This window comes from Pseudomonas sp. ENNP23 (genome assembly GCF_001728945.1).
In the GTDB taxonomy this organism is placed as follows: domain Bacteria; phylum Pseudomonadota; class Gammaproteobacteria; order Pseudomonadales; family Pseudomonadaceae; genus Metapseudomonas; species Metapseudomonas otitidis.
This window is the reverse complement of the sequence record NZ_LYSP01000027.1, coordinates 1-87,092: the sequence shown is the minus strand read 5'-3', so window position 1 is coordinate 87,092 and position 87,092 is coordinate 1. Positions and strand designations below refer to the sequence as shown.

Sequence of the window (87,092 nt, the reverse complement as noted above, 5' to 3'; positions counted from 1 at the left end):
TTTTTTTTGTCTGGAGTTTGGTGGGGAAGGGCCGCTCAGGTACGAGCAGCCCGGATCGGTTGACGGGTGCGGGGAACTACCAGAGCACCGAGGACCAGAAGACCTGGCCAACGATCTCCAACTCAGCCAGCGCTCGCTCTTCATCCGGGTACTCGTCCCGTTGGTGGCTGCGCAGGCGTACCTGGCCGGCGGGCAGGCGGTGGAGGATCTTCACCCGGAGCATGCCGGCATCGAGCAGGGCATAGGTCTTGCCATCGATGACTTCGCGGCGGCCACGGTCGATGCCGAGGATGGCGCCATCGGGAAACAGGGGCGCCATGCTGTCGCCACAGACGATGAGGCAGGCGGCGAGAGCCGGGTCGATCTGGCGCGCCTGAAGTGCGTGTCGGCTGAAGCGGATGCCTGAGTAGTCCAGTTCCTCCAGGGTGTTGCTTTTTTCCTTGGAGGTTGTGGCTTCCCTCAGAAGTGGAAGCTCGATTTCGTACTCGTAGCGGGGAGCATCGGTTTCCCTGATGGTCATGGGGATGACTCCTTCCGGGACCTCGCGCGCTTCTTCTTTGCTGTCGGGGCTGTCGTGAGCCGACTGCACGAGTTGTCCGCCGATGCTGAGAGTCGGCATCTGCAGGCAGGCAAGTATCCGGTTGATTCTCGTCAGCCCTGGCTCGCGGCGGCCGTTCAGCCAGTGCGCGACCGCGCCCTGGGTCACGCCGATTCGTTCGGCCAATTGCTCCTGGGTGACGCCCAATTCTTTCATTCTGGCTTTGGCCAGCAGGTTCCATTTTTTCATGGAGGGCGACAGTACGCGCCGTATTGCCATTCGCCAGTGACCTTGTGTAATACAGGGTTGTATCATCGAATACTATGCGTATTCTGTCTTTGGGATTTTTCCGCAGGTGGCGCTGTATTCGCCCTTCCAGACAATCTGCCTTCTGGCGCTGATGACTGGCAGGAAAGAGGATGGCGCCGGTTTGGGACGTTTCGCCCTCCAGCCGTCGCGTGGTTGCCCGTCCTTGGTATCCCGTGTGACTCCGGGGTTGGATGGGGTGCCAGGAAGGTGCCCTTTCCGATTCGGGGGCTCGCATGGTCCCGGCCAGGGGTGGTGCAGTGACGGGGGAGGGCTTTCTTACGCTGGGGCCAGGTTGCCCTGGTGTCTCGCGAAAGGAGACGCGATGTGCAATTTCAACTGACGGTCCTTTGCTTGGGTATCCATCGTGTCGAGGTGGGCGGGCGTGTCTGCTGTTTCGCTTCCATCGCGCGCGAGCCTGTGACACGGGAGGAGCATCGCTGCAACCGGGGTTATCTGGTGCAGCAGGTGACCGCCGATGTGCGGGTGTTCGAGGAAGTGGGTTGGCTGTCCGGCCCGACGCGGCTGAGTTTCATGTGCTCGATCAGTGAGGAGCCAGGCGGCCATTATCGGCCGCATCTGCTGGCGTTGTGTCATTGAGTGTCGGGGTGAGGTGAGCGCCTGTACGGAGCCTCGCGGTCGGCGCGCGAGACTCCGGGGCGGTCAGAGGAAGATGAACTTGGCGATGAAGATCGCGCAGAGCACGTAGAGGCTGAGGGACACCTCGCGGTAGCGGCCGGTGAAGGCCTTCATGGCGACGTAGCTGACGAAGCCCAGGGCGATGCCGTCAGCGACCGAGAAAGTCAGCGGCATCATGATCACGGTGACGATCGCAGGGATGGTCTCGGTGTGTTCGTCCCAGTCGATGTGGGCCATGCCGCCCATCATCAGCATGGCGACATAGATGAGGGCGCCAGCAGTGGCGTAGGGAGGGATCATCCCGGCCAGCGGGGCGAAGAACATCGCCGCGACGAACAGCACGCCCACGGTGACTGCGGTCAGGCCGGTCCTTCCGCCCGCAGCCACACCGGCCGCGCTTTCCACGTAGCTGGTCACCGGCGGTACGCCGAGCACGCCGCCGAACACGCTGGAGGCGCTGTCGGCCTTCATGGCCCTGGACAGGTTCTCGATGCGGCCGTCCTCCTTCACCAGGTTGGCGCGCTGGGCCACGCCCATCAGCGTCCCGGCGGTGTCGAACATGTGCACGAAGAGGAAGGCGAGGATGACGCTGACCATGGTCACGTTGAACGCGCCGGCAATGTCCATCGCCATGAATGTGGGGGACAGGCTCGGGGGCATGGAGAACACGCCACCGAACTTGACGATGCCAAGGCCGACGCCGGCCAGGGTGACGGTAAGGATGCTGATGAGGATGCCGCCGAATACGCGGCGGTACTCCAGCACCGCGATCATCAGGAAGCAGATGGCGGCCAGCAGCGGGCCGGGGGAGGTCAGGTCGCCGATGTGCACCAGGGTCGAGGGGTGGGCGACGACGATGCCGGCCGTCTTGAGGCCGATCAGCCCGAGGAACAGGCCGACCCCGGCTCCCATGGCGAATCGCAGGCTGCTGGGGATGCTGTTGAGCAGCCATTCGCGGATGCGCGAGAAGGTCAGCACCATGAACAGCACGCCGGAGAGGAAGACCGCGCCGAGGGCTATCTGCCAGCTGTAGCCCATGGTGTTGACCACGGTGTAGGTGAAGAAGGCGTTGAGGCCCATCCCCGGCGCCAGGCCGACCGGCCAGTTGGCGTAGAGCCCCATGAGGAAGCAACCGAACGCGGCAGCCAGGCAGGTAGCGACGAAGGCGGCGCCGTGGTCGATACCGGCGTCCGCCATGATGTTCGGGTTGACGAAGATGATGTAGGCCATGGTGATGAAGGTGGTGAGACCGGCGGCCAGTTCGGTCTTCACGGTGGTGCGGTGCTGGGTGAGCTTGAAGAGGCGATCGAGCAGGCCCTGGGCAGGAGGGCTTTCGGCGTACAGGTTTTGTTCTTGTTGTCTGGTGCGTTCCACAGCAGGTACCTCTCATTCGTTGTTGTGAGCTTCTTCCCGGCTGGTTACCTGGGTCCCTTGCACGGAGGGGGAAGCCTTGAGGTTTTTGCCCGGCGGGCTGACGCATTTTCTGACTTTTGAGTCAGAAAGTATGCAGTTGGATTATGTGTTTGTGTACAAAAAAGTCAATTGGAGTTTGCGTGGCCTTGTGTACGAATCTTCACGGTCCTAGACTGCGATAGCTGGACTGACCGGTAAGACCACAACAACAAAGCCTCCGGTATCCGTGGCTCCCTGCTGCGCGCCGCGAAGGCACCCCAGGAGATCACTCCAATGCTCAAGTGGTGTTCGCGCTCGATTTTCCTTCAGGTCGTCATCGGCCTGGTCATCGGTATCCTCTGTGGCGTCGGCTTCCCCGAGTTCTCGGCGCAGCTCAAGCCTCTCGGAGATGGATTCATCAAGCTGATCAAGATGCTCATCGCGCTGATCGTGTTCTGCGTGGTGGTCAGTGGCATCTCCGGTGCCGGTGACCTGAAGAAGGTGGGCCGCATCGGCTTCAAGTCGGTGGTGTACTTCGAGGTGTTGACGACCCTGGCGTTGCTGATCGGCCTGCTGGTGGCCTACGGCTCCGGGCTGGGGGAGGGCGCCAACATCAATCTCAGCGAGTTGCCGGCGGGTGATGCGGCGGCCTACACCTCGCGCACCGGCGACCTGCATGGGCCGGTGGCGTTCCTGATGGGGCTGATTCCCAACTCCGTACTGGGAGCCTTTGCTGATAACGACATCCTCCAGGTGCTGGTGTTCTCGGTGCTGTTCGGTTGCGCACTGAACATGGCTGGGGAGTCGGCGGCCGGTATTGCCCGGCTGATCGGTGAGCTGAGCCAGGTGATCTTCCGGATCATGGGGATGATCGTGCGTTTGGCGCCGATCGGGGTGTTCGGCGCCATCGCCTTTACCACCAGCAAATACGGCATCGACTCCCTGCGCCACCTCGGCGGCCTGGTGCTGGTGTTCTACCTGACCTGCGCGGCCTTCGTGCTGCTGGTGCTGGGGACGGTGCTGCGGGTTTCGGGGCTGCGCCTGTTGCCATTCCTCGGCTACCTGCGGGAGGAGTTGCTGATCGTGCTGGGCACCGCTTCATCCGATGCGGTACTGCCTCAGGTCATGCGCAAGCTGGAGCACCTGGGCATCCGCACTTCCACCGTGGGGCTGGTGATCCCCACCGGTTACTCCTTCAATCTGGATGGCTTCTCCATCTATCTGACCCTGGCCATCGTCTTCATCGCCCATGCCACCGGCACACCCCTGGCGATGAACGACCTGCTCACCATCCTGCTGGTCTCCCTGGTGACCTCCAAGGGCGCCCACGGCATCCCGGGCTCGGCGCTGGTGATCCTCGCGGCGACCCTGGCGGCAGTGCCGGCGATCCCGGTGGTCGGCCTGGTGCTGGTGCTTTCGGTGGACTGGTTCATGGGCATCGGCCGGGCGCTGACCAACCTAATCGGTAACTGTGTTGCCACCGTCGCCATCGCCCGCTGGGAGCAGGACATCGACCTGCAGCGGGCCCGTGGCGTGCTGGCCGGCGAGCAGGGGCTGGCCTTCAAGGCGCGGGCTTCTGCCGATTGAGTACGGACCGATCGGGCAGGCATGATGCTGCCCGGCGCCGGGCCTGAACGGGTCGAAGAGGAAGCGAATCCATGTCTACCACCCTGGTGGGGTCGGTTGTGCAGTCGTTGCGTGAAGCCATCGAGCAGGGCCGTTGGCCTGCCGGGGAGATGCTGCCCGGGCAGCGGGAGCTGGCCGACCAGCTCGGGGTCAGCCGGCCCTGCCTGCGCGAAGCCGTCACCGTGCTGGAGACCCTCGGCATGGTGCGCTCGCTGCCCGGCAAGGGGGTGCAGGTGCTGGCGCAGGAGGCCGCCGACGTGGTTGAGCCGCGCGTGGCGGCCGGGCATCGCATGGCTGACATCCTCGAGCTGCGCTATGCGCTGGAGCCCTTCATCGTGGGGCTGGTGGCACAGTCCATCGCCAGTGCCGACCTCGATCGCCTGCGCCTGCGCCTGCTGGATTTGCGCGATGCCGCCGAGGACGGTGCGCTGGATGCCTTCGTCGAGGCCTATCTGGGGTTTCACCGCCTGCTGGGCAATCTCACCAGCAATCCGATCTTCCAGCACCTGGTTGGCCAGGCTGGGGATGCGCTGGCCCGCAGCGATGTGTTGCTGCGCCAGGGCGCCGACCAGCTTGAGGCGCGAGTGCGCGAGCATGAGGCGCTGGTGCAGGCCATTCGTCGCCGCGACAGCGCCCTGGCTGCCGACCTGATGCGCCTGCACCTGGCCAATGAGGCTCGCCGTCTCGACCTGCCGCTGCAGTTGCCGGAGCCGCCGATGAGTGCCTCCAAAGCGTGATGTTCTGTGAGCTGCGGGCGGTTTGTGTACAATGCGCCACACTTTCATGCGGCTGATGGCTTGGGTGCTGGCGTAAAGGCATCCCGTCGGCATAGTGTCAGCCCATTCCCGCTTTTGAACTTCACTGTGTGGTCCTCATGAACGACGTCGAGCAAAGTCTGAAGAAACCGCCGCGTGCCACCAAAGGCACGCGCAGTGGAACCCAGGACGAGGTGGTCTACGCGCATATCTTCGAAGCCATCCTCGAGCAGCGCCTGGCACCGGCCACCAAGCTCAGCGAGGAGGCCCTCGGCGAGATCTTCGGCGTGAGCCGCACCATCATCCGACGCGCGCTGTCCCGCCTCGCCCACGAGGGTGTGGTGCTGCTGCGGCCGAATCGGGGTGCCGTAGTGGCCAGCCCGGGTGCCGAGGAAGCACGGCAGATCTTCTACGCACGTCGGATGATCGAACGGGCCATCACCGAGCTGGCCTGCAAGAACGCCACCCCCGAGCAGATCACCGGGTTGCGCCAGATGGTGCTGGAGGAGCGCGCCTGCTTCGCCCGGGGCGACCGTGGGATGGGTATCCGCCTGTCCGGGGAATTCCATCTCAAGCTGGCTGAGGCCGCAGGCAACTACACCCTGCTTGGTTTCCTGCGCAGCCTGATTTCGCAGACCTCGCTGATCATCGCGCTCTACGAAAGCAGCAGTCGCACCCATTGTTCCGACGAGGAGCACGACCGGGTGATCGACGCGATCGAGGCAGGTGACGTGGACACCGCCGTGGAACTGATGATGCGCCACATGGACAGCGTCGACGCCAAACTCAACCTCGATGGCGAGACGGCTTCCGATGATCTGCACGCGGTGTTCTCGCACATCCTGCAGAACAAGAAGAAGGGTGCCCGCGCTTCCCGTGGCGCCTGATTCACGCAGGCATGAAAAAGCCCCGTTTCCGGGGCTTTTTCATGCCTGGCCATCCTAGCCCTGACGAGCGGAGCCGGAGGGCGATTGCCGGTCCAGCTCGCGGCAGGCGCGCTGGATCATGCCTTCGGTGATGGGAATCTCGCGTCCCTGTGCATCGATGATGGCGCCGCCCACCGGTTGCTCGGGCTTGAGCGGGACGACGCGGCGGTTTTCGGTGCGGGTCTGCAGGCTCATGGGGAGGTCTCCTCATCAGGTGGTGTGTGCAGTCTAGGTCCGTCAGATGAAGGCAAGATGAAGGCGATAGCGCCGGGAAAACGTCACATCTTCGGGATCGGAAGCCCGAAGCAGGTGCCGTGCCAGCGCAGCCGCAGCGGTTGACCCGGGCGCGGCAGGAAACGTTCAGACGAGGTGTGCATGTCGATATTCCGAATGGGTCTGATCATCAATCCCCTGGCCGGCGTCGGTGGCCCCGCGGCATTGCGGGGCAGCGACGGTGTGGCCGGGCTCGCACTGGAGCGCGGCGCCGTGCCCCAGGCCCAGCAACGTACGCGCCTGGCCCTGGAGCCTCTGTTGGGGCTGGCGGAGCGCATCGAGTTCCTTTGCCTGCCCGGCGCCATGGGCGGTGAGTTACTGGCGCAGATGGGCTTTCGTCATCGCCTGCTGGGCACGCTGGACGGACCGAGCGGTGCCGACGATACCCGCCGTGCGGTGCAGGCGATGCAGGAGGCGGGTGTCTCGCTGATCCTCTTCGCCGGTGGCGACGGTACGGCCCGGGATGTGGGGGACGTGGCGCGAGCAGGCCAGCCGGTGCTGGGCATTCCTGCCGGGGTGAAGATCCAGTCCGGTGTCTACGCCATCAGCCCCCGCGCCGCTGGGGAGCTGGCCCAGCGCCTGGTAGAGGGCGGCCTGGTGCGCCTGGCCAGTGGCGAGGTGCGTGACCTGGACGAAGCGGCGCTGCGTGAAGGGCGGGTGGCCTCGCGCTGGTACGGGGAGCTTACGGTGCCGGTGGAGGGGCACTTCATGCAGCAGGTGAAGCAGGGCGGGATGGAATCGGAGGAGCTGGTGCTGCTGGAGTTGGCCGACTGGCTGGCGGAAGAGTGGCAGCCCGGCGTGCGCTATGTCTTCGGCCCGGGGTCGACCCTTCACGGGCTGGCCGCCAACCTGGGACTGGATGGCACGCTGCTTGGCGTAGATGTGGTGGAGGATGGGCAGTTGATCGCCCGCGATGTGACGGAGGCCGAGTTGCTGGCGCTGGTATCGGACCATCCGGCGTTCATTCTGGTGACTGCCATCGGTGGTCAGGGGCACATCATCGGACGCGGCAACCAGCAGATCAGCCCTCGTGTGCTGCGCGCCGTCGGGCTCGACCGATTGAGGGTGGTGGCGACCAAGCGCAAGCTCGCTACCCTGCAGGGTCGGCCCTTGCTGGTGGACAGTGGTGACCCGGTGCTGGATGCCGCATTCCCAGATGCGATACGGGTCTGGTCGGGCTATCGCGAGGAGCTGCTGTATCCCGTCGGCTGGGCATCGGAAGAGGGCGAGTAGGCCGATGGCTACAGCCTGATCGGCTAAGCCGACGCTCTTGAGTCGACTCCCTGCCCTGGCCTGGTGGGCAGGTGGTGGGTAGGGTGTGCAAGCCTGCTGTCCCGGTTCCCATGCCCGGCGCAATCTCCTCAGGGCTTATGGTTGGGGCGTCGAGCATGGGGACCGGGGCGGCAGGTTCCTTTTGCGGTTTCATCCTCCCTTTCGATATTTCTCCGCTCCCTCGTCTCCTTCCCACACTGTGCGCCAGCACCATGACGTCCTGAGTGTTTCCAGCTAGGGTGGCGCCTGGATTCGTGCCCGTTCGCCAGGGCGCCAGCAAGGGAGGCCGGCATGTGCAGCAAGGCATTCAGGTTCGTACTGGGCATTGGCCTGTGGTGGTTCTGCCTGGTCGGGTGGGCGGCCGTCGACGGCGGGCGCCTGGTGGAGGCGGCCCGCACCCAGGTAGGGGTCACCCTTGGCTATGACCCCACCTACCGGCGCATTGCCTACCCCGGTGGGGATGTGCCCATGGCCACGGGTGTCTGCACCGACGTGGTCATCCGTGCGCTCCGTGCCCAGGGCCTGGACCTCCAGCAGCGCGTCCACGAGGACATGCGCCGGCACTTCTCCGCTTATCCCCGGCATTGGGGGCTGAAACGCCCCGACCCCAACATCGATCATCGCCGGGTGCCCAACCTGATGACCTGGTTCGATCGCCAGGGCCTGTCCCTCAAGGTCGGGCAGGTCGCCGCCGACTACCAACCTGGCGACATCGTCACCTGGGACCTGGGGCGCGGCCTGCAGCACATCGGCATCATCTCCGACCGGCGCAGCCGCGAGGGCACGCCGTTGGCGCTGCACAACATCGGCCAGGGCACGCGGGAGGAGGACATCCTGTTCCGCTGGCCGATCCTGGGTCATTACCGTTTCGCAGCGCACTGAAGCGCGCCTATCATCTCCCCACATTTGCCCCGGAGCTGGATCATGCCCAGTGAGACCCAACCGCCCTTCATCGGTCCAGAAGACCGCGTGGTGCTGTTCGACGGCGTCTGCAAGCTCTGCAATGGCTGGGCACGCTTCCTGATCCGGCATGACCGTCGCGAGCGCCTCAAGCTGGCGTCGGTGCAGTCTCCCGAGGGACAGGCGTTGCTCGCCTGGTACGGCCTGCCCACCGACCACTTCGAGACCTTGGCCTACATCGAGGGCCAGCGTCTGCATGTGCGCACCGATGCGGTGTTGCGGGTGCTCGGGCAATTGCCGGCGCCCTGGCACTGGCTGAGGCTCTTCCGCGTGGTGCCCGCGCCCGTGCGGGACTGGCTCTACGACCGCGTTGCCCTGAACCGCTACCGGCTCTTTGGCCGGCACCCGGTGTGCATGCTGCCCCATCCCGATCATGAGAGGCGCTTCCTGCATGGCGAGCGCTGATCCCAGGCTGTACGCCAGCCTGGCCCGCTGGGGGCTGGCGCTGTTGTTTCTCTACCACGGCATCGTGCCCAAGCTGCTCTGGTTGAGCCCGGGTGAACTGGAGATGATCCGCGCCCACGGCTTCGAGCAGGCGCGGCTCCTAGCGGCCCTGGCCGGTGTGGCCGAGGTGGTGCTGGCCCTGGCATTGCTGGTGGTGCGCAGGCGTCGCTGGCCGCTGGCCCTGAGTGCGCTGGCCTTGATCGGCTTGCTGGTGGACGTGGCAGTGGTGGCGCCGGGCTTCCTGGTGCAGGCCTTCAACCCGGTGTCCACCAACCTGACGGCGTTGTTCCTCTGTGCCATCGGCTGGCTGGCGGAGCGCCCGGAAAACCCGCAGAGTGTCGCCTCTTCCCGTTGATCGAGTCCTGGTATGGGTCTGCTTTCCTCTCGCCGGCGTGGTGCCCTGCGCATGGCGATGCAATTCGTCGCGCCCTACCGCGGCCGGGTGATCGGTGCCCTGCTGGCGCTGCTGTTCACCGCCGGCATCACCCTGTCCATGGGGCAGGGCATCCGCCTGTTGGTGGACCGTGGCCTGGCGACCCAGTCGCCAGAGGCTCTGAACCATTCGATCCTGTTCTTCTTCGCGCTGGTGGTGGCCCTGGCTGTGGGTACCTTCACCCGCTTCTACCTGGTGTCGTGGGTGGGCGAGCGCTTCGTGGCGGACATCCGCATGCGGGTGTTCAACCACCTCATCGAGCTGCACCCGGGCTTCTTCGAGAGCAACCGGGCCTCGGAAATCCAGTCACGGCTGACTGCCGACACGACCTTGCTGCAGTCAGTGATCGGCTCCTCGCTGTCCCTGGCGCTGCGCAACGGCATCATGTTGGTGGGCGGCATCGTGCTGCTCTTCATCACCAACCCCAAGCTGACCGGCATCGTGGTGGTGGCGTTGCCGTTGGTGGTGGCGCCGATCCTCCTTTTTGGTCGGCGGGTGCGCAGCCTGTCGCGGCAGAGCCAGGACCGCATCGCTGACGTGGGCAGCTACGTCGGTGAGACCCTGGGCCAGATCAAGACCGTGCAGGCTTACAACCACCAGGCCCAGGACCGGCTTCGTTTCGGCCGTACCGTGGAAGGCGCCTTCGACACGGCACGCAAGCGCATCGCCCAGCGCGCCTGGCTGATCACCGTGGTGATCGTGCTGGTGCTGGGGGCGGTGGGGGTGATGCTCTGGGTGGGCGGGATGGACGTGATCGCCGGGCGCATCTCCGGCGGTGACCTGGCGGCGTTCGTCTTCTATAGCCTGATCGTCGGCTCGGCTTTCGGGGCCATCAGCGAGGTGATCGGCGAATTGCAGAGCGCAGCCGGGGCCGCCGAGCGCATCGCCGAACTCTTGGCGACGCGCAGCCTGATCCAGGCCCCGCCCGCTAACCAGCTTCAGCGCCTGCCGCCCCGGCCCGTCGGCGCGCTCAGCCTTGAGGCGGTGCGCTTCGCCTACCCCTCGCGCCCGGGTGTGCCGGCCATCGACGGCATCGACCTGGAGATCCGCCCCGGCGAGACGCTGGCACTGGTGGGGCCATCTGGTGCGGGCAAGTCGACTCTATTCGACCTGCTGCTGCGCTTCTCCGATCCGGATTCCGGCGAGGTTCGGGTAGATGGGGTGCCGCTCAGGTCGCTGGACCCGGCCGACCTGCGCCGTTGCTTTGCCCTGGTGTCGCAGTCGCCGGCGCTGTTCTTCGGCAGCGTGGAGGAGAACATTCGTTATGGCTGCCCGGCTGCCACCGCCGAGCAGGTGGAGGCGGCGGCACGTGCCGCCCACGCCCACGAGTTCATTGCGCGCATGCCCGATGGCTATCGCACCCACCTAGGCGATGCCGGAGCCGGGCTGTCTGGCGGGCAACGTCAGCGCCTGGCCATTGCCCGCGCGCTGCTGGTGGATGCGCCCATTCTGCTGCTGGACGAGGCGACCAGCGCGCTGGACGCCGAGAGCGAATACCAGATTCAGCAGGCGCTGCCGGCGTTGATGCAGGGGCGTACGACCCTGGTGATCGCTCACCGCCTGGCGACGGTGCAGCGGGCGGACCGCATCGCGGTGATCGATCAGGGCCGCCTGGTGGCGATCGGTACCCACGCCGAGCTGGTGCACAGCAGCCCGCTGTATGCGCGCCTGGCCGAGCTGCAGTTTTCAACCCATGGGGACGCGGCGGGTGACCGCGCCTGAGGAGCTGTTGGTGTCAACGGAACTGAACGTGCTGGTGCTGGGTGGCTATGGCAATTTCGGCCGCCTGATCGTCCGGCGCTTGGCCAGTGTGCCCGGTGTGCGGGTGCTGGTGGCGGGGCGCAACCTGGAGAAGGCTCAGGCGGTGGCCGAGGCGCAAGGTGCCCGTGCGGTGCGGCTGGATATCGACGAGCCGGGGCTGGCGGAGGCGTTCTCGCAGTTCGACGTGCAGGTGGTGATCTCCACCGTGGGGCCGTTCCAGGGGCAGGACTACCGCGTCGCCGAGGCCGCCCTGGCGGCGGGTTCGCACTACATCGACCTGGCGGATGCGCGGGGCTTCGTGTGCGGCATCACCCGGCTGGACGAGGTGGCCCGTCAGCGCGGCGTATTGCTCTGCGCCGGGGCGAGCTCCGTGCCCGGCCTGAGTGCGGCGGTGGTGGATGAGCTGCTCCCCCGTTTCGGTCGCCTGGAGCGCATCGAGCATGGCATCAGCTCTTCGGAAAAGACGCCGGGCGTCTCCACCCTGGCAGCGGTGCTCAACTATTGCGGGCGGCCGATCCGTTGCTGGCGGGAAGGGCAGTGGCGCTCGGTGCATGGCTGGCAGGACCTGCGGCTGCAGCGCTTCCGCCTGCCCATGGGGGGCCGCTGGATCGGCGCCTGCGATGTACCGGACCTGGAGCTTTTCCCCGCGCGCTACCCCGGGGTGCGGGAGGTGAGCTTCCGCGCCGGTGTCGGCCTGCGTCTGACTCAGTTCGGTACCTGGGCGCTGTCTTGGCTGGTGCGTGCCGGCTTGTTGCGTGATGCCGTTCGGCTTGCGCCGCTGCTGCGGCGGGGGGCGGTGATGCTGGAGCCGCTGGGAGACGGGCTGAGTGGCATGTTCGTGCGGCTGTCCGGCCAGGACCCGAGCGGGCTGCCGCTGACGCTCACCTGGGAGTTGCTCGCCCATGACAACGACGGCCCCAATATTCCCTGCATGGCGGCCGTGGCGCTGGTGCGCAAGTTGGCGAATGGCAGCCTTGTGGCGCGTGGGGCAATGCCCTGCATCGGCCTGTTCAGTACCCAGGAGTACCTGGCAGAGCTGGAGGGCATGCGGATCGAGATCCAGGTGCGCGAGGGCTGATTGCCAGTCATGAAAAAACCGGCCACCAGGGCCGGTTTTTTCATGGGGTCGTAACTCAGCGGTATTCGCAGAGGTAGGCGGTGTCCTGAGCGACCTTGAGCTGGAACTTGCTGTTGGCCGGTACGGTGAACCGGGTGCCGGCGGCGAAGGTTTCCCATTGCTCGCTGCCCGGCAGCTTGACGGTCAGGGCGCCGGCGATGACGTGCATCACTTCCAGCTGGTTGGTGCCGAATTCGTAGTCGCCAGCGGCCATGACGCCAATGGTGGCGGGGCCTTCGCTCATGCCGAAGGCGATGGATTTTACAGTGCCGTCGAAGTACTCGTTGACCTTGAACATGGGGCGGGCTCCTTGGAAAGGGGTCTAAAAAGGCTCGCCAGTATGCCGAAGGCGTCTGACAGCGTCACTAGTCCCTTTGGGTCGGCGATGCTGGCAGGAGAAGGGGCAATAGCCGGGCGGTATTGCGCGCATCTTCCAGGGCGCGGTGCTGTTGTCCCTGGAAGCTGAGTCCGGCCAGTTGCAGGGCGGCATTGAGGCCGACCGGGCGCTTGAGTTGGCGGGCTTTCGCGAAGTGCTGCTTGAGGTTCAGGTGGGGGAGGTTCGCCAGCAGGCTGTTGAGCTGGTTTTGCCGCCACTCCTGTTCCAGTTGGCGGCGGTCGTAGTCGCCCCAACTGCCCCAGCCCACCAGGCGAGCGTGGTGGTTGTCGAGCCAGCGCTCGAAGGCTGTCCAGACGCTGGGCAGGGGCTGCGCGGTGTCCACATTGGCCTGGGTGATGTGAGTGAGTTCGCGGCAGAACGGTGTCAGGCAGGGGCGTCGCTGCGGGCGCACGAAACGCTGGAAGTGGTCCAGCTCACGGCCCTCGGTGCTGACCAGGGTGGCGCCGATCTCGATGATTTCCATTTCCTCCATGGGCCAGCCGCCTTCGTCGGTGGTGGCTTCCAGGTCTATCACCAGCCAGTGCGGCATGGGGCTCTCCTTGGCGCCTGCAGGGTGTCTGCGATGGGCTGCGAGCGAGTATGGGGGCGCTTTCGCGGCACCGCAAACCGCGTGATAGGCTTCTTTGGACAGTCGAATGCGGAGGTGTGAGATGGCGAAGGTGAGCTTTATCGGGTTGGGCGTGATGGGGTTCCACATGGCCGGTCACCTGGCCTGCGAAGGGCATGAGGTGCGGGTCTACAACCGCACGTTGGAGAAGGCCCTGCTCTGGTGTGACGAGTTCGCCGGCGAGTACTTCGCAACGCCCCGCGAAGCGGCTGAGGGCTCCGAGTTCGTGATGACCTGCGTTGGCAATGACGATGACCTGCGTGCAGTACTGCTCGGCGATCATGGCGCCTTTGCCGGCATGTCCCCGGGGAGCCTGCTGGTCGATCACACCACGGCCTCGGCATCCGTGGCCCGCGAGTTGGCGGTCCTGGCTGCGGAGCGGGAGCTGGGCTTCCTCGATGCGCCGGTGTCCGGCGGCCAATCTGGCGCCGAGAGCGGCATGCTGACCATCATGGTGGGCGGCGAACGAGAACTGTACGAGCGGGCGGCACCTGTCATCGAGGCTTACGCGCGGATGAGCCGCTTGATGGGGCCCACCGGTAGCGGGCAATTGACCAAGATGGTGAACCAGATTTGCGTGGGGGGCCTGTTGCAGGCGCTGTCCGAGGGGCTGCACTTCGCCCGCAGTGCCGGCCTGGATGCGGTGGCGGCGATGGAGGTGATCGGTAAGGGGGCAGCGCAGTCCTGGCAGCTCGACCACCGTCACCAGAGCATGCTGGAGGGCAAGTTCGACTTCGGCTTCGCGGTCGATCTGATGCGCAAGGACTACGCGATCGTTTTCGAGGAGGCGCAGCGCAACGGTATTTCGCTGCCGGTGACCGAGCTGGTGGATCGCTTCTATGGGGAGATTCAGCAGGAGGGTGGCGGTCGTTGGGACACCTCCAGCCTGATCACGCGGTTAACCCGCTGACGTGTCAGGCGCGAAAGATGAGGTACACCGCGCCGAGCAGGTTCAAGCCCTGTCCAGAGGTACTCCAGCTTCAGCGGCTGTTGCACGAAGTAGACGCTGAAGGGAGGCAGGGCTCCTGCATGGTCTTCAGTTGGGCGACCGATGGTGCGGTATAGCCGGTAGGGTTGGCAGGCACACCAGTAGCTGGTGCTCGAACAGTGCGATACCCCAATTGATGAGCGCGGTTCAGGGTGCCTTGCCAGGGAAGGCCATGAGGGGGAGAGGCTCAGGAGGATGGCAGCCTGTATCCAGATGGGCACGGCAGAGCCTGGGTATTGGATGAAACAGAGGCTTAATGGGCATGGCGGCGGGGTGAGAAGGGGGCTTGATGCGGAGTGTGTGGGGGTGGCTGGCCGTTGCGGTGCTGGCGCTTTTGGCGGGCGGCCTGGGCTGGTGGAGTTGGACGTTGCGCGCGCCGACGGCACAAGTGGTGAGCCTGGTGGTTCCGCCGGCCTTCGTCTTGGCCAGGGATTTCAGTTTCGATACCTATCGCTTGGCGTGGAGTGGGCGCGATCTGGAACTGCTCGACGAGGCGGGGCGCTCCTTGTGGCGAACGAATGGGGCATTTCTTTCGGCTGGGAAGGCTGAGCCGGCGTTGCGCTGCGATGAGCAGAGCCTGGAGGGATTCCAGGTTGCCGGTGGTCGGCTGCAGGTCTTTGGTCACCTGCGCTGCACGGATGGCCGTGTCAGCACTTATCGCCTGGCGATGCAGGCTGAAGGTGAGCGTGGCGTGCGCGTTTCGGTGATCGTGGGTGATCCCGCACTCGACCGGCTCACCCTGCGTTGGCAGCAAGAGCCCGACGAGCGGTTTAGAGGTTTCAGCGATGCCGCAACAGGCAGTGAAAGCGCAGTGTCGGTGCCTGTTGTTGAGGGGCGATGGATGGGGGAACCTTCTCGGTCGCTGCTGTTGATTTCGTCGCACCGGGCGTTCCAGAGCGGGGTGGGAACCAGGCAGTTCTTCGGGCTGGAGAGCGCTGGAGTCGTTTCTCTGGAGGTCGAGGCCGGGAGCCTTGAGTTGCGGGTGGCCAGGGCAATGCCATAAACGGCCTTCCGGCGCCGCTGTTCGGGCTTGGTGGCGGGTTTGTGCGGGCTCTCCACAGCCGGCCTTCACGCGAGTAGAATCCGCGCTCCCATCAGCCCTGTCATCACTCCGCGATCATGATCTGCCGAGCAGGTTGCGGTGCCTGCTGCATCGCACCGTCCATTTCTTCCCCCATTCCAGGCATGCCCAACGGCAAGGTCGCCGGACAGCGTTGTCTGCACTTGTCCCCCGATCATCTATGTCGGTTGTTTGGCAGGCCTGAGCGTCCAGACGTTTGTTCGGCCTTTGATGCCGATCCTTTTGTCTGTGGCGAAACCCGGGAGGAGGCTATACGTTTGCTGGGCTGGCTGGAACAAGAGACCGCTGTGGCGGTCAGGCACTCTGTCCGGTAGGCGTCCAAGAGGGACGATGACTGATCATCGAATAACAAGGAGAAGAAGGATGGTTTCGCTGCAACGAATCGCCATGGCCTGCGGGCTGGGTGTCCTGCTGGCGTCGGCTGCCCACGCCGAGGACTGGAAGCTGGCCAAGGACGAAGATGGCATCAAGGTCTATCTCAGCGAGGTATCCGGGTCCAAGTACAAGGCCTATCGCGGGGTTGTCACCATCAAGTCGGACGTCGCTACCCTGCGCAAGTTGCAGGAGGATGTGTCCGGTTCCTGCAAATGGATCCACGAGTGTGAGCGGCAAAAGCTGCTGAAGAGCGACGGCGCGGATAGCTGGACCTACACCCGTTTCAATACGCCTTGGCCGGTGACCCCGCGTGATTCGGTCATCCATGCGGTTACCAGCGAAGGCACCGATGGCAGCCTGACGCGCACCCTCAAGGGCGAGCCGACGTACATGCCGGAGGAGAAAGGTTACGTTCGGGTGGCGTCTGTTGAGGGCGTGTGGAAGTTCGTACCAAAAGGCGCCGATACGGTGGAGGTGATTTATCAGGTCCATACCGAGCCGGGTGGCAGCGTGCCGTCCTGGCTGGCCAACAGCTTCGTGGTCGATGCGCCGTTCAATACTCTGGACCACCTGCGCAAGCTGGCCGAGAAGAAATGATCCATCGCTGAGATGAAAAAGGCTGCCAATAGGCAGCCTTTTTAGTGGAGTCCGCGTTTACTTGCGAGCGTTGAGCTCGACATAATCGCGTTGCTCCGGGCCGGTGTACAGTTGGCGTGGACGGCCGATCTTGTACGGGCTGGAGAGCATTTCCTTCCAGTGAGAGATCCAGCCAACGGTACGCGCCAGGGCAAAGATCACGGTGAACATGCTGGTCGGGATACCGATGGCCTTCAGGATGATGCCGGAGTAGAAGTCCACGTTCGGGTAGAGGTTGCGCTCCTTGAAGTAAGGATCGTTGCGCGCGATCTCTTCCAGCTTCATGGCCAGTTCGAGTTGCGGATCGTTGATGCCCAGTTCGGCCAGTACTTCATCGCAGGTCTGCTTCATGACCTTGGCGCGGGGGTCGAAGTTCTTGTAAACGCGGTGACCGAAGCCCATCAGCTTGAACGGATCGTTCTTGTCCTTGGCCTTGGCGACGTACTTCTCGATGTTGGAGACATCGCCGATCTCGTCCAGCATGGTCAGCACTGCTTCGTTGGCGCCGCCGTGTGCCGGGCCCCAGAGGGCGGCAATGCCGGCAGCGATGCAGGCGAACGGGTTGGCGCCGGAGGAGCCGGCCAGGCGAACGGTAGAGGTGGAGGCGTTCTGCTCGTGGTCCGCATGCAGGATGAAGATGCGATCCATGGCCTTAGCCAGTACCGGGCTGATCGGTTTGATCTCGCACGGGGTGTTGAACATCATGTGCAGGAAGTTTTCCGCGTAGTTCAGGTCATTACGCGGGTACATCATGGGCTGACCCATGGAGTACTTGTAGACCATCGCTGCGATGGTCGGCATCTTGGCGACCAGGCGGATCGCGGAGATCTCGCGATGGTGCGGGTCATTAATGTCCAGGGAGTCGTGGTAGAAGGCGGAGAGGGCACCAACTACGCCGCACATGATGGCCATCGGGTGAGCATCACGACGGAAGCCGTTGAAGAAGCTCTTCAGTTGTTCATGCACCATGGTGTGATTCTTCACGGTGCCGACGAACTTGGCCTTTTCCTCGGCACTGGGAAGTTCGCCGTTCAGCAGCAAGTAGCAGGTTTCCAGGTAATCGGAATTCTCGGCCAGTTGCTCAATGGGGTAGCCGCGGTGAAGCAGAATGCCCTTGTCGCCGTCGATGTAGGTGATCTTCGACTCACATGAGGCGGTAGACATAAAGCCAGGATCAAACGTGAAGCGCCCCGTGGAGGTCAGGCCCCGCACATCGATTACATCGGGACCTACGGTTCCGGACAGAACGGGCAGCTCGACGGGGGCTACGCCCTCGATGATCAACTGCGCTTTTTTGTCAGCCATAACGGCCTCCTATTTATGCTTGAAATCATCAGACAGCCCCCCACGCAGGGCCCGCATCACTATAGAGGTATAAATCCGAATGTCAATTTGGAGAAACCCATGTGGCAGGCGGGTTTGCGGGCGTTTTTCGAGTAAAAAGGCGGCCTATTTACGCCTTTTATTTAGGGTGTGCAATCCGCTATTGGGTGGGGGGGATTGCGTTGTCATTAGTCAGCTAACTGTCTATACTCACGGCCCGACCTCAGGGGGCTTTGAAGGCCTGTAATCCGGAGGTTGGCACTCCCTTGGTGAGGGGTACCTGACCAGTGCACTTCCCGACAACTTGCCCTGATTGTTAGGGGCCTCAGTGTGAAAAAAAGCCGTGAATAGCCAACGACCTGTAAACCTAGATCTCAGGACCATCAAACTCCCGATCACAGCTTATACGTCCATTCTTCACCGCATTTCTGGTGTCATCCTCTTCATCGGTATTGCTGTGCTGCTCTACGCACTTGGCAAGTCGCTGGAGTCCGAGGCTGGCTTCGAGAGCGTGAAAGCGTGTCTGACCAATCCGCTGGCCAAGCTTGTGATTTGGGGCCTGCTGTCCGCACTGCTCTATCACTTGGTGGCTGGCGTGCGCCACCTGGTAATGGATGCGGGTGTCGGTGAGACGCTCGAGGGCGGCAAGCGGGGCTCGAAAATCGTCATCGCAGTTTCGGCTGTGCTGATCATTCTCGCGGGGGTATGGGTATGGTAACTAACGTCACGAACTTCTCGCGTTCGGGTCTCTACGACTGGATGGCTCAGCGCGTCTCTGCGGTCGTTCTCGCGGCTTATTTCCTTTTCCTGCTGGGGTACCTCGTTGCTCACCCCGGACTGACCTTCGCCGATTGGCATGGTCTGTTCTCACAGAGCTGGATGCGCATTTTCAGTCTGCTCGGACTGGTCGCCCTGGGTGTCCATGCCTGGGTCGGCATGTGGACCATTTCCACTGACTACCTGACGCCGATGGCGCTGGGGCGTTGGGCGGTGGTCGTGCGTTTCCTGTTCCAGGCCGTTTGCGGTATGGCGATGTTCGCCTACTTCGTCTGGGGCGTTCAGATTCTGTGGGGTATCTGATTCATGGCTAACATTCGTACTCTTTCCTTCGATGCCATCATCGTCGGTGGTGGTGGTGCTGGCATGCGCGCTGCTCTGCAGCTGGCTCAGGGCGGTCACAAGACTGCCGTGGTGACCAAGGTCTTCCCGACCCGCTCCCATACCGTTTCCGCCCAGGGTGGCATCACCTGCGCCATTGCTTCGGCCGACCCGAACGACGATTGGCGCTGGCACATGTACGACACCGTCAAGGGCTCCGACTACATCGGTGACCAGGACGCCATCGAGTACATGTGCTCCGTGGGGCCGGAAGCCGTGTTCGAGCTTGAGCACATGGGTCTGCCGTTTTCTCGTACCGAGCAAGGCCGCATCTACCAGCGTCCGTTCGGTGGACAGTCCAAAGATTTCGGCAAGGGCGGCCAGGCGGCTCGTACCTGCGCTGCAGCTGACCGTACCGGTCACGCACTGCTGCACACCCTGTACCAAGCCAACTTGAAGAACGGCACCTCGTTCCTTAACGAGTGGTATGCCGTTGATCTGGTGAAGAACCAGGACGGCGCCATCGTTGGCATCATTGCCATCTGCATCGAGACCGGCGAAACCGTCTACATCCGTTCCAAGGCTGTTGTTCTGGCCACCGGCGGTGCAGGCCGTATCTACGCTTCCACCACAAACGCCCTGATCAATACCGGTGACGGCGTTGGCATGGCCCTGCGTGCTGGCGTGCCGGTCCAGGACATTGAGATGTGGCAATTCCACCCGACCGGTATTGCCGGCGCCGGCGTGCTGGTGACCGAAGGTTGCCGTGGTGAAGGTGGTTATCTTATCAACGCCCATGGCGAGCGTTTCATGGAGCGTTACGCTCCGAACGCCAAGGACCTGGCAGGCCGTGATGTGGTTGCCCGCTCCATGGTCAAGGAAGTGATCGCCGGTAACGGCGTCGGGCCGAACAAGGACCACGTCCTGCTGAAGCTGGACCACCTCGGTGAGGAAGTCCTGCACAGCCGCCTGCCCGGCATCTGCGAACTGTCCAAGACCTTCGCGCACGTCGACCCGGTCGTTGCGCCAATCCCGGTCATCCCGACCTGCCACTACATGATGGGGGGCGTTGCCACCAACATCCACGGCCAGGCCATCACCCAGGACGCCAACGGTAACGACACGATCGTCGAAGGTCTGTTCGCGGTGGGCGAAGTCGCATGTGTATCCGTACACGGTGCTAACCGCCTTGGCGGCAACTCCCTGCTGGATCTGGTGGTCTTCGGTCGTGCAGCTGGTCTGCACCTGGAGAAAGCCCTCAAGGAAGGTATCGAAACCCGTGGTGCAAGCGACACCGACATCGAGCAGTCGCTCAAGCGTCTGGCTGGTGTCAACGAGCGCTCCAGCGGTGAAGAAGTTGCCCCGCTGAAGCGTGAGCTGCAACAGTGCATGCAGAACTACTTCGGTGTGTTCCGCACCGGCGAATACATGCAGAAGGGCATCGCCCAGCTTGCCGATCTGCGCGAGCGCATCGCCGGCGTCAAGATCAACGACAAGTCCCAGGCTTTCAACACTGCGCGCATCGAAGCGCTGGAGTTGCAGAACCTGCTGGAAGTCGCGGAAGCCACTGCCATCGCTGCCGAGGTCCGCAAGGAGTCCCGTGGTGCCCATGCCCGCGAAGACTTCGAGGATCGGGACGACGAGAACTGGCTGTGCCATACCCTGTACTTCCCGGGTGAGAAGCGCGTATCCAAGCGCGCCGTCAACTTCGCGCCGAAGACCGTTCCGGCCTTCGAACCCAAAGTACGTACCTATTAAGGGTGGCCGACATGTCCAACACTCTCACTGTCAGCGTCTATCGCTACAACCCGGAGCGCGACAGCGCTCCGACCATGCAGGACTTCCAGGTTGATACCGGTGGCAGGGACATCATGGTTCTCGATGTCCTGGCCCTGATCAAGGAAAAGGACGAGGGTTTCTCCTACCGTCGTTCCTGCCGCGAAGGCGTCTGCGGTTCCGATGGCATGAACATCAACGGCAAGAATGGCCTGGCCTGCATCACCCCGCTTTCCGCAGCTGGGCTGAAGGGCGGCAAGCTGGTGATCCGCCCGTTGCCGGGGCTGCCGGTCATTCGTGACCTCGTTGTTGACATGAGCATCTTCTACAAGCAGTACGAGAAGGTGAAACCTTTCCTGCAGAACGATACGCCTGCTCCGGCGATCGAGCGTCTGCAGTCTCCGGAACAGCGCGAGAAGCTGGACGGTCTGTACGAGTGCATCCTGTGCGCTTGCTGCTCGACATCCTGCCCGTCGTTCTGGTGGAACCCCGACAAGTTCCTCGGTCCCGCTGCGTTGTTGCAGGCCTACCGTTTCCTGGCCGACAGCCGTGACACCAAGACCGAGGAGCGCCTGGCTGCTCTTGATGACCCGTTCAGCGTATTCCGCTGCCGCGGCATCATGAACTGCGTGAACGTTTGCCCCAAGGGTCTGAACCCCACCAAGGCAATCGGTCACGTACGCAACATGCTGCTGCAAAGCGGTACCTGATGCGCTACATGCTGTACCCGTAACACCTGCGGCGCCCTTCTGGGCGCCGCAGTACAACCAGGACCGACGCTCACAAAGCCGAAGTCCTTACTTGAAATGATATAGATGACCAGCAGGGGCAACCGGGCTGGTGCCCGGACTATCTGCGGGATCCTTAGTGGCTTTCATCCTGGTCGCCGTACCCGGAGGTGAGGCTGCGATGCCGATTCCACGCCGGTGGTGTCCCCTTACCGAGGGTGACCAAGCATGCAAGAAAGCGAAATGCAGCGCATGTGGAACAGCGCCCACCTATCCGGTGGCAACGCTGCATATGTGGAAGAGCTCTATGAGCTTTACCTGCACGATCCCAACGCTGTGCCAGAAGAGTGGCGCACCTACTTCCAGAAGTTGCCGTCCGACGGCAATGCAGCCACCGATGTATCGCATTCTACTGTTCGCGACCATTTCGTCCTGCTCGCCAAGAATCAGCGCCGTGCCCAGCCGGTTTCCGCTGGCAGCGTCAGCTCCGAGCACGAGAAGAAGCAGGTTGAAGTCCTGCGCCTGATCCAGGCCTTCCGCATGCGCGGCCATCAGGCGTCCCAGCTCGACCCCCTTGGCCTCTGGCAGCGCAAGGCCCCGGCCGATCTGGCGATCAATCACTACGGCCTGACCGATGCCGATCTCGACACCACCTTCCGTACCGGTGAACTCTACATCGGCAAGGAAGAGGCAACTCTGCGCGAGATCCACCAGGCCCTGCAGCAAACCTATTGCAGCACCTTCGGCGCCGAGTTCACCCATATCGTCGATTCCGAGCAGCGCAAGTGGTTCCAGCAGCGTCTGGAAAGTGTGCGTGGCCGTCCGTCCTTCTCCCCTGAGGTCAAGAGCCACCTGCTCGAGCGACTGACTGCGGCAGAAGGTCTGGAGAAGTACCTGGGCACCAAATACCCGGGTACCAAGCGTTTCGGCCTGGAAGGTGGTGAAAGCCTGATCCCGATGCTGGACGAGATCATCCAGCGTTCCGGCGCATACGGCACCCAGGAGATCGTCATCGGCATGGCCCACCGTGGCCGCCTGAACGTACTGGTCAACACCTTCGGCAAGAACCCGCGCGACCTCTTCGACGAGTTCGAAGGCAAGAAAGTCGAAGGTTTGTCCTCCGGTGACGTGAAGTACCACCAAGGCTTCTCCTCCAACGTCATGACCGCCGGTGGCGAAGTACACCTGGCCCTGGCGTTCAACCCGTCTCACCTGGAAATCGTTTCCCCGGTGGTGGAAGGTTCCGTTCGCGCTCGCCAGGACCGTCGCAATGACAAGACTGGCGACAAGGTGCTGCCGATCTCCATCCATGGCGACGCTGCCTTCGCAGGCCAGGGCGTGGTCATGGAAACCTTCCAGATGTCGCAGACCCGTGGTTACCGCACCGGCGGTACGGTTCACATCGTCATCAACAACCAGGTAGGTTTCACCACCAGCCGTCAGGAGGATGCGCGTTCCACCGAGTACGCCACCGACGTCGCGAAGATGATTCAGGCGCCGATCTTCCACGTGAACGGTGATGACCCTGAGGCCGTCCTGTTTGTGACCCAACTGGCTGTTGACTACCGCATGCAGTTCAAGCGTGACGTGGTGATCGACCTGGTCTGCTACCGTCGCCGCGGCCACAACGAGGCCGACGAGCCGTCTGGCACCCAGCCGCTGATGTACCAGCAGATCGCCAAGCAGCGCACCACCCGTGAGCTGTATGCCGATGCCTTGATCCAGGGCGGCGTGCTCGATGCCGAGCGCATCCAGGCCAAGATGGACGAGTACCGCACTGCGCTGGACAACGGCCAGCACGTGGTCAAGAGCCTGGTTAAGGAGCCCAACAAGGAGCTGTTCGTCGATTGGCGTCCGTACCTGGGCCATGCCTGGACCGCGCGTCACGACACCCGTTTCGACCTGAAGACCCTGCAGGAACTCTCCGCCAAGCTGCTGGAGATCCCGGAAGGTTTCGTCGTCCAGCGTCAGGTCTCGAAGATCCTCGAAGACCGCCAGAAGATGGGCGCCGGCGGCCTGCCGATCAACTGGGGCTACGCCGAGACAATGGCCTACGCCACCCTGCTGTTCGAAGGCCACCCGGTTCGCATCACTGGCCAGGACGTGGGGCGCGGCACCTTCTCGCACCGCCACGCGGCGCTGCACAACCAGAAGGACGCCAGCACCTACCTGCCGCTGCAGAACTTGTTCGACGGCCAGCCGAGCTTCGAACTGTACGATTCCTACCTCTCCGAGGAAGCAGTACTGGCGTTCGAATACGGTTACTCCACCACCACGCCCAACGCGCTGGTGATCTGGGAAGCCCAGTTTGGTGACTTCGCCAACGGCGCCCAGGTGGTGATCGACCAGTTCATCACCAGCGGCGAGCACAAGTGGGGCCGTCTGTGCGGCCTGACCATGCTGCTGCCGCACGGCTACGAAGGTCAGGGCCCGGAGCACTCCTCCGCGCGTCTGGAGCGCTACCTGCAGCTGTGCGCCGAGCACAACATCCAGGTCTGCGTGCCTACCACGCCGGCTCAGGTCTACCACATGCTGCGCCGCCAGGTGATTCGCCCGCTGCGCAAGCCGCTGGTTGCCCTTACGCCCAAGTCGCTGCTGCGTCACAAGCTGGCCATCTCCACCCTGGAGGACCTGGCCGAAGGCTCCTTCCAGACCGTCATCGGCGAGATCGATCCGATCGACCCGAAGAAGGTCGAACGCCTCGTGCTCTGCAGCGGCAAGGTCTACTACGACCTGCTGGAGAAGCGTCGCACCGAAGGCCGCGAGGACATCGCGATCGTGCGTATCGAGCAGCTGTATCCGTTCCCGGAAGACGACCTGGCCGAGGTTCTGGCTGCCTACAAGAACCTCAAGCACATCGTCTGGTGCCAGGAAGAGCCCATGAACCAGGGCGCCTGGTACTGCAGCCAGCACCATATGCGTCGTGTGGCCAGCGCCCACAAGAAAGGCCTGTTCCTCGAGTACGCCGGGCGTGATGCCTCGGCTTCTCCGGCCTGTGGCTACGCCTCCATGCACGCTGAGCAGCAGGAAAAACTGCTGCAGGACGCCTTTACTGTTTAACGCCTTCGCGCAGAAAACCGAATCAGACAGGAAAAACACACAATGGCTATCGAGATCAAAGCCCCAACCTTCCCGGAATCGGTCGCCGACGGCACCGTAGCCACCTGGCACAAGAAGCCGGGCGACGCCGTCAAGCGTGACGAGCTGATCGTCGACATCGAGACCGACAAAGTCGTAATGGAAGTGCTGGCCGAGGCCGACGGCGTACTGGCAGAAATCGTCAAGAACGAGGGCGACACCGTCCTCAGTGGCGAGCTGCTGGGCAAACTGAACGAAGGCGGCGCTGCTGCTGCCGCCCCGGCCGCCCCGGCCGCCCCGGCCGCCGCTGCTGCCCCGGCTCCGGCCGCTCAGGCTGCTGCCCCCGCTGCTGCTGGTGACGACGCCATCCTGTCCCCGGCCGCTCGCAAGCTGGCCGAGGAAAACGGCATCGACCCGAACAGCATCGCCGGCACCGGCAAAGGTGGCCGCGTGACCAAGGAAGACGTGGTCGCCGCTGTCGAGGCGAAGAAGAACGCCCCGGCTGCTCCGGCCGCCAAGCCGGCCGCTCCGGCCGCCGAGGCCCCGGTATTCGCTGCAGGCGACCGTGTCGAGAAGCGCGTCCCGATGACCCGCCTGCGTGCCAAGGTTGCCGAGCGTCTGGTTGAAGCCCAGTCCACCATGGCCATGCTGACCACCTTCAACGAAGTGGACATGACCGAAGTCATGGCCCTGCGTTCGAAGTACAAGGACCTGTTCGAGAAGACCCACAACGGCGTTCGCCTGGGCTTCATGTCCTTCTTCGTCAAGGCTTCCGTCGAAGCGCTGAAGCGCTTCCCGGCTGTCAACGCTTCCATCGACGGCAATGACATCGTCTACCACGGCTACCAGGACATCGGCGTCGCCGTTTCCAGCGACCGTGGCCTGGTGGTACCGGTCCTGCGCAACGCCGAGCTGATGAGCCTGGCCGAAGTCGAGAACGGCATCGCCACCTTTGGCAAGAAGGCGCGCGAGGGCAAGCTGTCCATCGACGAGATGACCGGTGGCACCTTCACCATCACCAACGGCGGCACCTTCGGTTCGATGATGTCGACCCCGATCGTCAACCCGCCGCAGGCCGCCATCCTCGGCATGCACAACATCATCCAGCGCCCCATGGCGATCAATGGCCAGGTTGTGATCCGGCCGATGATGTACCTGGCTCTGTCCTACGATCACCGTCTGATCGATGGCAAGGAAGCCGTCAGCTTCCTGGTAACCATCAAGAACCTGCTGGAAGACCCGGCTCGTCTGCTGCTGGACATCTGATCGGCGATCTCTCCAAACGGCGGCCCCGCAAGGGGCCGTCCGGTTTCATACGAGAAGGAATGAGTTATGACCCAGAAATTCGACGTGGTAGTGATTGGTGCGGGCCCTGGCGGTTACGTGGCAGCCATCAAGGCGGCCCAGCTCGGCCTGAAAACCGCCTGCATCGAGAAGTACCAGGGTAAGGACGGCAAGACCGCACTGGGCGGCACTTGCCTGAACGTCGGCTGCATCCCGTCGAAGGCGCTGCTGGACAGCTCGTACAAGTACCACGAGGCCCATGAGGCCTTCAAAGTGCACGGTATCGAAGCCAAGGGCGTTTCCATCGACGTGCCGACCATGGTTGGCCGCAAGGACACCATCGTCAAGAACCTGACCGGCGGCGTCAGCACCCTGTTCAAGGCCAATGGCGTCACCCTGCTGGAAGGCCACGGCAAGCTGCTGGCCAACAAGCAGGTCGAAGTTACCGGTCTGGACGGCAAGGTCCAGGTCGTCGAGGCCGAGAACGTCATCCTCGCCTCCGGCTCCAAGCCGGTCGAGATTCCTCCGGCCCCGGTTGATCAGGACGTCATTGTCGACTCCACCGGCGCACTGGACTTCCAGTCCGTTCCGAAGAAGCTGGGCGTGATCGGTGCCGGCGTTATCGGCCTGGAGCTGGGTTCCGTCTGGGCCCGCCTGGGTGCTGAAGTGACTGTCATCGAAGCCCTGGACAAGTTCCTGCCGGCTGCTGACGAGCAGATCGCCAAAGAAGCCCTGAAGATCCTCACCAAGCAGGGCCTGAAGATTCGCCTGGGCGCCCGCGTGACCGGCACTGAGGTGAAGAAGAAGCAGGTCACTGTCAGCTTCACCGACGCCAATGGCGAGCAGAAGGAAGTCTTCGACAAGCTGATCGTCGCGGTCGGCCGTCGCCCGGTGACCACCGACCTGCTGGCCACTGACAGCGGTGTCACCCTCGACGAGCGTGGCTACATCTACGTCGACGACCACTGCAAGACCAGCGTCCCGGGCGTCTACGCCATCGGTGATGTGGTACGTGGCGCCATGCTGGCTCACAAGGCCTCGGAAGAGGGCATCATGGTTGCCGAGCGCATCGCAGGCCACAAGGCCCAGATGAACTACGACCTGATCCCGTCCGTGATCTACACCCATCCGGAAATCGCATGGGTCGGCAAGACCGAGCAGTCCCTGAAAGCCGAAGGTGTCGAAATCAACGTCGGTACCTTCCCCTTCGCCGCCAGCGGCCGTGCCATGGCAGCCAATGACACTGCCGGCCTGGTGAAGGTCATCGCCGATGCCAAGACCGACCGCGTTCTGGGCGTCCATGTAATTGGCCCGAGCGCTGCCGAGCTGGTCCAGCAAGGCGCCATCGGTATGGAGTTCGGCACCAGTGCCGAGGATCTGGGCATGATGGTCTTCTCGCACCCGACCCTGTCCGAAGCGCTCCACGAAGCGGCCCTGGCCGTCAACGGCCACGCGATCCACATCGCCAACCGCAAGAAGCGCTGAGCACTATCCCCGGGGAGGGCGCGCGCGACCTTCCCGGGGCAGCAGAACCACGGTGGGCAGCCCGTCGTGAACGCCTCGGGTGTTCGCCGCGGAACGCTCGCCGGACTGCCCCAGGGCAGTCACAGGTGGCGCGGCACCACGAATGCAGCGCCGAATGCGCAATACCCAAACGAAGACGGTAGACAAGCATGAATCTCCACGAATATCAGGGTAAGCAGCTGTTCGCTGAATACGGCCTGCCCGTATCCAAGGGCTTTGCCGTAGACACCCCGGAAGAAGCCGCTGAAGCCTGCGACAAGATCGGTGGCAGCGAATGGGTCGTTAAGGCCCAGGTCCACGCCGGTGGCCGCGGCAAAGCGGGCGGTGTGAAGCTGGTCAAGAGCAAGGAAGACGCCAAGGCCTTCGCCGCCAACTGGCTGGGCAAGCGCCTGGTGACCTACCAGACTGACGCCAATGGTCAGCCGGTCAGCAAGATCCTGGTCGAGTCCTGCACCGATATCGCCAAGGAACTGTACCTGGGCGCCGTGGTAGACCGTTCCAGCCGCCGCATCGTGTTCATGGCCTCCACCGAAGGTGGCGTGGACATCGAGAAAGTAGCCCACGAGACTCCCGAGAAGATCCTCAAGGCCACCATCGATCCGCTGGTTGGTGCTCAGCCCTACCAGGGCCGCGAGCTGGCCTTCCAACTGGGTCTGCAAGGCGACCAGATCAAGCAGTTCACCCACATCTTCGTGAACCTGGCCAAGCTGTTCCAGGACTACGACCTGGCCCTGCTGGAAGTGAACCCGCTGGTCATCAAGGCCGACGGCAACCTGCACTGCCTGGACGCCAAGATCAACATCGACAGCAACGCCATGTACCGTCAGCCCAAGCTGCGCGCCATGCACGACCCGTCCCAGGACGACGCTCGTGAAGCCCATGCGCAGAAGTGGGAGCTGAACTACGTTGCGCTGGAAGGCAACATCGGTTGCATGGTCAACGGTGCTGGCCTGGCCATGGGCACCATGGACATCGTCAACCTGCACGGTGGCAAGCCTGCCAACTTCCTCGACGTCGGTGGCGGCGCCACCAAAGAGCGCGTCACCGAGGCCTTCAAGATCATCCTGTCCGACAGCAACGTCGCTGCCGTACTGGTGAACATCTTCGGCGGTATTGTTCGTTGCGACATGATTGCCGAAGGCATCATCGGTGCAGTGAAGGAAGTCGGCGTGAAGATCCCGGTGGTCGTCCGTCTGGAAGGCAACAACGCCGAGCTCGGCGCCAAGGTACTGGCCGAGAGCGGTCTGAACATCATCGCGGCGACCAGCCTGACCGACGCTGCCCAGCAGGTCGTCAAGGCCGCGGAGGGTAAGTAATGAGCGTCCTGATCAATAAAGACACCAAAGTAATCTGCCAGGGCTTCACCGGCTCGCAGGGTACCTTCCACTCCGAACAAGCCATCGCCTACGGCACCAAGATGGTTGGCGGCGTGACCCCCGGCAAGGGCGGCACCACCCACCTCGGCCTGCCGGTGTTCAACACCGTCAAGGAAGCCGTGGAAGCCACCGGCGCCGATGCTTCGGTGATCTACGTTCCGGCCCCGTTCTGCAAGGACTCCATCCTTGAAGCAGCCTTCGGCGGCATCAAGCTGATCGTCTGCATCACCGAAGGCATCCCTACCATCGACATGCTGGAAGCCAAGGTGAAGTGCGACGAGCTGGGTGTACGCCTGATCGGCCCGAACTGCCCCGGCGTGATCACCCCCGGCGAGTGCAAGATCGGCATCATGCCCGGTCACATCCACCTGCCGGGCAAGGTCGGCATCGTGTCCCGCTCGGGCACCCTGACCTATGAAGCCGTGAAGCAGACCACCGACGCCGGCTTCGGCCAGTCCACCTGCGTGGGCATCGGTGGCGACCCGATCCCGGGCTCCAACTTCATCGACATCCTGAAGCTGTTCCAGGAAGACCCGAAGACCGAAGCGATCGTCATGATCGGCGAGATCGGCGGTTCCGCTGAAGAAGAAGCCGCTGCCTACATCAAGGCCAACGTGACCAAGCCGGTGGTGTCCTACATCGCCGGTGTCACCGCACCGCCCGGCAAGCGCATGGGCCACGCCGGCGCCATCATCTCCGGTGGCAAGGGCACTGCGGACGAGAAGTTCGCTGCCCTGCAGGACGCCGGTGTGAAGACCGTGCGTTCCCTGGCTGACATCGGCAAGGCCCTGGCCGAGCTGACCGGCTGGGAAGTCAAGAACGCCTGAGCGTGATTGACTGATGGCGAAGGCCACCTTCGGGTGGCCTTCGTTTTTTCTGTCGCAATGTAGCCATGGCGACAACCGATTACAGCAAGCCGACAGCCTGACCTGCATCAGTGCCGCAAATCTGTCGGATTCGCTAGGCTTGCGACCTTCCTGCGCATGAACCCCAAAAGGGGGAGGGCGCGCATTAGTAGTGGTTTGCCCCAAACGGGCGGATGACGGTTCCCCTCACCCAAAGGGAAGCCCCCTCGGAACAATGAATTTCGACTCGTGGTATCCCTCTCTATGACTCGTTTGAAAGGCTCGGACCTCCTGGCCCTCGGCTTCATGACCTTTGCGCTCTTCCTGGGCGCGGGCAACATCATCTTTCCCCCCAGCGCCGGCATGGCGGCAGGCGAGAACGTCTGGTTCGCTGCGATGGGCTTTCTGCTGACCGGCGTCGGCCTGCCCCTGCTGACCGTCATTGCCCTGGCGCGGGTAGGCGGTGGCATGGATCGCCTGACCTCGCCTCTGGGCAAGGTGGCGGGGCTTCTGCTGGCCATCGCCGTGTACCTGGCCATAGGGCCCCTGTTCGCGACGCCGCGCACCACCGTCGTCTCTTTCGAAATGGGAATTGCCCCCTTTACCGGTGACAACCCCGCCGCGTTGGCCCTCTATTCGGTGGTTTATTTCGCCTTCGCGTTGTTCCTCGCTCTCAACCCCGGGCGGCTGGTGGACAACATCGGCAAGTTCATCACTCCCGTGCTGCTGTCTGCGCTTTTGGTCCTGGGGGCTGCCGCACTGTTCGTGCCAGCAGGCGAGATCGGTGGCAGCAACAGCGCCTACGCCAAGGCCCCCTTCGTCGAAGGCTTCCTGCAGGGTTACCTGACCATGGATACCCTGGGCGCATTGGTATTCGGCATCGTGATCGCCACGGCGATCCACGACCGTGGCATCACCGAACCGCGCCTCGTCACCCGTTACTCGGTGATTGCCGGCAGCATCGCTGCAATCGGCCTTTCCCTGGTCTACCTCACGCTGTTCTACCTCGGTGCTACCAGCCAGGGCATTGCCGGTGAGGCGCAGAACGGTGTTCAGATCCTCACGGCCTATGTGCAGCACACCTTCGGGACCGCCGGTAGCCTGCTGCTGGCGCTGGTCATCACCCTGGCGTGCCTCACCACGGCCGTTGGCCTGCTTACGGCCTGTGGCGAGTTCTTCAGCGGCTTCCTGCCGTTCTCCTACCGCACGGTGGTCATCATCCTGGGCGTCTTCAGTTTGGTCGTTGCTAACCAAGGCCTGACGGAACTGATCCGCCTCTCGGTGCCTGTCCTCGTAGGGCTTTATCCCCTGGCCATCGTGCTGGTTGCCCTGAGCCTGGCGTCGAGCCTGTGGGTCGACGCCCGTCGTGTCTTCATCCCCACCATGGCCGTCGCCCTGGTGTTCGGTGTGCTGGATGGCATCGGTGCGGCCGGCTTCAAGAGTTGGATACCTGGTTTCGTCGCGCAACTGCCGCTCGCAGATCAGAGCCTTGGCTGGTTGCTGCCGGTGCTGGCAGTCCTGGTGGTCGCCGCTGTGCTGGATCGACTGCTGGGGGCCAAGGCACCGCAAGTCGCCTGAGGTTCGTAGCCAAAAGACCGCCCACCGGGCGGTCTTTTCGTTTCCGGGGGCTTCAGAGCTTTCCCTCACAACCTCGCAATGAGGTGCGCTCGAAGCGCTCCGGCAGCCAGTTGGTGCGTTTCAGGGGCGGGCTCTCGAGTCCCTGGCGGGTGTCTCGCTCGTTACTGCCCTGTCGGGCAATCTCTTGGCGCGTCTCCAGGTTCTGGGCCATCGCGTCTGCCGAGCCGTGGGCATGGCCGAGCAACGTAAAGCCGTTGGTCATCAATGCCAGTGCCGCCAGTGTGAGCAGGCGGCGCCTTGAGCGGTGCTGTTTCATGGCCACCTCAGCTGCGCCTTGCCGGGTTCGACAGGGGATGCGGATCGCTCAGCAACCGAGTTGGAACGGCCTGTGCCAGGCGTTCTCCCCAGCCATCAACGGTCGCGCGTGGCTGAAGCTGTCGCTCAGCACCAGGACGATGGTCACCACGATGGTGTAGAGGCCCAGGCTGGCCAGCGCGCCATTACGTGCGTAAGTGAGCGGGGAGGGGGTCATGGCTGCGATCCGTCATCGGGTTGGGGGGGCCAGAGTCGATAATGCGGATTCGATGGAAAAACGCTCCCTGAGTATTTCAACTATCGATATGGCCGATATCACTGCCGCGAGCGTCAAATTTTATTGACGATGCTGGCGCAGTCTCGTGCCTGCTCCGTCGTGTCAGGTTGCAATTTCCTTCCCGTATTTCAGGCGCTTCGGCAGCACGAGCAGGCCGGGCGAAGCGGCGCTATTTCAAAGCTCGGAGGCTTGTGTTAAATAAATCGCACACAAAGGTGCCTTACCCAAGCTTCAGGACAATTTCATGCCCCTACGCATCTGCATTCTGGAAACCGACATCCTTCGCCCCGAACTCGTCGACGAGTACAAGGGCTACGGCAAGATGTTCGAACAGCTCTTTGCCAAGCAGCCCATCGATGCCGAATTCCTCACCTACAACGTGGTGGAAGGCCACTACCCGGCCGCCGGCGAACGCTTCGATGCCTACCTGGTCACCGGCAGCAAGGCCGACTCCTTCGGCGACGATCCCTGGATCCAGACCCTGCGCACTTACCTGCTGGAGCGTTACAAGGCCGGCGACAAGCTGCTCGGCATCTGCTTCGGCCACCAGTTGCTGGCCCTACTGCTGGGCGGCAAGACCGAGCGCGCCACCCAGGGCTGGGGCGTGGGTACCCATGCCTATCGCGTCGAGAAACAGCCGGAGTGGATGAGCCCGGCGCTGGACGAGCTGACCCTGCTGATCAGCCATCAGGACCAGGTCACCCGTCTGCCCGAGAACGCCACCCTCATCGCCTCCAGCGAGTTCTGCCCCAATGCTGCCTATGCCATTGGCGAGCAGGTGCTGTGCTTCCAGGGCCACCCGGAGTTCGTCCACGACTACTCCCGAGCCTTGCTCAACATCCGTCAGCAGGCGTTGGGCGAGCAGGTGTATGGCCAGGGCATCGCCAGCCTCGAGCGCGACCACCAGGGCACGGCAGTGGCCGAGTGGATGATGCGCTTCGTGGCCCACGGCCGCAGCGTCGCCTGATCCTCTTTTCGCGCACGCTCACGAACCGATGCCCGCACCAGCGGGCATCGGTTTTTTCATGCCTGGGAAAGGGCTAGAGCCAGCCGGAGCGCTTGAAGCTGGCGAACAGGGCCGTGCAGCCCGTGGCGATGAAGCCCAGCACGCCGAAGTAGCCGTAGTGCCAGGTCAGCTCCGGCATGTTCTGGAAGTTCATGCCGTAGATACCCGCCACGGCGGTGGGGAAGGCCAGGATCGCCGCCCAGGCGGCGAACTTGCGCTGCACCACGCTCTGGCGCGAGGACTCCAGCAGCAAGCCGATCTCGATGGCGTGGTCCGCCATTTCCCGCAGGCCGGTGAGATCCTCCAGCAGGCGACTCACGTGGATGGCGATGTCGCGGAAGTAAGGGCGCATGTTCTTGTCGATGAAGGGGAAGTCCAGGCGCTGCAGCTCCTGGCAGATCTCCGTCAGCGGGCCGATGTAGCGGCGCAGGCGTAGCAGGTCGCGGCGCAGCCCCTGGATGTGCACCACGTCGGCCTGGGTCAGTGGGCATTCCAGCACCCGCAGCTCCAGCGCTTCCAGGTCAGTGTGGTAGGTGTCGATCAGCGGCCGGTAGTTCTCGATCACGAAGGCCAGCAGCGCGTAGAGCACGAAGTCCTCGCCGTGTTCCAACAGCAGCGGGCGGGCCTCGCAGCGCTGACGGACCTGGGAGTAGGGGGCCGACTCGCCGTAGCGCGCGCTGATCACATAGCCGTTGCCGGCGAACAGTTGGGTTTCGATGAACACCAGCTGGCCGTTCTCCTTCACGGGGGAATAGAGCACCAGGAACAGCGCATCACCGAAGGTTTCCAGCTTGGGGCGGGTGTGGCGCTGCAGGGCGTCTTCCAGCGCCAGCTCGTGCAGGCCGAACTGGCGCTGGAGCGTGGTCAGTTCCTCGGGGCCTGGGTCATGCAGGCCGATCCAGACGAAGTGGCCGGGCTTTCTCGCCCATTCGAGCCCCTCGTCGAGGCTGATATTGGCAACGCGCTTGCCCTTGAAGTAGACAGCGGCGGCGACCACATGACCCATGTAAGTGTTCCCTGTGCGGCTGGAGAGTGGGGCGAGCTTAACCCGCCCGGCGCGCCAGTGGGGCCGCCACCTTGCCTGGGGCTGCGTGGGAGCAGCTCAGAGGGTGGCCAACTCGCGATCCATACCCTCGATGCAGTCGAGCATGCGCTGGCGGCATTCCTCCATCAGGGCCGGCATGTCGTCCAGGGTCAGGCCGGCCGTGGGGATGGCCGGCAGGGCGCGGATCAGCACTCGGCCACTGTTCCAGCGGTTCAGCCGCAAGTGGCGGACGTAGTTGCTGACGCACACCGGAATGATCGGCACCCCTGCGTTGATGGCCATCTGGAAGGCCCCGCGCTTGAACGGCAACAGGCGCTCGCCCTGATTGCGGGTGCCTTCGGGGAACACCCAGATGGAGGTGTCGCGATTGCGCAGCGTCTCAGTGGTGGTGATCATCGCGTCGCGGGCGCGGCGTGCGTTACCGCGGTCGATCAGCACATTGCCGGCCAGCCAGTAGAGCTGACCGAAGAAGGGAATCCACCTCAGGCTCTTCTTGCCGATGCTGACAGTGCGCGGCGGCACCACACGGCCCAGCACGTACAGGTCGTAGTTGGACTGGTGGTTGGCGATGATCACGCAGGGATGGTCCCGGGTCAGCGTGCTGACCTCGGCCTTGAGCTTCAGGCGCATGATGCACAGACCCGGCAGCCCGTAGAGACGGGCGCACAGGCGGCTGTTGTCCGGGTTGAACGGGCGGCACAGGCCCAGCAGCAGACCGGCGATGCCGGCGATGATGAAATGCACGCCCATCAGGACCATGCGCAGGAGAAAAAGCATCGGGCTCGCTCGATCAGGTAAAAGGCGCGCAGTGTACGGGTGTGCACTTTTGCCTGCAATCGCAGGCCATCAGCGCTGTTCCGCTCGCGCTGCTATCGGCTTCCCCGTGGCACGCTCGCTGTAGCGCTGCACCAACCGATCAACTGTCCCGTTGCTGATGATCGTTTCCAACGCAACATTGAAGCGTCCGATGAAATCAGCCCTGTACGGGTAAGCTTCCGTCTTCATTCTGGTATAGCCCAGATGACCATGCTCCTTGGAAAGGGTAGGGCCCTCGGTTATTTGCGAAGCCTCCTTTTCCTTGAGCACGCCGTCCCTGACCATGCCTTGCAGTTCCCAGAGAATCGATAGGCGATCGTTGATGTACACGTCCGTGCGCTTGTGTAGCAGCTTCATCAGGTTGGTGCGGTTGTCGCGGGCATAGGACTGATCGATTTCACCTGCCTCAACCATCTCGCGATAGCGGACACTGTCCACGGTCACGAAGCCACTGTTCAGCCCGACCCTCAGCCCCGCGTATGCAGCGGGAAAGTTCTCGAAGTTGCGCTTGCCCGCCAGACCCGGGCGGATGAAGACCGCCAGCCGCTCCTCGAGAATCGGGCTGGAGTACTCCATCCATGGGCGCTCCTCTGGTCGGTAGTAGGGAGGGTAGAGGGCGAAGGCGCTGCCTTTGGCGATCTCTGCCAACCCTCTGGGCCAGGGCACCGGTCGAATTTCGACGTGGTAGCCCGGCATCAGCAGGAACGCGCTGCGCAGGATATCGGTATACAGCCCTTTGGCCTCGCCGTTCTCTTCGTAGCTGTAGGGCGGGTATCCGGAGTCGCAGAGGATGGTGACCTTGATGGGGGCGGCCTCCGCGCGCCCCAGCAACAGGGCGCAGACGAAGGCGAGGCACGAGAGCATACGCATGGTGGCCTCCGGGGGTGTCGCGCCAGGCTCGGCGCGTGGTCAGATCCTGAAGCGGCTGAGCAGGCGATCCTGCTGGCCGACCTGGTCCACCATCACCGCGCATTGGCGCACCTGCTGCTCGGCGCCGCCGGCCACCTCGTGGCTGATGTCGCGGATATTGGTGGTGTTGCGGTTGATTTCTTCCGTGGTGGCGCTCTGTTCCTCAGCCGCCGTGGCGATCTGCAGATTCATGTCGTTGATGCGGTTGATGGCCTCGCGGATGCGCCCGAGCATGTTGTTGGCGGCGCCGGCATCCTCTGCTGTGCGGCTCGCGGTATCGCGACTCTGCTGCATGCGTTGCTCGGCCTGGCGCACGCCGGTTTGCAACTGATCGATCATCTGGCGGATTTCCTGGGTCGACTGCTGGGTGCGGGAGGCCAGGGAGCGCACCTCGTCCGCCACCACCGCGAAGCCTCGCCCGGATTCGCCCGCCCGCGCGGCCTCAATGGCGGCGTTGAGGGCCAGCAGGTTGGTCTGGTCGGCGATGCTGGTGATCACCGAAAGAATCGACTCGATGTTCTGGCTCAGCTTGGCCAGCTCGTTGATCGCCTGGCCGGTGTCCTCCATCTCGTCAGCCAACTGCTTGATGGCCTGGGTCGAGTGAGAGACCACCCCCACGCCATTCTCGGTTTCCTCGTTGGCTGCCAGCGCCGCCTGTGCGGCAGCCTGGGCATTGCGTGCTACTTCCTCGGCGGTGGAGGCCATTTCCTGCATGGCGGTGGCCAACTGGTCCAACTCCTGCAACTGCACCTGCAGGCGGTTGGCAGCCTGTTCGGCTTCGTGGGAGGTGAGCTGGGTACTGCCGCGCACCTGGCGGGAGCTGCTCATCACGTCGGCGATCAGTGTCTGCAGGTTCTGCAGGAAGCCATTGAACTCGCGGGACAGCACGGAAATCTCGTCATTGCCCTCAGCCGGCAGGCGTCGGGTCAAATCGCCCTCACCGCTGTTGATCTCGCGCAGCGAGTCGGCCAGCCCATCCAGCGGGCGCAGCAGGTTCTTCACCAGCAGGCTGAGTACCACCAGGCTTATCACCACCCCCAGCACGGTGCCGATCACCGCCCGCCAGCTCAGGGCATTGGCCTCTGCCATTACCTTGTCCTGGTCCAGGACCACGCCGATGTACCAGTCCATCCCCTTGAGGTTGGGCAGCGGTGTGAACGAGACGAGCAACTTCCTGTCACCGGCTTCCACCTCCTGCAGTTCCTTGCGCAACGCCGGGCTCTTGCCGTCGAACAGTTCGCTGTAGGACTTGCCGTTCAGCTTGGTGTCCGGGTGGGAAATGATGTTGCCGTTGCGGCTCAGCAGAAAGGCATAGCCGGCGCCGTTGAAATCCAGGGTGTTGACGGCATCGGCCACGCTCTTCAGGCGGATGTCACCGCCCATTACGCCGAGGAACTTGCCGGCATCGGTGATGCGCGTCACGGCGGAGATGAGGATCTCTCCTGTGGTGGAGTCGGTGTAGGGCTCGGTGAGCACGGCCTGGCTGCCGCTCTTGCCGACTGCGTACCAGGGGCGCTGGCGACCGTCCCAGTCTGGCTTGGGCTGCCAGGATGCATCGTTCTTGATCGGCTTGCCGTCTGCCTCCAGCGCACCGAACACCAGAATGAATTCGTTGCGCAGCATGGGCGAGTCGAACACCCGTTGGGTCTGCTCGGGGCTGTACTGGCTGTCGATGTTCTGTGCCATGAGATCCATCAGGCGGAGCTTGGCATTGAGCCAGTTCTCGATCTGCCTGGCCAATGCGTTGCTGCTTTCGGAGAGGCTGGATTCAGTCTGGGAGCGGAGCGTCTCGCGGACCTGGCTCACCTGGGAAAGGGACAGCAGCGCTGTGGTCAGGAACAGCACGGCGGCTGCGGAAAGGCTGACCTTGTGGACGATTCTCATTCGGGACTCCCCAAGCGGATGAAAGGCTGGCGGCTACCGTCCCTGACTGCCCCACGTATTAAAAGTAATACAGCTTTTCCAACTGCACCCATCAACGTGCCATCACCCGTCGGAAAATGAGCGGTGCTCCGCCGCCCCCGCTCCATTTCGACGAGCTTTCCCGTCGGCATGAAAAAGCCCGGCGCAGGGCCGGGCTTCGGGGGGGGGCGGGGGGGAGGGGTTAGCCCAGGTGCTGCTTGTCCAGTTCAATGGCCTGGTCGAGGGTCTCCAGCAGCGCCTTGCGCACCTTCAGCTTGGTGTTGCGGTGGGCGGTCATGTTGATCTTCTTCAGTTGCTGCGCGGCCGCCAGGGCGGTCGGCAGCAAGGCTTCGGCGGGGACCACCTTGTCGAGGAAGCCAGCGTCCAGCGCGCCCTGCGGGTCGAACATCTCGCCGTTGATCACCGAGCGATGGAAGGCCGATTTACGCAGACGGTCGCGGGCCAGCTCAATGCCCACATGGTGCATGGTCATGCCAATCTGCACCTCGTTCAGCCCGATATTGAAAGGACCCTCGACACCGATGCGGTAGTCCGCCGATAGCAGCAGGAAGGCACCCTTGGCCACGGCATGGCCGGGGCAGGCCACGATGATGGGGTAGGGGTGAGCCAGCATGCGGCGTGCCAGGGTGGAACCGGCGGCAACCAGGTTCACCGCGTTCTGCGGGCCGGAGGTCATCACCTTCAGGTCGTAGCCGCCGGAAAGGATGCCCGGCTGGCCGGTGAGGATGACGATGGCGCGGTCCTGCTCAGCGCGGTCCAGCGCGGCATTGAAGGCGGCGATCACATCCGGGGAAATGGCATTCACCTTGCCGTTGGAGAGGGTCAGGGTGGCGATGCCGTCTTCGAGTTGGTAGGAGATCAGCTCACTCATGGCGGGAGTCCTTGTTGTGGAATGCGGCAGACGTTACCCACGGGCAGTGGGCAGGTAAAGCGCTTTGGCTGACTGGCAAGTCAGCCACCATGCGGGCTTCAGCGCATCCGCGAGGTTTTCTATCAGGGCGATACCCAAGACCAATTGGCCCCTGGCGCGCCCCTTCCCTAGGGTGCCAGCGTTCCCCATTCCAGGAGGTCCCATGGACAAGTGGATCAATCGCGCTGCCATCATTCTCGCGCTCGTTCTGCTCGGTGGTTCCGTGCTGCTCGCCCAGAGCGCCACCCTGAAAAGCCCCTTGGGTGTGCTGCTGCTGTTTGTGCTCGGCGTTGTGGTCTCGTTCGGCTTCGTGTTCTTCGGCAGCCTCAAATTCGATGACGCCCCGCCCCGTGCTGATGCCGAATCCGGACGTCGGCCATAAGCGCATGAAAATTCTCAAAAAAATATTTGCATTCCGGAAAACACTCCACTAAATTAGCGCACCTCGACGGGGCCAACGCCTCAGCGAGATCCCGGTGAGGTGTCCGAGCGGTTGAAGGAGCACGCCTGGAAAGTGTGTATACGGGAAACCGTATCGAGGGTTCGAATCCCTCCCTCACCGCCACTTTCCGATACAAGCAAACCCCTGATATTCCTAGTGAAGTCAGGGTTTTTTGCTTTTTGGTGTGCGCACCGTATTTGCCGGGCTTCACCTGCATAGCCCGGCCTTCTCGTCCATTCCAGGTCGGCGCTCTGCTGTTCCGTCCATCCCAGTGCTTACTGTCCCTGTGCTCCCGACCCCTTTGCTGCGAGCATGCGTGCCCCGATCCAGTCTTGTGAGTAGGACCATGCAAGACCTGTCTGCCCAGTTCCCCGAGTTCCTGCTGCCTCGCTGCACGCTGCGACGGATTCATCCTCGTGACGTCGGGGCGATCTTCGCCGGGTTGTCCCACCCCCAGGTGATCGCCCACTACGGCGTGTCCTACGACAGCCTGGAGGCGACGGACGAGCAGATGCGCTGGTACGACTCGCTCCTTGAGGAGCGCCAGGGCATCTGGTGGGGCATCGCCTTGCCGGGGCGGGACGAATTGGTGGGCGCCTGCGGTTTCAATGACTGGTCCCACGCCGACCGCAGCCTCGACATCGGTTACTGGCTGATGCCGGAGCACTGGGGCCAGGGCCTGATGCAAGCCTGCCTGCCGACCATCCTCCGCTTCGCCCTCGTCACCCTCGGCGTGCACCGCATCCACGCCGACGTCGAGCCCGAGAACCCCGCCAGCGCCTGTTTGCTGGAGCGGCTCGGCTTCGTGCTCGAGGGGACCTTGCGGGACGTGGAGTGCAAGGACGGTCGTTTTCTCAGCCTGCACCAGTACAGCCTGCTCGCCACCGACCCTGCGGGGCGTGTACTGCTGGATTCATCGCACGGCCACTGACACTCAGCGGGGCATGACGCCTCCACAAGGCTGGCCAGTCCTGCGCCCAGCAGCAGCCATGGGCGAAGCTGGGGATCTCCATTACCTGCGACAGCTTCCCGGTGGGGCTGCTCGCCCGCAAGCGTTGTGCCGGTTCGGCGGGGCCGATCAGGTGGACCTGGTGTAGCGCCCGCAGTTCGGTGCGGTGTGCCGCGCCGGGGTTTCCGAGGCGGTGGGACACAGTCGCCGCGCATAGCGACGGCACCCGTCACGCTATGCCAACCGGCTCACGCTTGGCAGCAGGCCGGTATCCGTACCAGGGGGAGAGTGCTCCCGGCTGGAACCGGGAGCGGAGGGGGTCAGAGCGGTTGGATGGTGCCGAGGCGGTCGTTGATGATGTAGGTGCGGTTGGCGCTGTCGACCACGGTGATCTCGGCGCCAGCCACGCCATCGCGATCCGCCACCGCGTAGATGGCGTAGGTGCCCGATACCGGATAGTCCTTGGCCTGCCCGGTGCGCTGATGCACCACGCGCACCTTGCCTGGCAGCACCAGGATGACTTCCTGGCCGGGCTGCCCATCGGTGTCGGCGAATGCGCCGTGGACGCTCCAGTTGGAGCCGGTACCGCCGGCATAGGTGCTCAGCACGGCACCTTGCACACCGCCACTGACGACCAGCAGGTTGCTGGAGGAACGCGCCACCAGCTCGTTGCCGACCACGCCATTCAGGTCTGCCGCGCCGATCACGCTGGTCATCCCGTCGGTGGGGAACTCGCGACCGCTCTGCAGGTTGTAGTCGTACAAGCGCAGGCTGTTGCCGGCGGTGTAAGCGAGGGTGGCGTACGGCATGCCCGCCAGGGTGTAGGCGCCCTGGTACTGCCAGGTGCCGCTGATGCCATCGGTGACAGCGCGTTGGGTGCGGTGGGTGTCGGAGATGAGCACCAGAGCATTGCCGGTGCGGACGATCACCTCCTGGCCCGGCGTCCCGTCCAGTTGCGCGGTGCCGGCCACGTCGAACAGCACGTTGCCCAGGGTGTAGCGGTTCTGGGTGTTGTTCGGGTGGTTGATGATCACCACGTCCGGGCCGGCCTTGACGATCAGTTCGGCTCCGGGCTGGTTATCGGTGTTGGCTGCTGCCGCAAGGTTCCAGGTGACGTTGCCGAAGCTGTAGCTGCGCTCCAGGGCGCCACTGGCATTGCGCACTTCCAGCACACCGGTGCCCCGGTACACATTCTCCAGGGTGCCGTCGCCATTGAGGTCCCAGCGGCCAATCAGTTCTGCTGCACAGGCGTGGCCAATCAGTGCCTGGCTGCCCACCAGCCCGAGTCCCGCCAGCAGTCGTTTTGCATGTGTATTCATCGTTCGTTCCTTGTCCTTGATGATTCGGTCAGCTTCTGCTGACCGGCCACCAGCGAAGCACAGGCCGATGCTCTGCGAAATGCTGGCCCTCCGATTTCGCCAACTGGGACGCAGTCGAAAGTGTCGCAGGGCTCAAGACCGCACACTCCAGGCCCGGACCCGCTCATAAGGACATGCATGAAACCGCTCTTCGCCCTCGCTCTTTTGCTGGCGTGCGCCGCCGCCCAGGCCAGCCCCCAACCCTTGCCCGTCGACAGCCAGTGGAACGGCCAGACCCACGCCCAGCGCGCCGCTGCCTGGTGGCAGTGGGCGGTGGCTCAGCCTGCACACCTGGACCCGCTGCGCGATACCACCGGTGCCCATTGTGCCCAGGGCCAGCAGGGGGACCCGTTCTTCCTCGCCGGTGGCTACGGCTCCAGCCATATCCAGCGCACCTGCGACGTGCCGGCCGGCAAGCACCTGTTCTTCCCGGTGATCAACATGGTCTTCTGGCGCGCGCGCCCGGATATGCCGCTGAGCTGCGAGCAGGTACGCCAGGGCGCGGCGTTGAACAACGACACGGCACTGGAGCTGTTCGTCGAGCTGGACGGCCAGCCGCTGGATAACCCAGCCCAGTACCGCGTGGCCACCCAGGACTGCTTCGACCTCTACGCGCGCTTGCCGGCCGACGCACCGAAGCGTTTCGGTTACCCGGCAGCCACCGATGGCTATTGGATTCTCCTGCCGCCTTTGCCAGCAGGTAGCCACAGCCTCAAGTTCGGCGGGCGCTACAACCGTTCTGGTGCTGCCTATGGCAAGACGGTCCAGGACATCGAGTACCGCCTGGAGGTACGCTGAGCCGCCCAAGCGGGAAGCGGTCGGGATGCCGCCCGTCGTCCGACCGGTGGCTTCCATCCATACTCCCCGGCAGAGCTGCGCGCTGGGCGCTACCCTGAACACCGATGCAGTAGTGTGTACAAGCCAAGCCGTGGCCGGTCCCTCGTGGCCCGGCCACACCCGGAGCCCGCGTCCGTGGGCACGGGTGGGGCGGTGCCGCCAGGCGCCGCAGGTCGAGTCCCTCGACCCCAGCGTCACACTCATCCATCGCCAGAGAGGAGGTCTTGAACATGAGCACCACCTTCCACGATGACGTCAGCAGCAATGTCTTGCGCCGTATGAAAGAGGGCGGTTTCGATTTCGCCCGCGTTCACCCCATCGAGTTCTACGCCATCTTCCCCGATGAGGACCGGGCCCGGATGGCCGCACGCAACTTCCGTGGTGAATCGCTCAACGCCCAGGTCTCCCCACGGGATGACGGGGCCTGGCACCTGCAGGTGAGCAAGGTGATGTACGCCACCCACGCCGGCATCGGCGACTTCGAGCATGACCTGGAGGAACTGGTGGTTCCCCTGGGAGGAGTCCTCGACGGCTGGGGTGTCACCCAGGAGGTCCCGGCGCAGCCGCGCTGAGTCCTGTTTCCTTGCCCATGCCGGCCAACCTTCGGGTTGGCCGGTTTCGTTTTGGGGAGGCGGTGGGTCAGCGTTCGTCCCGACGGAACTGCCCCGGCGAAACCCCCTTCCAGCGCTTGAAAGCGTGGATGAAGTTGGACACCTCGCCATAGCCCAGGCGCTCGGCGATCTCCTCCAGGCGCAGGGCGGTGGAGCGCAGCAGTTCCTCGGCCAGGGTGCCCAGCACCTCGTCCTGCAACTGGCGGAAGCTGGTGCCCTCGGCGTCCAGGCGGCGCCTGAGGGTGCGCGAAGTCATGTGCAACTGGGCGGCCAGGCTTTCCATGTCCACCCGCTGGCCCGGTCGGCCCAGCAGCAGGTCGCGGATGCGGCTGGCGAAACCGTCGCGTTGGCGGCGGCGGTCCAGCAGGGCACGGCACTGGGCCTCGCAGTAGGCGGCCGCCTGGGGGTTGGCGCCGGGCAGGGGCAGGTCCAGCAGGGCGCGGTCGAAGGTGATGCAGTTGTGCGCCACGCCGAAGGTCGGCTCCACGCCCAGCAACGCACGCCAGGGTGTGATGTCAGCCGGAGCGGGGAGGGCGAAGCAGGCCCGGCGCACCGGCAGGCCGCCGCCGGCCAGGTCACGGTGCACGCTGAGCGCGCCGGATACGTCGCGTTCCAGCACGAAGCCGCGCAGGTCCTCCGGAAGTGACGAGGGAGTCAGGTGCAACTGCGCTTCGTCACCCACCTCGTCGAGGCGCAAGCCGTGGAAGGCGTAGGTCAGGTCCTGGTAGCGCAAGCCCAGCTCCACCGCGCGGCGATAGGTGCTGCTGCTGAGCAGCGCATAGCCCCAGATGCCATAGGTGTTCAGGCGGTAGCGCCGGCCGGCTTCCAGGCCGATGCCCGGACGATCCCCCAGCCCCCGGGCGATGTTGCGCAACAGGCTCAGCTCCTGGGCCGCGTTCACCTCCGAGCCGGGGTCACCCAGCAGTCGCCAGTCGAGCCCGGTGCCGGTCAGGCAGTGCTCCAGGCTCAGGCCGTGGTCGAGGCCGAACTGGATCATCAGTTGCACGCTGGTGGCGCTGCGACGGTGGGAAGTGGGGGCAGGGCAGGTCATGGTGGGATCGACAGATTGTCCGGAATTCACAATCAGGTGTCCGACTATGCCATAACCCGAACCCGGTGGCGGAACTAGGATGCATGCAGCCTCGCGGACAGGACCTGCCGCGCGGTTCCAGCCAATGGGAGATAACAATGACCAACACTTCCCCGAGTGGCGCGTCCCTGCGCGTGCTCATCATTGGCGCCGGTTTCGGTGGTATCGGCCTGGCGATCCAGCTGTTGAAGGCGGGCATCCGTGATTTCCAGATCCTGGAAAAAGGCGATGACGTTGGCGGCACCTGGCGCGACAACAGCTACCCCGGCGCCGCCTGCGACGTGCCTTCACACCTCTACTCCTACTCCTTCGAGCCCAAGGCCGACTGGTCGCGCAAGTTCGCGCCCCAGGCCGAAATCTTCGCCTACCAGCGCCACTGCGCCGACAAGTACGGCCTGCGGCCCTATATCCGCTTCGGCTGCGAAGTGGCCGAGGCGACCTTCGACGAAGGCGACGGCACCTGGCAGGTGCGCAGTACCGCCGGCGAGCACTTCCGTGCCCGCGCCCTGGTGAGTGCCTGCGGCCAGCTCAACCGCCCGGCCTGGCCCAAGGTGCCGGGGCTGGAGCGCTTCCGAGGCGTGCTGTTCCACTCCGCCCGCTGGGACCACGGCTACCCCCTGGAAGGCAAGCGGGTGGGGGTGATCGGCACCGGTGCCAGTGCCATCCAGTTCGTCCCGCAGATCGCCCCCAAGGTCGCCCGCCTGAGCCTGTTCCAGCGCTCGGCGGCCTACGTGATCCACAAGCCCGACCGTGCCTACCGGCCCTGGGAGCTGGCGCTGATGCGTCGCCTGCCGGCGCTGCAGAAGGTCGACCGGCTGCTCAAGTACGTGCAGCACGAGTCACGGGTACTGGCCTTTTCGGTGTTCCCACCGCTGATGAAGCTGATGCGGGCGCGCTTCCACCGGCACCTCGCACGCGGCATCGCCGACCCCGTGCTGCGCCAGCGCCTGGTGCCGGACTATCCCCTGGGCTGCAAGCGCATCCTCATCTCCAACGACTTCTACCCAGCGCTGAATCGCGACAACGTCGAGGTGGTGGACTGCGGCATCAGTGAAGTCACCGAGGATGCCGTGATCACCCGTGACGGCCGGCGCATCGAGGTGGACGCCATCATCCTCGGCACCGGCTTCACCGCCACCGACTTCCTTGCCCCGATGACCCTGCGCGGGCGTGGCGGGCGCGACCTCAACGAAGCCTGGCGCGACGGCGCCGAAGCCTTTCTCGGCATCAGCGTCAGCGGCTTCCCCAACCTGTTCATGCTCTACGGGCCGAACACCAACCTCGGGCACAACTCCATTCTCTACATGCTGGAAAGCCAGTTCCGCTATGTGCTCGACGGCATCCGCGCCCTCGATGGCCTGCGCTACCTGGACCTCAAGCCCGACGTGCAGCACCGCTTCAACCAGCGGCTGCAGCAGGCCGTGCGCCACACCGTGTGGGAGCAGGGTTGCCAGAGCTGGTACAAGACCGCCGACGGGCGCAACACCAACAACTGGCCCGGTTTCACCTTTACTTACCGCCGGCAGACCCGCCGCCTGGAGCTGGAGCACTATGATTGTGTCCGTTGAGTTCACCGCCCCCGAGCCCGGTCAGGCAGCCCTGCGCGGCGTCCTGCGGGGTGCCCTGGCGCTGCTGTTCCGCGGGCTGATGCGACCGCCGCTGCCGGTCCCGCTGCAGCGCGCCATTCTGCGCGGGCTCACCGCCAGCACCCTGGCGCCCCGGGGCGTCACCCGCGAGGCGGCGCAGCTCGCCGGCCGACCCTGCGAATGGCACCGCCCACCGGGCGGTGGTGGTGATGCCGTGCTGCTGTACCTGCACGGTGGCGCCTTCATCACCGGCTCGCCCGCCACCCACCGTGCCATCGCCGGCAACCTGGCCAAGCGCGCCGGTATCGCCGTCTGCGCGCTGGATTACCGCCTGGCACCGGAATACCCGTTCCCCGCCGGCCGGGACGACGCCGTGGCGGCCTACCAGGCCCTTTTGGAGAGTGGCCGTGCCGCCTCGCGCATCCTCATCGGCGGCGACTCCGCGGGCGGCAACCTCGCCCTGGTCACCGCCCTGCGCCTGCGCCAGCTCGGCCTGCCGGCGCCGGCCGCCCTGGTGTGCTACTCGCCGGTCACCGACCTCAGTGGCAGCGCCCTGCATCAGCCACCGGCCGGCGACCCGCTGATCCACCCGAAGTGGATGGAGCTGGCCGCCGACCTCTATTGCCCGCCGGGCATGGACCGCCGTGACCCCGCCCTGTCGCCGCTGTTCGATGACCTCGGGCACCTGCCGCCGCTGCTGGTGCAGGTGGCCGAGGATGAACTGCTGCGCGACGACAGCCTGCGACTGGTGGCCAGGCTCCGCCAGGCCGGCGGCTGGGTTCGCCTGGAGCGCTACCCCGGTCTCTGGCATGTGTTCCAGGCCCACGCCGGCCTGCTGCGCAGCGCCGATGAAGCCCTGGCCAGCACCGCCGCGTTCGTCCGCCACTGGCTCGACCACCCGCAGGAGGGCTGAGATGACCACCCTCCTCATCACCGGCGCCGCCTCCGGCATCGGCGCCGCCACCGCCCGGCTGTTCCACGAGCGCGGCTGGCAGGTGGGCCTGCTGGACCGCGACGCCGAGGCCCTCGCCACCCAGGCCGCTGCCCTCGGCAACGTCTGGCACCGCACGCTGGACGTGACCGACCTGGACGCCGTGCAGCAGGCCCTGGCCGACTTCTGCGGGCAGCACGGCGGGCAGCTGCGCCTGCTGTTCAACTGTGCCGGCATCCTGCGCTTCGGCTACTTCGAGCAGATCGACGTCGCCGAGCATGCGCGCATCCTCGCCATCAACGTGCAGGGCGTGGTGCAGATGACCCACGCCGCCTTTCCCTACCTCAAGGCCACGCCGGGCGCGCAGGTCATCAACATGGGCTCGGCGTCGGGGGTCTACGGCACACCGCACATGGCCAGCTACTCCGCCTCCAAGTTCGCCGTGCGCGGCTTCACCGAGGCGCTGGAACTGGAGTGGCGGCGCCATGGCATCCGCGTCGGCGACCTGATGCCGCCGTTCGTGCGCACGCCCATGGTCAGCCGGCAGACCTTCGAGCCGCCGGCCCTGCGTCGCCTCGGCGTCAACCTCCAGGCCGAGGACGTGGCCGAAGCCTGCTGGCAACAGGCCCAGGGCGCGGCCGTGCATCGCCCCATCAGCGTCGCCTTCCGTTTGCTGTACCTGGCCGGGCAGCTCTCGCCGGCCTGGGTCAACCGCTGGGTCATGAAGGTGTTGAGCCGGGAGTGAGCGGGCAGGGCGGAGGGCCGTGGCGCCCTCCGTCCCCTCGACCGCGCCGGGGGCTTTGCCTCAGACTCCGCCGACGGAGGCAACCCCATGACCGACATCCTGATTATCACCCACGCTGATTTCTGTTCCCCCGGCCACCTGGCCACCGTGCTGGAGCGCGAAGGCATCGCCTACAGCGTCCTGCGTGCCGACCATGGCGAACTGGAAGGCATCGACCTCGACCGGCCCCGGGCCGTCGCGGTGATGGGCGGCCCGATGAGCGTCAACGACCCGCTGCCCTGGATCGACACCGAGCTGGCCGCCTTGCGCCATTTCATCGCCCGCGACATCCCCATCATCGGCCACTGCCTGGGCGGCCAGTTGCTGGCCCGTGCCTTGGGCGCCGCCGTGCACCGTATGCCCTACACCGAGATCGGCTGGCAGCCGCTGGAGCAACGCGCCGGTGCCCAGGGCAGCCCCTGGACGGCACACTTGCCGGCGGAGTTCCCCGTCTACCAGTGGCACAGCGACACCTTCGACCTGCCCGAGGGCGCGCGCTGGCTGTTCGACAGCCCCTGGTGCCCCAACCAGGGCTTCTCCTGGGGCGACAAGATCCTCGCCCTGCAGGGCCACCCGGAAATGACCGAAGACCTGGTGCGCCTCTGGCTCACCGACTGGGCTCACCTGCTGGACGAGACCCAGCCCAGCCAGCAACCCCGCCAGGTGATGCTGGACGACCTGCCCCGGCGCGTCGCCGAGCTCAACCAGGTGGCCGAAGGCTTCTACCGCCACTGGCTCGGCCTGGCCTTCCCCGAGCGTGCCTGACTCCCACGGGGCGGCTCACCGCCCCGCTTCATGTGGCAGGGTGGCGCAGCCACCTTCTGTCCTCTCCCCGGGCAGCCCGGCAGGCGTGACCTAGACTCCTTCCTGCCGCGCAAAAAGACGGAACGCAGCGGCGATCCCCACCGTCCTAGCTTCAAGCCGCCGCCAAACGGGGCGCGGCGTCCCGATCCGCTCCCAGGGTTGCACTGCTGTGGTGCAGGGAATTTTCAGCCTGGTTGCAACTGCTTGATCGGGAAGGATTTTCGTCGCTGGCACGGCGCTTGCGACGGCTCGGTGGTCGGTAGCGACAAGGAGTCCGGCATGGCCCGCACCTTTTATGACGAGATGTACGACGCGAGCGGCAATTGCCGTCCGCACTACCGGGAGTTCGCCCGTTGGTTGGCCGAAACCCCCGAGGAACTGCTTGCCCAGCGGCGGCGTGAAGCCGACCTGCTGTTCCACCGGGCCGGTATCACCTTCACCCTCTACGGGGACGAGCAGGGCACCGAGCGCCTGATCCCCTTCGACACCATCCCCCGCGCCATCCCCATGAGCGAATGGCGCGTGGTCGAGCGGGGCTGCATCCAGCGCGTCAAGGCGCTGAACCTGTTCCTCGCCGACCTCTACCACGAGCAGCGCATCATCAAGGCCGGGATCATCCCCGCCGAGCAGGTGCTGGCCAACGAGGGCTACCAGATCGCCATGCAGGACCTGGACCTGCACCGCGACATCTACGCCCACATCGCCGGGGTCGACCTGGTGCGCGACGGCGACGGCACCTACTACGTGCTCGAAGACAACCTGCGCACCCCCAGCGGCGTCAGCTACATGCTCGAAGACCGCAAGATGATGATGCGGCTGTTCCCCGAGCTGTTCGCCGCCCAGCGCGTCGCCCCCATCGACCACTACCCGAACCTGCTGCTGGAAACGCTCAAGAGCTCCAGCCCGCTGGACAACCCCAGCGTGGTGGTGCTCACCCCCGGCCGCTTCAACAGCGCCTACTTCGAGCACGCCTTCCTGGCGCGCGAGATGGGCGTCGAGCTGGTGGAGGGCGCCGACCTGTTCGTGCGTGACGACCGCGTGTTCATGCGCACCACTTCCGGCCCGCAGCCGGTGGACGTGATCTACCGCCGCCTGGACGACGCCTTCCTCGATCCCCTGGCCTTCAACCCCGAGTCCATGCTCGGCGTGCCCGGCCTGCTGGCGGCGTACCGCTCCGGCAACGTGGTGCTGGCCAACGCCATCGGCACCGGCGTCGCCGACGACAAGTCGGTGTACCCCTATGTCGGCGACATGATCCGCTTCTACCTCGACGAGGAGCCCATCCTGCGCAACGTGCCCACCTGGCAATGCCGCAAACCGGAGGAGCTGTCCCACGTCCTCGCCCACCTGCCCGAGCTGGTGGTCAAGGAGACCCAGGGCTCCGGCGGCTACGGCATGCTCGTCGGGCCGGCCGCCACAGCGGCCGAGATCGAGGCCTTCCGCGAGCGCCTCAAGGCCCGTCCCGACGCCTACATCGCCCAGCCCACCCTGTGCCTGTCCACCTGCCCGACCTTCGTCGAGAAGGGCATCGCCCCGCGCCACATCGACCTGCGCCCCTTCGTGCTCTCCGGCCGTGAGACCCGGCTGGTGCCCGGCGGGCTGACCCGGGTGGCGCTGCGCGAGGGCTCCCTGGTGGTCAACTCGTCACAGGGTGGTGGTACCAAGGACACCTGGATCGTGGAGGACTGACCGTGCTGAGCCGTACCGCCTCCGACCTGTACTGGATGTCGCGCTACCTGGAGCGCGCCGAGAACCTCGCCCGCATGCTGGACGTCAGCTACTCGCTGTCGCTGATGCCCCAGGATGGCCGCGGCGACGGGCTGGAAGAACTGGCCATGCCGCTGCTGATCACCGGCACGCTGGACGCCTACCTGACCCGCCACGGGCAGCTGCACGCCGAGCGCATGCTGCACTTCTTCGCCCTCGATGCCGACAACCCGGCCAGCATCTACGGCTGCCTGCGTGCCGCGCGGACCAACGCCCACGCCGTGCGCGGGCGCATCACCGCCGACATGTGGGAGAACATCAACGCCACCTGGCTGGAGATGCGCGGCATCGCCACCGAAGGCCTCGGCCGTTACGGCATCAAGCGTTTCTGCGACTGGGTGAAGGAGCGTTCCCACCTGTTCCGGGGGGCCACCTTCGGCACCATCATGCGTCACGACGCCTACCGCTTCATTCGCCTGGGCACCTTCATCGAACGGGCCGACAACACCCTGCGCCTGCTCGATGCCCGCTACGAAATGCTCGGCGAGGACGCCGAGCAGGTCAGCGACACCTCCGCCCGGGGCTACTACCAGTGGAGTGCGCTGCTGCGGGCGCTGTCCTCCTTCGAGGCCTACAACGAGGTCTACCGGGGCTCCCCGGGCACCCGCCAGGTCTCCGAGCTGCTGCTGCTGCGCCCCGACGTGCCGCGCTCGCTGCGGGCCTGCATGGAGGAGCTGAACCTGATCCTCTCCGGGCTGCCCGGCGAGAACGGCCGCCCGGCCCAGCGGCTCGCCGCCGAGCTGGACGCCCGCCTGCGCTACACGAGCATCGACGAAATCCTCGGTGAGGGCCTGCACGGCTGGCTCACCGACTTCATCCTGCTGGTTCGCCAGCTGGCCAGAGCCATCCACAGTTCCTACCTGGAGGCCGTATGAAACTGTCCATCCGCCACGAAACCACCTATCGCTACGACGACCAGGTTCGCGCGAGCATCCAGTACCTGCGCCTGACCCCCCACGACAGCGAGCGACAGCACGTGCTGAGCTGGGAGCTGGACCTGCCACGCCCGGTGCGCGCGCAACTGGACCCATACGGCAACATCCTCCACGTGCTGACCCTGGACGAGCCCCATGAGGCCATCGTCATCGCCGCCCGTGGCCAGGTGGAGATCGACGAGAGCCGCGAAGCCGAGCACGACCCCCAGTCCGCGCTGCCGTTCCTGCGCAGCACCCGGCTGACCGCAGCGGACGAGGCCCTGCGTGCCTTCGCCCACCAGCGCTGCCCGGCCAACGCCGGGCGCGACGGGCTCATCACCCTGATGGAGGCCCTGCACGAACACATGCCCTACAAGGCCGGCGTCACCGCCGTCGACAGCACCGCAGCCGAAGCCTTCGCCGGGCGTGCCGGTGTCTGCCAGGACCACACCCACGCCTTCCTCGCCTGCGCCCGCACCCTCGGCGTGCCGGCCCGCTTCGTCTCCGGCTACCTGTACCGCGATGGCGACAGCCAACTGGTCAGCCATGCCTGGGCAGAGGCCTGGCTGGAGGGGGCCTGGTACAGCTTCGACGTCACCAACCGGCTGTCCCGCCCCGAACGCCACCTGAAGCTGGCAGTGGGGCTGGACTACCTCGACGCTTGCCCCGTGCGCGGGATGCGCCGGGGTGGCGGGGAGCAGATGCACGCGCGGGTCGATCTCGATGCGCCGGCGCTGCTGATGGTCCAGGAGCAGCAGTAACGCGGTCCCCCGACGCTCCGCCGCACCCCGGCTTCTGACTGCCCGCATGCCATCCGGCAGGCCACCCGCCGGGAATGCCGCCCGCACGCGGGCAGGGCGGGGCGCCTACAACAACAGGAGCCTGACATGACTTATTGCGTCGCCATGCACCTCGCCGATGGCCTGGTGTTCGTCTCCGATTCCCGCACCAACGCGGGCATCGACCACATCGCCATCTTTCGCAAGCTGTTCACCTTCGGCGTGCCGGGCGAGCGGCTGATCGTGCTGCAGAGCGCCGGCAACCTGGCCACCTCGCAGTCGGTGGTCAACCTGCTCAAGCAGCGCCTGGGCAGTACCCTGGTGAACCTCGACAGCGTGCCGACTCTGTACGACGCCACCGCCCTGGTGGCCGAGACCATCCGCGAGGTGGTGGCCCGGGACGGCGCACCGCTGGCGGGCAACACCGACCTCACCTGCTCCTTCCTCGTCGGCGGGCAGATCGCCGGCCAGCCGCCGGCGCTGTACAGCATCTACCCCCAGGGCAACTTCATTCAGGCCACCGAGGACACCCCCTTCCTGCAACTGGGGGAGAGCAAGTACGGCAAGCCCATCCTCGACCGCAACCTCACCTACCACACCGGCCTGGAAGAGGCCCTGCGCTGCGCCCTGGTGTCGTTCGACTCCACCATCCGCAGCAACCTCTCCGTCGGCATGCCGCTGGACCTCCTGGTCTATCACACCGACAGCCTCATCCACCCGGTGGGCTACCGCGTCACCGAAGACGACGAGTACTACCAGGGCATCCGCCGTGACTGGGCCGCCGGCCTGCACGAACTGCTCAGCCAACTGCCGCCGCCGCCGGCGGACTACAACGTCTGAGGCCTGGCCGAGCCAGTTGATTACGCTTCCGGCTCGAAGCGCATGCCCAGTGCCTCCCAGGCCTTCCAGTCCGGCGTGAAACCGTTCTGCCAAGCCACCGTGAATGGCATCAGCAGCGTTCTTTCCTCGCCGCAGTAATAACCGGCTTCGATCACGCCATTGCGTTGCACTGCCAGCGGGTAGGCGTTCCCGGTTGGCCGGTCGGGAAGGCGCCAGTGGGCCGCCACACTGGCGCACGCCTGCTTGAAGCGAGCATGGGCAAGGCGTTGCACCACTCCTGGCAACTGGTGGTAGTCGCAGCTCTGCTTGTGTTCCTCGCTGCGTTGGACAAAGGCCTTGTAACCGACCTGGTTGCGATTGCCCGCCAGTGCCTCCAGGTCCTCACGGGAGAGCACGTGGAAGCGGGTTTCTCCCAGGTCCAGCTTTCCGCCACTTTCCTGGGGCGCTCCATCGAGCTCGGCCAGGATGTAGAGGTTGGCCTGGAAGGCCTTGCGCGAAAGGTTCCTGCCCGTCAGCCAGTTCCAGCATTGGGTCTTCTTCAGACTCCAGCGCCGGGTGGCGGTGTTCTTGCTCTTGATCTCCACGGTCAGGCCCCAGGTCAGCTGCAGGTCGGTGACGTCGCCTGCATGCTGGAACTCGAATGAGCGGCGCAAGCTGCGGATCAGATTGCCCTGGTAGGGGTCGTCCTGGGTGAAGCGCCGAACCTGTGGGCCTGCGATGTGCTCGGCATGGTCGATGAGGTGCTGGCAGACCAGGTACTCGACAAGCAGGCCCCGCAGCATCGGGTCCTGGGCGTCGGAGAAGGCCCATTGCCAGAATTGCGTAGCGCTGCGCTGGGTGTCGTGGGCGGCGAAGCTGAAGAGGTTTTCGGGGTAGATACGGCTCATTGCAGGTCCTTTGCGGGGGAAAGGAGCTGATGATGGAGCGGGCACAAGGACAAGAGAAGTGGCGTTCTCCGTATGAGGGGGAGGAGGGCAGGGCGCGGGCTGATGTCCCTGAGCCTGCTGCTGGGCGTGCTGCCCGGTTGGCTGCTGTGGAAGGTACCGGTGCTGCACCATTCGCTGCGCCGCGAGCCGGCGTCAGGGCTTGTCGCGGGGGCTCGGGGGCAACTCGCACTGGCCGGCGCAGCGCCGGCTGCCATCCGGGTGGGGCAGCCAGGCCAGGTGCGGACGAAGGCGGCGGAACAGGCTGTAGCCCAGGCGGAACAGCGGCCGCAGGGGGCGCCAGGCCAGCGGTGCGGCCCAGCGGTGCAGGCCGGCGGCACGCCAGCTCCAGAGCGTGGCGTCAACGCCGGTGTACCACTGCCCTGAGGCGCTGCGGGCGTGCAGGCGATCCCCCAGTTCCTGGCGGCTGCGGCCGGCACCCTGTTCGTCGAAATCGACGGCGCTGATGTCTTCCAGGCGCAACCGGGCCGGGTCGGCGTGGCGCGCCAGCCACTGGGCCTCGCGGGCGCAGAGCGGGCAGGCGAGGTCGACGTAGAGGGTCAGCGGCAGGTCTGGCGTATTCATGGCATGGCTCGTGGGGGGATGGAGGCGACTCTGCACCGGCGCACGGGCCACGGCAAGCGCGAACCGGCGCGGCAGGCTCAGTCTGTGAAGGTCACCGAGAATTGCGCAACGGCGTCCACCACCCGGTGGGACTCGCTGCGGATTTCGCGGATCACTTCGCCGGCCTGGTTGGCAAGCTCGACCCCTTCCCGGGCGCGGTCCTGGGTGGTGCTCATGCTGCTCACGGCGCTGCGGGCGAGGTTCTGGTTCTGCTGCACCACGCCGTTGATCTGGAGGGTCGCCTGGCTGGTGCGGGAGGCGAGCTGACGCACCTCGTCGGCCACCACGGCGAAGCCACGGCCCTGCTCACCGGCGCGGGCGGCTTCGATGGCGGCGTTGAGGGCCAGCAGGTTGGTCTGGTCGGCGATGCCGCGAATGACCTGGACGATGCTGGTGATCTGCTCGGACTGCTTGTTCAGCCCCTCGATCTGGTCGGCGACCGTCCCCAGGTTGGTGGCGATCTCGGTGACCACGTCGACGGTGCGGGCCACGGTCTGGGTGCCCTGGGCGGCGGTGACGTCGGTCTCCATGGCGATGTCGTGGGCCAGTTGGGCGGCGGCGGCCTCGGCGTCGCGGCGCTCCACCTGGGCGGTGATGTCGCTGGCGAACTTGACCACGCCATAGAGGCGCCCGTTGGCGTCGTACAGGGGGTTGTAGGTGGCGCGCAGCCAGACCACGCGGCCGTCACGGGTGACACGGCGGTAACGGTCGGAGAGGAATTCGCCCTGGTTGAGCCGGGCCCAGAACTGTCGGTACTCATCGCTGCGGCTGTCTTCGGCGACGCAGAACAGGCGGTGGTGCTTGCCGAGGATGTCCTCCAGCCGGTAGCCCATGAGTTCCAGGAAGTTCCGGTTGGCGGAGATCACCTCGCCGGCGAGGTTGAACTCGATCACCGCCATGGAACGGCTGATGGCGTTGATGTAGCTCTCATGGCGGTGCTCGGCCTCGATCTGGGCGGTGATGTCAGTGGCGATCTTCATGACACGCAGTGTCTGGCCGAGTCCATTCTGGATCGGCAGGTAGGTCGCCTCCAGCCAGATCTCCTCGCCGGCGTGGTTGAGGCGCATGAAGCGCTTGCTGAAGCGTTCGCCTTGACGCAGCCGTTGCCAGAACTGCTGGTAGGCAGCGCTCTCGGCCAACTGCCGGGGGCAGAACAGTCGATGGTGCTGCCCCACCACCTCTTCGAGGCGATAGCCCACCACGTTCAGGAAGGCAGGGCTGGCATCCAGGATGATGCCGTCGGGGGTGAATTCGATCGTGGCCATCGAACGGCGGATCGAGGCCAGCTCAAGCGCGTCGATGGTTTGCTGCGGAGCGGATTCCTTCTTGCGATTGAGCCACATGCTGTCATCTCCCTGGCGTAGTGCACGCCGAGAAAAACTAGACGAAGTCAGGTCACTTGGCCCCAGCGAAAGCGTCCTGCTGGCCGTCAATGGCTCGTGTTGGTCATCACTGAACGCCGCCATTCGAGCCACCCGGAGAAAGCGGGAACGAGTAGACGGACATGTTGCGCGAGGAAATTGGCTGGTTGCCGAGGTTGTACAAGGTTAATACTTGTATAGCTTTTTGGTGGGGGTTTTCTGGCGCCATTTATTTGTTCTGGCGAGTTTCCGACCAGTGGCAGTCAGGGGGGCGCATGACGCCCCCCTTCGGCCTTCAAAGCTGGAAGCGTTGCACTACGCCGTTGAGGTCGATGGCCAGGCGCGACAGCTCCTGGCTGGCGGCGCTGGTCTGGTCGGCGCCGGCGGAGGTCTGCAGCGAGAGGTCGCGGATGTTCACCAGGTTGCGGTCCACTTCACGGGCCACGTGGGCCTGCTCCTCGGAGGCGCTGGCGATCACCAGGTTGCGCTCGTTGATGGAGGAGATGGCGTGGGCGATCTCGTCGAGGGCGGCACCGGCGGCGCGGGCCACGTCCAGGGTGAAGTCGACCCGCTCGCGGCTGGATTGCATCGAGGTGACCGCCTGGCTGGTGCCCTGCTGGATGGTGTTGATCATCTGCTCGATTTCCTGGGTCGACTGCTGGGTGCGGTGGGCCAGGGCCCGCACCTCGTCAGCTACCACGGCGAAGCCGCGACCCTGCTCGCCAGCGCGTGCTGCCTCGATGGCGGCGTTGAGCGCCAGCAGGTTGGTCTGCTCGGCGATGGAGCGGATCACGGCGAGCACCTGGCTGATGTCGCGGACGTTGTCGGCCAGTTCTTCCACCTTGCTGGAGGTGTTGGCCACGTCCCCGGCGAGCTGGGCGATGGAGTTGACCGCCTGGCCCACCTGCTCACGGCCGCTGCGGGCGGTGTGGTCGGCCTGCTTGGAGGCTTCCGAGGTGCTGACGGCGTTGCGCGCGACTTCTTCCACGGCGGTGGTCATCTCGTTGACGGCGGTGGCGGCCTGCTCGATCTCGGTGTTCTGCTGGTGCAGGCCGCGGGTGGAGTCCTCGGTCACCGCGTGCAGCTCTTCCGAGGCCGAGGCGAGCTGGCTGGAGGAATCGGCAATGTGCTGGATGGTGCTGCGCAGGCTGGTCTGCATGTCCTGCAGGGAGCGCAGCAGGTGGGCCGGCTCGTCCTGGCCCTGGGCGTCGATGCGGTGGGTCAGGTTGCCGGAGGCGACCACGCGCGCCACGTCCACGGCCTGGGCCAGCGGGAGGATGATGCTGCGGGTGAAGATCACTGCCAGCAGGACGGTCAGCACCACCGCGATGGTGATCACGGTGATCACCAGGGTCACCGCGTTGGAGAAAGTGGCGTCGCTTTTGACGGAGGCACGCTTGGCCCCTTCGCTGTTGACGCGGGCCATCTCAGCAAGGGCATTGGCCAGCTCTTCGGCGTAGTCGCCGAGCTTTTGTTCCACGGTATGGCGTGCCTCGTCGCTGCTGCCGGCCTGGGTCAGGGAAACGGTCAGGCGCGACTGCTCCATGTAGCGGTCCCGCGCGACCTTGTAGGCGTCGTACAGGCGGCGTTCCTCGGCGGAGGAAATCATCGGCTCGTAGCGGCGCTCGGCATCCGCCTGGGCACTCTCGGCCTTTCTCAGACCGGCCAGGGTGGAGTCGCGGAAGTCGCCCTGGACGACGGCGTAGCGCAAGGTCATGGCGCGGATGCGGGAGCTGGCGGCACTCAAGTCGTTGACCGCCATGATCGAAGGCAGCCAGTTGGCGTCGACCTCGGCGCTCATGTCATCCATCTGGCTCATCTGGTACAGCGCGATCAGCCCCAGCAGCACCAGCAACAGCCCCAGCGTCGAGAAGGCGAGTGCCGAGCGAAGGCCTATTCGTATTTGTCTAATCCACATGGTGTTTCCCCAGGTCATGCAAAGGTGGTGTGTCGAGCGACACGTTCTGGCCCCCTTCGGCCTGCCCTGCGGGTGGAACGGATTTCAGTGAATCGGCGGCTCCTTCTGCACAGGGGGCCTGTGCTGCCGTCTGTGCGGCGAGGTAGCGGTGCCCGAGCGTCTGACCACTCTTCACAGAGCGCTTAGGGGTGTTGGTCTTGTGCGTAAAGCATATGAATTCGACTTAATTTGTGCGACATATCTCACATTGTTTTACTCGAATTTCCCGAGATTACTTCGCCTTTCCTTGATCCAAGGCAGTGTTTGGGCGTGCTCTCGCCAGCATGGTGCCTGGCCCTGCGGGTTGGGGCGCCAGGCCCGTGCGGCAGAAAAGGCCGTGGGCAGGTCCGGGCCTGCTGTTTGAAATCCGCTCCGCCCTGGACGACTCTTCACCCGCTGACCAGAGAAGACCGAATGACCCTACCGATGAATGACCCCCCCGGCACACCCCAAAAGCGTGTTCGCACCGGCGGGCGCAGCGCCCGCGTGCTGGAGCAGGTCGTGGCCGCCGCGCGGGACGAACTGCGCGAGCACGGCGCCATCGCCTTCTCCATTCCCCGAGTAGCCAAGCGTGCAGGCGTACACGTGGCCTCGGTGTACCGGCGCTGGCCGGACGTGAACGAACTGATCGCCTTCACGGCCAACCGCTACGTGGACCAACTGATCCCGATACCGGACAGCGGCTCGCTGATGGGCGACGTGACTTTGCTGCTGCAGGGCACCCGCGCTTTTCTCTGCGACCCCCTGGGCGCCACCCTGGTAGGCCAGGCCTTCAGCCTGAGCGGCGAGGGCGCCAACCGCGCGCTGATCCGTCTGTACTGGAGCAAGCGCGCCGCCGCCCACCGGGCCGTCTTCGAACGAGCCGTGGCGCGCGGTGAACTGCGTGAAGGGGTCGAGCCGGAGCAGGCGGTGGAGATGTTGGTGGGGCCGCTCTACATCCGCCACTTCCTCAGTCAGGGCGCCATCAGCGACGACTACCTGCGGACCCTCGCCGAGCGGGTGCTCGCGCCTCTGCTGGTGCGGCGTGGCTGAGCCGCCACTCACTGGCGAGGGCGGATGGGCTGGCGTCTGCGGCCGTGAGGGGGAGGCCCAGCGGCAGGCCCGTCACGCCGCGTGATGTGACGAGCCTGGCAAGGCTGGAAGCCGCCAGGTCGTGTCGAATGATGATGTGCGAGCAGGACGCGGGTGGCCCGTTCACTTCACCTCGTAGTCCAGGCGCTGTCGGTAGGTCTCACCGCCTGCCGCATAGGTCAGCTCCACTCGGTAGCGCCCGGCGCTCATCCCATTGGCCGTGGTCTTCAGGCAGGTGTTGTTGGGCGTCGAGCGGCTGGGGTCGATGGCGATGTCGGCGTCGGCGACTCGCTTCAGTGACTTGTCGGCCTGAACCCTGAATACCTGGGCGGTGATGTCATCGCTCTTCAAGGTGTCGGGATGCCGGAGGCAGATTTCTCGCTGTGAAGCGGCGAACACTCTCTCGCCTTGGGTGTTGAGGCTGTCGGCGAAGCCCATCACGCCGCTCGCGGCCTTTTCCTGGCGCCTGGCAGCCTCCAGGGATTCGATCGCTGCCTGATAGTTCTGGCTCACCTGCAGGTCGCCGGTTCTCGACTTGGCGATGCGCTGGACCATTTCCTCGGCACTGAGCAGCAGCTTGCGTTTGGCCCAGAGACTCGGGTCGCCGCCCTGGACGACCGAGAGGGTCAGCCAGGTCTTGTCGGTGTAGGGCTTGCCATCCTTACCTATCAGAGCCTGTTGCTGCAGTTTGATCTGGCTTGAGTCGATGTCTTCCAGCGAGGGGCCGTCTGGCGCGTCAGTCAGGCCACGCTTGATGGCTACCGGCACCGACATGACGGCGTCACCGATGTAGGCGACGGGGTTCCTGGATGTGCCGTTCTTGCTCAGGTAGCCGAAGCAGGTGGTCAGTGCGCAGGACTCCTGGTTGATCAGGGTGTAGTTGCCGGGGTTCAGGGGGATGGCACTGCCGTTGACGTCCTGGAAGGCTTGCAGATTCCCCGCATTGCCGAGCAGGTCGAAGCTGACCCGCATCACCACGTCGTCCTTGTTCAGGCTGAGCAGGCTTTTGGCGATTTCCTTGGTGAAGGTTCGCTCGGCGGCCGTCACCGGGTTGTCCAGCGAGAGGGTCTGGCCGACGGAGTTGATGAAGTCGAGGAAGGCTGCTGTGTCTTCATTCTCGCCCTGGTCGTATTCCAGCACCGTGAGCGTGATGCTGATCTGGTCCGCTTCCAGCTTCTTGGGGCCGTACAGCAGCTTGTTGAAGAACGGCCCCTTGGAGGGGTCGCCGACACCGGTGTAGGGACCCAGCACGGTGGTGACGGTGTCCCCTTTGTCACCCGCGCTGACCTCGGTGAATTCGGCCACGATCACCACTTCGTTGGCGCCGCTGAAGTCGGGCAGGTACTTGAAGTAGGCATCGGAGAGGTACAGGGCGAAGACGTCCTTGCCCTTCAGGTCGCGGTTGGGGTCGGTCGTCATCACCGCCTTGGACATGTCCAGCTTCTCCGGGAACACGCCGCCCAGACCATTACTCTTGGGGCTGTAGAGCTGCGCGGAGCCGGACGGGCCGGCACAGCCCTGGGCACTGAGCAGGGCGATGCCGAGGGCGGTGGACAGGATAAGGCGGAAGGGGCGCCGGGATAGGCGGTAGGCTGCATGAGGCATGGTTGCTCGCTCCCTGAGGGTTGCCGTTGCGCTGAGTGCAGCCTAGTTGCCCTGGGTTTGGAATCAATGTACCGGCAAGGCATTTCCTACGAACGGTCTCAGCCCTCCCGCCCTTCCTCCTGGCGCAGACCCTGGCTGAGGCCATCACAACTGGTGGACCAGTCCGACAGCCAGTCGGGGAGGGTGGGGGACTCGGCGGAAACCCCCAGCTCCTGCACGAACTCACCGGGGGCGACCGGGCCCTTGGGGCTGCGGAACAGGCCGCGCATGATCACCACGCCGAGCACCCGGCCGTCCTTGACGAAGCGGTGCTCCATGAAGGTCCACTTCTCGTCCCAGCCCAGCAGGCGGGTGTGGACCTCGAAGGCTTCGAACAGCCGCAGCTCGCGGCGGAATTTGCCCCAGATATCGCCCACCACCGGCAGTGCACGGTGGCGCAGGGCGACCCGGAAGGCGCCGCTGCGCAGCACGAAATCCATGCGCCCGACGTCGGCGAGGGTGAAGTAGCGACCATTGTTGACGTGGCGGTTGAAGTCCAGGTCCAGCGGCCAGACCCGCATGCGGATGACGGTGGTGTCGAGGCCGTGGACGGCTTTGCGCCAGGGGCGGCGGAGGAGCATCAGGAGCAGGCGGAACCAGAGATTCATGGCAGGTCGGACCGATTGGGGAAGACCCGCGCAATCTAGAGCCATGCCCCCTGTTCGGATAGGTGCGCAAATGACATATTCCATGCGAAACCTGCAAGAGCGCTGCCATGCACGTCACCCTGCTCGTCACCGACTACTGTTCTGCCGCCAGCACCTTCCTCGCCGTGGAGGTGCTGCGGGCGGCCAACCTGCTGGCCGAAGGCGAGCCGCCGTTCGAGGTGGTGAGCGTGTCTCTGGATGGTGGGGAGGTGACCACCCTCGGCGGGCATCGGGTCGCGGTACAGGCGGCGCTGGGCAGCATCGAGCGGACCGACCTGGTGCTGGTGCCGGGCTTCATCTTCACCCTGCGCGAGGCCTTGCCCGGCTTCGACCGTTACGTGCCCTGGCTGCAGGCCCGCCATGCCGAAGGCGCGACGGTGGCCTCGATGTGCACGGCGGCCTTCCTGCTGGCGGAGGCGGGGTTGCTGGAGGGGCGGCGGGCCACCACCCACTGGGCCTTCGCCGGCCTGTTCAGGCGGCGCTACCCCGAGGTGTTGCTGGACGAGACGCTGATCCTCTGCGAGGACAGCAACGTGATGACCAGCGGTGGCGCCAGCGCGGCGATGGACCTGTTGCTGCACCTGGTCCGGCGCTTCGCCTCCCTGGAACTGGCGCAGACCTGCGGCCGCTACCTGCTGATCGACAGCGTGCGCACCGGGCAGTCGGCCTACGTCATGTGGTCGACGCCGAAGGGGCATGGGGACGCCAAGGTGCTGCAGGTGCAGAACTGGTTGGAGGTGCATTACACCGAGCCGGTGTTGATCGACGAACTGGCGCAGCGCTTCGGTTTCGGCACGCGCAACTTCAAGCGGCGCTTCAAGGAGGCCACCGGCTACTCGCCGCTGGCGTACCTGCAGACCCTGCGCCTGGAGCAGGCCAAGCACCTGCTGGAGACCACCCGCCTGAGCCTGGAGCGCATCACCTTCCAGGTGGGGTACGAGGACAGCAATTCATTCCGCCGGCTGTTCCAGCAACGGATCGGCATGCCGCCGGCGGCCTACCGCAAGACCTTCCAGGTACGCGGCGTGCCGGCCTGACGGGCTCAGCCCTCGGTGCCGCGGATGAAGGCCGGCTCGTAGTCGCGACGGGCGCTGGAGACGCGCGGATTGGGGTTCATCAGCGCCTGGCGGACCTTCTCGTAGTCCTCGTAGGGCAACCCGGCACGGTTGAGCATCTCCAGGGAGAACTGCTTGATCTCGGCGTCGGTGTAGGGGCGCGGTTCCGGCTGGCTGGCACAGCCGCTGAGGACGAGGGCCGCAAGGGCCAGCGCCAGGATGTGAGTGGGTTTCATGGGCCCCCCGGGGCAGTGGTGACGGGATGCCGAGCAGGCTACCAATGCCCCCGGGAGGCGAAAAATCACCGTTGCAGATAATGAGTATTGCCTGGATCGCAAGGATATCCGGGGTTGCGAACCCGCCCCGAGGCCGCTAGTCTGCGCACCCCTGAAATTCATCGGATGATTGGATGTCTGCCATGTCCGCACCGGCCCTCAAGCGCTCCCTGGTGGATATCGCCCTGGAGCAGATCCGCCAGCGCATCGACGACGGCACCTGGCTGCTCGGCCAGCGCCTGCCGCCCGAACCCGAGTTGGCGGAGATCATCGGCATCAGCCGCAACACCGTGCGCGAAGCGGTGCGGGTGCTGACCTTCTCCGGCGTGCTGGAAGTGCGCCAGGGTGACGGCACCTACGTGCGCGCCTGCGCCGACCCGCTGTCTACCATGCAGGCTCTGGCCCGCAGCTCGGTGGAGCAGGCCCTGGAGGCACGGGGGATGATCGAGATCGAAGCCTCGCGCCTGGCGGCCCTGCGCCGCACCGAGGCAGACCTCATCGCCCTGCGCGAAGCCCTGGCGGCCTCCGCCGCACGCTCCAGCTACGACGACCTGCAGGACTACATCGACCATGACCTGGTGTTCCACCAGCGGGTGGTGGACAGCGCCCACAACCCGGTGCTGAGCGAGTTGTACCGCTACTTCTCCCAGGTCATCCGCGTGGGCCTGGAGCGCACCATTTCCGATCCCGACCGCGCGCAGCCGTGCTTCGACCTGCACCGCGAGTTGCTGGACGCCATCGAACGACAAGACGCGGACGCCGCCGCTGCGGCCAACCGTGCGTTGCTGATCTGACGTTTGCCCTTTTCTGGAGTTGCCTTGCCATGCCTGCCCACGATTCCCCCTCCCACACGCCCTCGGCCTGCCCGCCGGAGGAACTGCTGATCGACGCCGAGGCCGACGACGAACCTGCGCCCCCTGCCATCGCCGGAGGCGCGGCCCTGTTGCTGGTGGGGCTGGTGCTGGTGGCGCTGAACCTGCGCCCGGCGCTGTCCAGTTTGGCGCCGATGCTCAACATGGTGCGCGAGGCCACCGGGCTCTCCGCCTCCGGGGCCGGTCTGCTCACCACCCTGCCGGTCCTTTGCCTCGGCCTGTTCGCCCCGCTGGCGCCGATCCTGGCGCGGCGCCTGGGCAGCGAGCGCACGGTGCTGCTGATCCTCCTCGTACTGGCCGGTGGCATCGTCCTGCGCAGCCTGTTTCCGCTGGCCGGGCTGTTCCTCGGCAGCGTCATGGCCGGTGCCAGCATCGGCATCATCGGCGTGCTGCTGCCGGGTATCGTCAAGCGCGATTTCCCTCACATCGCCGGGCTCATGACCGGTGTCTACACCATGGCCCTGTGCCTGGGCGCGGCGCTGGCCGCCGGGGCCACCGTGCCCCTGGCCGGTGTGCTGGATGGCGCCTGGCAACCGGCCCTGGCCTTCTGGGCGCTGCCGGCGATCCTCGCGGCGCTGGTGTGGCTGCCCCAGGCGCGGCAGTCCGCCCATGCCGGCCGCCAGGCCTACCGGGTGAGCGGCCTCTGGCGTGACCCGCTGGCCTGGCAGGTGACCCTGTACATGGGGCTGCAATCCTCCCTGGCCTACATCGTGTTCGGCTGGCTGCCGTCGATCCTGATCGACCGCGGGCTGTCCGCCGTGGAGGCCGGGCTGGTGATGTCCGGTTCGGTGATGACCCAGTTGGTCAGCGCCCTCGGCGCCCCCTGGCTGGCCACCCGCGCGCGGGACCAGCGCCTGGCGGTGGTGCTGGTGATGAGCATGACCCTGGCCGGGCTGATGGGGATGCTCTATGCGCCCCTGGGCGGCATCTGGGGCTGGGCGGTGGTGCTCGGCCTGGGGCAGGGCGGCACCTTCAGCATCGCGTTGGCGCTGATCGTCCTGCGCTCGCGGGACGCCCACGTGGCCGCCAACCTCTCCGGCATGGCCCAGGGCGTGGGCTACACCCTGGCTGCCATGGGCCCGCTGGCGGTCGGCGTGGTGCATGACCTGACCCACGGCTGGAGCGCGGTGGGCTTCATCTTCGTCGGCATCAGCCTGGCGGCCGCCGCCTTCGGCCTGGGGGCCGGGCGCAACCTGCTGGTGAACGCCCGCAGCGAACACCTCTGACACCCGCCCCCGCGACAACGCCGGCCCCAGGGCCGGCGTTGTCGTTTCCGGGGACGTGGGGACCGTCTGTAGCCCGTGCTTCAGCCCGGGATTGCGTGCTGCCAGTTCCCGGACTGAAGTCCGGGCTACGGGGAGGGGGCTTCAGCGGCGGCGCAGCAGGCCGACGAAGAACAGCCCGCCGATGGCGGCGGTGGCGATGCCGATGGGCAGGTCCTGGGGGGCGGCGAGGGTGCGGGCGCCGACGTCCACCCAGACCAGGAACAGCGCGCCGAGCAGGGCGCTGGTGGGCAGCAGGCGGCGGTGCTCGGCGCCCACCAGGCGGCGCGCGAGGTGGGGCAGCATCAGCCCGACGAAGCCGATGGCGCCGCTCAGGGCCACCAGCACGCCGGTCAGCAGCGAGGCGCAGAGGAATACCCAGAGGCGCACCCGACGGGGTTCGAAGCCGAGGCTGGCGGCAGTGTCTTCGCCACTCATCAAGGCGTTCAGGCCGCGGGCCTGGGCCATCAGCAGTGCCAGGCCGAGGGCCAGGCTGACGGCCGGCAGGGCCAGCAGTTCCCAGCGGGCGAGGCCGAGCCCGCCGAGCATCCAGAACAGCACCGAACTGGCGGCATGCGGGTCGCCGAGGAACAGCAGCAGGTTGACCAGCGCCATGCACAGGAAGGACACCGCCACGCCCGCCAGCAGCAGGCGGTCGCTCTCCAGGCGGCCGTGGCGGCTGGCGATGGCCAGCACCAGGGCGGTGCTCGCCAGGGCGCCGACGAAGGCTGCCAGAGGCAGGCTCAGGTGGCCGGCGAACTCGCCCAGGTAGAGCACCACCAGCACCGCGCCGAGGGCGGCGCCGGAACTGACGCCCAGCAGGTGCGGGTCGGCCAGCGGGTTGCGGGTGGTGGCCTGCAGGGCGCTGCCCACCAGGGCGAGGCCGGCGCCCACCAGGGCGCCGAGCAGCACCCGTGGGGCGCGGATCAGCCAGACGATGCTGGCCTGGCCATCGCTCCAGTCGCCTCGCTGCAGCAACCCCAGACGCTCGCCGACGATGGCCCAGACCTGCTCCTGGGGCAGCCGCGCCGGGCCGAAGCCGAGGGCGGCCACCAGCGACAGCGCCAGCAATGCGGCCAGCCCCACCAGCAGCAGGCGGAAGGCACCGGCCGAGCGCAACGGCCTCACCGGGCGACCCCGGCGAACACCTGCGGGTGCAACCCGGCGGCGAGGGCTTCGATGGCGGCGGCGTTCTCCACCGAGGGCGTGGCGTCCAGGTAGGGCAGCACCAGGAAGCGCCGCTCGCGGATGGCGGTGACCCCGGCCAGGGCCGGCTGGGCGAGCAGGAAGTCGCGCTTCTGCTGCCAGGTTCGCTCGCCGTAGTCGACGATGACGATCACCTGCGGATCGCGCTCCACCACGGTTTCCCAGTTGACCTGGGTCCAGCTGGCGGCCAGGTCGGTGAACACGTTGTGCCCGCCGGCGGCTTCGATCAGGGCCTGGGGCATGCCGAGGCGGCCGCTGCTGAAGGGGCGGTCTTCGCCGCTGTCGTAGAGGAACACCCGGGGCCGCTCGGCGACGCCGGCCAGGCGTTCGCCCACCGCCGCCACGCGGGCCTTGAGGCCGGCCACCAGGGCCTGGGCGCGGGGCTCGACGTCGAAGATGCGGCCGAGGTTCTCCAGGTCGCGGTAGAGGTCATCGAGGCTGGCCGCCTCGCGTGGCATGACGTGGGCGCAGGACTCGCTCAGCTCGTACACCGGGATGCCCAGCGGCGCGAGGGTGGCGGGGGTGACGTCGCCACCCACGTGCATGCCGTAGTTCCAGCCGGCAAAGAAGAAGTCGGTGTCGGCGGCCAGCAGGGTTTCCACCGAGGGGTACTTGCGGGCCAGTTCCGGCAGGCCGGCGAGGGCCTCGCGCAGGCTCGGGTCCAGGGTCTTCCAGCCGCTGACGCCGCTGTAGCCGGCCATGCGCTCGCGCAGGCCGAGGGCGATCAACATGCCGGTGAGGTTCACGTCCTGGCTGACGGCGTGCGTGGGTGCGCGCTCGAACACCACTTGGCGGTTGCAACTGGTGATGGTCACCGGGTACTGGGTGGCCTGGGCGCTGCCGGCGAGCAGCAGGGCGGCGAGGGCGAGGGAGCGGCTGTTCATGGGGGGGTGATCCAGGTGATGCGCGGGTGGCCGCCGATGGGGTGGCGGTCCACCAGTGCGGGGGTGCCGAACACCTCCAGCAGGCGTTGCGGCGTGAGGACGGCTTCGGGGGTGCCGCTGGCCACCAGACGGCCGCCGTCGAGTACCAGCAGGCGGTCGCAGAAGGCGGCGGCGAGGTTGAGGTCGTGGAAGCTGGCCAGGGTGCTCAGCCGCAGGCGGCGCAGCAGGGCCAGCAGTTCCAGTTGGTAGCGCGGGTCGAGGTGGTTGGTGGGTTCGTCGAGCAGCAGCAGGCCGGGGGCCTGCACCAGGGCGCGGGCCAGCAGAGCGCGCTGCTTCTCGCCGCCGGAGAGGCGGGCGAACGGGGTGTCGCGGTGGGCTTCGAGGGCCACCTGGCGCAGCGCTTCGCTGACCCGGGCGCGGTCGTCGGCAGTGTCGCCGTCGAACGGCCCCTGGTGGGGCGAGCGGCCCATGGCGGCGACCTCGGCAACGCTGAGGCCGAAGTCGCTGGGGAACTCCTGCAGCACCACGGCGACCCGCTGTGCGCACCAGCGCGACGGTTGGCGCCAGATGTCTTCGTCGTCCACCCGCACCGTGCCGCCGTGGGGGCGGGCGGCGCGGTAGATGCAGCGCAGCAGGCTGCTCTTGCCGCTGCCGTTGGGGCCGATGAGGCCGACGAACTCGCCTTCCGCCACGTCCAGCCCGATGCCGTCCAGGGACCAGCCGGCGAGGGCGCCGTCAGGGGCCCAGTGCAGGTCATGGAGGTTCAGGCGGGACATGGCGTAACCCTCAGAAGCTGTAGTCGGCGGTGACGAAGAACGAGCGCGGCTGGCCCAGCAGCCATTGCTGGCCGCCGTTCTGCTGGGTGACGGCGTAGCGGCGGTCCAGCAGGTTGTTCAGCTCCAGCCCCAGGCGCGTGTCGGGCAGCACCTGCCAGCCGAGGTTGGCGTCGAGCACGGTGTAGCCGGGCACTTTGACGGTGTTGGCGGCGTCGGCGTAACGGGCGTCGACGTAGCGTGCGCCGAGGCCGGCGTCCAGATCATGGCTGAGCGCCTTGCTGACCCAGAGGTTGGCGGTGCGCCGTGGCACGTTGGTGGGGCTGTTGCCGGACCGGGAGACGAGCTGGCCGCCGACGGATTCGTTGAAGTCGTCGTATTCGGCGCGCAGCAGCGAGGCGTTGGCCGAGACGTGCCAGCCCTGCTCCAGGGCCAGTTCCAGGGTCGCTTCCAGGCCGTCGGAAGACTGCTGGCCGATCTGCTGGGTGGGGCGGGTCACCGATTCGCGGGAGAGCAGCTTCTTCTTGACGATGTGGTAGGCGGCCAGGGTCCACTCGCCGCGCCCGTCCCAGAACTGCTGCTTGAGGCCGAACTCGGTCTGCTTCGACTCGGTCAGGTCCATCTGCTGCTGGGTGGGGCTGAGGGTGATGAGGTTGCTGACGCCGTCCTCGCTGGTGGAGTACTGGCCGTAGAAGGACAGTTGCGGGGTGGCGGCGAACACCAGGCCGGCGCGCCAGTTGCCGCCCTGGATGCTGCGGTCGCTGCGCAATGGTTGCGCGCGGTTCTCGTTGGGAAGATCGGTGCGGTCGATATGGTTCTGGTCGCGACGCAGGCCGGTGACCACGGACCAGCGCTCGCTCAGTTGGGTGCGGTTCTCCGCGAACAGGGCGGCGGTGCGGGTTTCGCTGCGCGAGTGCGGGCGGTAGGCCGAGGCGCTCTGGTAGTAGCTGGGGGTGGGGTTCCACGGGTCGACGTAGTCGCCGCCGATGTCGGTGTAGGGCGCGTTGTTCAGCAGGTCGAAGCGGATGCGGTTGAACTCGCCGCCCACCAGGGTGCGGCTGTCGAGGCCGAACAACGAATGGTCGAAGGTGAAGGTCTGGCGGTCGCCGATCTGCTCCTGCTCGTGCTTGATGCGCAATTGCTCGGCGCGCTCCAGTTGGCCCCGGCCGGCGTCCCAGGTGTAGGCCTCGGCGTTGCGCCAGTAGCGGCGGCTCTTGATGTGGTAGAGCTGGTTGCTGGCGCTGAAGCCTTCGCTGGGCGTCCAGTCGGTGACGAGCCGGGTCCACTGGTCGTTGTAGTGCAGCTCGGCGTTGTGCAGGTTGTAGTTCTTGTCTTTCAGGCTGTCCCGCAGGTGGCCGTCGATCAGTGGCGTGCCGAAGTAGTTCATGGGCTGCAGGTCGCCCTGGTCGTGGGCCAGAGTGAAGGCCAGGGCGTCGCTGGCCTGCCAGCGCAAGGCGGCGCTGAGGCCGAGGTTCTTCGAGTCGCCCCGGTCGATCCAGCCGTGGCTGGTCTCGCGGTTGAGGTTGAGGCGGTAGCTGAGGGTGTCGGTGAGCGAGCCGCCGCTGTCCAGGGCCATCTGCTGGCGGTCGTCGGAGCCATAGCCCAGGCGCAGGCGGTTGCGGATCTCGCCGTCGAAGGGCTTCTTCGGCACCACGTTGATCACCGCGCCCGTGGCGCCTTCGCCGTAGAGCACCGAGGCCGGGCCACGGATCACGTCGATGCGCTCGACCATCCACGGGTCGGTGGGGAAGGTGGTGGTGCCCATGCCGGTGTAGAAGCGCGTGCCGTCGTACAGCTGCATGACCGAGGCGTGTCCGGTGAAGCCCCGGGCCGAGAGGGCGGTGCCGCCGTTGCCGGGGGTGCCGATGTGGGTGATGCCGGGGCTGCGGGTCACGGCGTCCTGCACGGTGGCGTTGTTGCGTGCGCGCACTTCGTCACCGCTGATGGCGCTGGTGCTGGCCGGGGTTTCCAGGGCGGAGAGGCCCAGGCGCGAGCCGGCGGGCACGGGCGTGTCGAGGCGGATGGCGGTGTCGTCCGCCTGGTCGGTGACGGCGGTGGCCGGCAGCGCCAGGGTGCCGTCTTCGGCGTGCAGGGAGAAGGAAATGGACAGCGCGAGCAGGCCGAGTGCGGCGCTCGCCGGAGCGTTGGAGCTGAAGGTACGGGACATGTCGTTCCTATCACGTCAGGAATGAATGGAGCCCGGAGGGAATGCAAAGGCGCGCGCGGGCGCGTGCACCCGTGCGAGAAACCGGCCCGTGCCCGCCCACCGCGGGTTTGCCTATCGATGCTCCAGGCCGGTCTCCGGGCTTGCGAGGATCACGCCGCATTCGCCTTCCCATGCCGTGGGCACAGTGGCGTATCGAATGCAGCGCTCGCTTACCGTTGCGGGGGCAGCGCCGGACTGGTCCTGATGGACGCACCGGCTTCCCGTTTCACCCCACGCACGACGGCGTGGGGCACCTGGAACGGCGCGCATCTGACCACTGGCACGGGGTGGCGTCAACCGGTGTCGGGAATCATTCGCCCTGTCGGCCGGCCGTGGCCGTTCCCGTCGCAGCCGGTAGAATGCCCGCCGCCGTTCACTGCCTGGAGGCCCCATGAGCCTGGAACCCGACGATCTCGACGCCATCAGCGCCATCACCCTGGATGACTACCAGCGCAATGCCGAGGGCTTCCGCGAAGGCACCCGCGACCACGACGTGAGCCAGAACATCGAGGCGCTGCTGCGCCACCTGGGGCCGGGCGGACCGTTCGACATCCTCGACTTCGGTTGTGGCCCGGGGCGCGACCTGCAGACCTTCCGCCGCCTCGGTCACCGCCCGGTGGGGCTGGACGGTACGGCGCGCTTCGTCGAGATGGCCCGCATCGATGCCGGCTGCGAGGTGTGGCAGCAGAACTTCCTGGCGCTGGAGCTGCCCGCCGAGCGCTTCGATGGCGTGTTCGCCAATGCCAGCCTGTTCCATGTGCCGCTGCAGGAGCTGCCGCGGGTACTGGGCCAGTTGCACGCCACCCTGCGGCCGGGTGGGGTGCTGTTCAGCTCCAACCCAAGGGGGCAGAACGAGGAGGGCTGGAATGGCCAGCGTTACGGTGCCTGGCACGACTATGGGCGCTGGCGTGAGTTGCTGGAGGCGGCGGGCTTCCAGGCGCTGGAGCACTATTACCGGCCGGCGGGGCTGCCTCGCGAGCAGCAGCCCTGGCTGGCGAGTGTGTGGCGGAAGCCGGCCTGAGCAACGGCCATTTGCCGGGTGTTGGGTCTGTCGAGGGCTGCCTGGGCAGGGCACTCTCGAAAAGAGCCCCCATGACAGGGGCTGAAGAACGCACGGTAGTCACCCTGGCCGTCGTCATCCAGGGTGGTAATTACGGTGACCCCGGACGGCAAAGAGGCCATGGCTTTCTTGTAGAGGGCGGCATCGATCGTCGGTTGCCGACTGAGTCCGGTGAACCTCGAAGCGCCGGTGCCAGGCCCTGCCGGGCGGTCGGCGGTGATCCATGCCCTGTACCGGCTCACCGGGGGCGTGCGGACCGCCTTCGGTGTGCGCCTGGCCGGCTCGTCGGCGCACGGAGCCCGGCTGCAATTTCGTCCAAGCCAGGGCAGGGGCGGCGCGCTAGAGTGGCGCGCATGGAACGCACCAGCCATATCGTCGGCGGCCTGCCCGGCATCCGCCTGATCGACGCCGAATACCACCACTTCGCCTTCCCCCGGCATTTCCACCTGGAGTACCACGTGGGCCTGCTGCTGGAGGGGCGGCAGCGCTTCGTCTATCGGGGTGAGCGCCAGTTGGCGGGGCAGGGCGATGTGTTGCTGATGGCGCCGGAGCAGATCCACGACGGCGCCAGCCTGGACGCGGAGGGCTACCGCATTCGTGTGCTGGCCTTCGAGCCGTACTGGCTGGAGCAGGCCAGCCGCGCCCTCAGCGACGGCCTTCGTGGTACGCCCAGGTTGCTCGGCGCGACCCTGCGTCATCCGGCGTTGCAGGCGCGCTTGCTGGCCGCCCATGACAGCCTGCTCGGGGATTCACGGCTGGCCCAGGAGCAAGCCCTGTGGCAGGCCATGGCCTGCCTGCTGCAACTGGGGTCGAGCCTGCGGGTGGAGGACCCGGCCGGCGGCTTCGACGGGATCACCTGGCGGCGCCTGCGGGAGTGGCTGGAGTCCCGGCTGGACGCGCCGCCCTCCCTGGAGGAACTGGCGGCCTTCTGCGGCCTGAGCCCCTGGCAGGTGTTGCGGCGCTTTCAGCGTCACTGCGGATTGCCGCCGCTGCAGTGGCTGACCCAGTTGCGTCTGGCCCGCGCCCTGCCGCTGGTGCTGGCGGGGGAGCCGCTGTCGGACGTGGCGCTGCGCTTGGGCTTCTATGACCAGGCGCATTTCTCCCGCCTGTTCCGCCGTACCTACGGCGCGCCGCCGGCTCGCCTGCGCGGGCGTGGCTGAAATCACCCAGCCCCTGGCCATAGCGCCGTCATCACCGTGCGTGAGAGTCATTGCCGGCTCCGCTGGCCTGCCGGAAAATCCCCGGCAGTTCCGCCACGAGCCGCCGCCATGACCCAGACCCTTTTCTTCGCCCATGCCAACGGCTTCCCGTCCGCCACCTACGCCAAACTGTTCGACGCGCTGGCGCCGGATTACCGCGTGCTGCACCTGGAGCAGCACGGGCACGATCCACGCTTCCCGGTGAACGACAACTGGGAAAACCTGGTGGACGAACTCATCCACCACCTGGAAGCCCAGGCCGAGCCGGTCTGGGGCGTCGGCCATTCCCTCGGCGGGGTGCTGCATTACCACGCGGCCCTGCGCCGGCCGGAGTTGTACCGCGGGGTGGCAATGCTCGATTCGCCGGTGCTGACCCTGGCCGACAAGATGGTCATCCGCGCCGCCAAGCGCTTCGGCTTCATCGACCGCATCACCCCCGCCGGGCGCACCCTTGGCCGTCGCGAGGAATTCGCCGACCTGGAGGAGGCGCGCCGCTACTTCGCCGGCAAGGCGCTGTTCCGCCACTTCGATCCGGACTGCCTGGACGCCTACGTGCGCCATGGCTTCACCGAGACCGCCGGCGGGCTGCGGCTGAAGTTCGACCCGGAAACCGAGATCCGCATCTACCGCAGCGTGCCCCACAGCAGCCCCGGACGGCCGCAGCAGTTGCAGGTGCCGCTGGCGGTGGTACGCGGGCGCCACAGCCGGGTGGTGATGCCGCACCACGCGCGGCTGGTGCGCCGGGTGCCGAAGGGCGAGTACCTGTCGCTGCCGGGTGGCCACATGTTTCCCCTGGAGCGCCCGCACGATACGGCAGCGCTGCTCCGCACCCTGTTCAAGCGCTGGGACGGCCAGGCCGCCCGCCAGGAGTCCGCATGAGTGCGCACGTCGAGGAGATCCGCCTGAACCTGCCCCACGTCGAGCTGGCCGCGCACCTGTTCGGTCCCGAGGACGGCCGGCCGGTGCTGGCCCTGCACGGCTGGCTGGACAATGCCATGACCTACGCGCGCCTGGCACCGAAGCTCAAGGGCCTGCGCATCGTCGCCCTGGACCTGGCCGGGCACGGGCATTCCGGGCATTACTCGGCAGGCTCCAGCTACCAGATGTGGGAGTACGCGGAGGACGTGCTGCACGTGGCCGAGCAACTGGGCTGGGCGCGTTTCTCGCTGATGGGCCATTCCCTCGGGGCCATCGTCTCGGTTCTGGTGGCGGCGTCGCTGCCGGAGCGGGTGGAGCGCATGGCGCTGATCGACGGCTTGATCCCCTACACCGGCGAAGCCGATGGCGCGCCGGCCCGCCTGGGCGAGGCGCTGCGGGCACGGCTGGCCCTGCAGGGCAAGCGCAAGCCGGTCTACGCCGACATCGACCGTGCCGTGCAGGCCCGCATGAAGGGTCTGGTGGCGGTGAGTCGCGAGGCTGCCGAACTGCTGGCCGAGCGCGGCCTGATGCCAGTGCCGGGTGGCTACACCTGGCGCACCGACATGCGCCTGACCCTGCCATCGCCGATGCGCCTGACCTTCGCCCATGCCCAGCAGTTCGTCCGCGCGGTACAGTGCCCCACCTGCCTGGTGCTGGCCGAGGGCGGGCAGATGGCCGCCGAGCCGCGCATCGCTCAATTGCTGCAAGGTCTACCCTTCGAGGTGCACCATCGGCCGGGCGGCCACCACCTGCACCTCAATGACGAGACCGGTGCCCAGGCCGTAGCAGACTGTTTCAATCCCTTCTTCGCCGCGCCTTGACTTGAATGGGGCAAGCGGGAAGGCTGGGCCCCATTTTCAAGGAGAGACCGGATGATCGACCTCTACACAGCCGCCACCCCCAATGGCCACAAGGTCTCCATTGCCCTGGAGGAGCTGGGGCTGTCGTACCGGGTGACTGCGCTGTCCTTCGAGCGCAAGGAGCAGAAGGCGCCGGACTTCCTGGCGATCAACCCCAATGGCCGTATCCCGGCCATCGTCGACCGCGACAACGGTGATTTCCCGGTCTTCGAGTCCGGCGCCATCCTTGTCTATCTGGCGGAGAAGACCGGTCAACTGATGCCTGCCGATCCCAAGGGCCGCTCCCTGGTGATGCAGTGGCTGATGTTCCAGATGGGCGGCGTCGGCCCCATGCAGGGGCAGGCCAACGCCTTTTTCCGCTACTTCCCCGAAGTCATCCAGCCGGCCATCGACCGCTACCAGCACGAGACCCGCCGCCTCTATGAGGTACTCGACTCGCGTCTGGCGCTGGTGGAATACCTGGCCGGCGACTACAGCATCGCCGACATCGCCACCTTCCCCTGGGTGCGTCTGCACGATTGGGCCGGCGTGTCGGTGGAGGGGCTGGCGCACCTGCAGCGCTGGCTGGCCGCCATCGAGGCGCGCCCGGCCGTGCAACGCGGCCTGGCGGTGCCTCCGCGTCAGGCTTCGGCTGAAAACGTGGTGAAATCCGCCCAGTCGATGCTGATGCGTTGAGGTCGCCCATGCGTTTTCTTCCCTTGTGCCTAGGCCTTGCCCTGGCGGCGCCGCTGCAGGCTGCCGACCTGCCCGAAAGCCATGACCTCGCGGCGTTGCCGCGCTTCCCCCACGCCGAGATCGTTGATTTCAAGGAGGCGCCCGACCAGGAGCGCTTCTACCCCCAGGGGCCGATCCGTCGCATCAGCAACCAGTTGCGCATGGAGCAGCGGGTGGATGCGCAAGGCCGGCAGACCTCGGTGACCTACAGGCTGCCCAGCGGGCACAGCTCCGATGAAGCCTTCGATCTTGCCCGGGTCGCCCTGATGGAGAAGGGCGCCATCCCGCTCTACTGGTGCCAGGGCCGCGACTGTGGCTCCAGCAGCCTGTGGGCCAATGCCGTGTTCGGCAACGCCCGGCTCTATGGGCCGGATGGTCAGCAGGCCTACCTGCTGGTGCGCCTCGCCGAACCCAGCCAGGACAGCCTGCTGGCGGTGTACGCCATCACCCGTGGCAACCGCCGCGCCTACCTGCATGCCGAGCAACTGGATGCCGCCGCCCCCCTGGGCGAGCTGCTGCCGACCCCGGCGACCCTGCTGCGCGAGCTGAAGAGCAGTGGCGAGCTGCACCTGCCGACGCTGCCGGCTGTGCCCAGCGAGGCTTGGGCCACGTTGCTGGCCCGTGGGCTGAACCTGGACAGCACCCTGCGGGTCAGCCTGGGGGGCGCTGGTGCCGAAGCCTGGCGCGAGGCGCTGGTGGGGCAGGGCGTGCGTGCGGCTCGCCTGGAGCTGGGCACCTCTCGCGAGGCCGGCCTGCACCTGGAGTGGCTGCGCTGAGCCTTGCTGTCCATCCTTGTTTTCGTTCTCGGCGCCTCCCCGGCGCCGCGCGCGCGTCAATCGGAGTGACTTCATGCTGAACAACGACCGCCTGCTGGTGCAGATCCTCCTGCTCACCTTGCTGGCTGCGTGCATCTGGGTGTTGGCGCCGTTTTGGTCGGCGCTGTTCTGGGCCGCGGTGCTGGCCTTCGCCAGTTGGCCGCTGATGCGCCTGCTGACCCGGCTGCTGAACGGCCGCACCGCCATGGCTGCCGCGATCCTCAGTGCCGGCTGGATGGTGCTGGTGGCGGTGCCGCTGGTGTGGCTGGGTTTCAACCTGGCGGACCACGTGCGCGACGCCACCGAATTCGTCAAGAACGTACAGGTCGAGGGCCTGCCCCGGCCGCCCGAGTGGTTGGGTGAGCTGCCCATGGTGGGCGACCGCCTGGTGGCCCTGTGGGCGCGGGTGGACGAGCAGGGTGCGGCCTTTTTCAGCAGCCTCAAGCCCTACATGGGGCAGGCCGGCAACTGGCTGCTGGCGCGCAGCGCGCAGATCGGCGGTGGCATGCTGGAACTGGCCCTGAGCCTGGTGCTGGTGTTCTTCTTCTACCGCGACGGCCCGCGCATGGCGCTGTTCGCCGAGCAGGCCCTGGGGCGGTTGATCGGCGACCGCGCCCCGCACTATCTGGAACTGGTGGCAGGCACGGTACAGCGGGTGGTCAATGGCGTGATCGGCACCGCCGCTGCCCAGGGCCTGCTGGCGCTGATCGGCTTCTGGATCGCCGGTGTACCCGGGGCCATCGTGCTGGGCCTGGTGACCTTCGCCCTCAGCCTCATCCCCATGGGCCCGCCGCTGGTATGGGTGCCGGCCGCCGCCTGGCTGTTCTGGCACGGCGAGTACGGCTACGGCGTGTTCCTGGCGATCTGGGGTTTCTTCGTCATCAGCGGCGTGGACAACGTGCTCAAACCCTACCTGATCAGCCGGGGCGGCAACCTGCCACTGGTGGTGGTGCTGCTGGGGGTGTTCGGCGGCATCCTGGCGTTCGGCTTCATGGGCCTGTTCCTCGGGCCGACTCTGCTGGCCGTGGCTTACAGCCTGATCTCCGACTGGATCAGCGCGCCCCCGCTCCGCCCCGAGCGGGACCCCGAGAGCTGAGCACCACCTCACAGAATCGTGGTGAAACAACCTTGAAAGCGGCACAAAGTGATAGCCTTGTGCCGCTTTTTTCCGCCCCGCTGGTCAGTGGCACCGCTTGCGGATGCAGGGAAGCAGCCCCACTACAAGGATCATCCGCGAGTCGACCATGAAGAAATCCGCAGGAATCGTAATTGGCGCGGCCGTTGCCGTTGCCGTCGTCAGCACCGCAGGCGCCTGGTACACCGGCAAACAACTGCCCAGCGAGCTGGACACCTCCATCAAGGAAGCCAACGCCCAGCTACAGCAGGTTTCGTTGTCCCTGGGCGTCAACACCCGTGCCGAGCTGGTCTCCCTGGAGCAGGGGCTGTTCAGCAGCACCGCACGGTATCGCCTGGTCATCGGCGAGTCCGAGCTGCTGTTCGTCGATCACATCGACCACGGCCCCTTCCCGCTGAATCGCCTCAAGCGCTTCGAACTGGCGCCGGTGATGGCCGCCAGCACCTATGAGCTGGCGCCGAGCCCGCTGGTGCAGGGCTGGTTCGACGCCGCCAAGGGTGCCTCGCCGCTGGTCGGCAGTGCCGCCATCGGCTACGACCGTTCCGTTTCCGGCAGCCTCGAACTCAAGCCGCTGGACACCCAGCTCGACGAGAAGACCCACCTGGCCTTCTCCGGCCTGCGCCTGGACCTGCGCAGCAGCGCCGGTGGCGAGCGTGTGGCCGCCGTGGGCAGCATGGACAGCCTGCGCTTCGACTCCACCTCGGATTCCGGCCAGCCGGTGCAGGTGGAAGTGAAGGGTTTGAGCCTGGACAGCGACCAGTCCCGTACCGAGTCCGGCCTGTATGTCGGCAAGAGCGACATGGTGTTGAAGACCACCCGCATCCTCATCGACGGCGAGCCGACGGTGACCCTGGATGACCTGTCCCAGCGCCAGGACACCCGCGCCAACGGCAGCAAGATCGAAGGCAGCCAGACCTTCGCCGCCGGTTTTCGCTACAAGGACAAGCCGGTGGGCAGCACCGAGATGGTGTGGAGCGTGAAGAACATCGACGCCGTCGCGCTCAAGTCCCTCTTAGAGCTGTACGCCAGTGTGGTGGAACAGACCGGCGCCGAGCCTAACCTGGACGCCCTCGACGAGGCCCAGCAGAAGCAGGCCCAGGCCGACCTGGTGCGCATGCTCGACGCCAAGCCGGCCATCGCCCTGGACAAGCTCAGCTTCAAGACCGCCAACGGCGAGAGCCGCCTGAGCCTGGGCGTGCAACTGGCCAAGCCCAGTTCCTTCGAGCAATCGCCTGACCAGGTGGCCCGCGAGATCGTCACTGGCCTGGACATGGAGCTGAGCCTGTCCAAGCCGATGATCAGCGATATCGTCAGCCTGAAAGCCGCGCTGGATGGCGAGGAAGACCAGGAGCTGATCGCCCAGCAGGCCTCCATGACCACCGAGATGGCCAGTGGCATGCTGCTGTCCACCAACCTGGTGGCGCTGGAAGGCGAGACCATCCGTTCCAGCCTGCACTACGCCGACGGCCAGGTGGACTTCAACGGCAAGAAGATGACCGTGGAAGAGTTCGCCGGCATGGCCATGGCCATGGCAGGCGGCCTGGGCGGTGCCCTGGGTGCCCAGCCCGAGATGGGCGGCATGGAGGGCATGGAAGGTATGGAGGGTATGGAAGGCATGGGTGAAGGCGAGGCCGAAGAGGCCGCTCCGAAGCAGTAACCCGCACTGCACTGCCAGAAGGCCGGCTCCCGAAAGGGGCCGGCCTTTTTTGTCGCCGGCTCAGGCCGCCGTGGGCTGCTTTCCTGCGGCGGATGGGGTAGTTATGGGCGCCTCGCGCGTTGCCGCACTCCGATAGAAGGACGATCCATGGAGCTTTCAACCACCCTGCTCGCCGGCTTCTGGGGCTGGCTCGCCGCCAGCAGTCTGTTGCTGGGCGCCGCTATTGGCTATTGGATGACCCTGCCGCGAAAGGTGACGGCGTCGATCATGGCCTATGGCAGCGGGGTGCTCATCGCCGCCCTGTGCTTCGGGCAGATTCCCGAGGCCGAACGCCTGGGCGGGCTGGGTGCGACCCTGGGCGGGATGGTGGCCGGGGGCGTGCTGTTCGTCCTGGCCAGCCAGTGGCTGGACCGCTGGGAGGCACATCATCGCGCCCGCAGCGGCGGCGCCAGTTCCATGGCGGCGCTGTTGATCGCGGTGGGGGCCTTCCTCGACGGCATTCCCGAATCCCTCGGCCTCGGGCTGGGCCTGCTGGATGGCGGGCAGGTCAGCCTGCTGATGCTGGTGGCGATCTTCCTCTCGAACCTGCCGGAGGGCCTGGCCAGTGCCGCCGGACTGCGCGAGGAGCGGCGTAGCGCCGGGTTCGTGTTCGGCCTGTGGGGCAGCATCGTGCTGCTGTCGGGCCTGGCGGCCATGGCCGGGCCGGGGCTGATGGGCGACCTGCCGCCGGTCTGGCTCGGCTTCGCCCTGGCGTTCTCCGCCGGTGCGGTGCTCTGCATGCTGGTGGACACGCTGATTCCCGAAGCCTTCGAGAGTACCCACGCCTGGACCGGGTTGATCACACTGGCCGGTTTCATGACTGCCTTCGCCCTCGACCACCTCTAGGGCACTTCTAAAAACTACCTGCGTTGTCATCGCGGCGTTAAAAGCAGGCTCGTGCGCGAGTCCGATCAAAATGCTCATTTACACCACGTAAACTGCGCTTTTTCGCCTGTTTTTGCCTTGCGCTGACGGCCTCGCCTACGTTTTTAGAGTCGCCCTCTAGCGGTATCACCGGGGCAGCGGCGCGCGTGGGCATCCGCTACAATGCGCGCCGTTTTGACTTGCCAGAGAGCCCGCCCATGTCCGCCTGCCAGACGCCCATCATCGTCGCCCTCGATTTCCCCACCCGCGAAGCCGCGTTGAAGCTGGCCGACCAGCTCGACCCGAAACTGTGCCGGGTGAAGGTGGGCAAGGAGCTGTTCACCAGTTGCGCTTCGGACATCGTCGCCACCCTGCGCGAGCGCGGCTTCGAGGTGTTCCTCGACCTCAAGTTCCACGACATCCCCAACACCACCGCCATGGCCGTCAAGGCGGCAGCCGAGATGGGCGTTTGGATGGTCAACGTGCACTGCTCCGGCGGCCTGCGCATGATGGCGGCCTGCCGCGAGACCCTGGACAAATTCAATGGCCCGACCCCGCTGCTGATCGGCGTCACCGTGCTGACCAGCATGGAGCGCGAGGACCTGGCCGGCATCGGCCTGGACATCGAGCCCCAGGAGCAGGTGCTGCGCCTGGCGGCCCTGGCGCAGAAGGCCGGCATGGACGGCCTGGTCTGCTCGGCACAGGAGGCACCCGCCCTCAAGGCGGCGCACCCGTCGCTGCAACTGGTCACCCCCGGCATCCGCCCGGCGGGCAGTGCCCAGGACGACCAGCGCCGCATCCTCACGCCGCGCCAGGCGCTGGACGCCGGTTCCGACTACCTGGTGATCGGCCGCCCCATCAGCCAGGCCGCCGACCCGGCCCAGGCCCTGGCCGCCGTGGTGGCCGAGCTGGCCTGAGCCGGCGCGAGGCGCTGATGTGAAAAAGCCCGGCTCAGGCCGGGCTTTTTCATGGGTGACTGCCAGCCGTTACCGCCTGATCTGCTTCAGTGTCTCGGCGATGAGGAAGGCCAGCTCCAGCGACTGGTCGGCGTTCAGGCGCGGGTCGCAGTGGGTGTGGTAGCGGTCGGAGAGGCCGTCTTCTGTGATCGGGCGGGCGCCGCCGATGCACTCGGTGACGTTCTGCCCGGTCATCTCGATGTGGATGCCGCCGGCATGGCTGCCTTCGGCCTGGTGCACCTGGAAGAACTGCTTGACCTCGGAAAGGATGATGGCGAAGTCGCGGGTCTTGTAGCCGCTGGAGGCCTTGATGGTGTTGCCGTGCATCGGGTCCGAACTCCACAGCACCTTGCGGCCCTCGGCCTGCACGGTGCGGATCAGCCGCGGCAGGTGCTCGCCGACCTTCTCGGCACCCATGCGCACGATGAGGTTGAGGCGGCCCGGGTCGTTGTCCGGGTTGAGGATGTCGATCAGTCGGATCAGGTCTTCGCTCGGCATGCTCGGGCCGACCTTGACGCCGATGGGGTTGCCGACGCCGCGCAGGAACTCGACATGGGCGCCGTCCAGCTGGCGGGTGCGGTCGCCGATCCAGAGCATGTGGGCGGAGCAGTCGTACCAGCCGCCGGTGAGGCTGTCGCGGCGCACGAAGGACTGCTCGTAGTTCAGCAGCAGCGCTTCGTGGGCGGTGAAGAAGCTCGCCTCACGCAGTTGCGGGGCGCTGTCCAGGCCGCAGGCGCGCATGAAGGCGAGGGTCTCGTCGATGCGGTCGGCGAGCTGGCTGTACTTCTCCGTCAGCGCCGAGTTGGCGATGAAGTCGAGGTTCCACTGATGCACCTGATGCACATCGGCGAAGCCGCCCTGGGCGAAGGCGCGCAGCAGGTTCAGGCTGGCGGTGGACTGGTGGTAGGCCTGCAGCAGGCGTTCCGGGTCGGGGATGCGGCTGGCTTCGTCGAAGCCGATGCCGTTGACGATGTCGCCCCGGTAGGCGGGCAGGGTGACGCCGCCGATGGTCTCGTCATTGGCCGAGCGCGGCTTGGCGAACTGGCCGGCCATGCGCCCCACCTTCACCACCGGGCAGCCGGCGGCGAAGGTCATGACGATGGCCATCTGCAGCAGCACCTTGAAGGTGTCGCGGATCTTCGCGGCGGAGAACTCGGCGAAGCTCTCGGCGCAGTCGCCACCCTGCAGCAGGAAGGCGCGCCCTTCGGTGACCTCGGCGAACTGCCGGCGCAGTTCGCGGGCCTCGCCGGCGAACACCAGCGGCGGGTAGCTGGCCAGGGTCTGCTCGACCTGGGCCAGGCGGGCGGCATCGGGGTAGACGGGTTGTTGCAGGATGGGCCGGGTTCTCCAGCTGTCCGGGCTCCAGGGGGCGTGGCGCGAGGTGTCGTTCATCGAGGGCTCGAAAGGGGCGGGTGGGGCGATGGCGAATGGTAACCGAAAGCCCCGCCGGCCCGCGATCAGGTCGGGGCGTCGGCCAGGTCGCGGCGCAGGGCGTCGATGTGCTGGCGCAGGGCGGCGCGGTAACTGTCCTTGTGTACGTAGTAGGCCATGCGCGCCAGGGGCAGGTAGGCGTAGCCGCCGTCCACGCGCTGGCCGGCCCGCTCGGCCTTGGTCCGGGCCAGGTGTTCGGCGGAGGCGGCACCGGCCTGGCGCTGGCGGATGAACAGCGCCACCAGCTCGGCCTGCTCTGCGCGGCCCTGCCAGCCCAGGCCCGAGGCCTCGACCATGCCGAGCATGAACAGGTTGTCGTACCGGGGATGGAAGATGTTCAGGTACAGCGCCGGCGCGTCGGCGTCCTCGCGCCAGTTCAGTGCGTCGCGGGTGATGAAGGGGTAGTCCAGGCGGTAGCCGGTGGCTTGCAGGATGAGGTCGTATTCGCCTCGCTGGCCGTCGCTGAAGGTGACGCCGTGGCCTTCGACCGCCTGCACGTCGGGACGCGCACGGATGTCGCCATGGCCGAGGTGATGCAGCACCAGGGCGTTCACCACCGGGTGTGCCTCGTAGAGCCGGTAGTCCGGGTCGGGCAGGCCGTAGTCCGAGGGCTTGCCGATCAGGGCGCGCACCAGGGCGGCGTCGAGGCGCTGCTTGAGCGGGCGCGGCAGCTTCACTGCGCCGCCGAAGGTGTCGATGGGCCGGCCGAGCAGGAATTTGGGCAGGAAGTAGTAGCCCCGGCGTACCGAGAGGTCCACCGAGCGGGCGCGGTGCACTGCGTCCACGGCGATGTCGCAGGCGGAGTTGCCGCAGCCGATCACCAGCACGCGCTTGCCCTCGAATACCGCCGCCGAGCGGTACTGCGCCGAGTGCAGTTGCTCGCCGGCGAAGTGGCCCGGCAGTGGCGGCTGGTTGGGGGTGTGCAGGGTGCCGCTGGCGATCAGCACCCCGTCCACAGCCCACTCCCGTGCCTGGCCCGCCTGGCGGGTGAGGATGCGCCAGCCTTCGCCCTGTGGCTCGATGTGTTCCACCGTGGTGCCGAACTGGTAGTGCCCATGCAGGCCGAAGTGCCGTGCGTAGTCGTGGAAGTAGCGGCGCATCTCGCGGTGGTGCGGGTAGGGCGCCACGTCGTCGGCCATGGGGAATTCGCTGAACTCGGTGGTGCGCTTCGAGGAGATCAGGTGCGCCGATTCGTAGAGCGTGCTGTGGGGGTTGTCGATGTCCCAGAGCCCGCCGACGTCCTGGTGCTGCTCGAAGCCGACGAAGGGAATGCCGTGGCGTTGCAGTTGGCGGGCCGCGCTCAGGCCGGCGGGGCCGGCGCCGATGATGGCGTACATGGGGAAAGCACCTCTTGGCTGGTATTCTTCTCGGGCTTTTTTGCCGGGCCTTGGCCTGGACGGATTATGGCGAGGTGCGTGCACTTCGCTTCAATGGCAAACGGCGCCGTTGTGGCGCGACCCTGGTGCGAATTGTCACGGGGCGTGGGGAGAGGGGATGCGCGAGGAGCGATTGCTCGCCGAGGTGCACGATGCCTTCGGCGTGATCCGGGTACTGGAAGTGGGCGACTACCGCTTCCTCGAATTCGGCGAGGCGGTGGAGCAGAGCTGTGTCTTCACCGCCGACCCTAGCTGGCTGGAGTACGACTACACCCGCGCCATGCTGGTGGGGGCGCTGTGCCACGAGGCGCCGGAGAGCGCGCTGTTCCTCGGCCTGGGCGCCGGCACCCTGACCCAGGCGTGCATGAAGTTCCTGCCGCTGGACGACGTGGAGGTGGTGGAGCTGCGCCCGGACGTGCCGCGCCTGGCCATGGAGTACCTGGGGCTGGACGACGACCCGCGGCTGACGGTGCGGATCGGCGATGCCCTGGAGCTGCTGCCGACGACCGAGACGGCCGACCTGATCTTCGTCGATCTCTACACCGACACTGGCCCGGGCGTCGGCCACCTGGCCTGGCGCTTTCTGGAGGACTGCCAGCAGCGCCTCAACCCGGGCGGCTGGCTGGTGATCAACCAGTGGGCCGGCGACGATGGCCGCCCGTTGGGGGCGGCACTGCTGCGCGGGCTGTTCCACCGTCATTACTGGGAGTGCCCGGTGAAGGAGGGCAACGTGGTGCTGATCATCCCGGCCGACCTGGACCAGCGCCTCGACCAGGCGGCCCTCCGAGCCCGCGCCGAAGCCCTGGCGCCGCGCCTGGGCTACTCCCTGCAACCGCTGCTGGACGTGCTCCGCGAGGCCACCTGAGCCGCGCGGGAGCCAGTGCCATGGCCGTGGGTGATCGAAAGTCTGACTTGCCGGTCGGAATTCATTATCCTGCGGCCTCCAACTTGCTGTGCCGTACAACCCATCACTAAGAAGGACAATCCAAATGGCTCAAGTAACCCTCAAGGGCAACCCGGTTTCCGTCGACGGCCAACTGCCGGCCAAGGGCGCCCAGGCGCCGGCGTTCAGCCTGGTTGGCAGCAACCTGGCCGACGTGACCCTGGCCAGCCTGGCCGGCAAGCGCAAGGTGCTGAATATCTTCCCGAGCGTGGACACCCCGACCTGCGCCACCTCCGTGCGCACGTTCAACGCCGAAGCCAGCAAGCTGGCCAACACCGTGGTGCTGTGCATTTCCGCTGACCTGCCGTTCGCCCAGAGCCGCTTCTGCGGTGCCGAAGGCCTGGAGAACGTGATCAACCTGTCCACCATGCGCGGCGCCCAGTTCCTCAAGGACTATGGCGTGGCCATCTCCAGCGGCCCCCTGGCCGGCGTTGCCGCCCGCGCCGTGGTGGTGCTGGACGAGAACGACAAGGTGCTGCACAGCGAGCTGGTCGCCGAGATCGCCGACGAGCCGAACTACGCGGCTGCCATCGCCGCCCTCTGAGCGTGCGGTGAATGAAGAAGGGAGGCCTTGGGCCTCCCTTTTTTGTGGGTGCTCACGCCGGCTATTTCGCTTCACCACCCTCTCGTCTGCTCTGCCGGCGTTCGGCACGCACAGGTGCAGGTGAGTTCAGCGCTATGGGCGCCGCTTGCCTTGCACCGTTGCTCAGTTGGTGACACGCCTGAGGAGGTGACCTTGGGCGTCATATTCGTAGATCACCGTCTGATTGCCCTCAGTCACCTTGGTCGGCAGGGGGAGGGTGGGGTGCCACTCGGTCAGGACGATTCGTTGCTCCGGCTTGCCGACGGCTTCCGTCAATTGGGTAACCAGCCCGCGGTCGTTGTACGCATAGGCCGTGACATTACCCTGCCAGTCGGTTTTGGTCTTGGTCAGGCCGTTGTCGTAATAGGTGTAGCTCTGGTTGGCAGCCAGGCAGGACGTGGAGGCTTGGCCTGCAACCGAGACCAGGCGACGCGCCCCACCGACCATGGCGTAGATGTAGACATCCTGCTTGCCCAGCGGGTTGGTGACGGTGGTGGTATCGGCGCTGAATGCGAAGGTCGTCTTGTCGGTACCGGCGTGACTGCTCTCGATGGCTCGGCCCTGTGCGTCATAACGCCAAGTGGCGTAGCGAACTCCACGCTCATCGGTAATGCCGGTCAGCGCATAGGGGTAGCGGGTGTCTTCGTAGTGGTACTGACGGGCGGTGGTACTGCCGGAAGCCAGGGTGCGGGTTACGCCTGTCAGGTTGCCGTGCGCGTCATAGGCGTACTTAATCTTCTCGCCATTACCCGTTAGCGTTTTCAGCAGGTTGCCTGTGTGGGCCAGGGTAAGTTGATGGCCAAAATCGTCACGCACCGACGCAAGATTGCCTGCGACATCATAGTCGAGCCATTGCGAGAGTCCGGAAGGACTGATCACCTGTATCAACTGTCCCGCCGGTGCAAATACGTAACGGGTATTGGACGCGTCCAGATAGTGGTAGGAGGTCACGGCTCCCATGCCATCCCGCACCTTGGTCAGTGACGACGGAGACGGATAGGTGCTCTGGCCTTCTCGGGTGAATCCCATTCGGCTGCCGTCCGGGAATAACACACTGGCTGAGCCGTCATTATTGGCGGCGAGGAAATAGCTGAAGTTGTTCGACCACTGTTTCTGGCCGGCTACAGGCACGTTGTTTGCGAAATCGGTGGCCGGTTCGAGGGGTGTCCAGGCTGCGGCTGGCCCGAAGTAGTCAGCGGGTTGGGTGTAGCGGGTCCATTTGGCTTTTTCAGCGGACGTCAGATCAGCAATCACCGCTGCCGTCACGGCTCCCCTGGCTTCAGGAGCAGATTGGCTGCGGTAGGTCCTCTGGAACATCAAGGGAAAGGCTGAATCGATACTTATGTCTGGCGCCTCCTGCTGTATTTTCTCTCCGGAATTGATAGCAATCGGATTACTTCGGCATTGCTTCAACTCGGGCGTCACTGTTTCGACTGGCTGACATTGTCCGGTCGTGGTGTCGAAGATGTTGCCGGGTGGGCAATAGGTGACGCACTCTCCATTCTTCTCGACATAAGGACTTGAGCATGTGCGGCAGGCCAGATTGGCTACCTCGGACACTTTTCTGGGTATGTTGCCTTCCAGTCCCGATGGGGAGCGAATCCAAAGCACTTGGCAGCTTAGCCCGCTCGCAGTCATTTGTACGCGAGATGGCCAAGGGTAGTAACCGCAGAGGTGATGAGAGCCCATCTGAGCAACACATGAAGACTCCAGGTTGGCGTGATACCTCCCACTGGCCCTGCATGAGTCACTGAATTGCTGAATCTGCTGTGAAGAACAAATGGCCTGCGGTGTCCCAGAGACTGCAGGTTTGTATATCAGTGTGCAGAAACATAGGAAAATAATTTTTAATATTAACTGGCTCCGTGTCACTGTTAACTCCTTTTGATTTCGGGGGCTATCTAAGGTTTATTTCAAGCTTCTGGCTTGGTTGTCGTTTATGAGGTGTGGTGCAATTATCGATCGTGATTGTTTGCGGCTGGGTTTCTGTGCTGTTCTGTGTTCGCGGAAAGAGTTATCCAGGAAAAGAGAGGTTGTGCAGAGGGGCTTCAGTGATCTCGATGGCTCTAAAGTTTGAGACTCTAATTCTTGTGGTTTCGGACATGCAGGGCATGTAGGTGTAGATGTAACCGCCGTCCACTGCGCGGATCAGGAGGTCGGCTTGAGGCAATATTTCCTCGTATTGGCTTTTGTGGGAGATGGTCATTGGTGCGCTGGAAAAGTAGATGTCCATCCATTCCACTGCGACGGCCTTGCGGAGAAGTTCTAGGAATTTCGTTGTCTTGAAGTGAGGGTGATTCGTGTCGATCAGGAGTTCGCTCAATATTGGCCCCTCCACCAAATCCAGATACACATATTTTTCTCTCATGCTGAACCGGAAATTCTCCGTGAACTCAGCGAGCATCACGCCATCAAGCATGGGGGTTCTATATATCGATTGGGTCCAGATGTCTTTCGTGTGATTCATGAGCCTGAAACGCCTTGTGGAAGTCAGGTCTGTGGAATTATCTTCAAGGCTTTTCTGGGTCTTTAGGAAAGGAACGCAACTGAGCAATACATTGATAATCTGCTCGGTTGGTTAATCTTCTGTTCAGGGATAATCAAGTCCCACCCCGTATCTGGGAGTTCGTAGCGCATTGCCATGTGGGCCTCCAGCCAATCATGGTGGCGATTCTACCTGTGCCGACTTTTCGTACAGAACCTGGCAGGAAAAATCCAAGCAAATATATTCATTGCAACCAAGCCGCGAGAGCCAGATAGATTAATAGGATACCCACCGACGCAACCGTAAGCATTCAGCCCCTATCCAACCCAATCAGATCACTTTCCACATACCGCCCCGTCTCCGGATCGCAATCCCTGAAGTAGTTGTAAACAGCCTGCCGCGAAAACTAATTCTCATAAGTAGTGCAGCGATCCTCGTTGCTAGAACATAGCCATATTGAGTATCTGGCCCATAGCTTTCTGTATGGATTCTCCACATTAATCTCTCTCATGACAGGCATTACTTGATTGTGAAGCACACCCAGCCAGAAAGATGGTGTTTTATTATTGGCTAACGCCAATGGCAAGACAGCAAACGGCAGGGAGAGAATGGCTATTAAAATCGCCAGCATGATAGTAGTGACTATAGCTGTATTTTTTTTGTTCACCGGCTATTTTCCTTGAATTTTTTATCAATGTTATCAAGCAGAACAGGATCGTAGTTGAAGTATCGATCCCAAAAATTCTCCGTATCCACTGTGAATTTTGATGCTGGCCCTGCGTTTGTTGTGACATCACCACTTGGTGCAACTATTTGCCTCACCTCATAACCATAACAAATGTCGCCTTGACTTAGATTTTGTGATCCACCAAGTATGCCCGTAGACGTATTCCCTCCAGACGTGCAGGTGTACTTGCACTGCTTATTTCCATTTTCGTCATAACCACAACCAAAGTCTTCAGGCATGCATACGGCTTCAACAAGCCCATAAGGATCAATTCGGGTCAACGGATTTCCTCGAACATACCCGTATGTATTCAACCCCCCATTCAATCCAATCGGGTCACTCTCCACATATCGCCCTGTCTCCGGGTCGTAATCCCTGAAGTAGTTGTAATACAGCCCACTGTGCGCATCGGCGATCTGTCCGGGGAAGCGCAGGATCACGTCAATGGTGCTGCCGTGGGTCTTGGGTTGCCCGATGCCAAAGGCATCGCTCTGCCAGCTCCACACCAAGTTGCCGCTCTGGTTGGTGGCCAGGCGGGGGG

Annotated in this window: 85 protein-coding genes, 1 tRNA gene, 4 pseudogenes and 1 riboswitch; of the genes and pseudogenes, 55 read left to right on the top strand and 35 right to left on the bottom strand. The window is 65.3% G+C overall.

Annotated features, from left to right (window positions below):
• Positions 1 to 76: 76 nt before the first annotated feature.
• Positions 77 to 754: a S24 family peptidase gene (locus A9G05_RS16285; RefSeq protein ID WP_171902724.1), complete on the bottom strand. Its 678-nt coding sequence runs from the start codon at positions 752 to 754 to the stop codon at positions 77 to 79.
• A 417-nt stretch (positions 755 to 1,171) separates the two neighbouring features.
• On the opposite strand from A9G05_RS16285, the gene A9G05_RS16280 reads away from it, so the two are divergent.
• Positions 1,172 to 1,444 (top strand): hypothetical protein, encoded by a 273-nt coding sequence (locus A9G05_RS16280; protein WP_069561968.1) that lies wholly within the window; start codon positions 1,172 to 1,174, stop codon positions 1,442 to 1,444.
• A 63-nt stretch (positions 1,445 to 1,507) separates the two neighbouring features.
• Here A9G05_RS16280 and A9G05_RS16275 read toward each other — a convergent pair whose 3' ends face one another.
• Complete coding sequence (locus tag A9G05_RS16275) at positions 1,508 to 2,857, bottom strand: NCS2 family permease (RefSeq protein ID WP_069561967.1); 1,350 nt, start codon at positions 2,855 to 2,857, stop codon at positions 1,508 to 1,510.
• Between the two features lie 312 nt (positions 2,858 to 3,169).
• On the opposite strand from A9G05_RS16275, the gene A9G05_RS16270 reads away from it, so the two are divergent.
• The 3 genes from A9G05_RS16270 (at position 3,170) to A9G05_RS16260 (ending at position 6,143) form a co-directional block, all read left to right on the top strand.
• A complete protein-coding gene (locus tag A9G05_RS16270) occupies positions 3,170 to 4,462 on the top strand; it encodes a C4-dicarboxylate transporter DctA (protein WP_069561966.1) in 1,293 nt (430 codons plus the stop codon).
• 71 nt (positions 4,463 to 4,533) lie between these two features.
• Entirely contained in the window at positions 4,534 to 5,238 is a 705-nt protein-coding gene (locus tag A9G05_RS16265; RefSeq protein ID WP_069561965.1) for a FadR/GntR family transcriptional regulator, read from the top strand.
• 137 nt (positions 5,239 to 5,375) lie between these two features.
• Positions 5,376 to 6,143, top strand: a complete 768-nt coding sequence (locus A9G05_RS16260; protein ID WP_069561964.1) for a GntR family transcriptional regulator — start codon at positions 5,376 to 5,378, stop codon at positions 6,141 to 6,143.
• 54 nt (positions 6,144 to 6,197) lie between these two features.
• Here the strand turns inward: A9G05_RS16260 and A9G05_RS16255 are convergent, their stop codons facing one another.
• Entirely contained in the window at positions 6,198 to 6,377 is a 180-nt protein-coding gene (locus A9G05_RS16255) for a PA1571 family protein (protein WP_069561963.1), read from the bottom strand.
• 180 nt (positions 6,378 to 6,557) lie between these two features.
• Here A9G05_RS16255 and A9G05_RS16250 point away from each other — a divergent pair, with 180 nt between their 5' ends.
• The 6 genes from A9G05_RS16250 to A9G05_RS16225 all read left to right on the top strand — a co-directional run bounded on the left by A9G05_RS16250 (position 6,558) and on the right by A9G05_RS16225 (position 12,403).
• Entirely contained in the window at positions 6,558 to 7,688 is a 1,131-nt protein-coding gene (locus A9G05_RS16250; protein ID WP_069561962.1) for an ATP-NAD kinase family protein, read from the top strand.
• A gap of 330 nt (positions 7,689 to 8,018) precedes the next feature.
• Complete coding sequence (locus A9G05_RS16245; protein WP_069561961.1) at positions 8,019 to 8,609, top strand: DUF1287 domain-containing protein; 591 nt, start codon at positions 8,019 to 8,021, stop codon at positions 8,607 to 8,609.
• A gap of 39 nt (positions 8,610 to 8,648) precedes the next feature.
• Complete coding sequence (locus A9G05_RS16240) at positions 8,649 to 9,092, top strand: thiol-disulfide oxidoreductase DCC family protein (RefSeq protein ID WP_170832299.1); 444 nt, start codon at positions 8,649 to 8,651, stop codon at positions 9,090 to 9,092.
• Positions 9,079 to 9,486, top strand: a complete 408-nt coding sequence (locus A9G05_RS16235; protein WP_069561959.1) for a DoxX-like family protein — start codon at positions 9,079 to 9,081, stop codon at positions 9,484 to 9,486. Before A9G05_RS16240 ends, A9G05_RS16235 begins: the two co-directional genes overlap by 14 nt.
• Positions 9,487 to 9,498: 12 nt before the next feature.
• Entirely contained in the window at positions 9,499 to 11,286 is a 1,788-nt protein-coding gene (locus tag A9G05_RS16230; protein ID WP_069561958.1) for an ABC transporter transmembrane domain-containing protein, read from the top strand.
• 10 nt (positions 11,287 to 11,296) lie between these two features.
• Entirely contained in the window at positions 11,297 to 12,403 is a 1,107-nt protein-coding gene (locus A9G05_RS16225; protein ID WP_240923363.1) for a saccharopine dehydrogenase family protein, read from the top strand.
• Positions 12,404 to 12,458: 55 nt separating this feature from the next.
• Here A9G05_RS16225 and A9G05_RS16220 read toward each other — a convergent pair whose 3' ends face one another.
• On the bottom strand, positions 12,459 to 12,740 hold the full coding sequence (locus tag A9G05_RS16220; RefSeq protein WP_069561956.1) for a pyrimidine/purine nucleoside phosphorylase: 282 nt from the start codon (positions 12,738 to 12,740) through the stop codon (positions 12,459 to 12,461).
• 67 nt (positions 12,741 to 12,807) lie between these two features.
• Positions 12,808 to 13,368, bottom strand: a complete 561-nt coding sequence (locus A9G05_RS16215; protein ID WP_069561955.1) for an exonuclease domain-containing protein — start codon at positions 13,366 to 13,368, stop codon at positions 12,808 to 12,810.
• A gap of 106 nt (positions 13,369 to 13,474) precedes the next feature.
• Between A9G05_RS16215 and A9G05_RS16210 the strand changes: the two genes are divergently transcribed.
• Complete coding sequence (locus A9G05_RS16210) at positions 13,475 to 14,356, top strand: NAD(P)-dependent oxidoreductase (RefSeq protein WP_256548434.1); 882 nt, start codon at positions 13,475 to 13,477, stop codon at positions 14,354 to 14,356.
• Positions 14,357 to 14,360: 4 nt separating this feature from the next.
• Here A9G05_RS16210 and A9G05_RS28160 read toward each other — a convergent pair.
• Positions 14,361 to 14,631: pseudogene (locus A9G05_RS28160) on the bottom strand (DMT family protein).
• A 92-nt stretch (positions 14,632 to 14,723) separates the two neighbouring features.
• Here A9G05_RS28160 and A9G05_RS16205 point away from each other — a divergent pair.
• From A9G05_RS16205 to A9G05_RS16200, 3 genes are all read left to right on the top strand, one after another.
• Positions 14,724 to 15,437, top strand: a complete 714-nt coding sequence (locus A9G05_RS16205) for a hypothetical protein (protein WP_069561953.1) — start codon at positions 14,724 to 14,726, stop codon at positions 15,435 to 15,437.
• 116 nt (positions 15,438 to 15,553) lie between these two features.
• On the top strand, positions 15,554 to 15,829 hold the full coding sequence (locus A9G05_RS26685) for a YkgJ family cysteine cluster protein (RefSeq protein WP_083265649.1): 276 nt from the start codon (positions 15,554 to 15,556) through the stop codon (positions 15,827 to 15,829).
• A gap of 49 nt (positions 15,830 to 15,878) precedes the next feature.
• Positions 15,879 to 16,487 carry an START domain-containing protein gene (locus tag A9G05_RS16200; protein ID WP_069561952.1) on the top strand — a complete coding sequence of 203 codons (609 nt, stop codon included), beginning with the start codon at positions 15,879 to 15,881 and terminating at the stop codon, positions 16,485 to 16,487.
• A gap of 57 nt (positions 16,488 to 16,544) precedes the next feature.
• Here A9G05_RS16200 and gltA read toward each other — a convergent pair whose 3' ends face one another.
• Positions 16,545 to 17,831, bottom strand: coding sequence for a citrate synthase (gltA, locus tag A9G05_RS16195; protein ID WP_069561951.1), 1,287 nt, complete (start codon positions 17,829 to 17,831; stop codon positions 16,545 to 16,547).
• A 361-nt stretch (positions 17,832 to 18,192) separates the two neighbouring features.
• Between gltA and sdhC the strand changes: the two genes are divergently transcribed.
• The 10 genes from sdhC to brnQ all read left to right on the top strand — a co-directional run bounded on the left by sdhC (position 18,193) and on the right by brnQ (position 31,136).
• On the top strand, positions 18,193 to 18,567 hold the full coding sequence (gene sdhC, locus A9G05_RS16190) for a succinate dehydrogenase, cytochrome b556 subunit (RefSeq protein ID WP_069561950.1): 375 nt from the start codon (positions 18,193 to 18,195) through the stop codon (positions 18,565 to 18,567).
• Complete coding sequence (gene sdhD, locus A9G05_RS16185) at positions 18,561 to 18,929, top strand: succinate dehydrogenase, hydrophobic membrane anchor protein (protein ID WP_044400195.1); 369 nt, start codon at positions 18,561 to 18,563, stop codon at positions 18,927 to 18,929. Before sdhC ends, sdhD begins: the two co-directional genes overlap by 7 nt.
• 3 nt (positions 18,930 to 18,932) lie before the next feature.
• On the top strand, positions 18,933 to 20,705 hold the full coding sequence (sdhA, locus tag A9G05_RS16180) for a succinate dehydrogenase flavoprotein subunit (RefSeq protein ID WP_069561949.1): 1,773 nt from the start codon (positions 18,933 to 18,935) through the stop codon (positions 20,703 to 20,705).
• Positions 20,706 to 20,716: 11 nt separating this feature from the next.
• Positions 20,717 to 21,433, top strand: a complete 717-nt coding sequence (locus A9G05_RS16175; RefSeq protein WP_069561948.1) for a succinate dehydrogenase iron-sulfur subunit — start codon at positions 20,717 to 20,719, stop codon at positions 21,431 to 21,433.
• Positions 21,434 to 21,679: 246 nt separating this feature from the next.
• On the top strand, positions 21,680 to 24,511 hold the full coding sequence (locus A9G05_RS16170; protein WP_069561947.1) for a 2-oxoglutarate dehydrogenase E1 component: 2,832 nt from the start codon (positions 21,680 to 21,682) through the stop codon (positions 24,509 to 24,511).
• A 42-nt stretch (positions 24,512 to 24,553) separates the two neighbouring features.
• The gene (gene odhB / locus A9G05_RS16165) at positions 24,554 to 25,795 is read left to right on the top strand and encodes a 2-oxoglutarate dehydrogenase complex dihydrolipoyllysine-residue succinyltransferase (protein WP_069561946.1); all 1,242 of its coding nucleotides are present in this window, start codon (positions 24,554 to 24,556) and stop codon (positions 25,793 to 25,795) included.
• A gap of 66 nt (positions 25,796 to 25,861) precedes the next feature.
• Complete coding sequence (gene lpdA / locus A9G05_RS16160) at positions 25,862 to 27,298, top strand: dihydrolipoyl dehydrogenase (protein WP_069561945.1); 1,437 nt, start codon at positions 25,862 to 25,864, stop codon at positions 27,296 to 27,298.
• Between the two features lie 188 nt (positions 27,299 to 27,486).
• Positions 27,487 to 28,653, top strand: coding sequence for an ADP-forming succinate--CoA ligase subunit beta (sucC, locus tag A9G05_RS16155; RefSeq protein ID WP_044400213.1), 1,167 nt, complete (start codon positions 27,487 to 27,489; stop codon positions 28,651 to 28,653).
• Entirely contained in the window at positions 28,653 to 29,540 is an 888-nt protein-coding gene (gene sucD, locus A9G05_RS16150) for a succinate--CoA ligase subunit alpha (RefSeq protein ID WP_044400216.1), read from the top strand. The genes sucC and sucD overlap by 1 nt, the downstream gene beginning before the upstream one ends.
• Before the next feature lie 282 nt (positions 29,541 to 29,822).
• On the top strand, positions 29,823 to 31,136 hold the full coding sequence (gene brnQ, locus A9G05_RS16145; RefSeq protein WP_069561944.1) for a branched-chain amino acid transport system II carrier protein: 1,314 nt from the start codon (positions 29,823 to 29,825) through the stop codon (positions 31,134 to 31,136).
• 52 nt (positions 31,137 to 31,188) lie between these two features.
• Here the strand turns inward: brnQ and A9G05_RS16140 are convergent, their stop codons facing one another.
• Positions 31,189 to 31,452: a hypothetical protein gene (locus A9G05_RS16140; protein WP_069561943.1), complete on the bottom strand. Its 264-nt coding sequence runs from the start codon at positions 31,450 to 31,452 to the stop codon at positions 31,189 to 31,191.
• Positions 31,453 to 31,500: 48 nt separating this feature from the next.
• Positions 31,501 to 31,668, bottom strand: coding sequence for a hypothetical protein (locus tag A9G05_RS27675; RefSeq protein ID WP_171902723.1), 168 nt, complete (start codon positions 31,666 to 31,668; stop codon positions 31,501 to 31,503).
• Here A9G05_RS27675 and A9G05_RS28155 point away from each other — a divergent pair.
• On the top strand, positions 31,667 to 31,795 hold the full coding sequence (locus A9G05_RS28155; RefSeq protein WP_256548433.1) for a hypothetical protein: 129 nt from the start codon (positions 31,667 to 31,669) through the stop codon (positions 31,793 to 31,795). The genes A9G05_RS27675 and A9G05_RS28155 overlap by 2 nt on opposite strands.
• A gap of 177 nt (positions 31,796 to 31,972) precedes the next feature.
• Complete coding sequence (locus tag A9G05_RS16135) at positions 31,973 to 32,695, top strand: amidotransferase (RefSeq protein WP_069561942.1); 723 nt, start codon at positions 31,973 to 31,975, stop codon at positions 32,693 to 32,695.
• 73 nt (positions 32,696 to 32,768) lie between these two features.
• Here A9G05_RS16135 and A9G05_RS16130 read toward each other — a convergent pair whose 3' ends face one another.
• The 6 genes and pseudogenes from A9G05_RS16130 to A9G05_RS16110 all read right to left on the bottom strand — a co-directional run bounded on the left by A9G05_RS16130 (position 32,769) and on the right by A9G05_RS16110 (position 38,298).
• A complete protein-coding gene (locus tag A9G05_RS16130; RefSeq protein ID WP_069561941.1) occupies positions 32,769 to 33,740 on the bottom strand; it encodes a magnesium and cobalt transport protein CorA in 972 nt (323 codons plus the stop codon).
• Between the two features lie 96 nt (positions 33,741 to 33,836).
• Complete coding sequence (locus A9G05_RS16125) at positions 33,837 to 34,556, bottom strand: 1-acylglycerol-3-phosphate O-acyltransferase (RefSeq protein ID WP_069561940.1); 720 nt, start codon at positions 34,554 to 34,556, stop codon at positions 33,837 to 33,839.
• Between the two features lie 69 nt (positions 34,557 to 34,625).
• Positions 34,626 to 35,465: an ABC transporter substrate-binding protein gene (locus A9G05_RS16120; protein WP_069561939.1), complete on the bottom strand. Its 840-nt coding sequence runs from the start codon at positions 35,463 to 35,465 to the stop codon at positions 34,626 to 34,628.
• Between the two features lie 39 nt (positions 35,466 to 35,504).
• Positions 35,505 to 36,332 carry a methyl-accepting chemotaxis protein gene (locus A9G05_RS28500; RefSeq protein ID WP_371850571.1) on the bottom strand — a complete coding sequence of 276 codons (828 nt, stop codon included), beginning with the start codon at positions 36,330 to 36,332 and terminating at the stop codon, positions 35,505 to 35,507.
• A gap of 30 nt (positions 36,333 to 36,362) precedes the next feature.
• Positions 36,363 to 37,388: pseudogene (locus A9G05_RS28495) on the bottom strand (cache domain-containing protein); the annotation flags it as partial.
• 220 nt (positions 37,389 to 37,608) lie between these two features.
• Positions 37,609 to 38,298: a crotonase/enoyl-CoA hydratase family protein gene (locus tag A9G05_RS16110; protein WP_044400244.1), complete on the bottom strand. Its 690-nt coding sequence runs from the start codon at positions 38,296 to 38,298 to the stop codon at positions 37,609 to 37,611.
• Positions 38,299 to 38,500: 202 nt separating this feature from the next.
• On the opposite strand from A9G05_RS16110, the gene A9G05_RS16105 reads away from it, so the two are divergent.
• The 3 genes from A9G05_RS16105 (at position 38,501) to A9G05_RS16095 (ending at position 39,710) form a co-directional block, all read left to right on the top strand.
• Entirely contained in the window at positions 38,501 to 38,719 is a 219-nt protein-coding gene (locus A9G05_RS16105; protein ID WP_069561937.1) for a hypothetical protein, read from the top strand.
• A 93-nt stretch (positions 38,720 to 38,812) separates the two neighbouring features.
• Positions 38,813 to 38,902: transfer RNA gene (locus A9G05_RS16100), tRNA-Ser, on the top strand.
• A gap of 223 nt (positions 38,903 to 39,125) precedes the next feature.
• Positions 39,126 to 39,710 (top strand): GNAT family N-acetyltransferase, encoded by a 585-nt coding sequence (locus A9G05_RS16095; protein WP_069561936.1) that lies wholly within the window; start codon positions 39,126 to 39,128, stop codon positions 39,708 to 39,710.
• 338 nt (positions 39,711 to 40,048) lie between these two features.
• On the opposite strand, the gene A9G05_RS16090 is transcribed toward A9G05_RS16095, so the two are convergent.
• A complete protein-coding gene (locus A9G05_RS16090) occupies positions 40,049 to 41,047 on the bottom strand; it encodes a hypothetical protein (protein ID WP_069561935.1) in 999 nt (332 codons plus the stop codon).
• A gap of 177 nt (positions 41,048 to 41,224) precedes the next feature.
• Here A9G05_RS16090 and A9G05_RS16085 point away from each other — a divergent pair, with 177 nt between their 5' ends.
• Together A9G05_RS16085 and A9G05_RS16080 are read left to right on the top strand one after the other, a co-directional pair.
• Positions 41,225 to 41,884 carry a hypothetical protein gene (locus tag A9G05_RS16085; protein WP_069561934.1) on the top strand — a complete coding sequence of 220 codons (660 nt, stop codon included), beginning with the start codon at positions 41,225 to 41,227 and terminating at the stop codon, positions 41,882 to 41,884.
• Positions 41,885 to 42,153: 269 nt separating this feature from the next.
• Positions 42,154 to 42,495, top strand: coding sequence for a ribonuclease E inhibitor RraB (locus A9G05_RS16080; protein ID WP_069561933.1), 342 nt, complete (start codon positions 42,154 to 42,156; stop codon positions 42,493 to 42,495).
• 67 nt (positions 42,496 to 42,562) lie between these two features.
• Here A9G05_RS16080 and A9G05_RS16075 read toward each other — a convergent pair whose 3' ends face one another.
• A complete protein-coding gene (locus A9G05_RS16075; RefSeq protein WP_069561932.1) occupies positions 42,563 to 43,585 on the bottom strand; it encodes an AraC family transcriptional regulator in 1,023 nt (340 codons plus the stop codon).
• Positions 43,586 to 43,722: 137 nt separating this feature from the next.
• Between A9G05_RS16075 and A9G05_RS16070 the strand changes: the two genes are divergently transcribed.
• From A9G05_RS16070 to A9G05_RS16035, 8 genes are all read left to right on the top strand, one after another.
• Complete coding sequence (locus A9G05_RS16070) at positions 43,723 to 45,192, top strand: NAD(P)/FAD-dependent oxidoreductase (protein ID WP_069561931.1); 1,470 nt, start codon at positions 43,723 to 43,725, stop codon at positions 45,190 to 45,192.
• Positions 45,176 to 46,123: an alpha/beta hydrolase gene (locus A9G05_RS16065; protein ID WP_069561930.1), complete on the top strand. Its 948-nt coding sequence runs from the start codon at positions 45,176 to 45,178 to the stop codon at positions 46,121 to 46,123. Before A9G05_RS16070 ends, A9G05_RS16065 begins: the two co-directional genes overlap by 17 nt.
• Before the next feature lies 1 nt (position 46,124).
• On the top strand, positions 46,125 to 46,886 hold the full coding sequence (locus A9G05_RS16060) for an SDR family oxidoreductase (protein WP_069561929.1): 762 nt from the start codon (positions 46,125 to 46,127) through the stop codon (positions 46,884 to 46,886).
• 87 nt (positions 46,887 to 46,973) lie between these two features.
• Positions 46,974 to 47,690: a type 1 glutamine amidotransferase gene (locus tag A9G05_RS16055; protein WP_069561928.1), complete on the top strand. Its 717-nt coding sequence runs from the start codon at positions 46,974 to 46,976 to the stop codon at positions 47,688 to 47,690.
• A 318-nt stretch (positions 47,691 to 48,008) separates the two neighbouring features.
• Positions 48,009 to 49,418 (top strand): circularly permuted type 2 ATP-grasp protein, encoded by a 1,410-nt coding sequence (locus tag A9G05_RS16050; RefSeq protein WP_069561927.1) that lies wholly within the window; start codon positions 48,009 to 48,011, stop codon positions 49,416 to 49,418.
• Positions 49,419 to 49,420: 2 nt separating this feature from the next.
• Positions 49,421 to 50,371: an alpha-E domain-containing protein gene (locus tag A9G05_RS16045; protein ID WP_069561926.1), complete on the top strand. Its 951-nt coding sequence runs from the start codon at positions 49,421 to 49,423 to the stop codon at positions 50,369 to 50,371.
• A complete protein-coding gene (locus A9G05_RS16040) occupies positions 50,368 to 51,171 on the top strand; it encodes a transglutaminase family protein (RefSeq protein WP_069561925.1) in 804 nt (267 codons plus the stop codon). Before A9G05_RS16045 ends, A9G05_RS16040 begins: the two co-directional genes overlap by 4 nt.
• Positions 51,172 to 51,297: 126 nt before the next feature.
• Positions 51,298 to 52,029: a proteasome-type protease gene (locus A9G05_RS16035; RefSeq protein WP_069561924.1), complete on the top strand. Its 732-nt coding sequence runs from the start codon at positions 51,298 to 51,300 to the stop codon at positions 52,027 to 52,029.
• A gap of 20 nt (positions 52,030 to 52,049) precedes the next feature.
• Here A9G05_RS16035 and A9G05_RS16030 read toward each other — a convergent pair whose 3' ends face one another.
• From A9G05_RS16030 to A9G05_RS16015, 5 genes and pseudogenes are all read right to left on the bottom strand, one after another.
• Positions 52,050 to 52,916, bottom strand: a complete 867-nt coding sequence (locus A9G05_RS16030) for a hypothetical protein (RefSeq protein WP_069561923.1) — start codon at positions 52,914 to 52,916, stop codon at positions 52,050 to 52,052.
• 192 nt (positions 52,917 to 53,108) lie between these two features.
• Positions 53,109 to 53,537 (bottom strand): thiol-disulfide oxidoreductase DCC family protein, encoded by a 429-nt coding sequence (locus A9G05_RS16025; RefSeq protein ID WP_069561922.1) that lies wholly within the window; start codon positions 53,535 to 53,537, stop codon positions 53,109 to 53,111.
• Positions 53,538 to 53,614: 77 nt separating this feature from the next.
• Positions 53,615 to 54,055, bottom strand: a pseudogene (locus A9G05_RS28490) (methyl-accepting chemotaxis protein); the annotation flags it as partial.
• A 105-nt stretch (positions 54,056 to 54,160) separates the two neighbouring features.
• A pseudogene (locus A9G05_RS28485) lies at positions 54,161 to 54,841 on the bottom strand (PAS domain-containing protein); the annotation flags it as partial.
• 391 nt (positions 54,842 to 55,232) lie between these two features.
• Positions 55,233 to 56,855, bottom strand: coding sequence for a methyl-accepting chemotaxis protein (locus tag A9G05_RS16015; protein ID WP_069561920.1), 1,623 nt, complete (start codon positions 56,853 to 56,855; stop codon positions 55,233 to 55,235).
• Between the two features lie 465 nt (positions 56,856 to 57,320).
• Between A9G05_RS16015 and A9G05_RS16010 the strand changes: the two genes are divergently transcribed.
• The gene (locus tag A9G05_RS16010; protein ID WP_165680383.1) at positions 57,321 to 57,926 is read left to right on the top strand and encodes a TetR/AcrR family transcriptional regulator; all 606 of its coding nucleotides are present in this window, start codon (positions 57,321 to 57,323) and stop codon (positions 57,924 to 57,926) included.
• A gap of 162 nt (positions 57,927 to 58,088) precedes the next feature.
• Here the strand turns inward: A9G05_RS16010 and A9G05_RS16005 are convergent, their stop codons facing one another.
• Together A9G05_RS16005 and A9G05_RS16000 are read right to left on the bottom strand one after the other, a co-directional pair.
• Positions 58,089 to 59,570, bottom strand: a complete 1,482-nt coding sequence (locus A9G05_RS16005) for a hypothetical protein (RefSeq protein WP_069561918.1) — start codon at positions 59,568 to 59,570, stop codon at positions 58,089 to 58,091.
• Positions 59,571 to 59,668: 98 nt separating this feature from the next.
• A complete protein-coding gene (locus tag A9G05_RS16000; protein WP_069561917.1) occupies positions 59,669 to 60,217 on the bottom strand; it encodes a thioesterase family protein in 549 nt (182 codons plus the stop codon).
• Between the two features lie 107 nt (positions 60,218 to 60,324).
• Here A9G05_RS16000 and A9G05_RS15995 point away from each other — a divergent pair, with 107 nt between their 5' ends.
• Entirely contained in the window at positions 60,325 to 61,293 is a 969-nt protein-coding gene (locus tag A9G05_RS15995; RefSeq protein WP_069561916.1) for a GlxA family transcriptional regulator, read from the top strand.
• A gap of 5 nt (positions 61,294 to 61,298) precedes the next feature.
• Here A9G05_RS15995 and A9G05_RS15990 read toward each other — a convergent pair whose 3' ends face one another.
• Entirely contained in the window at positions 61,299 to 61,547 is a 249-nt protein-coding gene (locus A9G05_RS15990) for a hypothetical protein (RefSeq protein ID WP_069561915.1), read from the bottom strand.
• A gap of 182 nt (positions 61,548 to 61,729) precedes the next feature.
• Between A9G05_RS15990 and A9G05_RS15985 the strand changes: the two genes are divergently transcribed.
• Positions 61,730 to 62,380: a FadR/GntR family transcriptional regulator gene (locus tag A9G05_RS15985; RefSeq protein WP_069561914.1), complete on the top strand. Its 651-nt coding sequence runs from the start codon at positions 61,730 to 61,732 to the stop codon at positions 62,378 to 62,380.
• Between the two features lie 29 nt (positions 62,381 to 62,409).
• Entirely contained in the window at positions 62,410 to 63,684 is a 1,275-nt protein-coding gene (locus A9G05_RS15980) for an MFS transporter (RefSeq protein WP_069561913.1), read from the top strand.
• Between the two features lie 141 nt (positions 63,685 to 63,825).
• Here the strand turns inward: A9G05_RS15980 and A9G05_RS15975 are convergent, their stop codons facing one another.
• The 4 genes from A9G05_RS15975 to A9G05_RS15960 are packed head-to-tail and all read right to left on the bottom strand — an operon-like array spanning position 63,826 to position 68,750.
• A complete protein-coding gene (locus A9G05_RS15975; protein ID WP_139131169.1) occupies positions 63,826 to 64,848 on the bottom strand; it encodes an iron ABC transporter permease in 1,023 nt (340 codons plus the stop codon).
• Positions 64,845 to 65,810 carry an ABC transporter substrate-binding protein gene (locus A9G05_RS15970; RefSeq protein ID WP_069561911.1) on the bottom strand — a complete coding sequence of 322 codons (966 nt, stop codon included), beginning with the start codon at positions 65,808 to 65,810 and terminating at the stop codon, positions 64,845 to 64,847. The genes A9G05_RS15975 and A9G05_RS15970 overlap by 4 nt, the downstream gene beginning before the upstream one ends.
• A complete protein-coding gene (locus A9G05_RS15965) occupies positions 65,807 to 66,586 on the bottom strand; it encodes an ABC transporter ATP-binding protein (protein ID WP_069561910.1) in 780 nt (259 codons plus the stop codon). The genes A9G05_RS15970 and A9G05_RS15965 overlap by 4 nt, the downstream gene beginning before the upstream one ends.
• Before the next feature lie 10 nt (positions 66,587 to 66,596).
• Positions 66,597 to 68,750, bottom strand: coding sequence for a TonB-dependent siderophore receptor (locus A9G05_RS15960; protein WP_069561909.1), 2,154 nt, complete (start codon positions 68,748 to 68,750; stop codon positions 66,597 to 66,599).
• 107 nt (positions 68,751 to 68,857) lie between these two features.
• A riboswitch (cobalamin riboswitch) is annotated at positions 68,858 to 69,062 on the bottom strand.
• A gap of 118 nt (positions 69,063 to 69,180) precedes the next feature.
• Between A9G05_RS15960 and A9G05_RS15955 the strand changes: the two genes are divergently transcribed.
• The 10 genes from A9G05_RS15955 (at position 69,181) to pyrF (ending at position 78,967) form a co-directional block, all read left to right on the top strand.
• A complete protein-coding gene (locus tag A9G05_RS15955; RefSeq protein WP_069561908.1) occupies positions 69,181 to 69,810 on the top strand; it encodes a bifunctional 2-polyprenyl-6-hydroxyphenol methylase/3-demethylubiquinol 3-O-methyltransferase UbiG in 630 nt (209 codons plus the stop codon).
• Positions 69,811 to 70,202: 392 nt separating this feature from the next.
• Positions 70,203 to 71,009 carry an AraC family transcriptional regulator gene (locus A9G05_RS15950; protein ID WP_069561907.1) on the top strand — a complete coding sequence of 269 codons (807 nt, stop codon included), beginning with the start codon at positions 70,203 to 70,205 and terminating at the stop codon, positions 71,007 to 71,009.
• Between the two features lie 108 nt (positions 71,010 to 71,117).
• Complete coding sequence (locus tag A9G05_RS15945) at positions 71,118 to 71,927, top strand: alpha/beta fold hydrolase (protein ID WP_069561906.1); 810 nt, start codon at positions 71,118 to 71,120, stop codon at positions 71,925 to 71,927.
• The gene (locus A9G05_RS15940; RefSeq protein ID WP_069561905.1) at positions 71,924 to 72,787 is read left to right on the top strand and encodes an alpha/beta fold hydrolase; all 864 of its coding nucleotides are present in this window, start codon (positions 71,924 to 71,926) and stop codon (positions 72,785 to 72,787) included. The genes A9G05_RS15945 and A9G05_RS15940 overlap by 4 nt, the downstream gene beginning before the upstream one ends.
• Positions 72,788 to 72,838: 51 nt before the next feature.
• The gene (locus A9G05_RS15935) at positions 72,839 to 73,501 is read left to right on the top strand and encodes a glutathione S-transferase family protein (protein ID WP_069561904.1); all 663 of its coding nucleotides are present in this window, start codon (positions 72,839 to 72,841) and stop codon (positions 73,499 to 73,501) included.
• An 8-nt stretch (positions 73,502 to 73,509) separates the two neighbouring features.
• Entirely contained in the window at positions 73,510 to 74,316 is an 807-nt protein-coding gene (locus tag A9G05_RS15930) for a DUF4892 domain-containing protein (protein WP_069561903.1), read from the top strand.
• A 73-nt stretch (positions 74,317 to 74,389) separates the two neighbouring features.
• Positions 74,390 to 75,451 carry an AI-2E family transporter gene (locus tag A9G05_RS15925; protein ID WP_069561902.1) on the top strand — a complete coding sequence of 354 codons (1,062 nt, stop codon included), beginning with the start codon at positions 74,390 to 74,392 and terminating at the stop codon, positions 75,449 to 75,451.
• A gap of 148 nt (positions 75,452 to 75,599) precedes the next feature.
• Entirely contained in the window at positions 75,600 to 77,147 is a 1,548-nt protein-coding gene (locus A9G05_RS15920) for a YdgA family protein (protein WP_069561901.1), read from the top strand.
• A 147-nt stretch (positions 77,148 to 77,294) separates the two neighbouring features.
• Complete coding sequence (locus A9G05_RS15915) at positions 77,295 to 78,032, top strand: ZIP family metal transporter (RefSeq protein ID WP_069561900.1); 738 nt, start codon at positions 77,295 to 77,297, stop codon at positions 78,030 to 78,032.
• Positions 78,033 to 78,268: 236 nt separating this feature from the next.
• Positions 78,269 to 78,967, top strand: a complete 699-nt coding sequence (pyrF, locus tag A9G05_RS15910; RefSeq protein WP_069561899.1) for an orotidine-5'-phosphate decarboxylase — start codon at positions 78,269 to 78,271, stop codon at positions 78,965 to 78,967.
• A 69-nt stretch (positions 78,968 to 79,036) separates the two neighbouring features.
• Here pyrF and A9G05_RS15905 read toward each other — a convergent pair whose 3' ends face one another.
• Positions 79,037 to 80,398 carry a class II 3-deoxy-7-phosphoheptulonate synthase gene (locus A9G05_RS15905; protein WP_069561898.1) on the bottom strand — a complete coding sequence of 454 codons (1,362 nt, stop codon included), beginning with the start codon at positions 80,396 to 80,398 and terminating at the stop codon, positions 79,037 to 79,039.
• Between the two features lie 65 nt (positions 80,399 to 80,463).
• On the bottom strand, positions 80,464 to 81,774 hold the full coding sequence (locus tag A9G05_RS15900) for an NAD(P)/FAD-dependent oxidoreductase (protein WP_069561897.1): 1,311 nt from the start codon (positions 81,772 to 81,774) through the stop codon (positions 80,464 to 80,466).
• 157 nt (positions 81,775 to 81,931) lie between these two features.
• Here A9G05_RS15900 and A9G05_RS15895 point away from each other — a divergent pair, with 157 nt between their 5' ends.
• Together A9G05_RS15895 and tpx are read left to right on the top strand one after the other, a co-directional pair.
• On the top strand, positions 81,932 to 82,678 hold the full coding sequence (locus A9G05_RS15895; RefSeq protein ID WP_069561896.1) for a spermidine synthase: 747 nt from the start codon (positions 81,932 to 81,934) through the stop codon (positions 82,676 to 82,678).
• A gap of 124 nt (positions 82,679 to 82,802) precedes the next feature.
• A complete protein-coding gene (tpx, locus tag A9G05_RS15890) occupies positions 82,803 to 83,300 on the top strand; it encodes a thiol peroxidase (protein WP_069561895.1) in 498 nt (165 codons plus the stop codon).
• A 162-nt stretch (positions 83,301 to 83,462) separates the two neighbouring features.
• Here the strand turns inward: tpx and A9G05_RS26680 are convergent, their stop codons facing one another.
• From A9G05_RS26680 to A9G05_RS27945, 4 genes are all read right to left on the bottom strand, one after another.
• Positions 83,463 to 84,899, bottom strand: a complete 1,437-nt coding sequence (locus A9G05_RS26680) for a DUF6531 domain-containing protein (protein ID WP_171902722.1) — start codon at positions 84,897 to 84,899, stop codon at positions 83,463 to 83,465.
• Positions 84,900 to 85,353: 454 nt separating this feature from the next.
• Positions 85,354 to 85,758 (bottom strand): hypothetical protein, encoded by a 405-nt coding sequence (locus tag A9G05_RS15880; RefSeq protein WP_069561894.1) that lies wholly within the window; start codon positions 85,756 to 85,758, stop codon positions 85,354 to 85,356.
• 472 nt (positions 85,759 to 86,230) lie between these two features.
• Positions 86,231 to 86,491 carry a hypothetical protein gene (locus A9G05_RS27305; RefSeq protein ID WP_139131167.1) on the bottom strand — a complete coding sequence of 87 codons (261 nt, stop codon included), beginning with the start codon at positions 86,489 to 86,491 and terminating at the stop codon, positions 86,231 to 86,233.
• Positions 86,488 to 87,092: RHS repeat-associated core domain-containing protein (locus A9G05_RS27945; protein ID WP_218187199.1), on the bottom strand; the 605-nt coding region annotated here is incomplete at its 5' end. The genes A9G05_RS27945 and A9G05_RS27305, both read right to left, overlap by 4 nt.

Excerpts from the sequence above, each read along its gene's own strand:
- A9G05_RS16285 (WP_171902724.1), bottom strand. The coding sequence starts at position 754 with ATGAAAGAATTGGGCGTCACCCAGGAGCAATTGGCCGAACGAATCGGC.
- A9G05_RS16270 (WP_069561966.1), top strand. The coding sequence starts at position 3,170 with ATGCTCAAGTGGTGTTCGCGCTCGATTTTCCTTCAGGTCGTCATCGGC.
- A9G05_RS16265 (WP_069561965.1), top strand. The coding sequence starts at position 4,534 with ATGTCTACCACCCTGGTGGGGTCGGTTGTGCAGTCGTTGCGTGAAGCC.
- A9G05_RS16260 (WP_069561964.1), top strand. The coding sequence starts at position 5,376 with ATGAACGACGTCGAGCAAAGTCTGAAGAAACCGCCGCGTGCCACCAAA.
- A9G05_RS16255 (WP_069561963.1), bottom strand. The coding sequence starts at position 6,377 with ATGAGCCTGCAGACCCGCACCGAAAACCGCCGCGTCGTCCCGCTCAAG.
- A9G05_RS16250 (WP_069561962.1), top strand. The coding sequence starts at position 6,558 with ATGTCGATATTCCGAATGGGTCTGATCATCAATCCCCTGGCCGGCGTC.
- A9G05_RS16245 (WP_069561961.1), top strand. The coding sequence starts at position 8,019 with ATGTGCAGCAAGGCATTCAGGTTCGTACTGGGCATTGGCCTGTGGTGG.
- A9G05_RS16235 (WP_069561959.1), top strand. The coding sequence starts at position 9,079 with ATGGCGAGCGCTGATCCCAGGCTGTACGCCAGCCTGGCCCGCTGGGGG.
- A9G05_RS16230 (WP_069561958.1), top strand. The coding sequence starts at position 9,499 with ATGGGTCTGCTTTCCTCTCGCCGGCGTGGTGCCCTGCGCATGGCGATG.
- A9G05_RS16220 (WP_069561956.1), bottom strand. The coding sequence starts at position 12,740 with ATGTTCAAGGTCAACGAGTACTTCGACGGCACTGTAAAATCCATCGCC.
- A9G05_RS16215 (WP_069561955.1), bottom strand. The coding sequence starts at position 13,368 with ATGCCGCACTGGCTGGTGATAGACCTGGAAGCCACCACCGACGAAGGC.
- A9G05_RS16210 (WP_256548434.1), top strand. The coding sequence starts at position 13,475 with ATGCGGAGGTGTGAGATGGCGAAGGTGAGCTTTATCGGGTTGGGCGTG.
- A9G05_RS16205 (WP_069561953.1), top strand. The coding sequence starts at position 14,724 with ATGCGGAGTGTGTGGGGGTGGCTGGCCGTTGCGGTGCTGGCGCTTTTG.
- A9G05_RS26685 (WP_083265649.1), top strand. The coding sequence starts at position 15,554 with ATGATCTGCCGAGCAGGTTGCGGTGCCTGCTGCATCGCACCGTCCATT.
- A9G05_RS16200 (WP_069561952.1), top strand. The coding sequence starts at position 15,879 with ATGGTTTCGCTGCAACGAATCGCCATGGCCTGCGGGCTGGGTGTCCTG.
- gltA (WP_069561951.1), bottom strand. The coding sequence starts at position 17,831 with ATGGCTGACAAAAAAGCGCAGTTGATCATCGAGGGCGTAGCCCCCGTC.
- sdhD (WP_044400195.1), top strand. The coding sequence starts at position 18,561 with ATGGTAACTAACGTCACGAACTTCTCGCGTTCGGGTCTCTACGACTGG.
- sdhA (WP_069561949.1), top strand. The coding sequence starts at position 18,933 with ATGGCTAACATTCGTACTCTTTCCTTCGATGCCATCATCGTCGGTGGT.
- A9G05_RS16175 (WP_069561948.1), top strand. The coding sequence starts at position 20,717 with ATGTCCAACACTCTCACTGTCAGCGTCTATCGCTACAACCCGGAGCGC.
- A9G05_RS16170 (WP_069561947.1), top strand. The coding sequence starts at position 21,680 with ATGCAAGAAAGCGAAATGCAGCGCATGTGGAACAGCGCCCACCTATCC.
- odhB (WP_069561946.1), top strand. The coding sequence starts at position 24,554 with ATGGCTATCGAGATCAAAGCCCCAACCTTCCCGGAATCGGTCGCCGAC.
- lpdA (WP_069561945.1), top strand. The coding sequence starts at position 25,862 with ATGACCCAGAAATTCGACGTGGTAGTGATTGGTGCGGGCCCTGGCGGT.
- sucC (WP_044400213.1), top strand. The coding sequence starts at position 27,487 with ATGAATCTCCACGAATATCAGGGTAAGCAGCTGTTCGCTGAATACGGC.
- sucD (WP_044400216.1), top strand. The coding sequence starts at position 28,653 with ATGAGCGTCCTGATCAATAAAGACACCAAAGTAATCTGCCAGGGCTTC.
- brnQ (WP_069561944.1), top strand. The coding sequence starts at position 29,823 with ATGACTCGTTTGAAAGGCTCGGACCTCCTGGCCCTCGGCTTCATGACC.
- A9G05_RS16140 (WP_069561943.1), bottom strand. The coding sequence starts at position 31,452 with ATGAAACAGCACCGCTCAAGGCGCCGCCTGCTCACACTGGCGGCACTG.
- A9G05_RS28155 (WP_256548433.1), top strand. The coding sequence starts at position 31,667 with ATGGCTGCGATCCGTCATCGGGTTGGGGGGGCCAGAGTCGATAATGCG.
- A9G05_RS27675 (WP_171902723.1), bottom strand. The coding sequence starts at position 31,668 with ATGACCCCCTCCCCGCTCACTTACGCACGTAATGGCGCGCTGGCCAGC.
- A9G05_RS16135 (WP_069561942.1), top strand. The coding sequence starts at position 31,973 with ATGCCCCTACGCATCTGCATTCTGGAAACCGACATCCTTCGCCCCGAA.
- A9G05_RS16130 (WP_069561941.1), bottom strand. The coding sequence starts at position 33,740 with ATGGGTCATGTGGTCGCCGCCGCTGTCTACTTCAAGGGCAAGCGCGTT.
- A9G05_RS16125 (WP_069561940.1), bottom strand. The coding sequence starts at position 34,556 with ATGCTTTTTCTCCTGCGCATGGTCCTGATGGGCGTGCATTTCATCATC.
- A9G05_RS16120 (WP_069561939.1), bottom strand. The coding sequence starts at position 35,465 with ATGCGTATGCTCTCGTGCCTCGCCTTCGTCTGCGCCCTGTTGCTGGGG.
- A9G05_RS28500 (WP_371850571.1), bottom strand. The coding sequence starts at position 36,332 with ATGAGCAGCTCCCGCCAGGTGCGCGGCAGTACCCAGCTCACCTCCCAC.
- A9G05_RS16110 (WP_044400244.1), bottom strand. The coding sequence starts at position 38,298 with ATGAGTGAGCTGATCTCCTACCAACTCGAAGACGGCATCGCCACCCTG.
- A9G05_RS16105 (WP_069561937.1), top strand. The coding sequence starts at position 38,501 with ATGGACAAGTGGATCAATCGCGCTGCCATCATTCTCGCGCTCGTTCTG.
- A9G05_RS16095 (WP_069561936.1), top strand. The coding sequence starts at position 39,126 with ATGCAAGACCTGTCTGCCCAGTTCCCCGAGTTCCTGCTGCCTCGCTGC.
- A9G05_RS16090 (WP_069561935.1), bottom strand. The coding sequence starts at position 41,047 with ATGAATACACATGCAAAACGACTGCTGGCGGGACTCGGGCTGGTGGGC.
- A9G05_RS16085 (WP_069561934.1), top strand. The coding sequence starts at position 41,225 with ATGAAACCGCTCTTCGCCCTCGCTCTTTTGCTGGCGTGCGCCGCCGCC.
- A9G05_RS16080 (WP_069561933.1), top strand. The coding sequence starts at position 42,154 with ATGAGCACCACCTTCCACGATGACGTCAGCAGCAATGTCTTGCGCCGT.
- A9G05_RS16075 (WP_069561932.1), bottom strand. The coding sequence starts at position 43,585 with ATGACCTGCCCTGCCCCCACTTCCCACCGTCGCAGCGCCACCAGCGTG.
- A9G05_RS16070 (WP_069561931.1), top strand. The coding sequence starts at position 43,723 with ATGACCAACACTTCCCCGAGTGGCGCGTCCCTGCGCGTGCTCATCATT.
- A9G05_RS16065 (WP_069561930.1), top strand. The coding sequence starts at position 45,176 with ATGATTGTGTCCGTTGAGTTCACCGCCCCCGAGCCCGGTCAGGCAGCC.
- A9G05_RS16060 (WP_069561929.1), top strand. The coding sequence starts at position 46,125 with ATGACCACCCTCCTCATCACCGGCGCCGCCTCCGGCATCGGCGCCGCC.
- A9G05_RS16055 (WP_069561928.1), top strand. The coding sequence starts at position 46,974 with ATGACCGACATCCTGATTATCACCCACGCTGATTTCTGTTCCCCCGGC.
- A9G05_RS16050 (WP_069561927.1), top strand. The coding sequence starts at position 48,009 with ATGGCCCGCACCTTTTATGACGAGATGTACGACGCGAGCGGCAATTGC.
- A9G05_RS16040 (WP_069561925.1), top strand. The coding sequence starts at position 50,368 with ATGAAACTGTCCATCCGCCACGAAACCACCTATCGCTACGACGACCAG.
- A9G05_RS16035 (WP_069561924.1), top strand. The coding sequence starts at position 51,298 with ATGACTTATTGCGTCGCCATGCACCTCGCCGATGGCCTGGTGTTCGTC.
- A9G05_RS16030 (WP_069561923.1), bottom strand. The coding sequence starts at position 52,916 with ATGAGCCGTATCTACCCCGAAAACCTCTTCAGCTTCGCCGCCCACGAC.
- A9G05_RS16025 (WP_069561922.1), bottom strand. The coding sequence starts at position 53,537 with ATGAATACGCCAGACCTGCCGCTGACCCTCTACGTCGACCTCGCCTGC.
- A9G05_RS16015 (WP_069561920.1), bottom strand. The coding sequence starts at position 56,855 with ATGTGGATTAGACAAATACGAATAGGCCTTCGCTCGGCACTCGCCTTC.
- A9G05_RS16010 (WP_165680383.1), top strand. The coding sequence starts at position 57,321 with ATGAATGACCCCCCCGGCACACCCCAAAAGCGTGTTCGCACCGGCGGG.
- A9G05_RS16005 (WP_069561918.1), bottom strand. The coding sequence starts at position 59,570 with ATGCCTCATGCAGCCTACCGCCTATCCCGGCGCCCCTTCCGCCTTATC.
- A9G05_RS16000 (WP_069561917.1), bottom strand. The coding sequence starts at position 60,217 with ATGAATCTCTGGTTCCGCCTGCTCCTGATGCTCCTCCGCCGCCCCTGG.
- A9G05_RS15995 (WP_069561916.1), top strand. The coding sequence starts at position 60,325 with ATGCACGTCACCCTGCTCGTCACCGACTACTGTTCTGCCGCCAGCACC.
- A9G05_RS15990 (WP_069561915.1), bottom strand. The coding sequence starts at position 61,547 with ATGAAACCCACTCACATCCTGGCGCTGGCCCTTGCGGCCCTCGTCCTC.
- A9G05_RS15985 (WP_069561914.1), top strand. The coding sequence starts at position 61,730 with ATGTCCGCACCGGCCCTCAAGCGCTCCCTGGTGGATATCGCCCTGGAG.
- A9G05_RS15980 (WP_069561913.1), top strand. The coding sequence starts at position 62,410 with ATGCCTGCCCACGATTCCCCCTCCCACACGCCCTCGGCCTGCCCGCCG.
- A9G05_RS15970 (WP_069561911.1), bottom strand. The coding sequence starts at position 65,810 with ATGAACAGCCGCTCCCTCGCCCTCGCCGCCCTGCTGCTCGCCGGCAGC.
- A9G05_RS15965 (WP_069561910.1), bottom strand. The coding sequence starts at position 66,586 with ATGTCCCGCCTGAACCTCCATGACCTGCACTGGGCCCCTGACGGCGCC.
- A9G05_RS15960 (WP_069561909.1), bottom strand. The coding sequence starts at position 68,750 with ATGTCCCGTACCTTCAGCTCCAACGCTCCGGCGAGCGCCGCACTCGGC.
- A9G05_RS15955 (WP_069561908.1), top strand. The coding sequence starts at position 69,181 with ATGAGCCTGGAACCCGACGATCTCGACGCCATCAGCGCCATCACCCTG.
- A9G05_RS15950 (WP_069561907.1), top strand. The coding sequence starts at position 70,203 with ATGGAACGCACCAGCCATATCGTCGGCGGCCTGCCCGGCATCCGCCTG.
- A9G05_RS15945 (WP_069561906.1), top strand. The coding sequence starts at position 71,118 with ATGACCCAGACCCTTTTCTTCGCCCATGCCAACGGCTTCCCGTCCGCC.
- A9G05_RS15940 (WP_069561905.1), top strand. The coding sequence starts at position 71,924 with ATGAGTGCGCACGTCGAGGAGATCCGCCTGAACCTGCCCCACGTCGAG.
- A9G05_RS15935 (WP_069561904.1), top strand. The coding sequence starts at position 72,839 with ATGATCGACCTCTACACAGCCGCCACCCCCAATGGCCACAAGGTCTCC.
- A9G05_RS15930 (WP_069561903.1), top strand. The coding sequence starts at position 73,510 with ATGCGTTTTCTTCCCTTGTGCCTAGGCCTTGCCCTGGCGGCGCCGCTG.
- A9G05_RS15925 (WP_069561902.1), top strand. The coding sequence starts at position 74,390 with ATGCTGAACAACGACCGCCTGCTGGTGCAGATCCTCCTGCTCACCTTG.
- A9G05_RS15920 (WP_069561901.1), top strand. The coding sequence starts at position 75,600 with ATGAAGAAATCCGCAGGAATCGTAATTGGCGCGGCCGTTGCCGTTGCC.
- A9G05_RS15915 (WP_069561900.1), top strand. The coding sequence starts at position 77,295 with ATGGAGCTTTCAACCACCCTGCTCGCCGGCTTCTGGGGCTGGCTCGCC.
- pyrF (WP_069561899.1), top strand. The coding sequence starts at position 78,269 with ATGTCCGCCTGCCAGACGCCCATCATCGTCGCCCTCGATTTCCCCACC.
- A9G05_RS15905 (WP_069561898.1), bottom strand. The coding sequence starts at position 80,398 with ATGAACGACACCTCGCGCCACGCCCCCTGGAGCCCGGACAGCTGGAGA.
- A9G05_RS15900 (WP_069561897.1), bottom strand. The coding sequence starts at position 81,774 with ATGTACGCCATCATCGGCGCCGGCCCCGCCGGCCTGAGCGCGGCCCGC.
- A9G05_RS15895 (WP_069561896.1), top strand. The coding sequence starts at position 81,932 with ATGCGCGAGGAGCGATTGCTCGCCGAGGTGCACGATGCCTTCGGCGTG.
- tpx (WP_069561895.1), top strand. The coding sequence starts at position 82,803 with ATGGCTCAAGTAACCCTCAAGGGCAACCCGGTTTCCGTCGACGGCCAA.
- A9G05_RS15880 (WP_069561894.1), bottom strand. The coding sequence starts at position 85,758 with ATGCTTGATGGCGTGATGCTCGCTGAGTTCACGGAGAATTTCCGGTTC.